119 protein-coding genes, 12 tRNA genes and 2 pseudogenes (2 of these 133 running past the window's edge) are annotated in these 111,698 nt (G+C 41.3%); 80 read left to right on the top strand and 53 right to left on the bottom strand.

The window, feature by feature from the left end; genetic code table 11:
* Positions 1-1,246: the 5' portion of a TrpB-like pyridoxal phosphate-dependent enzyme gene (locus E3E24_RS05875; protein ID WP_167885311.1), read on the bottom strand. The gene continues 95 nt to the left of window position 1, outside the view; the window shows 1,246 of its 1,341 coding nt (coding positions 1-1,246); the start codon lies at positions 1,244-1,246; its stop codon lies beyond the left edge, outside the window.
* A gap of 417 nt (positions 1,247-1,663) precedes the next feature.
* Between E3E24_RS05875 and E3E24_RS05870 the strand changes: the two genes are divergently transcribed.
* From E3E24_RS05870 to rrp42, 6 genes are all read left to right on the top strand, one after another.
* Entirely contained in the window at positions 1,664-2,023 is a 360-nt protein-coding gene (locus E3E24_RS05870; protein ID WP_167885312.1) for a ribonuclease P protein component 2, read from the top strand.
* Positions 2,024-2,172: 149 nt separating this feature from the next.
* The gene (gene psmA, locus E3E24_RS05865) at positions 2,173-2,955 is read left to right on the top strand and encodes an archaeal proteasome endopeptidase complex subunit alpha (RefSeq protein WP_167885313.1); all 783 of its coding nucleotides are present in this window, start codon (positions 2,173-2,175) and stop codon (positions 2,953-2,955) included.
* Positions 2,956-2,965: 10 nt separating this feature from the next.
* Positions 2,966-3,676, top strand: a complete 711-nt coding sequence (locus E3E24_RS05860) for a ribosome assembly factor SBDS (RefSeq protein WP_167885551.1) — start codon at positions 2,966-2,968, stop codon at positions 3,674-3,676.
* Entirely contained in the window at positions 3,673-4,440 is a 768-nt protein-coding gene (rrp4, locus tag E3E24_RS05855) for an exosome complex RNA-binding protein Rrp4 (RefSeq protein ID WP_042679519.1), read from the top strand. Before E3E24_RS05860 ends, rrp4 begins: the two co-directional genes overlap by 4 nt.
* Positions 4,424-5,167 carry an exosome complex exonuclease Rrp41 gene (gene rrp41, locus E3E24_RS05850; RefSeq protein WP_167885314.1) on the top strand — a complete coding sequence of 248 codons (744 nt, stop codon included), beginning with the start codon at positions 4,424-4,426 and terminating at the stop codon, positions 5,165-5,167. Before rrp4 ends, rrp41 begins: the two co-directional genes overlap by 17 nt.
* Before the next feature lies 1 nt (position 5,168).
* Positions 5,169-5,981: an exosome complex protein Rrp42 gene (gene rrp42, locus E3E24_RS05845; protein WP_167885315.1), complete on the top strand. Its 813-nt coding sequence runs from the start codon at positions 5,169-5,171 to the stop codon at positions 5,979-5,981.
* 69 nt (positions 5,982-6,050) lie between these two features.
* Here the strand turns inward: rrp42 and E3E24_RS05840 are convergent, their stop codons facing one another.
* A complete protein-coding gene (locus E3E24_RS05840) occupies positions 6,051-7,343 on the bottom strand; it encodes a hypothetical protein (RefSeq protein ID WP_167885316.1) in 1,293 nt (430 codons plus the stop codon).
* Positions 7,344-7,691: 348 nt separating this feature from the next.
* Between E3E24_RS05840 and E3E24_RS05835 the strand changes: the two genes are divergently transcribed.
* From E3E24_RS05835 to E3E24_RS05785, 11 genes are all read left to right on the top strand, one after another.
* Positions 7,692-7,952, top strand: coding sequence for a 50S ribosomal protein L37ae (locus tag E3E24_RS05835; RefSeq protein WP_096325220.1), 261 nt, complete (start codon positions 7,692-7,694; stop codon positions 7,950-7,952).
* A gap of 29 nt (positions 7,953-7,981) precedes the next feature.
* Positions 7,982-8,131, top strand: coding sequence for a DNA-directed RNA polymerase subunit P (locus E3E24_RS05830; RefSeq protein WP_167885317.1), 150 nt, complete (start codon positions 7,982-7,984; stop codon positions 8,129-8,131).
* A 67-nt stretch (positions 8,132-8,198) separates the two neighbouring features.
* The gene (locus E3E24_RS05825) at positions 8,199-8,837 is read left to right on the top strand and encodes a ribosomal biogenesis protein (protein ID WP_056933169.1); all 639 of its coding nucleotides are present in this window, start codon (positions 8,199-8,201) and stop codon (positions 8,835-8,837) included.
* Positions 8,834-9,076 (top strand): KEOPS complex subunit Pcc1, encoded by a 243-nt coding sequence (gene pcc1 / locus E3E24_RS05820; protein ID WP_167885318.1) that lies wholly within the window; start codon positions 8,834-8,836, stop codon positions 9,074-9,076. Before E3E24_RS05825 ends, pcc1 begins: the two co-directional genes overlap by 4 nt.
* Positions 9,077-9,150: 74 nt before the next feature.
* Positions 9,151-9,501 (top strand): prefoldin subunit beta, encoded by a 351-nt coding sequence (locus tag E3E24_RS05815; RefSeq protein WP_167885319.1) that lies wholly within the window; start codon positions 9,151-9,153, stop codon positions 9,499-9,501.
* Between the two features lie 43 nt (positions 9,502-9,544).
* A complete protein-coding gene (locus tag E3E24_RS05810; RefSeq protein ID WP_167885320.1) occupies positions 9,545-9,856 on the top strand; it encodes a DUF3194 domain-containing protein in 312 nt (103 codons plus the stop codon).
* On the top strand, positions 9,834-10,811 hold the full coding sequence (locus E3E24_RS05805) for a bifunctional oligoribonuclease/PAP phosphatase NrnA (protein ID WP_167885321.1): 978 nt from the start codon (positions 9,834-9,836) through the stop codon (positions 10,809-10,811). The genes E3E24_RS05810 and E3E24_RS05805 overlap by 23 nt, the downstream gene beginning before the upstream one ends.
* Positions 10,812-11,141 carry a hypothetical protein gene (locus tag E3E24_RS05800; RefSeq protein WP_167885322.1) on the top strand — a complete coding sequence of 110 codons (330 nt, stop codon included), beginning with the start codon at positions 10,812-10,814 and terminating at the stop codon, positions 11,139-11,141.
* 34 nt (positions 11,142-11,175) lie between these two features.
* Positions 11,176-12,255, top strand: coding sequence for a hypothetical protein (locus tag E3E24_RS05795; protein ID WP_167885323.1), 1,080 nt, complete (start codon positions 11,176-11,178; stop codon positions 12,253-12,255).
* A gap of 4 nt (positions 12,256-12,259) precedes the next feature.
* On the top strand, positions 12,260-13,333 hold the full coding sequence (locus E3E24_RS05790) for a hypothetical protein (RefSeq protein ID WP_167885324.1): 1,074 nt from the start codon (positions 12,260-12,262) through the stop codon (positions 13,331-13,333).
* A complete protein-coding gene (locus E3E24_RS05785) occupies positions 13,317-14,042 on the top strand; it encodes a tRNA-binding protein (protein WP_167885325.1) in 726 nt (241 codons plus the stop codon). The genes E3E24_RS05790 and E3E24_RS05785 overlap by 17 nt, the downstream gene beginning before the upstream one ends.
* Here E3E24_RS05785 and E3E24_RS05780 read toward each other — a convergent pair.
* On the bottom strand, positions 14,039-14,875 hold the full coding sequence (locus E3E24_RS05780) for an aldo/keto reductase (protein ID WP_167885326.1): 837 nt from the start codon (positions 14,873-14,875) through the stop codon (positions 14,039-14,041). The two genes, E3E24_RS05785 and E3E24_RS05780, sit on opposite strands and share 4 nt — an antisense overlap.
* 167 nt (positions 14,876-15,042) lie before the next feature.
* Here E3E24_RS05780 and E3E24_RS05775 point away from each other — a divergent pair, with 167 nt between their 5' ends.
* Positions 15,043-16,185, top strand: a complete 1,143-nt coding sequence (locus E3E24_RS05775) for an RNA ligase (protein WP_167885552.1) — start codon at positions 15,043-15,045, stop codon at positions 16,183-16,185.
* 34 nt (positions 16,186-16,219) lie between these two features.
* On the opposite strand, the gene E3E24_RS05770 is transcribed toward E3E24_RS05775, so the two are convergent.
* A complete protein-coding gene (locus E3E24_RS05770; RefSeq protein ID WP_167885553.1) occupies positions 16,220-16,813 on the bottom strand; it encodes an RNA ligase partner protein in 594 nt (197 codons plus the stop codon).
* 53 nt (positions 16,814-16,866) lie between these two features.
* Between E3E24_RS05770 and E3E24_RS05765 the strand changes: the two genes are divergently transcribed.
* The 6 genes from E3E24_RS05765 (at position 16,867) to E3E24_RS05740 (ending at position 19,306) form a co-directional block, all read left to right on the top strand.
* Positions 16,867-18,075 carry a hypothetical protein gene (locus tag E3E24_RS05765; RefSeq protein WP_167885327.1) on the top strand — a complete coding sequence of 403 codons (1,209 nt, stop codon included), beginning with the start codon at positions 16,867-16,869 and terminating at the stop codon, positions 18,073-18,075.
* A gap of 102 nt (positions 18,076-18,177) precedes the next feature.
* On the top strand, positions 18,178-18,504 hold the full coding sequence (locus E3E24_RS05760) for a hypothetical protein (protein WP_167885328.1): 327 nt from the start codon (positions 18,178-18,180) through the stop codon (positions 18,502-18,504).
* Entirely contained in the window at positions 18,491-18,670 is a 180-nt protein-coding gene (locus E3E24_RS05755) for a hypothetical protein (protein WP_167885329.1), read from the top strand. Before E3E24_RS05760 ends, E3E24_RS05755 begins: the two co-directional genes overlap by 14 nt.
* Positions 18,667-18,966: a hypothetical protein gene (locus tag E3E24_RS05750; protein ID WP_167885330.1), complete on the top strand. Its 300-nt coding sequence runs from the start codon at positions 18,667-18,669 to the stop codon at positions 18,964-18,966. The genes E3E24_RS05755 and E3E24_RS05750 overlap by 4 nt, the downstream gene beginning before the upstream one ends.
* Positions 18,967-18,975: 9 nt before the next feature.
* A complete protein-coding gene (locus tag E3E24_RS05745; RefSeq protein ID WP_167885331.1) occupies positions 18,976-19,116 on the top strand; it encodes a hypothetical protein in 141 nt (46 codons plus the stop codon).
* A gap of 13 nt (positions 19,117-19,129) precedes the next feature.
* Positions 19,130-19,306 (top strand): class III signal peptide-containing protein, encoded by a 177-nt coding sequence (locus tag E3E24_RS05740; RefSeq protein WP_167885332.1) that lies wholly within the window; start codon positions 19,130-19,132, stop codon positions 19,304-19,306.
* 10 nt (positions 19,307-19,316) lie between these two features.
* Here the strand turns inward: E3E24_RS05740 and E3E24_RS05735 are convergent, their stop codons facing one another.
* The 4 genes from E3E24_RS05735 to E3E24_RS05720 all read right to left on the bottom strand — a co-directional run bounded on the left by E3E24_RS05735 (position 19,317) and on the right by E3E24_RS05720 (position 25,166).
* Positions 19,317-21,608 carry a TRAP transporter fused permease subunit gene (locus E3E24_RS05735; protein WP_167885333.1) on the bottom strand — a complete coding sequence of 764 codons (2,292 nt, stop codon included), beginning with the start codon at positions 21,606-21,608 and terminating at the stop codon, positions 19,317-19,319.
* 2 nt (positions 21,609-21,610) lie between these two features.
* Entirely contained in the window at positions 21,611-22,057 is a 447-nt protein-coding gene (locus E3E24_RS05730) for a DUF1850 domain-containing protein (RefSeq protein WP_167885334.1), read from the bottom strand.
* A gap of 13 nt (positions 22,058-22,070) precedes the next feature.
* Positions 22,071-23,111: a TAXI family TRAP transporter solute-binding subunit gene (locus tag E3E24_RS05725; protein WP_167885335.1), complete on the bottom strand. Its 1,041-nt coding sequence runs from the start codon at positions 23,109-23,111 to the stop codon at positions 22,071-22,073.
* 141 nt (positions 23,112-23,252) lie between these two features.
* Complete coding sequence (locus tag E3E24_RS05720) at positions 23,253-25,166, bottom strand: KamA family radical SAM protein (RefSeq protein ID WP_240912110.1); 1,914 nt, start codon at positions 25,164-25,166, stop codon at positions 23,253-23,255.
* 368 nt (positions 25,167-25,534) lie between these two features.
* On the opposite strand from E3E24_RS05720, the gene E3E24_RS05715 reads away from it, so the two are divergent.
* The 9 genes from E3E24_RS05715 to E3E24_RS05675 all read left to right on the top strand — a co-directional run bounded on the left by E3E24_RS05715 (position 25,535) and on the right by E3E24_RS05675 (position 31,751).
* Positions 25,535-26,353, top strand: coding sequence for a D-aminoacyl-tRNA deacylase (locus tag E3E24_RS05715; RefSeq protein WP_167885336.1), 819 nt, complete (start codon positions 25,535-25,537; stop codon positions 26,351-26,353).
* Between the two features lie 130 nt (positions 26,354-26,483).
* On the top strand, positions 26,484-27,605 hold the full coding sequence (ftsZ, locus tag E3E24_RS05710) for a cell division protein FtsZ (RefSeq protein ID WP_167885337.1): 1,122 nt from the start codon (positions 26,484-26,486) through the stop codon (positions 27,603-27,605).
* A 109-nt stretch (positions 27,606-27,714) separates the two neighbouring features.
* Entirely contained in the window at positions 27,715-27,888 is a 174-nt protein-coding gene (locus tag E3E24_RS05705) for a protein translocase SEC61 complex subunit gamma (RefSeq protein WP_167717440.1), read from the top strand.
* Positions 27,889-27,905: 17 nt separating this feature from the next.
* A complete protein-coding gene (locus tag E3E24_RS05700; RefSeq protein ID WP_167885338.1) occupies positions 27,906-28,364 on the top strand; it encodes a transcription elongation factor Spt5 in 459 nt (152 codons plus the stop codon).
* Positions 28,365-28,377: 13 nt separating this feature from the next.
* Positions 28,378-28,872, top strand: coding sequence for a 50S ribosomal protein L11 (locus E3E24_RS05695; RefSeq protein WP_167885339.1), 495 nt, complete (start codon positions 28,378-28,380; stop codon positions 28,870-28,872).
* An 87-nt stretch (positions 28,873-28,959) separates the two neighbouring features.
* Positions 28,960-29,610 carry a 50S ribosomal protein L1 gene (locus E3E24_RS05690; RefSeq protein WP_167885340.1) on the top strand — a complete coding sequence of 217 codons (651 nt, stop codon included), beginning with the start codon at positions 28,960-28,962 and terminating at the stop codon, positions 29,608-29,610.
* Positions 29,611-29,615: 5 nt separating this feature from the next.
* On the top strand, positions 29,616-30,635 hold the full coding sequence (locus E3E24_RS05685; protein WP_167915727.1) for a 50S ribosomal protein L10: 1,020 nt from the start codon (positions 29,616-29,618) through the stop codon (positions 30,633-30,635).
* 48 nt (positions 30,636-30,683) lie between these two features.
* Positions 30,684-30,998 (top strand): 50S ribosomal protein P1, encoded by a 315-nt coding sequence (rpl12p, locus tag E3E24_RS05680; RefSeq protein WP_042679577.1) that lies wholly within the window; start codon positions 30,684-30,686, stop codon positions 30,996-30,998.
* 96 nt (positions 30,999-31,094) lie between these two features.
* Positions 31,095-31,751, top strand: coding sequence for a hypothetical protein (locus E3E24_RS05675; protein ID WP_167885342.1), 657 nt, complete (start codon positions 31,095-31,097; stop codon positions 31,749-31,751).
* Positions 31,752-31,822: 71 nt separating this feature from the next.
* Here E3E24_RS05675 and dcd read toward each other — a convergent pair whose 3' ends face one another.
* Positions 31,823-32,296, bottom strand: coding sequence for a dCTP deaminase (gene dcd, locus E3E24_RS05670; protein ID WP_167885343.1), 474 nt, complete (start codon positions 32,294-32,296; stop codon positions 31,823-31,825).
* A 47-nt stretch (positions 32,297-32,343) separates the two neighbouring features.
* Here dcd and E3E24_RS05665 point away from each other — a divergent pair.
* From E3E24_RS05665 to dnaG, 5 genes and pseudogenes are all read left to right on the top strand, one after another.
* Positions 32,344-32,419 (top strand) — tRNA-Arg (locus E3E24_RS05665).
* A 721-nt stretch (positions 32,420-33,140) separates the two neighbouring features.
* Positions 33,141-33,344: an archaeal histone HpkA gene (gene hpkA / locus E3E24_RS05660; protein WP_013466475.1), complete on the top strand. Its 204-nt coding sequence runs from the start codon at positions 33,141-33,143 to the stop codon at positions 33,342-33,344.
* Positions 33,345-33,423: 79 nt separating this feature from the next.
* Positions 33,424-34,698, top strand: a complete 1,275-nt coding sequence (locus tag E3E24_RS05655) for a TIGR04013 family B12-binding domain/radical SAM domain-containing protein (protein ID WP_167885344.1) — start codon at positions 33,424-33,426, stop codon at positions 34,696-34,698.
* A 79-nt stretch (positions 34,699-34,777) separates the two neighbouring features.
* Positions 34,778-35,174: pseudogene (locus tag E3E24_RS05650) on the top strand (toprim domain-containing protein); the annotation flags it as partial.
* A 3-nt stretch (positions 35,175-35,177) separates the two neighbouring features.
* Complete coding sequence (gene dnaG, locus E3E24_RS05645) at positions 35,178-36,563, top strand: DNA primase DnaG (RefSeq protein ID WP_167885346.1); 1,386 nt, start codon at positions 35,178-35,180, stop codon at positions 36,561-36,563.
* Between the two features lie 169 nt (positions 36,564-36,732).
* Here dnaG and tmk read toward each other — a convergent pair whose 3' ends face one another.
* From tmk to E3E24_RS05630, 3 genes are all read right to left on the bottom strand, one after another.
* A complete protein-coding gene (gene tmk, locus E3E24_RS05640) occupies positions 36,733-37,362 on the bottom strand; it encodes a dTMP kinase (protein ID WP_167885347.1) in 630 nt (209 codons plus the stop codon).
* A gap of 104 nt (positions 37,363-37,466) precedes the next feature.
* A complete protein-coding gene (locus tag E3E24_RS05635) occupies positions 37,467-38,171 on the bottom strand; it encodes a phospho-sugar mutase (RefSeq protein WP_167885348.1) in 705 nt (234 codons plus the stop codon).
* An 11-nt stretch (positions 38,172-38,182) separates the two neighbouring features.
* Complete coding sequence (locus tag E3E24_RS05630) at positions 38,183-39,268, bottom strand: sugar phosphate nucleotidyltransferase (RefSeq protein ID WP_167885349.1); 1,086 nt, start codon at positions 39,266-39,268, stop codon at positions 38,183-38,185.
* Positions 39,269-39,426: 158 nt separating this feature from the next.
* Here E3E24_RS05630 and E3E24_RS05625 point away from each other — a divergent pair, with 158 nt between their 5' ends.
* From E3E24_RS05625 to E3E24_RS05605, 5 genes are all read left to right on the top strand, one after another.
* Positions 39,427-41,313 (top strand): phosphoenolpyruvate carboxykinase (GTP), encoded by a 1,887-nt coding sequence (locus E3E24_RS05625; RefSeq protein ID WP_167885555.1) that lies wholly within the window; start codon positions 39,427-39,429, stop codon positions 41,311-41,313.
* Positions 41,314-41,395: 82 nt separating this feature from the next.
* The gene (locus E3E24_RS05620; protein ID WP_042679593.1) at positions 41,396-42,013 is read left to right on the top strand and encodes a potassium channel family protein; all 618 of its coding nucleotides are present in this window, start codon (positions 41,396-41,398) and stop codon (positions 42,011-42,013) included.
* Positions 42,000-42,593: a potassium channel family protein gene (locus E3E24_RS05615; protein ID WP_167885350.1), complete on the top strand. Its 594-nt coding sequence runs from the start codon at positions 42,000-42,002 to the stop codon at positions 42,591-42,593. Before E3E24_RS05620 ends, E3E24_RS05615 begins: the two co-directional genes overlap by 14 nt.
* A 109-nt stretch (positions 42,594-42,702) precedes the next feature.
* Positions 42,703-45,204 (top strand): maltodextrin phosphorylase, encoded by a 2,502-nt coding sequence (gene malP / locus E3E24_RS05610; RefSeq protein ID WP_167885351.1) that lies wholly within the window; start codon positions 42,703-42,705, stop codon positions 45,202-45,204.
* A 112-nt stretch (positions 45,205-45,316) separates the two neighbouring features.
* Complete coding sequence (locus E3E24_RS05605) at positions 45,317-46,606, top strand: sodium-dependent transporter (protein ID WP_167885352.1); 1,290 nt, start codon at positions 45,317-45,319, stop codon at positions 46,604-46,606.
* On the opposite strand, the gene E3E24_RS05600 is transcribed toward E3E24_RS05605, so the two are convergent.
* The 6 genes from E3E24_RS05600 to E3E24_RS05575 all read right to left on the bottom strand — a co-directional run bounded on the left by E3E24_RS05600 (position 46,535) and on the right by E3E24_RS05575 (position 53,911).
* On the bottom strand, positions 46,535-47,425 hold the full coding sequence (locus tag E3E24_RS05600) for a class I SAM-dependent methyltransferase (protein WP_167915726.1): 891 nt from the start codon (positions 47,423-47,425) through the stop codon (positions 46,535-46,537). The two genes, E3E24_RS05605 and E3E24_RS05600, sit on opposite strands and share 72 nt — an antisense overlap.
* A 118-nt stretch (positions 47,426-47,543) precedes the next feature.
* Positions 47,544-49,259 (bottom strand): glutamate--tRNA ligase, encoded by a 1,716-nt coding sequence (locus tag E3E24_RS05595; RefSeq protein ID WP_167885354.1) that lies wholly within the window; start codon positions 49,257-49,259, stop codon positions 47,544-47,546.
* 184 nt (positions 49,260-49,443) lie between these two features.
* Positions 49,444-50,304 carry a phosphatase PAP2 family protein gene (locus E3E24_RS05590; protein ID WP_167885355.1) on the bottom strand — a complete coding sequence of 287 codons (861 nt, stop codon included), beginning with the start codon at positions 50,302-50,304 and terminating at the stop codon, positions 49,444-49,446.
* A gap of 11 nt (positions 50,305-50,315) precedes the next feature.
* Positions 50,316-51,188 (bottom strand): alpha/beta hydrolase, encoded by an 873-nt coding sequence (locus tag E3E24_RS05585; protein ID WP_167885356.1) that lies wholly within the window; start codon positions 51,186-51,188, stop codon positions 50,316-50,318.
* Positions 51,188-52,489: an MFS transporter gene (locus E3E24_RS05580; protein ID WP_167885357.1), complete on the bottom strand. Its 1,302-nt coding sequence runs from the start codon at positions 52,487-52,489 to the stop codon at positions 51,188-51,190. The genes E3E24_RS05585 and E3E24_RS05580 overlap by 1 nt, the downstream gene beginning before the upstream one ends.
* Positions 52,490-52,582: 93 nt before the next feature.
* Positions 52,583-53,911 carry an SLC45 family MFS transporter gene (locus E3E24_RS05575; RefSeq protein WP_167885358.1) on the bottom strand — a complete coding sequence of 443 codons (1,329 nt, stop codon included), beginning with the start codon at positions 53,909-53,911 and terminating at the stop codon, positions 52,583-52,585.
* A gap of 74 nt (positions 53,912-53,985) precedes the next feature.
* Between E3E24_RS05575 and E3E24_RS05570 the strand changes: the two genes are divergently transcribed.
* Together E3E24_RS05570 and E3E24_RS05565 are read left to right on the top strand one after the other, a co-directional pair.
* Positions 53,986-54,702, top strand: a complete 717-nt coding sequence (locus E3E24_RS05570) for a glycerophosphodiester phosphodiesterase family protein (protein ID WP_167885359.1) — start codon at positions 53,986-53,988, stop codon at positions 54,700-54,702.
* Between the two features lie 48 nt (positions 54,703-54,750).
* Positions 54,751-55,506, top strand: a complete 756-nt coding sequence (locus tag E3E24_RS05565; RefSeq protein ID WP_167885360.1) for a glycerophosphodiester phosphodiesterase family protein — start codon at positions 54,751-54,753, stop codon at positions 55,504-55,506.
* 216 nt (positions 55,507-55,722) lie between these two features.
* Here the strand turns inward: E3E24_RS05565 and E3E24_RS05560 are convergent, their stop codons facing one another.
* Positions 55,723-56,016, bottom strand: a complete 294-nt coding sequence (locus E3E24_RS05560) for a hypothetical protein (protein ID WP_167885361.1) — start codon at positions 56,014-56,016, stop codon at positions 55,723-55,725.
* Positions 56,017-56,214: 198 nt separating this feature from the next.
* On the opposite strand from E3E24_RS05560, the gene glpK reads away from it, so the two are divergent.
* The 4 genes from glpK (at position 56,215) to E3E24_RS05540 (ending at position 60,879) form a co-directional block, all read left to right on the top strand.
* The gene (gene glpK, locus E3E24_RS05555) at positions 56,215-57,696 is read left to right on the top strand and encodes a glycerol kinase GlpK (protein WP_167885362.1); all 1,482 of its coding nucleotides are present in this window, start codon (positions 56,215-56,217) and stop codon (positions 57,694-57,696) included.
* Between the two features lie 74 nt (positions 57,697-57,770).
* Positions 57,771-59,261 (top strand): NAD(P)/FAD-dependent oxidoreductase, encoded by a 1,491-nt coding sequence (locus E3E24_RS05550; protein WP_167885363.1) that lies wholly within the window; start codon positions 57,771-57,773, stop codon positions 59,259-59,261.
* Positions 59,258-60,511: an NAD(P)/FAD-dependent oxidoreductase gene (locus E3E24_RS05545; RefSeq protein ID WP_167885364.1), complete on the top strand. Its 1,254-nt coding sequence runs from the start codon at positions 59,258-59,260 to the stop codon at positions 60,509-60,511. The genes E3E24_RS05550 and E3E24_RS05545 overlap by 4 nt, the downstream gene beginning before the upstream one ends.
* Positions 60,508-60,879: a DUF1667 domain-containing protein gene (locus tag E3E24_RS05540; RefSeq protein WP_167885365.1), complete on the top strand. Its 372-nt coding sequence runs from the start codon at positions 60,508-60,510 to the stop codon at positions 60,877-60,879. The genes E3E24_RS05545 and E3E24_RS05540 overlap by 4 nt, the downstream gene beginning before the upstream one ends.
* Here the strand turns inward: E3E24_RS05540 and E3E24_RS05535 are convergent.
* From E3E24_RS05535 to E3E24_RS05510, 6 genes are all read right to left on the bottom strand, one after another.
* Positions 60,876-61,604, bottom strand: a complete 729-nt coding sequence (locus E3E24_RS05535; protein WP_167915725.1) for a hypothetical protein — start codon at positions 61,602-61,604, stop codon at positions 60,876-60,878. The genes E3E24_RS05540 and E3E24_RS05535 overlap by 4 nt on opposite strands.
* Positions 61,601-62,431 carry a hypothetical protein gene (locus E3E24_RS05530; protein ID WP_167885368.1) on the bottom strand — a complete coding sequence of 277 codons (831 nt, stop codon included), beginning with the start codon at positions 62,429-62,431 and terminating at the stop codon, positions 61,601-61,603. Before E3E24_RS05530 ends, E3E24_RS05535 begins: the two co-directional genes overlap by 4 nt.
* Entirely contained in the window at positions 62,428-63,210 is a 783-nt protein-coding gene (locus E3E24_RS05525) for a hypothetical protein (protein WP_167885369.1), read from the bottom strand. The genes E3E24_RS05530 and E3E24_RS05525 overlap by 4 nt, the downstream gene beginning before the upstream one ends.
* Positions 63,211-63,275: 65 nt before the next feature.
* Complete coding sequence (locus E3E24_RS05520; protein WP_167885370.1) at positions 63,276-63,491, bottom strand: hypothetical protein; 216 nt, start codon at positions 63,489-63,491, stop codon at positions 63,276-63,278.
* A complete protein-coding gene (locus E3E24_RS05515; protein ID WP_167885371.1) occupies positions 63,484-64,200 on the bottom strand; it encodes a PrsW family intramembrane metalloprotease in 717 nt (238 codons plus the stop codon). The genes E3E24_RS05520 and E3E24_RS05515 overlap by 8 nt, the downstream gene beginning before the upstream one ends.
* A gap of 33 nt (positions 64,201-64,233) precedes the next feature.
* Positions 64,234-64,914 carry a metallophosphoesterase gene (locus E3E24_RS05510; RefSeq protein ID WP_167885372.1) on the bottom strand — a complete coding sequence of 227 codons (681 nt, stop codon included), beginning with the start codon at positions 64,912-64,914 and terminating at the stop codon, positions 64,234-64,236.
* A gap of 100 nt (positions 64,915-65,014) precedes the next feature.
* Between E3E24_RS05510 and E3E24_RS05505 the strand changes: the two genes are divergently transcribed.
* The gene (locus E3E24_RS05505; RefSeq protein ID WP_167885556.1) at positions 65,015-65,293 is read left to right on the top strand and encodes a hypothetical protein; all 279 of its coding nucleotides are present in this window, start codon (positions 65,015-65,017) and stop codon (positions 65,291-65,293) included.
* A 78-nt stretch (positions 65,294-65,371) separates the two neighbouring features.
* On the top strand, positions 65,372-65,908 hold the full coding sequence (locus tag E3E24_RS05500) for a carbonic anhydrase (protein WP_167885373.1): 537 nt from the start codon (positions 65,372-65,374) through the stop codon (positions 65,906-65,908).
* Here the strand turns inward: E3E24_RS05500 and E3E24_RS05495 are convergent.
* Entirely contained in the window at positions 65,905-66,576 is a 672-nt protein-coding gene (locus E3E24_RS05495; protein ID WP_167885374.1) for an HAD family hydrolase, read from the bottom strand. The genes E3E24_RS05500 and E3E24_RS05495 overlap by 4 nt on opposite strands.
* 147 nt (positions 66,577-66,723) lie before the next feature.
* Between E3E24_RS05495 and gcvPA the strand changes: the two genes are divergently transcribed.
* Positions 66,724-68,079: an aminomethyl-transferring glycine dehydrogenase subunit GcvPA gene (gene gcvPA / locus E3E24_RS05490; RefSeq protein ID WP_167885375.1), complete on the top strand. Its 1,356-nt coding sequence runs from the start codon at positions 66,724-66,726 to the stop codon at positions 68,077-68,079.
* A 10-nt stretch (positions 68,080-68,089) separates the two neighbouring features.
* Complete coding sequence (gcvPB, locus tag E3E24_RS05485; protein ID WP_167885376.1) at positions 68,090-69,595, top strand: aminomethyl-transferring glycine dehydrogenase subunit GcvPB; 1,506 nt, start codon at positions 68,090-68,092, stop codon at positions 69,593-69,595.
* Positions 69,596-69,639: 44 nt separating this feature from the next.
* Here gcvPB and E3E24_RS05480 read toward each other — a convergent pair whose 3' ends face one another.
* From E3E24_RS05480 to E3E24_RS05460, 5 genes are all read right to left on the bottom strand, one after another.
* Positions 69,640-71,568, bottom strand: a complete 1,929-nt coding sequence (locus tag E3E24_RS05480) for an NEW3 domain-containing protein (RefSeq protein WP_167885377.1) — start codon at positions 71,566-71,568, stop codon at positions 69,640-69,642.
* Between the two features lie 5 nt (positions 71,569-71,573).
* A complete protein-coding gene (locus E3E24_RS05475) occupies positions 71,574-72,599 on the bottom strand; it encodes an ABC transporter permease subunit (protein ID WP_167885378.1) in 1,026 nt (341 codons plus the stop codon).
* Positions 72,599-73,534 carry an ABC transporter ATP-binding protein gene (locus tag E3E24_RS05470; protein WP_167885379.1) on the bottom strand — a complete coding sequence of 312 codons (936 nt, stop codon included), beginning with the start codon at positions 73,532-73,534 and terminating at the stop codon, positions 72,599-72,601. The genes E3E24_RS05475 and E3E24_RS05470 overlap by 1 nt, the downstream gene beginning before the upstream one ends.
* 412 nt (positions 73,535-73,946) lie before the next feature.
* Positions 73,947-74,024 (bottom strand) — tRNA-Ile (locus tag E3E24_RS05465).
* Positions 74,025-74,034: 10 nt separating this feature from the next.
* Positions 74,035-74,110: transfer RNA gene (locus E3E24_RS05460), tRNA-Asn, on the bottom strand.
* A gap of 98 nt (positions 74,111-74,208) precedes the next feature.
* Between E3E24_RS05460 and E3E24_RS05455 the strand changes: the two genes are divergently transcribed.
* The 11 genes from E3E24_RS05455 to rpsG all read left to right on the top strand — a co-directional run bounded on the left by E3E24_RS05455 (position 74,209) and on the right by rpsG (position 84,105).
* Positions 74,209-74,285, top strand: a tRNA-Thr gene (locus tag E3E24_RS05455).
* Between the two features lie 11 nt (positions 74,286-74,296).
* Positions 74,297-74,374 (top strand) — tRNA-Pro (locus E3E24_RS05450).
* An 8-nt stretch (positions 74,375-74,382) separates the two neighbouring features.
* A tRNA-Thr gene (locus tag E3E24_RS05445) sits at positions 74,383-74,459 on the top strand.
* A gap of 220 nt (positions 74,460-74,679) precedes the next feature.
* A complete protein-coding gene (locus E3E24_RS05440) occupies positions 74,680-74,928 on the top strand; it encodes a DNA-directed RNA polymerase subunit H (RefSeq protein WP_013466515.1) in 249 nt (82 codons plus the stop codon).
* Between the two features lie 17 nt (positions 74,929-74,945).
* Positions 74,946-78,308 carry a DNA-directed RNA polymerase subunit B gene (locus E3E24_RS05435; protein ID WP_167885380.1) on the top strand — a complete coding sequence of 1,121 codons (3,363 nt, stop codon included), beginning with the start codon at positions 74,946-74,948 and terminating at the stop codon, positions 78,306-78,308.
* 5 nt (positions 78,309-78,313) lie between these two features.
* Positions 78,314-81,046: a DNA-directed RNA polymerase subunit A' gene (locus E3E24_RS05430; protein ID WP_167885557.1), complete on the top strand. Its 2,733-nt coding sequence runs from the start codon at positions 78,314-78,316 to the stop codon at positions 81,044-81,046.
* 10 nt (positions 81,047-81,056) lie between these two features.
* A complete protein-coding gene (gene rpoA2 / locus E3E24_RS05425) occupies positions 81,057-82,238 on the top strand; it encodes a DNA-directed RNA polymerase subunit A'' (protein WP_167885381.1) in 1,182 nt (393 codons plus the stop codon).
* Positions 82,239-82,255: 17 nt separating this feature from the next.
* Positions 82,256-82,561, top strand: coding sequence for a 50S ribosomal protein L30e (locus E3E24_RS05420; protein WP_167885382.1), 306 nt, complete (start codon positions 82,256-82,258; stop codon positions 82,559-82,561).
* The gene (locus tag E3E24_RS05415; protein ID WP_013466520.1) at positions 82,561-82,998 is read left to right on the top strand and encodes a NusA-like transcription termination signal-binding factor; all 438 of its coding nucleotides are present in this window, start codon (positions 82,561-82,563) and stop codon (positions 82,996-82,998) included. The genes E3E24_RS05420 and E3E24_RS05415 overlap by 1 nt, the downstream gene beginning before the upstream one ends.
* A gap of 10 nt (positions 82,999-83,008) precedes the next feature.
* Positions 83,009-83,452, top strand: a complete 444-nt coding sequence (locus tag E3E24_RS05410) for a 30S ribosomal protein S12 (RefSeq protein ID WP_042679666.1) — start codon at positions 83,009-83,011, stop codon at positions 83,450-83,452.
* 5 nt (positions 83,453-83,457) lie between these two features.
* The gene (rpsG, locus tag E3E24_RS05405) at positions 83,458-84,105 is read left to right on the top strand and encodes a 30S ribosomal protein S7 (RefSeq protein ID WP_167885383.1); all 648 of its coding nucleotides are present in this window, start codon (positions 83,458-83,460) and stop codon (positions 84,103-84,105) included.
* Between the two features lie 71 nt (positions 84,106-84,176).
* Here rpsG and E3E24_RS05400 read toward each other — a convergent pair whose 3' ends face one another.
* Both E3E24_RS05400 and E3E24_RS05395 read right to left on the bottom strand, forming a co-directional pair.
* Positions 84,177-85,298 carry an alkaline phosphatase family protein gene (locus E3E24_RS05400; protein ID WP_167885384.1) on the bottom strand — a complete coding sequence of 374 codons (1,122 nt, stop codon included), beginning with the start codon at positions 85,296-85,298 and terminating at the stop codon, positions 84,177-84,179.
* A gap of 94 nt (positions 85,299-85,392) precedes the next feature.
* Positions 85,393-86,625, bottom strand: a complete 1,233-nt coding sequence (locus E3E24_RS05395; RefSeq protein WP_167885385.1) for an Nre family DNA repair protein — start codon at positions 86,623-86,625, stop codon at positions 85,393-85,395.
* A 78-nt stretch (positions 86,626-86,703) separates the two neighbouring features.
* Between E3E24_RS05395 and E3E24_RS05390 the strand changes: the two genes are divergently transcribed.
* Both E3E24_RS05390 and E3E24_RS05385 read left to right on the top strand, forming a co-directional pair.
* Positions 86,704-86,790, top strand: a tRNA-Ser gene (locus tag E3E24_RS05390).
* Between the two features lie 22 nt (positions 86,791-86,812).
* Positions 86,813-86,887, top strand: a tRNA-Cys gene (locus tag E3E24_RS05385).
* Positions 86,888-87,117: 230 nt separating this feature from the next.
* Here the strand turns inward: E3E24_RS05385 and E3E24_RS05380 are convergent.
* Entirely contained in the window at positions 87,118-88,164 is a 1,047-nt protein-coding gene (locus E3E24_RS05380; protein WP_167885386.1) for a pyridoxal-phosphate dependent enzyme, read from the bottom strand.
* A gap of 64 nt (positions 88,165-88,228) precedes the next feature.
* Between E3E24_RS05380 and udp the strand changes: the two genes are divergently transcribed.
* Complete coding sequence (udp, locus tag E3E24_RS05375; protein ID WP_167885387.1) at positions 88,229-89,065, top strand: uridine phosphorylase; 837 nt, start codon at positions 88,229-88,231, stop codon at positions 89,063-89,065.
* A gap of 122 nt (positions 89,066-89,187) precedes the next feature.
* On the opposite strand, the gene E3E24_RS05370 is transcribed toward udp, so the two are convergent.
* A tRNA-Gly gene (locus E3E24_RS05370) sits at positions 89,188-89,265 on the bottom strand.
* A gap of 90 nt (positions 89,266-89,355) precedes the next feature.
* Between E3E24_RS05370 and E3E24_RS05365 the strand changes: the two genes are divergently transcribed.
* A tRNA-Arg gene (locus E3E24_RS05365) sits at positions 89,356-89,433 on the top strand.
* Positions 89,434-89,461: 28 nt separating this feature from the next.
* Here E3E24_RS05365 and mtnP read toward each other — a convergent pair.
* The 4 genes from mtnP to E3E24_RS05345 form a co-directional block, all read right to left on the bottom strand.
* Entirely contained in the window at positions 89,462-90,265 is an 804-nt protein-coding gene (gene mtnP / locus E3E24_RS05360) for an S-methyl-5'-thioadenosine phosphorylase (RefSeq protein ID WP_167885388.1), read from the bottom strand.
* A 45-nt stretch (positions 90,266-90,310) separates the two neighbouring features.
* Complete coding sequence (locus E3E24_RS05355) at positions 90,311-91,603, bottom strand: hypothetical protein (RefSeq protein WP_167885389.1); 1,293 nt, start codon at positions 91,601-91,603, stop codon at positions 90,311-90,313.
* 102 nt (positions 91,604-91,705) lie between these two features.
* Positions 91,706-91,915 carry a hypothetical protein gene (locus tag E3E24_RS05350; protein WP_167885558.1) on the bottom strand — a complete coding sequence of 70 codons (210 nt, stop codon included), beginning with the start codon at positions 91,913-91,915 and terminating at the stop codon, positions 91,706-91,708.
* Positions 91,916-92,001: 86 nt separating this feature from the next.
* Entirely contained in the window at positions 92,002-92,856 is an 855-nt protein-coding gene (locus E3E24_RS05345; RefSeq protein ID WP_167885390.1) for a damage-control phosphatase, read from the bottom strand.
* A 204-nt stretch (positions 92,857-93,060) separates the two neighbouring features.
* On the opposite strand from E3E24_RS05345, the gene E3E24_RS05340 reads away from it, so the two are divergent.
* The 7 genes from E3E24_RS05340 (at position 93,061) to E3E24_RS05310 (ending at position 99,142) form a co-directional block, all read left to right on the top strand.
* Positions 93,061-94,344, top strand: a complete 1,284-nt coding sequence (locus E3E24_RS05340) for an MFS transporter (RefSeq protein ID WP_167885391.1) — start codon at positions 93,061-93,063, stop codon at positions 94,342-94,344.
* Between the two features lie 375 nt (positions 94,345-94,719).
* Positions 94,720-96,066: a signal recognition particle protein Srp54 gene (locus E3E24_RS05335; RefSeq protein ID WP_167885392.1), complete on the top strand. Its 1,347-nt coding sequence runs from the start codon at positions 94,720-94,722 to the stop codon at positions 96,064-96,066.
* Positions 96,063-96,302 carry an Lrp/AsnC family transcriptional regulator gene (locus tag E3E24_RS05330; RefSeq protein WP_167885393.1) on the top strand — a complete coding sequence of 80 codons (240 nt, stop codon included), beginning with the start codon at positions 96,063-96,065 and terminating at the stop codon, positions 96,300-96,302. Before E3E24_RS05335 ends, E3E24_RS05330 begins: the two co-directional genes overlap by 4 nt.
* An 11-nt stretch (positions 96,303-96,313) precedes the next feature.
* Positions 96,314-96,814 carry a YkgJ family cysteine cluster protein gene (locus tag E3E24_RS05325; protein ID WP_167885394.1) on the top strand — a complete coding sequence of 167 codons (501 nt, stop codon included), beginning with the start codon at positions 96,314-96,316 and terminating at the stop codon, positions 96,812-96,814.
* 87 nt (positions 96,815-96,901) lie between these two features.
* The gene (locus tag E3E24_RS05320) at positions 96,902-97,615 is read left to right on the top strand and encodes a phosphoribosyltransferase family protein (RefSeq protein ID WP_167885395.1); all 714 of its coding nucleotides are present in this window, start codon (positions 96,902-96,904) and stop codon (positions 97,613-97,615) included.
* The gene (locus E3E24_RS05315; RefSeq protein ID WP_167885396.1) at positions 97,612-98,811 is read left to right on the top strand and encodes a V4R domain-containing protein; all 1,200 of its coding nucleotides are present in this window, start codon (positions 97,612-97,614) and stop codon (positions 98,809-98,811) included. Before E3E24_RS05320 ends, E3E24_RS05315 begins: the two co-directional genes overlap by 4 nt.
* A gap of 1 nt (position 98,812) precedes the next feature.
* Complete coding sequence (locus E3E24_RS05310; RefSeq protein WP_167885397.1) at positions 98,813-99,142, top strand: hypothetical protein; 330 nt, start codon at positions 98,813-98,815, stop codon at positions 99,140-99,142.
* On the opposite strand, the gene E3E24_RS05305 is transcribed toward E3E24_RS05310, so the two are convergent.
* Positions 99,131-99,577 (bottom strand): Lrp/AsnC family transcriptional regulator, encoded by a 447-nt coding sequence (locus E3E24_RS05305; RefSeq protein ID WP_167885559.1) that lies wholly within the window; start codon positions 99,575-99,577, stop codon positions 99,131-99,133. The two genes, E3E24_RS05310 and E3E24_RS05305, sit on opposite strands and share 12 nt — an antisense overlap.
* A gap of 66 nt (positions 99,578-99,643) precedes the next feature.
* Between E3E24_RS05305 and E3E24_RS05300 the strand changes: the two genes are divergently transcribed.
* Both E3E24_RS05300 and E3E24_RS05295 read left to right on the top strand, forming a co-directional pair.
* Positions 99,644-99,721: transfer RNA gene (locus tag E3E24_RS05300), tRNA-Arg, on the top strand.
* Positions 99,722-100,092: 371 nt separating this feature from the next.
* Positions 100,093-100,847 (top strand): annotated as a pseudogene (locus E3E24_RS05295) (metallophosphatase family protein).
* On the opposite strand, the gene E3E24_RS05290 reads toward E3E24_RS05295, so the two are convergent.
* Together E3E24_RS05290 and E3E24_RS05285 are read right to left on the bottom strand one after the other, a co-directional pair.
* Positions 100,819-102,132 (bottom strand): lipopolysaccharide biosynthesis protein, encoded by a 1,314-nt coding sequence (locus tag E3E24_RS05290; protein WP_167885398.1) that lies wholly within the window; start codon positions 102,130-102,132, stop codon positions 100,819-100,821. The pseudogene E3E24_RS05295 and the gene E3E24_RS05290 sit on opposite strands and share 29 nt — an antisense overlap.
* A 24-nt stretch (positions 102,133-102,156) precedes the next feature.
* On the bottom strand, positions 102,157-102,456 hold the full coding sequence (locus tag E3E24_RS05285) for an FUN14 domain-containing protein (RefSeq protein ID WP_167885399.1): 300 nt from the start codon (positions 102,454-102,456) through the stop codon (positions 102,157-102,159).
* A gap of 153 nt (positions 102,457-102,609) precedes the next feature.
* Here E3E24_RS05285 and E3E24_RS05280 point away from each other — a divergent pair, with 153 nt between their 5' ends.
* A complete protein-coding gene (locus tag E3E24_RS05280) occupies positions 102,610-102,936 on the top strand; it encodes a PadR family transcriptional regulator (protein ID WP_167885400.1) in 327 nt (108 codons plus the stop codon).
* Here the strand turns inward: E3E24_RS05280 and E3E24_RS05275 are convergent.
* Together E3E24_RS05275 and E3E24_RS05270 are read right to left on the bottom strand one after the other, a co-directional pair.
* On the bottom strand, positions 102,933-103,091 hold the full coding sequence (locus tag E3E24_RS05275) for a 50S ribosomal protein L40e (RefSeq protein WP_042679704.1): 159 nt from the start codon (positions 103,089-103,091) through the stop codon (positions 102,933-102,935). The two genes, E3E24_RS05280 and E3E24_RS05275, sit on opposite strands and share 4 nt — an antisense overlap.
* A 173-nt stretch (positions 103,092-103,264) precedes the next feature.
* A tRNA-Leu gene (locus E3E24_RS05270) sits at positions 103,265-103,352 on the bottom strand.
* A 167-nt stretch (positions 103,353-103,519) separates the two neighbouring features.
* Between E3E24_RS05270 and E3E24_RS05265 the strand changes: the two genes are divergently transcribed.
* A complete protein-coding gene (locus E3E24_RS05265; RefSeq protein WP_167885560.1) occupies positions 103,520-103,723 on the top strand; it encodes a MoaD/ThiS family protein in 204 nt (67 codons plus the stop codon).
* An 11-nt stretch (positions 103,724-103,734) separates the two neighbouring features.
* Here E3E24_RS05265 and E3E24_RS05260 read toward each other — a convergent pair whose 3' ends face one another.
* The 3 genes from E3E24_RS05260 to E3E24_RS05250 form a co-directional block, all read right to left on the bottom strand.
* A complete protein-coding gene (locus E3E24_RS05260) occupies positions 103,735-104,931 on the bottom strand; it encodes a pyridoxal phosphate-dependent aminotransferase (protein WP_167885401.1) in 1,197 nt (398 codons plus the stop codon).
* A gap of 227 nt (positions 104,932-105,158) precedes the next feature.
* Positions 105,159-106,076 (bottom strand): glycoside hydrolase family 130 protein, encoded by a 918-nt coding sequence (locus E3E24_RS05255; RefSeq protein WP_167915740.1) that lies wholly within the window; start codon positions 106,074-106,076, stop codon positions 105,159-105,161.
* Between the two features lie 7 nt (positions 106,077-106,083).
* Entirely contained in the window at positions 106,084-108,027 is a 1,944-nt protein-coding gene (locus E3E24_RS05250; protein WP_167915724.1) for an amylo-alpha-1,6-glucosidase, read from the bottom strand.
* Positions 108,028-108,132: 105 nt separating this feature from the next.
* On the opposite strand from E3E24_RS05250, the gene E3E24_RS05245 reads away from it, so the two are divergent.
* Positions 108,133-109,134, top strand: coding sequence for a TIGR01177 family methyltransferase (locus E3E24_RS05245; RefSeq protein ID WP_167915723.1), 1,002 nt, complete (start codon positions 108,133-108,135; stop codon positions 109,132-109,134).
* An 8-nt stretch (positions 109,135-109,142) separates the two neighbouring features.
* On the opposite strand, the gene E3E24_RS05240 is transcribed toward E3E24_RS05245, so the two are convergent.
* The 6 genes in view from E3E24_RS05240 to E3E24_RS05215 are tightly spaced (at most 39 nt apart) and all read right to left on the bottom strand, a layout consistent with a single transcriptional unit that may run on beyond the window.
* Entirely contained in the window at positions 109,143-109,799 is a 657-nt protein-coding gene (locus tag E3E24_RS05240) for a hypothetical protein (RefSeq protein ID WP_167885404.1), read from the bottom strand.
* Positions 109,800-109,801: 2 nt separating this feature from the next.
* Positions 109,802-110,095, bottom strand: a complete 294-nt coding sequence (locus tag E3E24_RS05235; protein ID WP_167885405.1) for a hypothetical protein — start codon at positions 110,093-110,095, stop codon at positions 109,802-109,804.
* Positions 110,085-111,077 (bottom strand): ArsA family ATPase, encoded by a 993-nt coding sequence (locus E3E24_RS05230; protein WP_167885406.1) that lies wholly within the window; start codon positions 111,075-111,077, stop codon positions 110,085-110,087. The genes E3E24_RS05235 and E3E24_RS05230 overlap by 11 nt, the downstream gene beginning before the upstream one ends.
* Positions 111,078-111,087: 10 nt before the next feature.
* Positions 111,088-111,357: a hypothetical protein gene (locus tag E3E24_RS05225; protein WP_167885407.1), complete on the bottom strand. Its 270-nt coding sequence runs from the start codon at positions 111,355-111,357 to the stop codon at positions 111,088-111,090.
* Positions 111,358-111,576: a hypothetical protein gene (locus tag E3E24_RS05220; RefSeq protein ID WP_167885408.1), complete on the bottom strand. Its 219-nt coding sequence runs from the start codon at positions 111,574-111,576 to the stop codon at positions 111,358-111,360. It abuts the gene before it with no gap.
* Positions 111,577-111,615: 39 nt separating this feature from the next.
* On the bottom strand, positions 111,616-111,698 hold the end of the coding sequence (locus E3E24_RS05215; protein WP_167885409.1) for a carbon starvation protein A. 1,654 nt of this gene lie beyond the right edge of the window; only the last 83 of its 1,737 coding nucleotides appear in the window; its start codon lies off the right edge, out of view; the stop codon is at positions 111,616-111,618.

The following is a 111,698-nucleotide window of genomic DNA, read 5'->3' as shown; positions in this document are numbered from 1 at the left end:
GTCCGCTGAGGTTGAATAGTATGACTTTTTCCTCTCCCTTCTCCTTTGCCTCCAAAGCCAAATCTATCGCTCCCTTTACAGCGTGAGCACTCTCTGGTGCTGGAACGATACCTTCGGTTCTTGCAAATAGAACTGCCGCCTCAAACACTTCTGTCTGGTGATATGCCCTAGGCTTAACTATACCGTGGTTTATTAAAATGCTCAGTGTTGGAGCTAAGCCATGATACCTCAAGCCGCCGGCGTGGATTGGGGGAACATAGTAAGTGTGGCCCAAGGTGTGCATTTTTATCTTCGGCGTTAGCCTTCCGCTGTCTCCGTAGTCGTAAGTGTAAACTCCTCTCGTCATTGATGGCGCTGCTCTCGGCTCTATCGCATAGAACTCATACTCCGCTTTGCCCTTTAAAACGTCTCTAACGAACGGATAAGCTAAGCCAGCAAAGTTGCTTCCGCCTCCAACACAGCCAACGATTGTTGTTGGCTCTTCACCAAGTAGCTCCATTTGAAGCCTTGCTTCCTCTCCAATAATTGTCTGGTGCATTAAAACGTGATTTAAAACACTACCCAATGAGTAGCGAGCATTTTCGTCATTCAAAACATCTTCTATAGCTTCACTTATTGCTATTCCTAACCCTCCTGGATGGTTGGGGTCTTGAGCTAAAAACTTCCTTCCGACGTTTGTTCTATCACTTGGCGATGGAAAGATTTCGGCTCCATAGGTCTGCATTAGTATTTTTCTGTAAGGCTTCTGCTGGTAGCTTGCCCTTGCCATGTACACCCTAATCTTCAGTCCAAACAAAGCCCCTGCTAAGGATAAAGCTGTTCCCCACTGACCTGCGCCAGTTTCGGTGACTAATCTTTCAATACCTTGATTTTTAGCGTAATAAGCTTGAGCTAAAGCTGTGTTTATCTTGTGGCTTCCTGTTATCGTTGCCCCTTCATATTTGAAGTAAATCCTTGCTGATGTTTTCAAAGTTTTTTCAAGATTTGTTGCCCTAAATAGCGGTGTTGGTCTTCCAATCTTGGCATATATCTCTAAAATTTCCTCTGGTATTTTAATGAACCTTTCACTGCTCATCTCCTGCTTAACTAACTCTTCAGCAAAAATTCTCTTCAGTTTCTCTGGGCTTATTGGCTCATCTGTCTCTGGGTCTAATGGCGGAGCTAATGGCTCTGGCAAATCTGGCAAAATGTTGTACCACTTCGTTGGCATTTCCTCTGGCTTCAAAACGGCTTTAACTTTCTCCATTTAAATCACCTCCGTAGTTTTTGTTAAAAAAGTCCCAAAAGTGAGGGAATAAGAGTTAGAAAAACTAATCCCTTCAATTGTGTAGGAACGGACAGAACAAACTAACCTTAAGTTGTTAGATCCAAATAAAAGCTTTCCAAAAACACTCCCTCCAGATTACACTAAGAGACGTGCCAAAAACGATCCCGCCCTTCAGCTGTAAAACTAACCGAGAAACCTAGGAAGCCTTCACTCTCAGCTCCAAAAACAATCACTCCTGATCGTCATGGTGCATCGAAGCTTGTAAATGTGTCCTAACTTTAAAAGGTTTTTGGGGCCAATTTTGACAGACTGTCCTCTTGATGGGGGGAATATTAGTACCTTTTTGGCATTTTGCCAAGGACAAAAGCTTTAATACGGTCTCCCCAACTTTCTAACATGAAAGAGAGACCAAAAACTTTACCACCAACGCTTAGGGATAAGCATCGCTACATTGCTTTTCAAGTAATTGGGGAAAGGAATTTCAAAAAAGACGAAATTAAAAAAGCAATTTGGGATGCTTCTCTTAGAGTTCTTGGGGAATTAGGAACTGCAAGGGCAAAGCCTTGGTTCATCAAGTTTGACGAAAAAACTCAAACCGGAATTGTTAGATGTGATAGAAGGTATGTGGAGGAAGTTCGTTTTGCTTTAGCTATGCTCACTGAAATTAGTGGTTCAAAAGCCATAATAAGGACGCTTGGAGTTTCCGGGACAATAAAGCGTTTAAGGATGAAGTTTCTAAAAGAATTTGGGTGGTAAGACGACAAAGGAGAAAGAATTTCTCCCTCTTGTCCGCATAGAAAAGCTTAATTATCAACTCCAATAACTTATCAATCGGAGAGTATATAAAGCAAAGAGCGGAAGTTTAACTTAATCAAAAGTTACGATAACTCATGAGGTGATGTAAAATGGCGTTTGTACCACCACAAGCTGGGTATGATAGGGCTATAACTGTTTTCAGCCCTGATGGGAGGCTTTTCCAAGTACAATACGCAAGAGAAGCAGTTAAAAGAGGTGCAACAGCTGTAGGAGTAAAGTGTAAGGAAGGAGTTGTTCTGGCTGTAGAAAAAAGAGTAACAAGCAGATTAATTGAGCCGGAAAGCTATGAAAAGATTTTCCAGATTGACGACCATATAGCAGCTGCTTCGAGCGGTATAATAGCAGATGCAAGGGTTTTGGTTGATAGGGCTCGTTTAGAGGCTCAAATTTACCGCTTAACATATGGGGAACCAGTCCCACTTACCGTTTTGGTGAAGAAGATTTGCGACCTCAAGCAGATGCACACCCAATATGGGGGTGTTAGACCCTTCGGTGCTGCTCTTTTAATGGCGGGTGTCAATGAAAAGCCAGAGCTCTTTGAAACAGATCCAAGTGGTGCATACTTTGAGTGGAAGGCAGTAGCAATAGGAAGCGGCAGAAACACAGCTATGGCAATCTTTGAAGAGAAGTACAGAGAGGACATGACACTCGAGGATGCAATAAAGCTAGCTGTCTTAGCTTTGGCAAAGACGATGGAAGAGCCTTCACCAGAGAACATAGAAGTGGCAGTGATCACAGTTGAGGAAAAGAAGTTCAAGAAGATAAGTAAAGAGAAAGTTGCAAAGTGCCTTGAGGAAGCTTTGAAAGAGGCTGAAGAAGAGGAAGTTGCTGAGAAGGAGGAAGATTATACTGAATTAGACAGCAACTACTGAGGTGGTGGCAGTGCCAATAGATGTTGACAAAGCAGTGATTGCAAGGTTAAAGACACATGGGGAGACATTTGAGATTTTGGTTGACCCTTATCTTGCCAGAGACTTCAAGGAGGGCAAAGATGTTCCAATAGAGGAAATTCTTGCCACTCCCTATGTTTTTAAAGATGCACACAAGGGAGATAAAGCGAGTGAGCATGAGATGGAGAAAATCTTTGGAACAAGTGACCCATATGAAGTTGCGAAGATAATTCTCAAGAAAGGAGAAGTTCAGCTCACAGCCCAGCAGAGGAGAGAGATGCTTGAGGAAAAGAAGAGGCAGATAGCTACGATAATTCACAAGCATGCAGTTGACCCAAGAACAGGATATCCTCACCCAGTTGACAGAATTCTTAAAGCCATGGAGGAAGCTGGAGTTAGGGTTGACGTCTTTAAAGATGCCGAAGCTCAAGTTCCCGATGTCATAAAAGCTATTCGAAGATTCTTACCGCTCAAGATTGAGGTTAAAGTGATAGCTGTAAAGATACCTTCGGATTATGTAGGAAAAGCATACGGAGAAGTTAGAAAATTCGGAACAATTAAGAGGGAAGAGTGGGCAAGCGATGGTTCATGGATGTTCCTTATTGAAATCCCAGGTGGAGTTGAAGAAGAGTTTTATGAGAAGCTTAATGCCCTTACAAAGGGCAATGTTATAACTAAACTTATAGAGAGGAAGGGACTATGAGAAGGGTTTTTGTACAAAATAGGGAATTAGTGGTTCCAGGAACGCTATTGGCACAGGGACCGTTCAAGAACGGCAGAGGAACTTTCAAAGAAGGGAACAGGATTTACTCAACAGTTGTTGGCCTCGTAGACATAAGAAATGACTTCATAAGGGTTATTCCTCTTGAAGGACCATACATTCCAGAAGTTGGAGACAATGTCATTGGAAAGATCATTGATGTAAAATTCTCAAGCTGGACTGTAGACATCGGAGCGCCTTATCAAGCAACATTAAGAATACAGGATGCTGTTGAAGAAAAAATTGACCTCTTGAAGACAGACTTAAGGAAAATATTTGATATTGGAGACATAATCTATGCGAAAGTGAAAGCCTTCAATGAAGTGAACCAAATTGACCTAACAACTAAGGGAATGCCCTTTAACGGCGGTCCATTAAAGGGTGGACAGATTGTAAAAATAACCCCATCTAAAGTGCCCCGTTTGATTGGTAAGGGCGGTTCTATGATAAATCTAATCAAAAAAATGACCCAGACAAGGATTATTGTTGGACAAAACGGATGGGTATGGGTCAGCGGAAGAAAAGAGGAGCTTGAGAGAGTTGCAATTGAGGCAATACTGAAGGTTGATAGAGAAAGCCATACACAAGGACTGACTGATAGAGTAAAAGAGCTGCTTTTGACAAGATTGAAAGAACTCAAAGACCAGGGAATTATTGAGGAAATACCTCAAATAGAAGAGGGTGAAGAAAATGATGGGAAAGCCTGAGGATATAAAGCTTATTAATGAGAATGGAAGGAGAATTGATGGCAGAAAAAAGTATGAGCTCAGACCAATTAAAATGGAAGTTGGTGTTTTGAAGAACGCTGATGGATCTGCTTATGTAGAATGGGGTAAGAATAAAATTCTTGCTGCAGTTTATGGGCCAAGAGAAATTCATCCAAAGCACTTACAGAGACCAGATAGGGCAATATTAAGAGTTAGATACAACATGGCTCCCTTCAGTGTCGAAGAGAGGAAAAAACCTGGACCAGACAGGAGGAGCGTTGAGATAAGCAAGGTCATCAGAGGGGCATTGGAGCCAGCGATCATACTTGAATTATTCCCAAGGACTGCAATTGATGTTTTCATTGAGGTTCTTCAAGCAGATGCAGGAACGAGAGTTGCCGGAATTACTGCTGCTTCTCTAGCATTGGCAGATGCGGGAATTCCTATGAAGGACTTAGTCTCAGCATGTGCTGCTGGAAAGATTGAGGGGCAGATTGTTCTTGACTTGAACAAGGAAGAGGACAACTATGGAGAAGCAGATGTCCCAGTTGCAATAATGCCAATAAAGAACGACATAACCCTTCTTCAGATGGATGGCTACTTGACAAAAGATGAGTTCCTTGAAGCTGTGAGATTAGCGATAAAGGGAGCAAAAGCAGTCTACCAGAAACAAAGGGAGGCATTGAAGGAGAAATATCTCAAAATAGCCCAGGAGGTAGGTGAGTAAAATGGAAGTTATGGCTTCGATTATGAAAGACCACATCATTGAACTCCTCAAAGAGAGGAAGAGAATTGATGGGAGAGGCTTGGAGGATTTAAGACCTCTTGAAATAAAAGTTAATGTCATTGAAAAGGCTGAGGGCTCAGCATGGGTTAAGCTCGGTAATACTCAAGTTCTCGTTGGAATTAAGCTTGATTTGGGCGAACCCTTCCCGGATTTGCCAGATAAGGGTGTTATGACAACGAACGTTGAGCTCGTTCCATTAGCTTCACCGACCTTTGAGCCGGGTCCTCCAGATGAGAGGGCAATTGAGCTGGCTAGAGTTGTTGACAGAGGAATAAGGGAAAGCCAAGCAATTGACTTAGAAAAGCTCGTCATTGTTCCAGGAAAGCTCGTCAGAGTAGTCTTCATTGACGTTCATGTCCTTGACCACGATGGGAACCTCATAGATGCCGCAGGAATTGGAGCAATTGCAGCTCTGCTTTCAACAAAGATGCCAAAAATTGAGTACAACGAAGAGACTGGCGAAGTTGTGATACTTGATGAGTATGAGCCGTTACCAGTAACAAAAATCCCAATTCCAGTGAGCTTTGCTAAGATTGGAGGAACAATAGTTGTTGACCCAAATCTTGAAGAAGAGCAGGTAATGGATGGGAAATTAACAATAACAACAGATGAGAATGGCCACATCTCAGCAGTGCAGAAGAGCGAAGGTGGAAGCTTCAAGCTCGAAGAAGTCATGTATGCAGTTGATGTTGCATTCAAGAAAGCTCAAGAGATTAGAGAGAAGATTCTTGAGGCTGTAGGAAAGAAGGAGTAAACCCTTTTTGTTTTATTCCTATTATTCTTTGGGAGTTTTTAGGAAAAAATTAAAAATAAAAACATCTCATCACTCTACTGAGATGTTTAAACTATATTCGCCTGCATATGCTCCGCCCGCATGATAAATGGAGATATAAAAGTTGGTGTCTTCATCAGCAGTATATGTGGCTATCTCTGGTTCTCCTTTTAGTCCGTAGTTATATTCACTGTCATAATAATATGTATACCTTCCAACTCTTAGCTCCACATCAAGATCACTTGCAGGAACTACTTCCACAGTTATTTTTTGTCCCTTTTTTAATTTTACAACGTAAGTGTCTTTTTCATCCCTTCCACCGATATATCCTTTGTAATTTCCAGCAGTTATTTGGAGTGCGTTTTCTGGGTCTTCACTTGCATCTTCTCCAGAACCTGCATCGTTTTGTTCGAGAATAGAGACCTTCAAGGTATAATTGCCTATCTTGTCATAATCAGTTCCCTCAACAAAGACATTTATGTAGTATGTGTTGTCTTTTTCGCCATTCACGAATATTGCATTTTCTGCTTCCCTTTTTAATCCAGTGTTATATTCATGATCATAATAGTATTCGGTTCCTATTGCCAAGCCAACGTCAAAATCACTCTTTGGCAATACACTAACGCTAACTATATCTCCGGGTCCAACTTTTATAGCGTAGGTATCTGAGTTGTCGTCTTGACTTAAAATTCCAGTGTATGTTCCTGCTGTTATCTGAATTGCATCTTTCTGTTCTCCGCTTGCGTCTTTTCCAGAACCTGCATCATTCTGCTTAATTAACTCAACTTTTAGGGTATATTCTCCTGAACCATATACTCTAACAGCCGAAATGTAGTAGTTTGTTTTTCTATTTGGGACTCTTATCCATGTTTCTGCCTCTCCAGTGATACCTTCATTTTCTACATATTCTTCAGTAATCAAATACGTGTTCTGTTCTGTTGAATGCCCTAATCCAACATCAAGTCCTTCGTTTGGTATTAAAGTTACGGATAAGATGTCATCCTTGTCCATTTTTATTACATAAATATCTGCGTTGTCTCCTTCTGAGAGTGTTCCCTTGTATTCACCTGGGGTTATTAAGTATGCATTTTCTGCTTCGTCTGAAACATCCTCTTTAGAATCTATATCACTTGGTTTTTTGCTTTCTAGTTGCGTAGTAGTTGTACTTTCTTTTTCAGAAGTAGTCATGGTCTCTGTTTCTTCCGTAATAGTAGTTTCTGTTGATGTTACTTCTGTTTCTGTTACGGTATGTGTTTCAGGCGCTTTATTACATCCACTTATTAAAGTGATGCTAATTATTAGTATCACAATAAGTCCAAAAGTATAGAACTTCTTTGTTTGCATAAAGAATTACCTCCTTAGTAGTCCTGATATGAATTCCGTGCTTCATCTTTATATACTTTGTTATTTATCTTTATATTTTTTAAAGTAACTTGTCAATAATTTTGATATATTTCGCAATAAATGTTTATATTAATAAAATTATACATTACATTATTCAAGTTTAAATCTCTCTAGGAGCTAAGGTTTTTGAAAAATCATGCTGGAATTATAATCCCGGATAGTGATCAAAACACTTATAAGCAAGCTGTTGGTATTCCCAGGACGAAAATAGTGAATGTTGGATTCTAAAGGAAAAGCCTTTTAAATAAAACTCTGCTATACCCTTCAGCTTAAAGATCATTAGAGGTGATGCTCATGGCAACTAAAAAGGTTGGTTCAGCTGGAAGATTTGGTCCAAGATATGGTCTCAAGATTAGAAGAAGGGTAGCAGCTGTAGAAGCAAAGATGAAGCAGAAGCACACCTGCCCAGTTTGTGGAAGAAAGGCAGTTAGAAGAATAAGCACTGGAATTTGGCAGTGCCAAAAGTGTGGAGCAACCTTTGCTGGCGGAGCTTATTTGCCAGTCACACCAGCTGGAAAAGTTGCTAAAAGAGTAGTTTCAAGGGCTTGAGCCCTAATAACCCTTTTTTGGTGGGAAAAATGGTTGAAGTTGTTTATAGATGCGCAAAATGTGGGAAGGAAGTTAAGCTTGATTTAGCCATTGCAAGGGAAGTTCGCTGTACATACTGCGGAAGCAAGATACTTTACAAGCCGAGACCTAAAGTTGCAAGAAGAGTAAAAGCAATCTGAACTTTTTTGAAAGTTTCGATTTTTCAAAAAGCTTTTAATTGCTTTGTATTACTTATGAGTGATAGCGATGATGCTGATAACAACCTCACACAGACCTACAAGAAGAACGAGGAGTTTTGGGCATGATTTAGAGAGAGTGTTCCCTAATTCCACCTATCTAACTAGAGGAAAGAAGACAATCCAGGATTTGCTTATGGAGGCTTATGACAGAGGTTATGAGAGACTCTTAATAATAAATGTTTGGAAAGGAAATCCGCTTAAAATGACATTCATTAAAGTTTCTCCTGACGATTGGGGGTATCTTGGTTATCTCTATCTTCATGGAATTAAACTCCAAAGAGAGATTGGTTTTAGGAACATAAGACCGATCCGTGAGGAGATGCCGTTTATTGTTACAACTGCTAAGAGAGTTGGTCTCGACCATATAGCCTTTGCTCAAGCTTTTGCCGAACTTACAAACGGAAAATTCATCCCAAGAGGGGACAAGAGCTTGACTTATATAGCGGACAAATACAACACGGATGTCCTTGGTGTTATTGAGAGACATCCAAGAGGGATGGCAATCAACTTCTACCGCTTGGATATAACAAAAGAAAGACCAGTTGGACCACTGATTAGCGTAAAAATCTGGATTATGGAAGATGGAAGGAGATGGGACTACAAGGAGGCATTGGGCATTAAAGTCAAAAGGAGAGAGCGTGAATGAATAAGATTAAGGGAACCATAGAGATTGAGTTCCCAAGTGAGGAGATTGCGAAAATTGTTTATGAGAGCGTTCTTTTTGAGCATTTAAGTGTTCCCTATCGGAGAAGTGAAATTGAATTTAAGAGGGAAGGGAATAGAATTGTTTTGCACTTCACAGCTCAAGATAACTCAGCTCTAAGGGGAACTCTCAATTCCTATTTAAGATGGATTAAAGTTGCTATGGACGTTGTTGAGCTTTAGACTTCTGCTCGGCAAAACCTTCTTAAATGCTCTCGCTAATTTTTGGTTGGATTAACGATTATGGAGGTGTTGAAATGCAAAACATTCCACCACAAGTTCAGGCTTTATTGGGACAGCTTGAGAGCTATCAACAGCAGTTACAACTTGTCATCCAGCAAAAGCAGAAAGTTCAGGTTGATTTAAATGACGCCAAGAAGGCTCTTGAGGAGATCGAAAAAGTTGAGGAGAGTACTCCGATCTACAAGACTGTTGGAACTCTAATAGTGAAAACCAGCAAGGCTAAAGCTGTTGAAGAACTCAAGGAGAAGATTGAGACCCTTGAGGTTAGGCTGAACGCTCTTACCAGACAAGAGCAGAAGCTTAATGAAAAAATCAAAGAGCTAACTCAAAAAATACAGTCAATGCTCAGACCAACAGCTGGCTGATTTTCTGCTTAATTTTAATCTTTAAACTTTGTTGGTGAGTGAGATGACAAAGAGAGTTATCCACATTGGACTGCCAGAGCTCAGTGAAGATGAGCTTATTGCTTTAGGAGAGTTAGCTCAAGAGACTGCAATTGAATACATATTTGAGCATCTAACAAGGAGTGAAGTGAAGGACATAGAAGTTACAGCGAGAATAAATAAGGAAGAAACACTCGATTTGGAACTTGAGATATACCTTGAGGTGCCAATATTTGTGAGGGTTGATGTTGATAAGCTAGTTGAGGAGGCTTTGGAATTAGCCTATGAAAAAGTTGAGGAAAGGTTGAGGGAAATTGCGGGGCAAGATAAAACTTAAGCGATTTTTGGAAGAAGCAAAAGAAAAGAGATACTCTTTTCTGCTCCTATGCCATCATAATGCTGATCCGGATTCATTGGGTAGTGCAATTGCCTTTTCTCGATACCTCAGCAGCATAGGTTTAGATAATCGAATTGGCGTTGCCCAGAGTGTCTCTTCCTATGCTAAGCGTTTGCTATCTTTCGCAAAAGTAGAAAAAGACCCCCAAGTTAAAGAAGACGTGGTCATTATATTTGATACTTCATCAATTGAACAGCTTGAACCCATTGATATTCCAAAGGACAAGTTTGTAATTGTCATTGACCATCACATCGAGAAAGAAAATCCGATAAAAGCTCACATAAGAATTGTTGATTCTTCAAGAACATCAACAGCTGAAATAGTGTGGGAGCTCTTAAAGTACTTCAACTTTTATGACGAAATTGCAGCAAAAGCAATACTTGCGGGAATAGCGACAGATACGGCTAATTTTAGATATGCAAACGCAAAGACATTCAAAACTGTAAGCGAAATTCTTGAGAAATTCCCAATCCAGATGGGAGAAATCTACAACTTAACAGCCCCAGTGAGCGATGAGAACATTGACCAAGCGAAGAGGATGGCCATTTTAAAAGCATGCCAGAGGATGGAAATTAAAAAATTCAGAAAATACGTAATCGTGACATCCAAAGTCTCTGCTTATGAATCTTTAGCGTGTAAAGTCTTTCTCCAGCTGGGGGCTGACGTTGCAATAGTGGGGAGTGAGAAAAAGGGTGTTAGGATTTCTGCAAGAGCAAAGGAGCATTTAGTGAAGAAAGGACTCCACCTAGGCAAAATAATGGAAAAAGTTGGCCCAATCATTGAAGGCTCAGGCGGAGGACATGCTGGAGCTGCCGGAGCAAATGGTAAGAGAAATCTTGATGAAGCCATTAAGTTTTTAGTGAAAGAAATTGAGAAATTTTTGAGGGGGATTTAGATGGCAAGATGTCCACTTTGCGGAGAGGCATTAAAATGGGAGGAACTAATTGAGCAGATGCTCACACTTGAAAACTTTAGTGAGCTGTTGGCTGATAAGGAAGCATTTATTTCTGCATTTGAAGAATTTGTTTTCACATGTCCATATTGTAAGGAGGAATTTTATGGTAAACATCTTGAAATCAAAGAGGCAGAAAAAGTCTTTGAGCTATTAAATGATTTTAAGGGTGGAATAGATTACAAGAACAAGAAAGTTAAGCTGAAGCTTACCAATCTGCTTGCTCTCGATGTAATGCTCGAGGAGTGGGACAGAAGAGTTAAACATCGCTGAAGGCTTATATATCATAAGTCCCCATATAGATTTGGTGGGAAATGTGCTTATTCTTGAGAGGATAGATGAGCTCATCAAAGGGGGTAAAATACGGGAGGCTATTGATCTTGCCCATAAAATTTCCGAGAGAGAATCTAAAATAGAAGTGCTTGGTCACATTGCTGCTAAAATTGGTAGTATTGAAGAATTTGAGGAGTACTATTTCTTTATAGTCAACGAAATCCTCAACTTAATAAAGTTCTTTCCAGAAGAATGGAAACAAGCTAAGGCCTATGCCCTCTTAGGATATGTAGCTCATGAAGCTGGGCGAAAGCAAGATTCTGAGAGATATTTCAAAATTGCTCTTGAACGAATTTACAGACTAAAAGACCCGTTATGGATAGCAAGAGGACTTACAGAAGTAGCTTATTATTTTGGTATTTCTGGTAGGCTTTCCGAGGCATATGAACTGTTTAGGCTTGCTAGAGAATTTATAAAAACTCCAAAGATAACCAATTCATTTTATATAGATCTCATGGATAGACTTGGAAAGCAGATTTTAGCTGTTGCAGACAAGATTTATACAAAAGATGCTCTGAAGTTTTATGAGCTTGCTAGAGAAATTTATGAAGAGCTTGAAATGAGTGTCAGAGTTAAGGCCATTGAACAGAAAATTGCTCTAATAAAAATGGCATTAAAAGAAGGGCCATCCTTCGTAAGACGGGTGCTAGAGATGGGGGATATAGATTCTGCAATTGAAATAATTAAATACCTAAAAAAGGAGGAAAAGGTTATTGCATTACTTGAGGTCGCAAATTGGTTGTATCAGAATGGAAAGCAAAAATATGCATTTGGAATTGTCAATGACGCTGTTTCTCAAATTCTTGGTGGAAAAATTAAATTCTCAGATCGTGATTTGGCATATATTGCTAATTTACTAATTTCAGTAGATATGGATAATGAGGCGTTTCAAATAGCAATGAACATAAAAGACGAATTTGAGCTTTCGAAGGTATTGGGTTTACTTGCCAAGAAATTTTTGAGAAAGGGAAACATAGAGAGAGCTAAAGAAATTGCTGAATTTATACCTGACGAGATTATTAGGGAGAGCATTTTACATGAGATAAAGGGGTGATTTTATGGCAGTTAGTGATTTTAAAGAACATTTGAAAAAAGGCGACATTGAAGGGGCAATTGAGGCAGCGTTAAATATTGATGATAGTTTTTTTAGGCTTGAAGCACTTGCATACATCCTTCGTTCTGTTGACGAAACTTATCATGATTTGATACTCTCAAAAATGTTTGAGACAACAGATTCAATAGTGAATAAAGTAACAAAAGTAAAGGCTCTGGCACTCTTAGCATCTGCTCTCTATGCCATAGGAAAAGAGAAAATGGGTGAACATACCTTCAGGAAAGCAATTTCTTTGGCTGATGATATTGGATACCCATTATGGCAGGCGGAGGCATATGGATATTTAGCCTATTATCTTGCACTCTCTGATTTGCTTGAGGATAGCCTCTATTACTTTAATCAGGCTGTTGAAATTATTCAATCATCAAGAGAGCCATACTCTCGTATTGTTTCTTTTCTCTCTAATTTAGCTAAGCTCATTGTGCAAGCTGCGGATGAGATAACAAATGAAAGGGCACTGAGTTTTTACGACCTCGCGGAGGATATATATCGCTTGATAAAGCTAAAAATCCAAGCTGATGCTGTAAAAAGAAAGAGAGAATTTGTTAGAGATGTTTTAAAGAGAGGCAGTGTTGCCATAATGAGCTTTTTGGATGTTGGGGATATTGATAAAGCAATAATCGGCATGAGGTATCTTTCTCCAAAAGAGAGAGTAGCTGCAATGCTTGAGGTTGCTTATTGGCTTTTTCTCCATGAAAGAGAGGATTTGGCTAAGATTCTCTTGGCAGATGTCTTTGATATGATACTCATAGGAAAAATTAAGCCAAGCGATTTAGAACTCGTGGGGATAGCCTACAAGTTCATGAAACTCGGCCGTTTAGATGAAGCCCTTACAATAGCGGGGGTTATTGAGGATAAAGAGAGGGCTTCGGGAGTTTTGGGCAATATTGCTTTAGCATATGCCCGCTTTGGAAAAGTGGAGAAAGCCATTTCAATAGCTGAGGGCATTCAAAACGAAATCGTTAAGAACAAAGTCCTAAAAGCTCTGAAAGGTGAAGAAGATGTGGGACACGAGTAAGGATTATCGTTTACTTGTCGCAGAAAAAGCTGTCGAGCTGTTCTTAAAGACAATTGAACATGCCAAATTTAAAGGCAGATGGGACAAGAAGAAGGCGATAAAGTTAGCCAAAGAAATGCTTCCTGAGCTACAAGCCATGAGATACTCATACCTCGACCCCAAGGAGCTCATTGATACTCCACAAATGAAGGCCCTTAAAGAGAAAGCTCAGGGGATAATTGAGGCACTTGGCGGTGAAGACTGGCACCACAAGTTCTTAAGCTTGGCTGACAAGAGTGAAAAAGAGAAAGTGGAGGAAGCAGTTGCTAAAGTTAGATTTTTCCTCAACACAATACTAAACCTAGACAAGAGATTAGCTTTAGGGAAAATCAATGATCCAGTAATTGCTGTGGATATAAAAGTCGGTGAGGTCATGAGCGTTGGAAAGCATCCAAATGCTGACAGACTTTTGGTTTGTAATGTAAACATTGGTGATAGAGCAATAACAGTTGTTACGAATGATTTGACAGTTAAAGAAGGGAACAGAGTGGCTGTTGCTTTGTTGCCACCAGCAAACTTCAGAGGAATTGTCAGCGAAGGAATGTTCCTTGGCGCTGGAGAAGGAGTACTGAAAGATGTAAAAGGAGAAATTGGAGGCTTACCTAAGGGGATTCCGCTCGATGCCTTGAAGGAGACGAGGAACTTAGTGGAGGCATTCTTGAAAAGCTAAACACACTCTTTCGCTTTCTTTAAATCTTCTTCGCTTAAACGCCAGCCCATGGCACCGAAGTTCTCCCTTAGATGTTCCTTATTGCTGGCCTTTGGGATTGCAATTACGTTTTCGTGCCAAATTAAATAGTTCAGTGCAACTTGAGCAGCCGTTTTGTTGTATTTCTCTCCTATCTTGGCTAAGCATTGGTTATATGCTAACCTTCCCTTCTCCAAAGGCGTATGTGCTATCAGAGCTATTTTTTCTTTTCTCATGTATTCGAGAAGTCCTGTCTTTTCAACCCACCTATCCATTAGTGAGTACTTCACTTCATTTGCCACTATCTCGTACTTTCTCATAGCGTCTTGACTTCTCTTTAAGAGCTCTAAATCAAAGTTGCTGACACCAATGTAGCGTATAAACCCTTCATCAACCAAATCCTCCAATGCCCAAAGTGTTTTTTTAATTCTCTCAAAATCCCCAATTGGCCAATGAAGTAAATAGAGGTCAATATAGGTTCCAAGTCTTTTTACGCTGTTCTGAGCAGCTTTCTTTGCTTTTTCATAGCCAAAATTGGTGGGCCAAACTTTACTGATTATGAAAATGCCTTCCCTCTCATATTCCTTAATGGCCTCTCCAACTATTTCTTCGCTGTGTCCAGCACCATAGAATTCGGCAGTGTCAATTAGGTTAATGCCCAAATCCAGACCGTAGCGTAAAACTTCGGTGCTCTCTCTATCTCTCGAATAATCTGCTCTCTCTTTTCCACCTATTCCCCACGTACCTATTCCTATTGCTGTAACTCTGTCGTCTCCGATTTTCTTTAAATCATTAAATAGAATAACTCTCTTCACACCATTCACCTGAAATTAATTTTTGCATCAAAATTTATTAATCCAATGCTAAAGGTTCTATTGAATGATGAATACGGGGCCACCTGAGTTATGATGAAATTTCCCCCAATGCTGATATTCCAAAAATCTATATACTCCCATATCCCTAACTTTATTGTGGGATGGAAATGGTAAGCTCGTACTTCAAACATATTCTCCTCAAGCTTGGACTTGATGAAGAGAGAATAGAGACGCTCGAAATGAAAGGTGGCATAATTGAGGATGAATTTGAGGGTTTACGATATCTTAGGTTTAAAGACTCAGCCAAAGGTCTAAGAAGAGGAACGGTTGTCTTTAACGAATCTGACATTGTTCTTGGATTTCCCCACATAAAGAGAGTTGTTCATTTAAAGAATGGTATAAGACGAATTTTCAAAAACAAGCCGTTTTATGTAGAGGAGAAAGTTGACGGCTACAACGTTAGAGTTGCTAAGGTTGGGGAGAAGATTTTGGCTTTAACGAGAGGTGGCTTCATTTGTCCCTTCACTACTGAAAGGATTGAGGACTTTATAAACGAACAATTCTTTAGGGATTATCCTAATTTAGTTCTCTGCGGTGAGATGGCGGGTCCAGAGAGCCCATATTTAGTTGAAGGACCTCCCTACGTTAGAGAAGACATTCGGTTTTTCCTCTTCGATATCCAGGAGAAGAGAACTGGAAGAAGTTTACCAGTTGAGGAAAGGTTGAAGCTGGCTGAAGAATATGGCATTCAGAGCGTTGAAGTCTTTGGTCTCTATAGCTATGAAAAGATTGATGAGCTTTATGAGCTGATTGAGAGGCTCAGCAAAGAAGGGCGGGAAGGGATAGTGATGAAAAGCCCTGACATGAGAAAAATCGTGAAGTATGTAACGCCCTATGCAAATGTCAACGACATAGGAATTGGCTCGAGAATTTTCTTTGATCTACCTCACGGCTACTTCATGCAGCGTATAAAGAGGCTAGCGTTTTATATCGCTGAGAAGCGCGTGAGGGGAGAGGATTTTGAGAAGTATGCAAAAGCCCTTGGAAAAGCCCTTCTCCAGCCCTTTGTGGAGTCAATATGGGATGTTGCTGCGGGAGAGATGATTGCTGAGATATTTACAGTTAGAGTAAAGAGGATTGAGACTGCATACAAGATGGTATCGCACTTTGAGAGGATGGGGCTTAACATTCACATTGATGACATTGAAGAGCTTGGCAACGGCTACTGGAAGATTACATTTAAGAGAGTTTATGACGATGCGACAAAAGATATTAGGGAGCTTTGGAATGGGCATGCTTTTGTTGACTAATAGTGAGGGGATAAGGAAAAAATTTCTGATCTTCTTAACTTCTCCCAACCTTCTCCACAAGCTCATCCAATACTTCTTTGAACTTAGCGGCATCCACCCACTTAATCCCCATCTTCTCAGCCCACGTTAAAATCCCAACATCGGCTGAAACTATTATTGCATCGAGCTCTTTAGCTAGTAAAATCAGCTCAAAATCCTCTTTGCTGTCAACTATTCCCTCTCTTAGAGCCTTCCTGTAGTTTCTACGGAGCTTTTGGATAATCTTATCTACATTATCTGTATCGAGAACACTCTCCCTAACAGCTTTCTCCGCAACTCTCAACCCTTTATCAATCCTCCTCCGTATATCTTCAATCAGCTCATAAACAACAAAAGCTGGGATTTTAATATCGTGAACGTTTGGGGGCTTTTTTATTATGTAAAGCTCAACATCGGGGGAAACCTCGCTCTCATCAACGAAGTGCATAATCTCTCTATAAATTCCGGGGGACATATAAAATTCCACCTTACCAAACAGCTTTTCAGCATATTCCAAAAACTTCTTCATGGCTTCAGTTGGTGTTTTGCCGAATTTTGCCCTCACGTCTGGATTGACAAAGATACTCGTATCAAGGACAAAGCGAATCATTGCAACCACAAGTTTATTTAGTCCTTTTTGGTTTAAAATCCTTAGGTGATAAAATGAAAGTTGGAGTTGTCTTTGGGGTTAGCGAAATCGCAGATCCAAAAAAGTTTGAGAAAAAAGCGTCGCAGTTTTTAACAAAGCTTTCTGAGGAGTTTGAAGTTGTTGGTGGGGCATTTATTTCGACAAAAAAAGAGTTCAAAGACCTTAAGGAGGAAATAGACTTCAATAAGGTTGATGCAATTGTGTTATACCCATTAACTGGTGGAACTGAGAATCCACTAAAGGAGTTTGCAATCTACAGAAAGCCAGTAATTCTCTTTGGTGATTCTTTTAACAACTCAATAGCAGCTGCCGTAGAGATTAGGGAGTATCTCAGGGACAGGCTTATACCTTCAACACTAGTTACAAGCTATGAAGAGCTTAAAGCTGCTCTCCTTGGCTATGAGGACATGAAGGAAATACTTGATAAGTTCCTAAACTTGAGACTCGGTTTAATTGGCAGAATTTCCCCATGGCTCATCAACGAGAAGTTTGAGCTGCCTTATGTCCATATAAGCTTGAAGAAGTTCTATGAGTATTACGAAGCCACAACAGAAGCTGAAGGGTGGAAAGCTGTTGAGAATATTGTTGCAAAAGCGAGAGAAATTAAAGAGCCTAACAGAGAAGACCTTGTAAAGGCTGGCAGAATTTATGTTGCACTGAAAAGAATTATCGAAGATTACAAGCTTGATGGATTTACAATAGGCTGCTTTGATCTAATTGGGAAGATTAAGGCAACACCATGCTTAGCCCTAGCAATGTTCAATGCCGAAGGAATACCAGCAGCTTGCGAAGGAGAGCTCAATTCTCTACTTGGCATGACAATAGTGAGGAAATTCTTCAATAAACCGGCTTTCATGGGCAATATAGCTGATTATGGTGAGGATTATATAATTCTGGCCCACTGCACCGCTCCCTTAATTGCGGGCTATATCCTAAGGTCTCACTTTGAGAGCGGTATGGGGGTTGGCGTCGAGGTTGATCTTCCCAGGAAAAAAGCGTCTCTCCTCAAGATAAGGGGAAGAAAAGCTGTTGTGGCTAGTGTTACGGTAGCTGAAAGGGAGAGGAGCGAGCAGAGATGCAGAACCCAGCTTAAGCTCAAGATTGAGGATGCAAAAGACTTTATTGATGGCACATTAGGAAATCATCATCTTTTAGTTTACGTGGACAGTGAGGAGCTGGCAGACCTACTAAGTGAGCTTGGCTTTGAAGTCATGCTCTACTGATCATTTTCATTTTTAACCTCTGCTAGACACTATGTGAAGCATAAGCCTTATAAATTCCTAAGTTTTAGTATATTTTGGTAATTAAAAACTTGGGTGGATTTTATGATACTTTTCGACTGGGGAACGTACAATGCGATTTCAAATCTTTTTAAGGCAGCGACACTTGGAATGAGACTTACGGAAATTCCTCCTGCTGCTTTCAATAGAAAGGAAGAAGATTACTTTAGAGATTATGCGTATATTGCTAAAGAAGCTTTTACTACGATAACTGCACATGCTCCTTCATATGGTTTGATTAATCGATTACCAAAAATGCAAGAGAAAGTTGTCTCCTCTTTAAAGCACGACATTCAAATGGCCTCTTTGGCACAAGCAGAGGTCTTCAACATCTACATTGGAAGAAAGGTCTACAACGATGAGAGATCTTGAGACAGTTGCTGATATCATTAAGGAGATTTTAACAGCCACTCCAGAAAAAATGTACATTACGCTGGAAACAACATACACTCCATGTCTTTGTATATTAGAACAAATGCTTATGAGAGTGGTAAATTTGAAAAAGCTAATAAGGGAGTTGACAAAAACTTCTGGATGAAAGTGCTTTCAGAAACTCTGAAGCTGTCTCATGGATTCCTATCACTTCGATTCAGCCAGATAATCGGCTTTTACGTTGGAAATACCTTTGTAAAGAAAAGAGTGCCTCTATACAAGGGCTATCCAGATATAGATCCGCTGGCAGAGGCGTTAGCTGAGTTCATGGTAAAGGAAGTTAAGGGAAAAGAGCTGCCCCTAAGAATGCATTTAGTATATACTGGACCTTCAGACACTAAATATGAGGACACCATAATGCTTTACTCTGAGGTTATGATTAGGGCTTCAAGATATTTATGAGGTGGTAGTATGGATGAGAGGACGAAAAAAGTCGTGATTTGGATGATAGCTAAACTCGTTGATTTTGTGATAATAACTGCAGCTGTCGTTTTGGGGATAATAATTGCAGCAGGCTTTATTGCAAAGCATATGATAGCTGCAATTCCATGATGGGGGTGGGAACATGAGGGGGCAAGCGGCTATTGAGTATCTGTTTATGATTCTTGTTGCCCTGCTATTAGTTTCTCTAGTGTTGAAGTACACTAAAAGCATTGCAGAAAACACCGGAAAAACCATTGAGAATGCAACAAGATTGCTTATCAGGGAGATTCAGAAATCATACTCCGAAATAGGAAAATAGAGAAAAGGCATCAAGACTTCCTGGCATATAAGTTAATTCCAATAAGGGAAAGCACTACCAGAGCTATTGGAACTGGATGAAGGGTTGCTCCGATGAGTCCCAATGCACCCAGCACAATTCTTATCTCTTTTCTTATTGGCTTCTTGTAGTAGCCTGTGATTGCTATTGCTAAGAGGTACATGATGAGGATTGTTGCTATGAAGTAGTAGAGCACTCTAAGTACAACTTCGGGAGTCCACTGCTGGACTGTGATGAGGAACATTTCTGGATGGGTGAAGTATATGTACGGTCCTACATAACCAGCTAGAGCATACTTAACGGAATTAGTTGCTGTCTTCCAGAAATCACCGCCAGCCAATGCTGAACCTGCATATGCTGCCAGAGCGACGGGCGGTGTTAAATCAGCGAGGATTCCAAAGTAGAACACGAAGAAGTGAGCTGCTAAGAGGGCAATTGGTGTTGCATAACCTGGAACTGATGCCGCATAGATTGGATTGTCTGCTACAGCGTTAAAGACTGCTGGGGCCGCAACTAATGATGTAATGACATAGTTTGCTGTTGTTGGCACACCCATACCGAGAATAAGGCTGAATATCATTGCCATCATTAAGAGTAGCAGTAGGTTTCCTCCTGCTAGGTCAACAAGCTTGTATCCGAGAGATGTAACCAATCCAGTCATTGTGAGGACACCTTGAATCAAACCAGCACTTGCTGCTGCAAGCATAACTGTTGTGCTTGTTTTACCAGCGCTTATCATTGATTCGTAAGTTGCTGAATACATTGCTTTACCGCCTTCTGTCTTGGATTTGTATCCGACTATAAGGGAGAATATTATTCCAAAGACACCGCTCATCAAAAGGATTTCCTCTTTTCTCATGTAAAGGAACTTGCCGAGAGCTATTAGGAATATGAACAGCATGCTGATGTAGAGCTTCTCATTGAACTGCACTTTGTCAGTCGTAAATGCCATAATTATGAGGATTAGGCCAAGCAACAGCAGTACTATTCCTACGGGTTTAGCGAATTCTCTCCCTGTAAACATCAAAAGAGTTGTGATGACTACTGTTGCTACATAAAGCTGTTCGTGTCCGGGGATTTCGTCCTTTGAAATCCACGCGACCCAGATTGCGATGCCCAATGAAGAAACTGCAGCAATATGTGGTGCAATGCCCCATACCAATGCTACTGTAATTACAACAATTGGTAATAGTATGTACAGCTTCCTTAGGAAGTATCTGACGGGCTTGAACTGATCTCTTGGCATTCCCTTCAAACCTAAGCGCTTTGTCTCAAGATCTATGAAAAGGTAAACTCCTGAATAGTAAATCAATGCTGGCAATACTGCCGCAATAATCAGCTTGTTATATGGGACGCCTAAAAACTGAGCCATAATGAATGCTGCTGCACCCATAACTGGAGGCATCAGTTGACCTCCTGTTGAGGCTACAGGCTCAACAGCACCGGCTATTTCTGGAGGATAACCAGCTTTTTTCATCAGCGGAATTGTGAATGTTCCCGTTGTTAAAACATTGGCAACTGAGCTTCCGCTGACTGTTCCCATTAAACCACTTGAAATTACTGCTGACTTTGCTGGACCACCGGGTCTAGGCCCAAAGATAGATATCATGAACTCTGTGATGTAGTCGCTCACTCCAATTTTTAGCAAGAATGCACCGAAGAACACGAATGCAAAGACGTAAATCGTCATGACATAGAAAGGAATGCCGAAGATACCTTGATCAAGATAAAGATATTGGGCTATTCGAGTCCAATTGAATCCGGCATCTTTAATTCCATAAAGCAAGAATACTGTAACTATTGCTGGCAGAATCCATCCGATCGCTCTTCTTGTAGCCTCTAATACCAGAATTATAGCTAAGAAACCGAATATAACGTCAGTCTGATTGACATCATAGTAAACCATGTAAGTGGGCCATCGCCAGAACTTATATAAGGCCGCTGCTAGTCCAAGTATTATTAGGATATAGTCTATGAGTTGCACTTTTTGGAGGTATTTGTCCTTTTTGATTATTGGATATCTGAGGAATGCTATAACAAATATCATTCCAAGAATAAATGCCATTATCTGCTGATCTTGGAAGTCAAGTTTAAGAGCTTCTATTCTAATGCCCAGCTTATCAAACAGAGAATACACCGAAAAAGTAAAGTTGAATATAAATAGGATTTCAAAGATACCAATGAGTATTGCTGCTGCTTTTACGATGTTTTCTAGTTTTGGAGGTAAAGTTCTGGTTTTTTCAAGCACGATTTTCTTCTCAATCTTTTCAAGCTCTTCACCCATACTTAACACCTCCTGACTATTATCAATAAAATGGGGGCTTTCCTAACTTCAATCTTCATGATGCCTTCTTCATTGGGCTGGATAAACACGATTTTTCCATCAATCTTCACAGTAACATTGTTAATGGGAATAAACCAGTATTCCCACGATTTTCCAAGAAATGTGTTCAAGTTCTTCACATAGAAACTACCAGCTCGATAATCGAAATTTGTGGGCTGTCCTGCCAGAAATTCTTGCCATTTTTCTTGGAGGACGTATATGCCGTCTTTTGAAACTCGATATACATCTATAACCTTTGTTAATGAAACACTGTGAATGTAATCGATCTCTAAGGTAGAATTTGAGCCAAGAGGGTAGTAACATATCTTATCGTTAAATTCTATCCTAATCACGGAAGCTGGGAAAAATAGAATGAAAAATAACAAGAAAAAAAGAAACAGTTTCTTCAAAAATTTCACCCCTTCATTCCTTGGGCTTTAACTCATCTGGAACAGTTATACCGTGCTCTTCATAGTACTTGATTGCTCCTGGGTGGAGTGGAACCATGAGACCCTCGAATGCGTGGTTCATGTCAATCTGCTTTGCGACTTGGTGAGCCTTGGCTAATTCATCAATGTTCTCGTAAAGAATCTTGGTGATCTCGTAAACAACTTCATCTGGTAGGTCCTTGTGAACAACGAGGGTTGCCTTAACTGCTATTGTTTGTGTGTCTTCGGTCATTCCATTGTATGTACCAGCTGGAATTATCACCTTGACATAGAATGGATATCCCTGATCGTGAAGCTTCTTGATAACATCATCCGGAATTGGTATTAATCTAACTGGGACTTTGACTGCAATTTGATCAATAGCTGGGGCTGGATAGGCAATGACAGTGAACTCGGCATCAACTTGACCAAGAACTAAGCTCTGTGCTGCTTCTTCAAAGGTCTGGTAAACTGGCTCAATCTTGTCCCAGACCCCAGCAGCTTTGAGGACTCTCTCGGCGGTGGCAGCAACACCGCTACCAGCGGCACCAACGACAACCTTCTTACCAGCTAAGTCTTGGAGGGTCTTTATGTCGCTGTCTGCTCTAACGACTATTTGGACTGGCTCTGGGTATAGCGTTCCAATACCCCTGAGAACCTTAATTGGGTTGCCCTCAAACTGGTATTTTCCTTCCCAAGCGTACCAAGTAACGTCATTCTGAGCTATGGCCACCTGAGCTTCTCCTTTTCCTATGGCCTTACAGTTGGCAACACTTGCACCGCTTGTAACGGCCTTAGCGGCAATTAAATTACTCTTCTTGTTTATGACTTTTGCAAGCATTGAACCAATGGCAAAATAGACGCTACCAGGACCAGAGCCGGTATAGATGGTGATCTCATACTTTCCTTCGTCGTTCTTTGTTACAATCGGGGCCTGTGTTTCTGTGCCTGTTGTGGCTTCTTTTTGTGTACATCCGGCAGCAACTAAAGCCAACACTAAAACAAAAACTACACCTAAAGCTTTCCACTTCCTCATTTTTAGCCACCTCATGGAAGTAGAGGGGACTAAGCCCCCGACATCTTAACTATTTACAAAGTTAAACATTATATATTTTTTGTTCTTTTGGAGGATTTACATACAAGTAAACAAATGAAAGGGTGAAAGGGCGAAAATTTTTCAGTAGTAGTACCAGATTGTCCAATAGTCATTGGGGTCTTCGCCAATGCTCTCAAGGTATTCAAGGTATTCCTTGATTGGCACATCTGGATATGTATAAAGCTTGGTTTCGCTGATACCCTTCTCCCATGGGTGCATGAGATAGATCCTGCTACCATCTGGTCTTATTCCGACTAATTCTCTGTCCTGCCATGCCCTCAAGTGATTCTTACCCATTCTTGGGACATTAAAGACGGGTTCATCTGGTCTGAACTGTCCAGGCAATAATCTTGCCTCTTCTTTTCTCTCTTGAACAACTCTCGCAATTGGGACGAGGTAGTCCTTCTGCTCAATCTTACCCTTTGGATAGAAGGTGTAGTATGGGTCAATTCCTATTTTTCTCAGTGCAATTCTCAATGCGACATTTTCAAATCTCCTGCTAACATTTCTCTGGTAAACTAGCTGATTGTAGATGTAGATTCCTTGTCTCCTAATCTTGTATGCTGCCTCAGCCATTTCGGGTGTTACTTCATAAGCTGTTTCAACGTGAGTTGAAATTGAAACATTCCTTTTTCCTGGCTCAATATAGCTTCCAAGAATTTCTGCTAAGTTGTCGGTAATTCTCATAGGAACTGTCACAAAGATTCTGCTTCCCCACCTGATGTTAACAACATGATCGAACTCTGAAAGTCTGCTCATAATTTTGTCAATTATCTTGTCACTTAGAGCTAAGGGATCTCCACCAGTAATGAGGACATCAAGCATTGATTCATGCTCTGCAAACCATTCCAATGCTGCTTCAATTTTGTCCCATCCTGGGAATGAGCCTGCCATAAATGGCTCGAGGACTTCCCAGTTTCTCTGACAATAAACGCATATCTGTGGGCATGTGTCATAGGCTTTGAGAATTGCTATCGTAACGTATCTCCTTGTAACGAGATCAATTGGTGAAGTATCGTGCTCACCCATGAAATCAAAGTAGTATTCCCTATCTTCCCTGTGCTGGAGCATGTTTGAGATATACCATGCGGGAGGCATGACTTGTCTTCTTACGTGCCTGTCATATTTGTATGGCTCGTCGAAGTCCCACAGATTGAGGTAATAGGGGGTAATGCCCCAAGGAATGTGGTATTTAACTGCCAATTCCACCTGCTTTAGATCTTCCTCTGGAACTTTAACGATTCCAAGTTCATTTAGTTCTCTAAGAGTCTCAAGGCCCTTTTCTCTCTTTAATACATGGGAGAACTGCCATCTGTAATCGAACCACTCGTCCTCTGTTATACCCCAGTATTCCATTAGCTTCTCTCTCTGCTTCTTTCTCTTTTCGATGATATGCTTATCAAGACCGCTTGGGTATTTCTTAAGGTAGCCTTTAATGTATTCCCACACTTTGTCGAGATACTCGGACCTCATTAATGCTGCCTTTCTTCCCTTTATCTTGCTGAAGTCAACGAATTTAATTCCGGCAGCTTCTAACTTTGGTCCAAGCCAGCCTTTTGAGTATCCAGTTACACCAGCCATAGCTTTGAAGAGATGCTTAAACTCCTCCACAAAGCCTTCTGTGATTATGCTTAGAACTCTCTCATCTCCTTTTGTTGCCTTCCAGAGGTATTCAAGGGTTGAGAATCCAGCGGCTTTTTCACCATATTCGGAGATTATGTTTAAGAACACATTTATTGCTTCAATGGCAAGCCATCTGTCTATGGCATCAACTTTGATTTCACCGTTCTTATACTTCCACAGCAAATCTTCAGCAAACTTCCTGAGTCTTTCTCTTGCCTCTTCAAGTGTTTCACTGGTGAGCAGGATTTCCTTAACTTCGGGAAGAGGTTCAAATATCTTTAGAAAATCTTCATGCTTAACTCCTTGCTTTAATCCCCAAGGGGACTCTTCAACATTAAATGTTGAAATAGCACTCTCCATCTGCTTTTCCATACATACCACCTCTGTGCCCATATGTGGGCGTTAGTACCTCTCAGATCATCGTTGTACATCTTACATCATTGAGGTGAGTTTACAGATGTTAGTGGATGTCTGTAGTATTATATATTTTGCGTTTACAAGCTTGTAAAACATTACAAATTTCAAGTTTGAGATTGAATATAACGAAAAAATTTTACAAATTTGGACATTTTATTCTAAGAATTTGCTGAACATTTCAAAAATACCTAGCTCATTAGCTAGATAAACTTTACAAATATAAACATAGCATAAACATAGTTGGGCAGCCTCTCCTTTAACATTATGGGTGCCCACAAAAACCTTTAATATCCAAATATTTGCAGTTTTTTGGAGGTGTTAAAGTGAAGATCATAATGACGACTAAAGTTGATTTAGCTTCGATGAATATAAAGCAAAAATTAATTGAAAACTTTGGATTTGAGAAGAGCGATTTAAAATTTGATGGCAACACGGTATATAAAAATGGAGACATTTGGATCCTCACAACAAATCAAGAGATGATATATTATGATTATCTAGACAAAGAGATTGAAAAACAGCTGAAGGTTAAGCCAGAACTTATTATCTTTGCTTCAAGACATTCGAGCAAACAAAAATTGCCGGCTTTAACTACTCACGTTACTGGAAACTGGGGAAAAGCTATGTATGGCGGAAAAGATAACAGCCTAGCGATAGCTCAGCCAAGTGCGATGAAATTAGCGTTGATGAAGATGAATGAGTTGAATGATTTGGGCTGGACGGTTTGTTATGAGGCTACACATCACGGACCGAGTAAGCTTGATGTTCCTTCACTTTTCATTGAAATTGGCTCAAGCGAGGAAGAATGGGTAAATGATAGGGCCGGGGAAATTTTGGCAGAGACGATAATGTATGTCATAGGCAATTATCAAAGGGCTAATTTTAAAGTTGCTATTGGAATTGGTGGGGGGCATTATGCTCCAAAGCAGACAAAAGTTGCGCTGAATTCTGACATAGCTTTCTCCCACATTGCAGCAAAGTATGCTCATCCAATCTCCAGAGATATGCTTCTAAAGGCTATTGAGAGAACAGCTGAAAAGGTTGAGGCAATATACGTAGATTGGAAAGGCAGCAAAGGAGAAACTAGACAGTTGGCCAAATCTTTAGCGGAGGAACTTGGATTGGAGTTTATTAAGGATTGATCCAGCAGAAACCTTTATAGCATTCCACTTAAAATTTAAAAGCGGACTGTGGAACTTAGCTAAAATTTATATATTGTTTTAAACTAAAGGATTTACTAGGTGTTAAATTGTTTCCCCGGAGGGTGAAAAAATGCTAAAGTTAATTGAAAATGCGATAGAAAGAACTTCCCAGGAAGTAAGCAAGGTAAATGAAGTGCAGGCTCCTCAGACAGATATCGATGAGGAGCTTAGAAGAATTTTGGAGCAGATACAGGCAAAAATCTATGTCGTTGGTGTCGGCGGTGCTGGTTGTAATACAATCAACAGAATGATGGAAGTTGGTATCCAAGGTGCTAGGGTCATTGCAATCAACACTGATGCTCAAGATTTGCTCAAAGTTAAAGCCCACAAAAAGATACTCATAGGAAAGGAACTAACTAGAGGATTGGGTGCTGGAAACAACCCTAAAATTGGTGAAGAAGCAGCAAAAGAAAGTGAACGAGATATTAGAGATGCTCTCGAAGGAGCAGATATGGTTTTTATCACATGCGGTCTTGGTGGTGGAACTGGAACCGGTGCAGCCCCAGTAGTTGCTGAACTGGCAAAGAAGATGGGTGCTCTAACAGTTTCTGTCGTCACGCTACCATTCACAGTTGAGGGCATTAGAAGAATCAAGAACGCCGAATACGGTCTTGAGAGACTCAGGAAGAACAGCGACACTGTCATAGTTATACCAAATGACAAGCTCATGGAAGTAGCTCCTAACTTACCAATTCACTTAGCATTTAAAGTCGCTGATGAAATCCTCGTCCAGGCCGTTAAGGGCATCACAGAACTCATCACCAAGCCAGGCCTGGTTAACCTTGACTTCAACGACGTCAGAGCAGTCATGAAGGATGGCGGTGTCGCTATGATAGGTATTGGAGAAAGCGACAGCGAGAAGAGAGCCCTTGAAGCTGCGACACAAGCTTTGAACAGTCCGTTACTCGATGTTGATATCAGCGGTGCTAAGGGGGCATTGATAAGCATCTCTGGAAGCGACGTTAAGCTTGAAGAGGCACAGCAGATAATTGAGCTTGTTACAAGCAAGCTTGATCCAGAGGCACAAGTAATCTGGGGAATCCAGCTTGATGAGGAACTTGGCAAGACCATAAGAGTTATGGTTGTTGTTACTGGTGTAAGTTCTCCGTATGCTGTTTCAGAAGAAGAACCAACGTATTCATTTGAGGAAAGTGAAAAGAAAGTTATTCACCTTGATTTAGAGGAGCTTTGAACTCTCTTTTTATCCTATATCCTAAGCTCCACCCTAAACTTTTAAAACCTTAACTCCCACCTAAGATTAACAAACCAGCGAGGTGTTAGATGTGCCAGCAGAGGGATACATGGAAAAGCTTAAAAACTTCTTATCAGAGACCAAAAGGGTTTTATTAGTCACAAAAAAACCGAGCGGCAAAGAGTATAAGATGGCTGCAAAGATTACTGGCCTTGGAATAATACTAATTGGCTTAATTGGGATGGTTATCCGTATTATAGGTACCTTGATAACAGGTCAATGACCTTTTTGGTGGTAAAGATGAGTGACAGCAAAATATTTGCAGTAAGGGTTACAGTAGGTCAGGAAGAAACAACAGCTAGGTTAGTTTACAGCAAAGCAAAAACATACAATCTGCCAATTTATGCCATATTAACTCCTTCGAAGGTTAAGGGATACATTTTTATTGAAGCACCTAGCAAGAGTGCAGTTGATGAGGCCATAAGAGGAATAAGACATGCAAGAGGAACTCTCCCGGGAGACGTTTCGTTCAGCGAGATTGAGCATTTCCTTGAGGAGAAGCCAGCTGTCAGTGGCTTCGAGCCGGGAGACATAGTTGAGCTCATTGCTGGCCCATTCAAAGGAGAAAAAGCTAAGGTCGTTAGGGTTGATGAAGCAAAGGATGAAATTGTCGTTGAGCTCATCGGTGCAATAGTTCCAATCCCCGTTACAGTTAGAGGTGAATACGTTAGACTTATAAGCAAACGGTCAAAGGAGTAAAGGGGTGAAGAGAATGCCAAAGCAAGTTGTTGAGGTGTTAGTTGAGGGTGGTAAAGCTACTCCCGGTCCTCCACTCGGTCCAGCTATTGGTCCACTTGGATTAAACGTTAAGCTTGTCGTTGACAAAATAAATGAGGCAACAAAGGACTTTGCAGGAATGCAAGTGCCGGTGAAGATTATCGTTGATCCAGTGACAAAGCAGTTTGAGATTGAAGTCGGTACACCACCAGTTAGCCAGCTTATTAAGAAGGAGCTTGGACTTGAAAAAGGTTCAGGTGAACCAGGGAGAAACATTGTTGGTAACTTGACAATGGAGCAAGTTATAAAGATAGCAAAGGCTAAGAAGCAACAAATGCTTGCCGCAGACCTCAAAGCAGCGGCAAAAGAAGTGATAGGAACAGCTTTAAGCATGGGAGTTACAGTTGAGGGCAAAGACCCAAGGGTTGTGCAGAAGGAGATTGATGAGGGAGTTTACGACGAGATATTTGCAAAGGCTGAGGAGAGCTGATTTAGGAGAAAAGTTTAAAAGCTCCTCTTTTTACGAAATTTTGATTTTTCAATTTAGTTTAAATAAAAAAGATTGGAGGTCAGAAAAATGGCCTTTGACAGGCAAAAAATCGTGGAAGCGGTGAAGGAGGCTAAAGCCCGGGCTAAGCCGCGTAACTTCACACAGACCGTCGAAGTGGCAGTAAACCTCAAGGATGTTGATCTTAGGAAGCCTGAGAATAGGTTTAAGCTTGAGGTTGTTCTGCCGCACGGTAGAGGGAAGGACGTGAAGATCGCGGTCATCGCTGATGGTGCCGTTGCTGAGGCGGCTAAAAAGCTCGGGCTTGATGTTATTAGTGGTGAGCAGCTCGAGGAGATAGCTAAGAGTCCAAGGGAAGCAAGAAAGCTGGCTAAGAAGTACGACTTCTTCATTGCTGCAGCACCATTGATGCCAAAGATTGGTAGATATTTGGGTAGGTACTTAGGTCCAAGAAACAAGATGCCAGTGGTTGTTCCACCAACAATGACAAACTTAGAGCCAATTGTTAACAAGCTCAAGAAGACTGTAAGAATACAACTCAAGAACAATCCAGTCGTTCATGCACCTGTTGGAACTGAAAAGATGAGCGACGAGGAATTGGCAGAGAACATTGAAACAGTCCTCAATGCAATCATTGGTAAGCTTGAGAGAGGAGAGAACCAAGTCAAGTCAGTGTACGTTAAGACAACAATGGGTCCAGCTGTAAAGGTGGAGGGGTGAGGTAAATGGCTCACGTCGCTGAATGGAAGAAGAAGGAAGTAGAAAGGCTTGCTGAGATTATCAAGAGTCACCCAGTAGTAGCATTGGTCGACGTCGCCGGAGTGCCAGCTTATCCTATCTCAAAGATGAGAGAAAAGCTTAGAGGAAAAGCGTTGCTTAGAGTCTCAAGAAACACACTCATCGAGCTTGCAATCAAGAAAGCAGCAAAAGAACTTGGAAAGCCAGAGTTGGAGAAGCTCGCTGATTACATTCAAGGCGGAGCTGCAATCCTCGCAACTGATATGAACCCATTCAAGCTCTACAAGCTCCTTGAGGAGAGCAAAACTCCAGCTCCTGCCAAGCCCGGCGTTCCAGTTCCGAGAGATGTTGTTGTTCCAGCTGGTCCAACTCCACTGTCACCAGGTCCAGTTGTCGGTGAGATGCAGGCTTTAGGAATTCCAGCCAGGATTGAGAGAGGTAAGGTTACAATCCAAAAGGACACAGTTGTTTTAAAGGCTGGGGAGATTATTACCCCACAATTGGCAAACATCCTTAACAAGCTTGGCATTGAACCTCTTGAAGTCGGTCTTAACTTGTTGGCAGCTTATGAGGATGGAATTATATACACACCAGAAGTCCTTGCAATTGATGAGGAAGAATACATAAACATGCTCCAACAGGCTTACATGCATGCATTCAACTTGTCAGTTAACATAGCATATCCAACAGCCCAGACAATCGAGGCAATTATCCAAAAAGCATTCCTCAACGCAAAGAGCGTTGCTGTGGAGGCTGGATACATCACAAAAGAAACTGCTGGAGACATATTTGGCAAGGCATTCAGAGTTGCTTTGCTCATAGCACAGCAGTTGCCAGAGGAGTTGCTTGATGAGAAAACCAAAGAGCTTTTAAACCAACAAGCTCAATTAGCAGTTGCCGCTCAACCTCAGCCAGAAGAGGAGAAAGTTGAAGAGGTTGAGGAGGAAGAAGAGGAAGAGCCATCTGAGGAAGAGGCCCTCGCTGGATTGGGGGCATTGTTTGGTTGACGCGCATCTAATAATTGAAAACTAAAGCTAATTTGGAGGTGTAAGGAGATGGAGTATGTATACGCTGCTTTATTGTTACACGCCGCTGGAAAGGAGATAACTGAGGAGAACCTTAAGGCTGTGTTGGAGGCTGCTGGAGTTACCCCAGACGAGGCAAGAATCAAGGCATTGGTTGCTGCACTTGAGGGAGTTAACATCGACGAGGTCATTGAAAAGGCCGCAATGCCAGTTGCAGTTGCTGCTGCACCGGCTGCTGCACCGGCTGCTGCTGAAGAAGCACCAGCTCAGGAAGAAGAGGAAGAGGAAGAAGAGGAAGTAAGCGAGGAAGAGGCTCTCGCTGGACTTGGAGCTCTCTTCGGCTGAAGTCTCTCTTTTTCCTTCATTCTATTCCTTCATTTCAAATTTTCTCTTCAGCATAAAACTTATCTCCTTAAAGTGAATTTTCTCATAGGGACTACTATGAATGAAGTTCTGCCTCCAGATATTCAAAAGGAGGAAGAAAAAGGCATTGATGAATATCTTTCAGAGGGGTTTAACTTAGTTCTCTCGAATCCTAAGCTCTTGATTCCATTCATTGTCCCCTTGCTGGTTAATATTCTCTATGGAATTTATGTCCTTGAGCATTTCTTTATAGGGTGGTCTTTTGTTCCAATAAGGCTCTCAGAGACTTCTATCTTGAATTGGGGACAATTTTTGATAGTGTCAATATTCGTGGCTATCATAATTATGGTGTTCATGCTGTGGGGAGTTGAGGTAGTTGCTTATTTTGTAGTGAAGGAGCGGAACATTTCTAAAGCACTGTTTTTTGGAGCAAAAAAGTTGCCAGTAACTTTTGTGAACTATATGATTCTTATGGCAGTTATCTTTGTTCTCTTTGCTCCTATTTTAATTGTACGTTCTTTATGGTTTGTTCTCACTTATGCTATTTCAGTTGCTGTTTTAGTATCCCCATTGGTCTTTCTTCTGCCGCCGGCAATTGTAGAAAAAAGTTTTGCAGTAGTTGAAATCTTTGGACTCTATAAGAAAACTTTCAAAAAGAGCTTAATTCTGGGACTTCTTTACTCTCTCGTCTCATCTGCAGTTAGCTCTTTAATTCCAATAGTTGGGGAACATTAAACACTGCCATTGTTGTTCTGGGATTCGTTGCTGTATATTCGCTCCTCTATAGGGATTATAAGGAAAAAGAATCAGAGTTTCCTTCTTCTCTTTGATAGTGCTAGATGCTGGCTTCCTTGATAGTTCCCTCTGTAGGGCCTTGATGTTGGTGCCTCCAATCGGTGAAACACTATTTGGACGAATCTCTCGCTGTATTCAAGCTCAATTTCTTCGTTTGAGCCGTTAAAAATTCCCAGCGTTAAATTTCCATCCCAGCCCGGATCTACCCATGCAAAGCTTCCAATGAGTCCTTCTCTAGCCAGGGAGCTTCTCAGTCTCATCTCACCCATAATATCATCTGGCAGCTTAATTCTCTCCAGAGTTAGAATTAGAGCGTATCCTTTGGGTGGAATAATGACTTTTCCTTCTTTTTCGACATCAATGAACTTTCCATTGACCATGGCTTCCTTGCCGACTCTTAGGTCATACCCTGCGGGCTGAAGGGATTCCTCGCTGAACGGTTCAATTAGAATTTCTTTTCTGATTTTCCAATCTGGCAGTATCATTTAATCACCGTAAGCTTTATGTAAAGCTCAAATTAAAATCTTTTTGTGGGCCCGTGGCCTAGTGGATAGGGCGTCGGCCTTCGGAGCCGAAGGTCGCGGGTTCGAATCCCGCCGGGCCCGCCAACAAACTTTGCGAAGACAAAGTTTGATCAAAGTCCGTTTATCCTTCTCTAAATGTCACTATTCGAGTGGATTCTTAACCAATTGACAATTCTTCTAAGGTTTCACTCTAAAGGCACTTAAAAACGCAAAAGGAACAGAAAACACCTTAAGAACTGTTCCTAATTAAGAATCTAATTACATTGACAATCCTAAAAAGATAAACAACCCTTTTCAGCCCTTTAAAGAGCTTAGCACATTTTGATCAAACTTTCCAAAGTTTGAAAAATTACATCCCCCACGACCCCTCCTTACTCTCTAGGCTACTGGAAAACTATGCTCTCCTCACCCCCTAGCTAAAAGATGCTGATTTTTCTCAAAACATTTGCGTGTTGCTTTATTTCTAGATTTTGTTAGAAGATGCTCAAAAATAACCTTTCTTTCTGATATAATGCCGGCAGTTGTATGCAATCTCGGAAGAATGAGAGCTGAAAAATATACACCCCTACATACCTCTGTATCAAAATAGGAGCCCCTACCCGGGTGGTGCCTTTTATTTCGCTGATTGTCTATATATGAAAACCTATCAAACTCAACATACCTAAAAATTTTCAATTAGGCATTTACATGGGATATATTAGCGTACAGCTGATTAAAAGCCGTGAGAGTGCTTTATTTACCGAAAGGTTTATATATCTTTAAACGCAAAAAGAATATTGAAAAACCCTTTAAGGAGGTGTTGTGAATGGCTGAGTTGCCAATTGCTCCAATTGACAGATTGATTAGAAAGGCTGGTGCTGAGAGAGTCAGCGAAGAGGCAGCCAAGGTTCTCGCTGAGTACCTCGAGGAGTACGCAATTGAGCTTTCAAAGAAGGCTGTCGAGTTTGCCAGACACGCTGGCAGAAAGACAGTCAAGGCCGAGGACATCAAGCTCGCTATCAAGGCTTGAGGGTATTATCCTCTGCTTCTTAGCTTTTTTATTTTGATTTTTGGGCAATTTTTAAAAATCTATTCTGAAAGTTTTTACCATGCATGAAATAGCAATCCGTATGACAAAAAGGAACCACAATGCCTTTGTTCACCTTCTCGGAGCATTAGAGAGTCAAGGATTTGACATTGGTGAGCTTTTAATAACTAAGGACTTCAACGAAATCCTCAAAGCAAAGCCTAAAGTTGTTCTATATTCATTCTTCACTGAGGAAATTTGGGAAGTTGGGGATGAGGTTAAAATCCTGAGAGAGAAATTTAATCCTCTCTTAGTTGCTGGTGGTTATCACCCAACTGCAATGCCAAAGCACACTTTGAATGTTTTAGGCTTTGATATTGCTGTAATTGGAGAAGGGGAAGAAGTTATCTATCAGCTTTTGACAACTCTAAAACGAACCAAATTTAAAATTACAAAGGAGCTATTGTCTATTCGCGGTCTGGCATTCTATTTGAATGGAGAATTTGTGTTTACGGGCTTTGCTAAAGTTGATGACTTTACTAAATTCCCTCCTTTTGCAGAGAGTTCTCTTTTAATTGCACCCATTGAGATAAGCAGGGGCTGTCCTTTTGGTTGTTATTACTGCCAGACACCTTACGTCAAAGGTTTTCGCATGAGGCACAGACCGATAGATCAGATTGTGAGGTATTCAAGAAGAATGAAGGATATGCGTTACATCACTCCAAACGCCTTTGCCTACGGAAGTCCAGGAGCAATTTTAAAACTTGATAAACTTGAAGCCCTTCTAAAAGCTCTGCAACCGTTAAGAAAAGAAGGGCGACGCTTGTTTTACGGAACGTTTCCGAGTGAAGTGAGACCAGAATTTGTAAAGCCAGAGACTCTTGAGCTTCTCATAAAATATGCAGATAACAGAAGGCTGGCTATTGGAGCGCAGAGCGGAGATGATGCCATGCTTAAGGCTATGCACCGCTTACATACAGTTCGCCATGTGATGGAAGCTGTTGAATATATGGTTGAATACGGCATTGAGCCGGTTGTTGATTTCATTGTCGGCTTGCCAAATGAAAGCGAAGAGAGTCAAAGAAAAAGCATTGAGCTAATGAAGTGGATTATGCATAAGGGTGGAAAAGTTAGAGCTCACTACTTCATGCCCCTACCGGGAACCCCTTGGGCTAGATGTAAACCTTCACCATTAAGCGAGGAGATGAAAAAGTTTTTGGGCAGAATGGCCGCTAAAGGCTACATTGAAGGTTCATGGGGCATTCAGATTCAGCTTTCCAAAAAACTGCAAAGATTGATTGAGGAATTTTATGAAGAGCCTATGAGCTACGTTGGGAAAGTTAAGGAAGTTTGCTGAGTAAAATTGTCATATTTATGTCAAATTCTCTTCCCAAAAATTTATAACCTCATAAACTTCTCATCAACACGACGGCAAAATGTATGCCGAAAACTATAAAAGATTTGAACTGCTGATAGATAAATTGCGAGAGTTTGATGGTGCTATCATCGTAGAGGGTTTGCGAGACGAGGTGGCTTTAAGAAAGTTGGGGGTCAGAGCGGAGATAATAAGGCTCTCACGCTTACCGCTCTCAGAAGTGGCTTTAATTGCTTCACAGTATCATGAGGTCATGATATTAACTGATTTGGACAGAAAAGGTGAAGAGTTGGCGAAAAAGCTGACTCAATATTTGGAAGGCTATAAATGCAGAGTAGATACAGAGACTAGAAAAGAGCTCAAAATGATTGCAAAAAAGGACATTAAGGGCATTGAAGATCTGTACGGGCTTTACCTAAAAGTCCATCTCCGTTTCTGACCCCCTTGAGGAGGGGATTTCCTTGAAAAGAAAGAGGACAGTGCTCCAACACATTTTATCGGAAAAGCAAAAGTTTGAAAAAAGAAAAGAAGGTGGGAACATGTCAGCAAAGGATGATTTTGGAACAACTAAATATGTAATCTACGCTGAATTTGAGGCAAACGGCGTTGTTGAAAGACCTGATGTTGTTGGTGCTATTTTTGGTCAAACCGAAGGCTTACTCGGAGACGATTTAGATTTAAGAGAGCTCCAAAAGACTGGTAGAATTGGAAGAATAAAAGTTGAGGTTCACACAAAGGCTGGAAAAACGTATGGAACAATTACAGTGCCATCAAGCCTTGATAGAGTAGAGACAGCAATTCTAGCAGCTGCTCTGGAAACAATAGACAGAGTTGGACCATGTGAAGCGAGGATTAAAGTAATCAAAATCGAGGACGTCAGGGCAACAAAGAGGAAATACATTATTGAGAGAGCTAAAGAGATACTTGAGACACTTATGGAGGAGGAAATTCCAGAGAGCCAAGAGCTCACTGAAGAAGTCAAAAAGGCAGTCAGAGCAAAGGAGCTCATTGAATATGGTCCAGAGAAATTACCCGCTGGACCTCACGTGCCGTTCTCAGATTCAATTATCGTGGTTGAAGGAAGAGCCGATGTGCTTAACCTTCTCAAGCATGGAATAAAGAACGCCATAGCCGTTGAGGGAACTTCAGTCCCAGAGACTATCATCAGATTGAGCAAGGAAAGAATTGTAACAGCATTCACAGACGGAGACAGAGGCGGAGAGCTTATCCTTAAAGAGTTGCTACAAGTTGCTGACATTGATTATGTAGCAAGAGCTCCAGAAGGAAAGGAAGTTGAGGAACTTACAAAGAAGGAAATAATAAAGGCTTTAAGGAGCAAGGTTCCAGCAGAGCAGGTTATAAATGAGCTGTTCTACAAAGGTAAGAGCTTCTATGATTTAATCAGGGAAAAGGAGAGGGAAAAAGAAAGGGTTGAGGAAGTGAAGAAAGAGGAGCCAAAAGTTGAGAGACCAGTAGTAGTTGCTAAGGAAGAGCCAAGGGAAGTGAAAGTCGAAGTAAAGAAGGAGGAAAAGTACATAAAGCCAATTCAGACACCGAAATCAGCTGAGCTGGAGAAGTTTAAAGACTTCATTGAAAAAGTGAAAAACAACTCAACAGCAATCCTCCTAGATGAAAACAAGAATGTCATTGCAGAGATCCCAGTTAGAGACTTACTTAGCTCACTAAATGACAAGGAAGGAGTATATGCTATAATCTTTAATGGGATAATAACACAGAGGTTAATCGATATTGTTAGTGAGAAAGGCGTTAAATATCTCATTGGGGCAAGAAAGGCAAATGTAGTTAGAAGGCCTATTGATTTGAAGATTCTCACATTTGCTGAGTGATTTTTCCTTCTTTTTAATTTAAACGGCCTCAGCTAACCCTCTTTTCTTCACCGTTCAGAGTGGCTAACGCTCATCATTGGCTAAGAGTTTTTAAAGAAAAGAGAATTAAAAGCTTTGGGATGATGTGCGTTTACCGGTCTGATTGATGATGACATCGGCACTGTCTGACCTATTCCTTTTTGCTTAAAATTTCGTGTTCCACTAGAGCAACTATGTCGTTGTGTATATCTTCAATTGAAGCAAGAGCATTTACGATTTTCATTTCTGGGAACATCTCAACAAGTTTGAGGTAGTTCTCTCTGACCTTCTTCTGTAGCTCTGCTATTTTATCGAACTCGGACTTAAGCTTTCTTCCATTTATCCTCTTCATGCTTTCCTTGACAGGTAAGTCAAGCAGAATAACTAAATCAGGTCTAATTGCGAACTTATTCAGATTTATAAGCCATTCCAAATCTAAACCTCGGGCCCATTGGTAGGCGAGAGATGAATAGAAATATCTATCCGAGATAACAACTTTCCCAGCCTTGAGAGAAGGCTCTATCAACTTTTTCACGTGCTCGGCTCTATCAGCAGCAAAGAGAAGAGCCTCGGCTTCATAACTTATCTTTGCACCGTCAATAATTCCTTCCCTTCCTCCTGTCAAAACTAGCCTTCGAATAAGCTTACCAAAAGCTGTATCTGTCGGTTCTTTTGTTAACACAACGTCATATCCTCTTTTTTCAAACCATTCTGCTAGCAGTTTTGCTTGTGTAGATTTACCAGCGCCATCGATGCCCTCTAGGACAATGAAGATACCCACAGCTGACACCTCCAAGATTGAGAACTATGTAGTAAGGTGGTAGAGTAGCTTTTAATTCTTTTTGCTTAAATTTTTTCAGAGAGTTTAAAAGGGTATGAAAGAATTTACAGTCTCTTTAGATAGTCCAAGAGCTTCCACATGCTACTAAAGGATTTTTCCTTGCCGTCTTTGTAAATCTCTACAATTCCCTCTGGTCTGAAGCGAAGTCCAAAATCATATTCTCCTTTCTTGAGCTTCTGCAAGAATACTTCTTTTGGCTTTGGTGGCAAATAGCTCGTCATCATGTCGTTTATAAGCTCTGCCTCAAAGCCAAAGTGCTCGTTGAAGCGTGGGAACAAAAGCACTGCTGGAGTGTTCATACAGTCCACCAATGCCTTCCCTTCAATCTTGAAGTTGTAGTGCTTGAACACCTCGTGAAGGAAGTCATCTAGGGCGTTTGGATAGTAGACAGTTGCACCTATGTCGTTTGGAGGTGCCTCGATGAAGTTTTTGCTTTCTATGATTGCTTTAATCTCGTCACTGTCAAGTCCACTAATTTCAACCCGTACTCCTCCATGATAGTAAACATAGGCCAAGGGTAATCCTTTCCTATGGGCAAAGTCCTTCAATGCAATTAGAGGAATAAGCCTAACATCCATGATTGTCGAGCCCGTGCTTACTATACCAACAACGAGAGCTCTCTTTCCATATCGTGATATTGCCCTTCCATCTCTTCCCACTATTATTGTTCCTTGAGCAACAGTTCCAATTGCCCTACCAAGTAACGCCAATTCCTCGGGATTGAACTTTTCCGAACGATAAATCTCCATTTTATACCACCTCAATCAGGCAAGATTATGCTTTCTTTTCCAATTCTAGACTCAACCCAAATCTTAACGTTAGCACCAACTTTGCTGAATTCTTCGATTATGGTGTTATCACCAATAACGCTTCCAGCCTCTATCTCAACGCCTTTGCCTATGTAGACGTTTTCCCCAATTATTGCCTCCCGTATTTCGGCACCTTCTTCAATCGTAACATTAGAGAATATTACTGAACGTTCTATTTTAACATTTCTGCCAATCTCCACATTGTCTCCCAACACTGCAAAGCCCCTGATTTCAAATTTTCTAAGCTTGCATCTCCTCCCAGTAACTATTGCACCACCGTGTTCCAAGTTGCCTTTCAAGGTGTCAACTCTGATTTCCGGCAGCTTTAGTTTTCCAAGGAAGACATCTTCTGTTGCTTGCAGATAACTTGAGGGTCTCCCAACGTCGTTCCAGTACTCTTTGAAGGGAAACCCATAGAGAGGTAAATTCTCTTCAAGCATTTTTGGGAATAGGTGGAGAGAGTAGTCAAAATTTTGTCCTTTGGGAACTAAATCAAAAACCTCTGGTTCAAATACATAAATTCCGGCGTTTACAAGGTTGCTGAATGTTTCTTCTGGCCTTGGTTTTTCTTTAAAGCGAATTATCCTGTTTTCGTTGTTAACAATTGCAATGCCGTATTGGGTCGGATCTCCAACCTCGCTCAGGGCTATTGTTGCTAATGCCTTCTTCTTTTTGTGATATTCATAGAGTGCTCTTATGTTCAAGTTGGTGAGAACATCGCTCGATGCAACGATGAATGTGTCTTCAATTTTATCAACTACTTTTTTTGTGGCTCCGGCGGTTCCAAGTTTTATGTTTTCCCCATTGAAATAATGAATTTCAACTCCAAAATCGCTGCCATCACCAAAATACTCCATAATCCTTTCCTTTAGATAACCCACAAGAACGAAGATTTCATCAACGCCGGCATCTATTAGGCTCTTAAGAATATACTCCATCAGCGGCTTATTGAAGAAGGGGATCATTGGTTTTGGTCTGTAAACAGTGAGCGGCAAGAGACGAGTTCCCTTGCCCCCTGCCATTATTACTGCTTGCATGTTTAACACCAAGAATTAGTTAACCGCAAATGGATTTAATATACTTTTTGTTGCACTCTTTATGAACCAGAAACTTTTATGGAAAATCTTGGTTTTTGAAGAAAAAGCTTGTGTGAAACTTTTTAAGATGCTAATCTAAACTTATGGTGGTGGTATTAATGAGTACTACAGCCCTTGAATATTTGAAGGAAAGACTTGAGCCTGAGCAGTTTGAGAAAATTGCTGCGATAGACAATCCCGAGCTTCACAAGTTTCTTGCAAAGTACATAAAGCTTCTTAATCCATCAAAAATCTTTGTTGCCACAGATAGCGAAGAAGATGAGGAATATATACGGAAAAAAGCGATTGAATACGGAGAAGAGAAGCCCTTAGCAACTCCGGGACATACAGTGCACTTTGACAACTATTACGATCAAGCGAGAGATAAAGCAAACACAAAAATCCTTGTCCCAAAAGGTGTCGATTTGGGACCATTTATCAACACTAAAGACAGAGAGGAAGGCCTCAGGGAAATTCACGAACTTATGAAAAATATAATGGTTGGAAAAGAACTTTTTATATGCTTCTTTGTTCTTGGTCCAAAGAACTCAGTTTTCACGATTCCAGCTGTTCAGCTTACAGACTCAGCTTATGTAGCTCATAGCGAGTTCCTCCTTTATAGAAAAGGATATGAGGAGTTCAAGCGCTTAGGAAGGGAAGCTAAGTTCCTTAAGTTCGTTCACTCAGCTGGTGAGCTGGATGAGAGAAAGACGAGCAAGAATCTCGATAAGAGGAGAATTTACATTGATTTAGAAAGTGAGACGGTTTATTCCGTAAATACACAATACGGTGGAAACACAATCGGTTTGAAGAAGTTAGCCTTCCGTTTAACCATTAGGAGAGCAGTTAAAGAGGGCTGGCTTTCAGAGCACATGTTCCTTATGAGAGTAAATGGGCCAAAAGGAAGAAAAACATACTTCACTGGTGCATTCCCATCGATGTGTGGCAAAACGTCAACGAGTATGATTCCATGGGAGAACATTGTTGGCGATGATTTGGTTTTCATCATTGATATGAAGGGTGAAGCAAGGGGAGCAAACGTTGAGGCGGGGATTTTTGGAATTATCCATGGAATAAACAAGGAAGATGATCCAATAATCTGGGAGGTTCTTCACTCACCTAACGAGATAATATTCTCAAATGTTCTAATCAAGGACGGAAAGCCATACTGGACAGGAATGGGCGAGGAAATTCCAGATGAGGGTGAAAACCACAGTGGGAAATGGTGGAGAGGAAAGAGAGATGCTGAAGGCAATGAGATTCCACCGAGCCACAAGAATGCACGCTTTACAGTTAGACTTGATGCTTTTCCAAATCTCGATAAAGAAGCCTTAGATGCTCCTTGTGGTGTTAAAATAGGTGGAATGATTTATGGAGGAAGGGATAAAGACACTTGGCCACCAGTGAGAGAGGCATTTGACTGGACTCATGGAGTAATAACTATGGGAGCTGCACTTGAAAGTGAAACAACCGCTGCAACCCTTGGCAAAGAAGGCGTTAGACAGTTTAATCCAATGTCAATTCTCGACTTCCTCTCAGTTCCAATTGGCGAATACATACAAAATTACATCCGCTTTGGAGAGAGACTTAGAGAGAAGCCAAAGATATTTGCAGTAAACTACTTCCTTAGAGATGAGAATGGAAACTGGCTGAACGACAAGCTTGACAAAGCAGTCTGGCTCAAATGGATGGAGCTTAGGGTTTATGGAGATGTGGATGCTATAGAAACACCAATCGGCTATATTCCAAAGTACGAAGACCTCAAGCGATTATTTAAACAGGTTCTCAACAAGGAATACAAGAAGGAGGACTATGAGAAGCAGTTCATGATAAGAGTTCCAGAGCTCTTGGCAAAGATTGACAGAATAGAGAAAATTTACCGCGAAAAGGTCAAAGATACTCCAGAAATTCTTTTCAAAGTGCTTGAAGAGGAAAGGCAAAGGCTTCTTGAAGCAAGGGAAAAATACGGGGATTACATATCTCCATTCCAGTTTGAGAGGGCTTAGCATCTTTAACATTTTTTCAACCTTTTTTATGGAAAAACCTAAAAAACGAAATGTACATACTGACCTTTGGTGAGGAGAGGGGATGGAAGATATAGAGGAATTTGAATATCAGCCACGAAGCGTTAAAGATCTCTTTATCGAGATGAAAAACATCGCCGAGCTCATGGTTGATCTGGCATATACCTCTATTCTGTTCGGTGATAAGGAAATTGCTGAGGAAGTCCTAGACTTAGAAGAGCGAATGGACTTGCTTAACTATCAGATGACGCTCCACGCAGTTTTAGCAGCAAGGAACGTTAAAGAGGCTGAAAAAGTCACTTCAATTCTCCAAATGGCAAATGCCATAGAAGACATCTCCAACGCAGCTGGAGACTTAGCAAAGATGGTCCTTGAAGGACTCGAACCCCATCCAGTTATAAAAGAGGCAATACTTGAGAGCGAAGAGGTTATAGCAAAAATTGTCGTCAGCCCAGATTCAATTCTTGTTGGAAAGACTCTTGGAGAACTTGATTTAGCAACAAACACTGGAGTATGGATAATAGCAGTGAGGAGAGGTAAGAGGTGGATTTTTGGTCCAGATAAGGATTTCAAGATAAAACCCCACGATGTTCTCATAGGCAGAGGAACACACACTTCAGTCGAGCATTTGAAAGAGATAGCAAGAGGAGTCATTAGGGTGGTCGGCAATGAAAGAGCTTGAGGAGATTAAAGATTGTTTAGTTGAAATGAAGAACCTTTCATCTCTCATGGTTGATTTGGCATTTTCATCTGTCATGTATAACAGTGAAGATATAGCCGATGAAGTCTACATTCTTGAGGAAAAAATGGATGAACTGACTTTAAAGGTCAAAAAACTTGCTTTAAAGGCCGCAAAGTATGAAGACGACCCAGAGAAACTTTTGAGTATTATAGAGATGGCAACAATAAATGAGCAGATATCAGATTCCGCTTACGAAATAGCGGATTTAGTTTTAAGAGATGTTGAGCCTCATCCTATAATCAGAAAGATTATGCATGATGTAGAGGAGGAAATTGGGAGAGTTAAGGTAAACAAGGGCTCCATTCTAATTGGAAAGAGCCTTAAGCAGCTCAAATTACCAACAAAAATTGGTGTTCGCTTAATAGCAATAAAGCGTGGGAGCAAATACATATACAACCCCAGTAAGGACGAGGAGATAAAAGAAGGGGACATCCTCATAGCGGTTGGTTCGGGAATTGATCGCTTGAGAGAACTTTCTAACGAAAAAGGTGAAGAGGGAGAGAGGATAGAGGAGGAGTAAATTTTCTTTTACTTTTTATGCTGTTCTATTAAATCTTTTGCCAAAACCCTTTTATGTATCACTGCCAATGAGTATAATAAATCAATCAACGATCATTGAGGTGTTGTATATGGATGTGGAATCAATTATCAAGAAAAAGTTGCCTGAAAATATTAGAGGCTTAGCAAAGCTTGCCTATAATTATTGGTGGAGTTGGAGTCATAAAGCCACTAAAATGTGGATGTATATTGATGAAGAACATTGGAGAGAATACAAAAATCCTGTGAAGCTTCTCCTTGATGTGAGCGATGAAAGATTAAAAGAGCTTGCAAGGGATGACAACTTCCTTGATTTATATGAGCTTGTCATGAACAATTTTGAAAAATATATGAGCGAAGAAAATACTTGGTTTTCAGTTAACTATCCCAAATGGGATAAGCCAATAGTCTACCTATGTATGGAATATGGCATTGGAAAGAGCCTACCCATCTATTCTGGCGGTCTTGGAATTCTTGCTGGCGATCATGTAAAGACTGCAAGTGACTTAGGTTTGCCTTTCATTGCGATTGGTCTTCTCTATAAGCATGGCTACTTTAAGCAAGAAATAAACGAGGAAGGCAGACAGATTGAGATATTCCCCAGTTATGATCCGAGAGAAATGCCAATGAAGCAGATTCTCAAAGAAAACGGGGAGCCTCTTTTAATTGAAGTCCCCATTGAAGACAGAATAGTTTATGCAAGGGTTTTTGAAGTAAATGTTGGAAGAGTTAAGTTATACCTCCTTGATACGGATGTGGAGGAAAACAGCGAAGAAGACAGAAAAATATGTGACTACCTTTACAACGCTGAGCTTGACAAGAGGATTAAGCAAGAAATCCTCCTGGGCATTGGTGGAATGCGTCTCTTGAAAGCACTCAAGATTGAGCCGGGTGTAATTCATCTCAATGAAGGCCATCCAGCATTTGCGAACTTTGAGAGAATTGTATGGTATATGCAAGAAGGTCTCAGCTTTGAAGAGGCTTTGGAAGTTGTTAGGGGAACTAGTGTTTTCACCACTCACACGCCAGTTCCAGCAGGTCATGATGTTTTCCCAATATGGTTTGTTGAAGAGAAGCTTGCAAAGTTCTTTGAAGGTTTACCTAAAGAAAAATTCTTGGACCTAGGTAGGGTTGAGGAGAAAGATCCGAATTTTAACATGAGTCTTTTAGCTATAAGAACTTCAAACTTTGTGAATGGAGTCAGCGAGCTTCATGCAGAAGTTACAAAGAAGATGTGGCTTAATCTCTGGAAGGAAGTGCCACTTGATGAGATTCCAATTGAAGGTATAACAAATGGAATCCATACATCAACATGGGTTCATGAAAGGTTAGCTCGCTTATATGACAGATATATGGGTAAGATCTGGAGAGAGCATGTCAACTTAGAGGGCATTTGGTATGCGATTGAAAGAATTCCAGATGAAGAGCTTTGGGAAGCACATCTGAAAGCCAAAAAGGATCTGATTGAGCTTATCAAGAGAAAGATTAGGGAAAGGAATACTCGTTTAGGCATTGATGAACCGGTTCCAGAAATTGACGAGAATGCTTTAATAATAGGATTTGCAAGAAGATTTGCAACGTATAAAAGAGCAATCTTAATCTTGAGCGACCTTGAGCGCTTAAAGAGGATAGTGAACAATCCAGAGAGACCCGTGTATATAGTCTTTGCAGGAAAAGCTCATCCAAGGGATGAAGCTGGAAAGGAGTTCTTGAGGAGAGTTTATGAAGTTTCCCAGATGCCTGAGTTCAAGGGCAAGATAATTGTCATAGAAAACTATGACATGGGTTCTGCTCGTTTGATGGTTGCTGGCGTTGATGTATGGCTCAACAATCCAAGGAGACCTCTTGAAGCTAGTGGAACAAGTGGCATGAAAGCTGGACTTAACGGTGTCTTGAACTTGAGCATCTACGATGGCTGGTGGGTTGAGGGCTACAACGGAAGAAACGGCTGGGTCATTGGAGAAGAAAACACAGAACCGGAGACCGAAGAAGATGATATAAGGGATGCTCAAAGTTTGTATGATATCCTTGAGAATGAAGTAATTCCGCTCTATTATGAGAATAGGGAAGCATGGATAGGCATGATGAAAGAGAGCATAAAAAGCATAGCACCAAGATTCAGCACGCACAGAATGGTTAAGGAATACATGACAAAGTTCTATACAAAGGCCATGGAGCATGGTATCTGGCTTGTTAGAGACAACTCCCGCTGGGCAAGGGAGATAGCAGCTTGGAAGAAGAAAGTGCTCGAAAATTGGGACAAGGTGAGCATTGAAAAAATACTTACAGAAGACGCCAGAGCGGTGGAAGTTGTTGTGAACCTTGGAAATCTGAGTCCCGAGGATGTGAAAGTTGAACTCTACTATGGGGTGAAAGCCAAGGACTATATTATTGAGAAGCCCTATATAGTCGAGCTCAAGAGGCCAGAGCATCTGGGCAATGGAAGATACAAATACAAATATGAGGGCAATGCTCTGAGGAATATAATCAATCCGTGCTGGCATTATGCTGTGAGGGTTTATCCCTACCATCCAAAGCTGCCGTACAAATTCCTTCTTGGTGGCTTGATTAGATGGCGTGGATTGCTTGAATGATTTTTGCCTTTTTTGTTTATTTTCTATGATTTCGGAAATTTTATATATGCTCACTTCACAAATTTATTGATTAAACTGCCACATTAAATTAGCTCCTCTAGGAGGTGTTAAAATGGAGGAGAAGACAAAATGGACAATATACCTAGCTTTTTTAGTTGCTGGATTTGCAACAGGAATAGGCACTATGGGTTTGTTTCCACAGTTCTGGCTTCAGTATGGAATGACGGGGCTTACAGTATATCTGCTCTTTACAGTGTTTTTCACCTATCTAGCAATACTTGAGGCTGAATCAACTCAAAAAACTGCCTATCACTTTGCAGAGCTGTACACTAAGCTTACAAAAACCTCGGGAATGATTATTGCGATTTTGCTGGCTATTATAGTATTCTTATCATACTACACAGCGAACACGGCCCTTATACTGCTGTCACCGTTCCTTGGAACGGGGACCGTTGGAAGGCTTATTGCGAAGCTCATCTTGTTGGCAGTAACATTCATAATAATCACAAGAGCCAAAGAGAAGACTTTCCTCATAATGGCTCTCGGTTCAGCGATCTTCGTTATCTTTGCTGTGATAACGGCAGTAGCATTTAAAACAAAGATACCAGCCGAGAACTTCTACTTAACCTTAGCTAAAGGGATGATATTTGCAAAACAACCAATTTCCCTGGCTCTATTAAGAGATGCTGCTATTAGGGCTCTTTATGGTGTTGGTCTGGGATTTGCATTCTACTTAATGATTGGAAGCTTCATGGGGAGGGACTTTAGCTCTAAGGTAATTATTGGAACAGGTGTAGCGATTCAGGTATTTATAGGAATTCTCTCAACTTTCATAGTGATATATTCAGTGGCTCCAGGTACGCCAGGACTGCTTCTCACTTATGCAACAGGAGGAGAGGAGGGTTCAATAAAATTCATGGAGGCTCTGCCCAAAGTATTAGCTGATTATCAAATTCTACTCTTTATGATTGCGATATCGCTCTTTTTCGCCGGCCTTACAAGCATTGTCCCAACTGCAGAGATTGGTCTTCAGATTACCCAAATGCTGACTGGTTTAAGCAGAGAAAAGGCAGCAACTTACTTCATAGGTTTCGTAGTTCTAATAGGGATTATTGACTCATATCCCCCAATTGCCGACATGATGCTTCAAGCGATAAATATCTTCATATTCATTGGGGCAATATTTGAGGTATATCCTTTGGTAACAAAGCTGAGAGAGCAAAAGAGTCCAGTAGAGCATGCAATAGCAGTGATAGGTGCAGCCTTTTTTGCATTGCTGGGCATCTATACAATGATTTCAGAAGCTAAAATGGGAGGCTACAGGGTAGTCTCAACGGTAATAGCTCTTGTCCTCTTGGTTATAGGAGTTGCAATAAGAGAATTTGGGAAAGCTTCCGAGTGATTTTTCTATTTTTTCTTTTGCCTTTATCCAACCTACTGGAGGATGTTCCGCTCCATATTTTTGGAGTTTTTCATAAGCGCTCTCCCACTTTTTGAGTAGTCTTTCTCGTTTTTTAGTGTCTCTAATTTTCTCAATGTATTCTCTTGGAATGTAAGCTAGGAGGTGTGGTAGATTTGGTTCAAAAGTTCCATATTCTTTAATTTCTCCACCCGCTTTTTCTACAAACTCTATCAGCTTTTCAAGTGGGAAATAATGCAGATCATCTTTTCTGCCATAGAGAGCTTCGAATATCCCCTCTCTGAGGTTGTACATCTCAAGATGAGCTTCTTGTCCCTTTGTTTTGGCTATTGGCAGACTTTCAGCAATAAAAATTTCATCAGCAACGCGGAGCATCTCGCTAATTACTTTAACATTAACAATTGTCTCCTCATTCCTTAAGCTTCTAATTCCATGAATTAAAACTGCCAAATCAAAGCTCTTGAAGGGAAATGGCAAATTTTGGGCATCAACTTTCATTGGAATAACTCTCCTCCAAGGCCCAGCGCTCTTAACTATCTCTTCAAAATACGTCCCCCTTGCTAAATCCACAGCAATGACTCTCCCAGTTTCTCCAACCATATAAGCTAAAGGCACTGTTGCTATAGCGTGAGCACCGCAGCCTATCTCCAGAATATTCATTCCTTCTTTAATTCCAGCGAACTGCGAAAGCCTAAAGCGTTCAAGCATTTCAAGGTGGAGCCAGTTATTTGGAAGGAAAGGCTCATTCCTCAATGGAATTTTTGAAAGAACCTCATTTTCGAATTTTTCTTCAGAGTTCACAGCTAAACACCATCTATATTGTAAAAACAGCCCTCTTTAAAGCTCTTTTGCAGAAAAAGATTTAAAAGTTGGAGTTGATATTTAGGCAGACAAAAATTTTGAAGACAAAATAAAGCCATCACTTGTGGGCAAATATTGCCTTGACGACTCCATTTTCAATGGCATCAATTCTGACAAAGCCGAATCTCTCGAACTGCACTATGTCGTCAACTTTAACATCTGCATCTTTCTCAAGCAGACCTTTCTTGACTATAAGCTCGTCTCCTTCTGGAATTATAACTTCACACTCTTTTCCTTCTGGAACCCAGTGAATCATGTGCCATCTGTGTTCTCTCGCTTTTTCGTATTCAATGCTGTCAAATTCTGCAACTATTTTCTCCTCACTAACCTCAAGGAGCTTAACGTTGAAGAGATCTTTGAGCCTTATGTATTCACTCTTCTTGAGCAGTTCCAAATCATCTTTTGACACATAAATCGGTTTTTCTGGTGTGAATTTTAGCTCTCTATATCCTCTCTCTGGATGATCTGGGTGGAGCGGAACTTTTGCAATGAATTCTTCCTCAAAGCCTTTGATGTACATTGGAATTGGGTCGGCAACGAAGAAATAGCGGTTTGCCACTGGGTCAATAAGCTTTCTATTTATCGCAGCCAAGTTGTCCCAGCTTATGGTTGTGTCACTCCTCTTGAGCCCAACGCTTATAATCAGTTCCCTTATTGCTTCTGGAAGAATTCCCCTTCTTTTTAATGCTCTAATTGTTCCTAATCTCGGGTCATCCCAGCCTAAGTATCTGCCCTCCTGAATTCCTTTTCTCGTTTTTGATTTGCTCAGAATTACTCCCTCAATTGACAATCTACCGTGGTGAACAGTTACTGGATACTCCCAGCCGAAATAGTCGTAAATATAGCGCTGCCTCGTCTCATTCTCGGCATGCTCTTGTCCTCTGAAGATATGAGTTACGCCGAGATCATGGTCATCAATGGCTGATGCAAAGTTATAGAGTGGCCAAACTCTGTATTTATCCCCAGTTCTGGGATGATCTGGATTGTCAATTATCCTTAAAGCTGGCCAGTCTCTCACGGCTGGATTTGGGTGGTTTAAATCGGTTTTTATCCTAACAACAGCTTCTCCTTCTTTGTAAGTTCCGTCAAGCATCTTCTCCCATCTTTCGAGCTGAATCTCAACGGGTTCATCACGGTGCGGACAGGGCTTTCCGGCATCTCTGAGCTTTCTGAACTCCTCTGGCTTACAAGTACAAACATAGGCTTTGCCCATCTTTATCAGCTCTTCAGCATACTTGTAATAAATCTCAAGCCTATCGCTGGCATAATGAATCTCATCAATTTTGAAGCCGAGCCACTTTAAATCCTCAATTATCCACTCATAAAAGATGGGCTCGGGTCTCTTCACCTTTGGATCAGTGTCGTCAAATCTCAATATGAACTTGCCGTCGTACATTCTCGCATACTCGTGGCTTAAAATAGCCGCACGAGCGTTTCCTAAGTGGAAAGCCCCATCAGGGTTTGGAGCAAACCTTGTAACTACCTTTCCTTTCTCAGCTTTGGGAAGCGGAGGTAATCCTTTCTTTTCCTCATGCTTCTCTTCTTTTTTCTCAAAGAACTCTGGATAAATCTCTCTGAGCTTTGCCTCCTGATCCTCTATGCTCATCTTGTTGACTTCTTCAACTATTTTATTTACGAGAGGGACTATCTCCTTAGCTTTAGGCCTCAGCTCTGGATGAGTACCAAGAACTTTGCCTATGACAGCTTTAGGATTGGCTTTTCCATCATGCTGTATTGCATTGATGAGCGCATACTTTAAAATCAGCTCCTCCATGCTATCACCTCTAAGAGAGTGAGCGTTGGGAGAGTTATAAACCTTCTGAAATTTTCTGGAATGTCTTTAGGCAGTTGGTGTTTTTGGCTCATATTGGTCATAGTAGAACAAGGACTTAACGAAGAAGCAAAAGCTTTAGAAGCTGAGGATAATAGAAAAAACTAATAAATAAAATTAGTAGGGGTTACCTCTCATACCCATCAAAAAGCCTTGAGAAAGTCCAAGGAACCAAGAATACCATTGTAAATGTTGATAATGCGAATGTCGGCAGTCCAGGAGCTCCAAACTTCCAGGCTATATATCCGCTACCGCTGACGAACAGCCCAACAGTCACCATTACTGCTCTCTTCCTGAGAGGTATCTCTGAAGTATCGGGCAGGTTGAGCTGTTTAAATGCCGAATATCCCACCACTGCACCAATCAGAGAACCCTCAACTATTGAAAATGTTTCGTTGGCATATCCAACGCTCCTTGATATTACGGGAAGCAGAAGGCTTAGGATGATCCCTAGCAGAGCAACTTTTGGCGTGTATTTGATTTTATTCTTTAGGTATACCCCTAGAGAAATAACTGCAACTCCCAGCAGAATTCCACCAAATATATCCCTCCAGTAGTGGACTCCTAGGACTATCCTTGAAAGCGAAATCAGGGCTATCATAGTCAGGCAGAAAACTCTAACTCCAATCCCTTCCTTTGTGTAAGCGAAGTATCCGAAGACAATGCTTGAGCCTTGAGCATGTCCGCTTGGGAACCCGTATCCATTAGCTTCAACGAGTCTGCGGTTTTCTGGCGGTCGCGGCAACTTGAAGAAGTTTTTAAGGAACAAATTAAGCCACATGCCAAGGATGAAAGGAATAAAGAGCGTTATCCCATAGGACGAGCTGTAGCCGAGGTATATCACTGGGATTAGAATCATGTAGAATTTTTCATATCCAAGGAAAGTTATAGCTTTCCAAAATGCATAAACTTGAAAGTACGTTGCTAGAATGGAAGAGAGCAAGAGAAAAATTGAAACTGTAAGTAATGCCTTGTCGAGTTTCCTCATACTTATACACCTCAGAGGTATTTCTCGAAAAACTCCAGAATTCTCTTCTTATATTCATCCTTTGCTATGAGTATTGTCCTGACATGAGGAGCTTCTGTAACCCAAAGCTCAACGTTTGGATTGATTTTCTTATTCCTCTCATAGAACTCTTGAATTTCTTCAACTTTGACGAGCGGGTCTTTCTTTCCAGCTATTAGTAAGAGGGGCTTCTTCACTTTGTCCGCATATTCTAATGGGTGAACAACTTTTCCCCCGCTTATCATCAGCGTGAATGGCTTAACAAAGATATACAGCCATTCGGGGAGCTTTGCGAAATACCTCAGGCCTCTTGCTCCCGTCTTATCAAGGTGCATTGGTGGAGAATCAGCAACTCCACAGCAAACTCTTTCGTCTTCAGCTAAAGCCCTTATAGTAACCATTGCACCCATTGAAAAACCTATGAGGCCTATCTTCTTAGCTTTCTCTGGATGATTCTCCTTAAGCCAGTCAATCGCTGAGACTAGGTCAATCAGCTCTTTGTCCCCAACAGTCGTGTATTTCCCTTCGCTCTTCCCATGTGCTCTGAAATCAAAGGCAAGGACGTTGTAGCCGGCTTTCAGCAGAATTTCCATCGTCGGCTTTATGTAAAGGTCATTCCACTTGCTTGAGGTGTAGCCGTGGAGTGGGATTACAGTTTTTTCATTTCCTCGGTCAATCCACCATGCATGAAGTTTTAGGCCGTCTCTAGTTTGTATCATTACTTCCTCGTAATCATAGCCCAAATCCTTCGGCGTCCATTCTTTGATTTCCCATGGCGGTTTGATCATTTTGTATGCTACAAAAATCACGAAAAGGAAAGAGAGGGCTATTGGGAAGAAAAGGACAACTAGGATTTTCCCGGTCATTACTTCTCACCTGGCTCAAGGTTTTTCATGTGCCATATCATTGGCATTGCCAACAACACAAGCAGAGCACCGATTGGGAATAAAATGCGGTAATTTTCACCGGCTAAGTCTACTATTGCACCACCAATTGTTCCTGCCAAAAGCACAGGCAGTGAGCGAGTAGCTTCAAAGAATCCATAGTATCTGCCTGTAAACGCTTCCTTCTCATAACGAGTCAGCAAATCGCCGATAACTGGGTAAGATGCTGCCATTAGTATTCCCCACCCTATTCCAGCCAATCCCAATGCTATTACTATTTCTGTTTGCGTGCTTATGAACCATCCCCAAAGCTGAGGCAGAGCGAAGATGATACCTCCAAGAATTATGCTGAGCCTCCTTCCAAGCTTGTCGTAGATTATTCCTCCCGGCAGAGCTCCAAGAAGGACTGTAATGTTGAAGAGAGCCATTAAGTATAAGCCGAGAGATGTTACAGCTTTAACGTTCTCTTCAGTGGCTGAGCCGTGGAGGATAAACGCTAGAATTCCATAGAGGAAGATCGCTATGAACTCAAAGCTCATCCACCAAAGTGTCTGTGCGGCATAAAACTTCAGGAAGTCTCTGTTTTCAACTATGCTCTTTAAATACCCGATGAGGCTTTCATCCTCTTCAATTTCTGGGGCTTTTGGCTCTTTAACTATGAAATACACGAACAATGCTGCACCAATAAGGAAGATGGCAGTTATTATGAAAGGTATCTTGAGGTAAGGAGTTTGGGCTAAAGCTTTTATGCCTTCGGCTTCCCCTGTTTCAGCAACAGCTTTGGCTATTAGAAATCCAGCTAATCCAAAGAGGAAAAGATTGCCAGCCCACTCCAAAAGCGTAATTACACCACTCGCTTTTCCTCTCTCACCACTTTCTATTGTGTCTGGCATTAAGGCTCTAAACTGTGCGGTGTATAGGTGCATTGAGAAGTAGAAGAATGCTAGTGTTAGTGCAAAACCTGCTAGTGGCGCTCCAAGCGCATAAGCAGTGTAAATCATCAACGCTGCAAATCCAGCTAATATTCCTCCAATGATGATAAAAGGTCTTCTCCTTCCATATTTTGATTTTAATGTATCGCTGTAATATCCCAAGAGCGGTGGGATTAGCAGTCCAATGATACCTTCAAGGGCTAGGATTGTTCCTTTGACAAATGCAGACTGAGTATAGCTGGAAAGCAATGGAAAGGAAAGTCCTTTATTTAATGCCCATCCTACACTTCTACTAAAACCAAGAAGCGCTAATCCCAAGACTACTCCCCAGCTGAACTTTTTACGCTCCATTGCACCCCCTCCGTTTTTGCTAAATAAAAATTAAGCTGTGGAATGTTTTATGTTTTATGGTGGTCAGAAAACAAGAAAAAAGCAAAAAGAGGGTTAGTCCATGTCTGGAATTAGCTCATATATGTCTTGTGGTGTCTGTCCTACAATGTCTCCTCTTCTGACGAACTGAACTGCAATTAGTGCTAGAACGAAGAATATTGTAGCAAAGATAAGCAAGGACTGATATCCAAAGTAATCTATTGCTATTCCAGAGAGAGGTGGTGCAAAGATGTTCGCTGCCATTGAGAAGAAGTAGTAAAGACCGGTATAACCACCAACTTTTTCTTCTGTTGTCATATCAACAACCATTGGAAGTGAGTTTACGTTCACCATTCCCCATCCAAAGCCTCCGAGGAGGAATAGTCCAGCAAACGATTTTACAACAAAGTTCACTTCCACTTTCCCGCTTGCGGCTTGGGTTCCGAGATATAAGGCAATAAGCATTACAGCTATTATTACAAATAGTCCGAGTGTTATTGTCTTCTTTCTCCCGATTCTTCCTCCTATGAATCCTGCAGGGATTGAGAACACCATAAATCCTAAGGCAAAGAGTCCAAGCAAGAATGCTCCGGTGCTCTCCTTTATTCCTAGTTCAAACTTTGCGTAGCTTGTGAAAAATGTTTCTAGGGAATTAAATGCTATGAACCACAAGAATATTGCCAGCAAGATGAATAGAAGGCTCTTTTCTTGGCTTGCAAAGACATCTTTGAGGTTCTCTTTCAGTTCTCCAAAGCTCTCGTGACTCGTTTTCTTGAGCAGTTCCCATAAGTTGACCTTTTCTTTTGATGGCTTTCTGTATTCCTCTGGCTCTTTTATAAAGATAACAACCAGTAAATTAGCAATCAGCATCATTGCGGCTCCAACATAGAAAGGCAGGGCATAGTTAATATCATAGAGAGCCTTTCCTCCAAAATAAGCGAAGAGTGCTCCTAATCCGCCCATGAAGTTTATTATTCCGTTTGCTTGACTCCTAAATCTTGATGGTGTTATATCCGGCATCAGAGCAATTACTGGAGACCTAAAGACTGCCATGAAGAAGTTCATCAAGATGATAGTTCCCATCATCAAAGCCAAGTTCTTGTGCGCTCTTGCAACTGGTATCAAAGCAAAGAATATTGCTGCAGATGGTGCACCGATTAATATATAGGGCATTCTCCTTCCCCATCTTGTTCTAGTCTTATCACTCAGTGCTCCAAGGTATGGGAGCATAACTATTGCAAAGACATTGTCTATAACCATTACAATCCCAATTATAAACGAGCTAAGTGCAAAGTCTTTCAGAAATATTGGCACATAAGCGTTATATAATGCCCAGATGATGCTTATTCCAAAGAATCCAAATCCCAGAAGGAATATCCTTTTATAGCTGAACTTCTCGTTCATTATTGTACACCTCCTGGCTTTAGTGCATAAGATTGCTATGTTATCGTTCAGTTATATATTTTTAGGTGAGGAAGATGGGCATCATCGTGCTGGGGCATAGCGGCTTTAAAAATCAATATCCAGAAAACACTATAATAGCATTTGAAAAGGCAATTAAAGCGGGAGCTGATGGGATTGAGTTTGATGTCTGGCTCACAAAAGATGGAAAGCTAGTTACACTTCATGACGGCAAATTTAGGGTAAATGATGAGGTTTACTGCATTAAGGAGCTGAGCTTAAAGGGGCTTAGAAAGCTCCACCCTTACGGCAAATTTATCCCAACTGTTGATGAGCTTTTTGAAAGGTTTTCCAACTCGATTTTCAATATTGATGTGAAGGATAAAGGGGCTGTAAAGCCTCTTTTGGAACTTGTTGAGGAGTTTGATAGTTTTGATAGAGTTATATTCTCATCTCCAAACCCTGAGACGCTTAAACTTATTAGGAAACATTCTAAAGAAGCAAAGCTTGGATTTTCCATAGTCACGGAAACGGGAGTAGCTAAGGTGGCATTGCTTAAAAGGAACTTGAAGTTGTATTCTCTTCACGTGCCGTTAGATGGCATCAGCTATGTGGGATTTCCTATGTTTGTTGCTCTCTTAAAGTGGGTGAGGGGATTGGGAATTAAGGTCTTTATGTGGAACTATGAAATGGATGAGCTTTTCTGGCTGCCCAGATTAAAGGGATTATATGACGGGATTATTGCAGATAACGCTGTAAAAGTGCTAAATCTCCTAGAATTGGGCGTTCTTTAGGCAAAATGTTTTTAAACTGCGGAGGGTGTTTCTTTTGAGGCGATGGGTATGCCAAGCTGGGAAGAAAACAGAGTTTTAGTCCTCGGACATAGAGGTTTTATGTCAAAATATCCTGAAAACAGCATTTTGGCGTTTGTTGAGGCAATTAGTGCAGGTGCAGATGGTATTGAGCTTGATGTCTGGCTGACCAAAGATGGAAAAGCGATAATAATGCACGATGAAACTTTAGAAAGAACTGCAAAGATAAAGAAAAAGACTAAAGATGTTACTCTTGAAGATATAAAATCAGCTGACCTGGGAATGGGGCAGAGGGTTCCAACCCTTGAGGAAGTTTTTCAAGCTATCCCAAAAGATGCTCTCGTTAATATTGAGATTAAGGATGTCGATGTTGCTGAGGAGAGCATTAAAATTGTTAGAGATTTTGATGCCTGCGATAGGGTTATGATTTCTTCATTCAACATCGATGCCCTCAGAAAAGTTAGAGAATACAGTAAAGATGTTAGGCTTGGTCTTTTGATTGATAATGAGCAGATAGTCCCACAGATTCCCAAACTAAAAGAGGAACTTAAGCTATGGTCTGTGAACGCTCCCATGGAAGGAATCCCAATCATTGGATTTGAAAAGTTTAAGCAAGCTTTGACTTGGGCTAAGAGCTTAGGATTGAAGGTTGTTCTTTGGACTGAAAATGATGAGCTGTTCTACGTAAATGACAACTTAAAGCGCTTAGTGGGTCTTTTTGATGTCGTCATTGTCAACGATGTTGTAAGAATGATTGACTATTTGAGGAGTTTGGGTTTGAGGTGATTTCTTCTTTTGTTCTCTTCCCTTCTGTAGACCAGTATATTTACCAAGGATTAAACAATATAGCTACAAAAAGTTGAAGGTAGACTTGTTAGAGGTGAATGGCTTCCGAGTGGATGGAATATGTGAGGGAGAAGTTAAAGAAAAGAGCTAAGATTCTTTTGCATTCTTAATGTCGATTTCAACGCCCTTGGCGATGGCTTCTTGCTTCTTGGAGTTTTAGCTTAAGTTGTTCTCGTCCATGCCTAAGCCAAAGTAGTGCCAATCCAGTAGCTCCCCAGAAAACATAATCCAATCCACGGAACAAGCATTGTCACTCCCATTGAGAAGAGAGCTAATCCGAGAACCATCGATACTATATATCTTGAAACTTCTCTCAATGGCATCTTCCAGCTCATAAATTAGTGGCTCTGCCTTTTTAATAGTATCGCTTGACCAGTCTACCCATGGGGCATATATCATAGGTAGCACCCCATCAATCATGAGATAAATTCCAGCCTGAGAAACGTTCATTTCCCTTCTCCCGAAGGGTGAATATATGGGGTGAGGGGGCGTTAGCCCCCCAATAGATAAGAAAAAGCGAGGTGTGGAGCGGAGCTCCACTACGGGGGATTGAAGGTAGAGGAAGATAAGGGGGCGGAGCCCCCTTGTCGTCCCTCACCGAAGGGTTAATATATTTCCCCCAGTTATCTCTCATTTTGGTGGACATCAATGGACAAGTTTATACTTTCTCTTGATGAAGGAACAACTTCTGCTCGAGCGATAATCTTCGACAAGGAGAGTAACATCTTAGGGGTTGGACAGTATGAGTTTCCCCAGTATTACCCAAAGCCAGGCTGGGTTGAGCACAATCCTGAAGAAATATGGGATGCTCAGCTTAGAGCTATAAAAACAGCCTTGGAGAAAGCCAAAATCATCCCGGAGCAGATAGCAACGATAGGGGTAACAAATCAGAGGGAAACTACAATAATATGGGACAAAGATGGAAAGCCCGTTTACAACGCTATAGTGTGGCAGTGCCGCAGAACTGCGGAGATGATTGAAGACATCAAGAGAAATTACGGTGAAATGATAAAGGAGAAAACCGGTTTAGTCCCAGATGCATACTTCTCGGCATCAAAGATCAAGTGGCTCCTTGACAACGTCCCAGGTTTGAGAGAAAAAGCTCAGAAAGGGGAAGTGATGTTTGGAACAATTGACACCTTCTTGATTTACAAGCTCACAGGGAAGCATGTTACTGACTATTCCAATGCCTCAAGAACTATGCTCTTCAACATCAAGAAGCTAGAATGGGATGAGGATCTTTTGGAAATCTTCGGAATTCCAGATGCAATTCTGCCGGAGGTTAAGGAGTCGAGTGAAATTTATGGTTATACTAAAAAAGAACTGTTTGGTGTTGAGATTCCAGTAAGCGGAGATGCTGGGGATCAGCAGGCAGCTTTGTTTGGGCAGGCGTGCTTTGATGAAGGTATGGTGAAAGCAACCTATGGCACTGGAAACTTCATACTCGTCAATACAGGTGATAAAATAAAGTATTCCCAAAACCTTCTCACGACCATAGCTTGGGGATTGAATGGAAAAGTCAGCTATGCCCTCGAGGGAAGCGTTTTTATAACCGGCGCAGCTGTCCAGTGGCTTAGGGATGGGTTAAAAATTATCAATAGTGCAGCTGAAACTGAAGAACTTGCATCAAAGTTAGCATCAAATGATGGAGTTTACTTTGTACCAGCCTTTGTCGGTCTCGGTGCTCCTTACTGGGATCAGTTTGCAAGGGGTTTGATAATTGGTATAACAAGAGGCACTACAAGGGAGCACTTCGCGAGGGCTACGCTTGAGGCGATAGCGTATCTCACGAAAGATGTGATAGATGAGATGGAGAAGGAAGTTCCAATCAAAGAGCTTAGGGTTGATGGGGGGGCAACCAAGAACAACTTCCTCATGCAGTTCCAAGCTGACATCTTAGGAAAAACGGTCATAAGACCTGTTGTTCAAGAGACAACCGCTTTGGGAGCTGCATATCTTGCTGGTTTAGCAGTGGGCTACTGGGAAAGCTTGGAGGAAATCGGAGAACTTTGGAAAGTTGAAAAAGTGTTTGAGCCAAAGATGAACGAGAAAGAGAGGGGAAAGCTCTACAAGGGTTGGAAAGAGGCCGTAAAGAGAGCTCTAGGATGGGCGAGAATAGTTGAGAGCTGACATTTCGGAGGGTATTTAAACCTGGCGTTGTAAAAGCTTTAGCCAAGTATTTGTGTTGAGCTGGAGGTGTAATCATGAAGACTAAAGTCGCTATTATCGGTGGGGGGATTGTTGGTGCAAGCATTGCCAGAGTTCTCAGCAAGTATGAGAATCTTGAAGTTCATCTCATTGAGAAGGAAGCTGATGTCGGTTGGGGGGTCAGCAAGGCAAATACAGCTTTAATCCATGGGGGTTACGATGACGACCCAGACAAATACCCAATGAGAGCAAAGCTGTGCATAAAGGGAAATCGCTTATGGCACCAATGGGTTAAGGAGCTTGAGATTCCCCACATATGGAATGGGGCATTGATTGTTGCCCTTAAAGATGAGGACTTTGATGAGCTTGAGCGGTTATTAGAGAGAGGACAGAGAAATGGCGTTCCAGAGATGAGAATAATTGATAGGGAGGAACTATTTCATCTCGAGCCCAATGTGAATCCAAACGCCTTGGGTGCTCTTTGGGTGCCGATAGTTGGTCAGATAGGGTCAATACCAGCTGTAATTGCAATTGTTGAGAATGCTGTTGCTAACGGGGTAAAGGTTCACTTAGAGACAGAAGTTAGAGGAATAAAAGTAGAGAACGGAGAAGTTAAAGGTGTTGAGACGAACAATGGCTTCATTGAGGCTGATATTGTAATAAATGCTGCTGGTCTCTATGCTGATGAAATATCGAAGATTGCTGGAATTGATTATTTCGAAATTCACCCGAGAAAAGGTGAATACTGGATTTTTGATGAAGGAATTCCGGGTCCAAATCATGTTCTCTTTCCAACACCGACTCCAATAAGCAAAGGTGTTGTTGTCACAACTGAAATTTCTGGTCATCTAATGATTGGGCCAAACGCTCAAGATTTGCCTAAGGACTACAAGGACGACACAAGCACAACGAGGGAAGGTCTTGAGGAGGTCTGGCAAAAAGCTCAGGAAATCTGGCCGAATTTACCTCCGAGATGGAAGGTCATCAGGACTTTTGCTGGGTTAAGACCAGAGCCCACTGGAGGGGACTTTATAATTAAAGCTGAGGAAGAAGTTCAAGGCTTCATAAATGTTGCCGGAATCAGGTCGCCTGGCTTAACTTCAGCCCCAGCAATCGGATACGAAGTTAGGGACATCATTGAGAGGGATTTGGGAATCAAGCTTAAGGAAAAGGAGAAGTGGAACCCATATCGCAAAGAAATCACTCACTTCTTCATGCTTCAGCCTAATCAAATCAATGAACTCGTAAAGAAGAACCCAGCTTATGGCAGAATTGTCTGCCGCTGTAACAAAGTTAGCGAGGGGGATGTTTTAGAGGCAATTGAGAGGATGAAGTTCATTGGAGTTAAAACGCCGAGTGTTGATTCAGTTAAGTTCAGAACAAAAGCCACAACAGGAACTTGTCAAGGCTCATTCTGTAAGGTAGTGATAATCAATCTGCTGGCTAGAGAATATGGTATCCCTCCATGGAAAGTTACCCTCAAAGGTAAAGGCAGTGAGATTGGTATTGGGGATGTTAAAGTCCTCCTTAGGGGTGAGGCCCAATGAATTCAACTATGCTCCAGTACGATGTTGTCGTTATTGGCGGTGGTCCAGCGGGTTTAGCGGCTGCTGTTAAAGCTAGAGAGTATGGATTAAATGTCCTTCTCCTCGATGAGAACGATTATCTTGGCGGAATTTTGCCGCAGTGCATTCATCCGGGCTTTGGAATTCACTATTTCAGAGAAGAGCTTACTGGACCAGAGTTCTCTCACAGATTCGTGCAGAGGGTTAAGGATCTTAAGATTGACTACTTTGTAAAGGCAAGAGTTCTTGAGATTAAGAACTATTCAGACTTGGAAAAGATTGTGGTGTTCACTTCGCCTGAGGGTGCTTTTGAGGTGTGGACTAAGGCAATTATCTACGCTACTGGAGCAAGGGAACGGCATGCATTTGAGATTGGCATTGTTGGAGATAGAGTGGCTGGGATATATACGGCAGGAGAAGCTCAAACGCTCATGGACATTTACGGTGTAATGCCGGGAAAAGAGGTTGTGATAGTGGGCTCTGGAGATGTTGGCTTGATAATGGCTCGCCGCTTTGCACTTGAGGGGGCGAAAGTCAAAGCAGTGATTGAGCTGATGCCCTATCCTGGGGGTTTGGCGAGAAATGTAATGATTCTGAGGGATTTTAACATTCCCCTATACTTGAGTCATAAAGTTGTTGAGGTCAGAGGAAAGAAGAGGGTTGAGAAAGTTAAGGTCGTGAAGGTTGATGAAAACCTAAGAGAAATTCCAGGAACTGAGTTCTGGATCGAATGTGACACCATAATAATTTCAGCCGGTTTGATTCCACAGGTGAAGCTCTTAACGGACATAGGTGTTGAAATAGACCCAGCCACTGGAGGGCCTGTGGTCAATGACCTACTAGAAACCACAGTTCCAGGGATATTCGTTGCTGGGAATTCTTTGCTGATAAATGACTTGGTGGATTATGTTGCTGAGCAAGGTGAATTGGCTGCTTATGGAGCAAAGCTGTTCATTGAAAACGGGGGAATTCCAGCTGAGAAGTGGATAAAGCTCGAAAAAGGTAACAACATTCGCTTAGCTGTTCCTCACTACTTAAGCGGCAAGAGAGATGTTTACATTTATGTAAGAGTCAAAAAGCCCATGGAAAATGTTGTACTTAACTTTCCAGAGATTGACAAGAAGATAAGGTTGCCTGTTGTAAGGCCCGCAGAGATGCTCAGAATTAGGCTTAGGAAAGAGGAGATAGCGAAAGCTAAGGACAAGATTACAATAGAGGTGATTCAGCAATGACAGTGGAGGTTTACAAGTTTACGTGCATCATCTGCCCGCTTAGCTGTGATATTGAAGTGAAAGTAGAGAACGGAGAGATTAAGGAAATCAAAGGCTACACATGTCCAAGAGGAAAAGAATGGGCTATCGAGGAGATTACAAATCCTAAACGTGTTGTCATGAGCGTAATTAAAGTCAAGAACGGCAATATGCCAACAGTTTCAGTTAAGACAGACAAGCCAATTCCGAAAACAAAGATTCCAGAACTCATGAAGCTTTTAGCAGAGATTGAAGTTGAAGCACCGATAAAAGTTGGACAGATAATTCTTGAAAATCCTCTAGGCTTGGATACAAAAATAGTTGCAACGAGGGAAGTTGAGAAAGCTTAGTTTTCTTTTTCCTTTGAAAATATTTCTTTGAATTTCCTATAGATTTCCTCAGAGAGCACTGAAGGCTCCTCTTCTAGAGCAAAACATCTATGGAAGATTTTTATTTCCTCTTTGTTCCATGAATCTGCGTCACATATGTTTGGGCTTGTTGCCCATGTTCTTCTCTCATAGAGAATCTCTGCTGGTAGTTTGTCTCTAACTCTAATTGTTAGCGTTCTTTTTGTATGAGTGTACTCACCTTCTGAATCTTTCTCTGCAGTTATAATGCAATAACTATCTTTCCATTCTGCTTTTGTAATGTTCCAAGAGGAAAGGGCTTGTTTAGCAAATTCGAGAGGATGAGATAGATATTCACCATGTTCACTGGCATTTAAGACTTCCTTTGAAAAATTATCCTTATATGGGCCATGATAGTATTTGTAAACATAAATCTTGTCACCATCCTTTATAACATCAACCACTGTCCATGAGTGCCATCCCCATGAGATGGTCTGTCTGTAAAATTCATAAGCTCCACAATTCAAATATCCATAAACAAAATATGGTGTTGTGCCCATTGATCTCCACCATCTTTCTCCATGTATGATGTATTCGTATTTTGTCACGTTTTCAATAGAGGCTAGCACTGTTTCAGCGTTACATTCTTCTGGTGCTTTTCTAACCTTGTAAATAAAAGAGAAAGACAAAATTATTAGCAAGAAAATAAGTATGAGAAGTCTTTTCACCCTTTCGCACCTTTAAGCTCTTTAGCCCATTCTGGAAGCTTATATTCATATGTGAACTTTATGGTGTATTCTCCAGTGGCACTTATTGTTTCGTTTGAGTACAGATAGGTAATCTTTGCATTGCTTTTCATAGTGAGCAAGATAGGCTTGCCATTTTTGTCTACTAAGAGGACGCCAGCAATGTTTTCCTTGACGAACTTTTTCATCACATTGATATAATCCTGAATTTCACTGGCATTTTCGGGGTAGGACTGCATCATGCTTGGCGTTGAGATGTACTGCTTAGAAAGAACAAAGTGAACTTCATACTTGTCCCCCTGCTTCTTTATTTCAGTGATGTTCGCATCTGAGAGTATGTCTTTTACGTTCAATAACTCATCTCTGCTCTCAATGAGCTTTTCTAAAACTTCATCCTTCGGTAAATCCGGGTAGTACTGCTCATATGTCCTGTATAAATCGTTGAGAGTAAATACCCATGTACCGTTCTGTATCTTCCCGTTTTCGTTGGTTTCCATTCTCACATAATTTTTTGAACCATCAAAATACTGGAGCATTTTTGTTTTGTAAAATTTGTCGTTGGTATAAGTAGCTTTGATCTCTAAAAGTTCAAAGAACTGCTTTTCTTTCCTCTTGATGCCAGAGTATATATAGACTTCTCTCGTTAGTGAAGGGTACTTCATTACCATTTTTTTCTCGTATGTGTAGGTATCAATGCTGTTGATTGCTTTCAAAATTGTGTCTGTGGTTGGGGGTTTAGATGTTTGCAGGCACCCTGAAAAGCTCATAATTAGAATAACTGAAATAATCAATCCGAGAAGCTTCTTCATTTTTTCTCGACCTCACTAACCCATTCTGGGAGCCCATATTTATAGCTGACGGTTACGTTGTATTCAATGAACTCCTTGACTGTAAAATTCCTAACGGGATAAACTTCGATGATGTGCTTTTTCACTTCAAGCTTCACCGGCAAGGATTTGCTATCAACCCATACAATGCCCATTATGTTCTCTGTAACATTCCTTCTTAGCATATTTATGTAATCCTGTATTACTTCAGAGTTTTCTACATTTGTCTCCAGAAAAGTTGGAGCTTTCTCATAATGATTGACAAGTTCGAACGTAATTTTATAGAGAGTGCCATCCTTTTCGATTGATATGATAGTTGCGTTTTCAAGCATCTCCTTCAGCTTAGCCAGCACATCTCTAGTTTTTATTGTCATTTTAATGAACTCTTCTTTGCTCATGTTCTTGTAGAGCTCATCAATTGACACTTCCCCTATCTTGTTGAGTTCTGGGTCTTCCACTTTGAAATAAACATATGAACCATCAAAATACTGCCACAGCTTAAAGGTGTGATTTTCATTTGTCATTTGGGTGAACTCAAAAAAGTGAAGAGTTTTCCTATCTATTCCAACAACGCCGTGGATATTGTAAGTTCTGTTTTGAATGGTTCTTCTCTCGCTAAATTCATAGGTGTAAGCATTGACGCTATCAAGTGCACTTAGAATTGAACTCTTTGTTGGCTGTTGAGCTTGTTGGATGCAACCAGAAGCAATGGTAAATTCTAACAAGCTCACTAATAGAAGAACAGCAAGTTCTTTCTTCATTTCCTCACCAAAGTATATTAAACTATTGAGTTTGATAAAGCCTTCGCTGGATAAAAGTAAAAATGTCAAAGAGCCTCAAACTTTTGCAGAAATATTTTGAGATCAGTCTTAAAAGGCTCCTGAGCTTTGGAAATTTCCTCTTCCAAGAGCTTTCTGAATTCTTTTTCATCATCAGCTTTTTCTCTTAGCTCATTGATTGTCTCTTTTAATTTGTCAAAGTATTCTACGTAGGGTCTTGCTTCAAACAGTGCCTTTTCAATTTTCTTTTCAAGTTCAACCATATCTCCTTCCTCCTACAAACCAGTACCACCACTGTTTCTCTAAGTCCTCCTTCTGCCCAAGCATTATAAAGTATCTAATTAACGCCAAATTTAGGAAGAGCAGCATTATGACGAGTATATAATACGCTGGAACAGCTATTGCAAGGAATGCATAATAATCCCAGATGAAATGTAAGAAAATCGCCAGTGCAAAATAGTTGGTTACACTGTGGATTTTGCCTTCTGCTTTAAGTCCATACCCTACACCAACTATAGCACTCCACGTCGCGTGGGCTATTGGTGTTAAGAATGCCCTTGTTATAGTCGTTCCGACTCCATATCCAAGGCCGTATAGCAAATTCTCGGTGGCTGCAAAGCCTAATCCAGCAGCAACGCCGTAAACAACGCCGTCCATTATTCCATCCATCTGGCCTGCTTTGTAGGGCCATCTAATTGCTAGAGCTTTTGCTGGCTCTTCTACAATGCCAGCGGTTAAAGCTAGATAGAATGCTGTCGCTGGGAAGATAGTGTAACCAAAGTTTGCTCTTCCTGGAGTTAAAATGCTCTCAATTATGAAAGCGACTATAACCGAGAGAGTACCTCCGAGTATAAATGTTCCTATTACATATCTCTTTGGCTCTGGTTCGAACTTATCCTCATGATAAAAGTACCATAATAATGCCAATGCCGGTGCATAGGCGAAAAAGACTATCGTACTCAGCACATCCATGTTATCACCAAATTGAATTCTGATTTTGGGCTCTTAAATTTTCCTAAGGACTTCTCTCAACTGCTTCACAGTACTGAAGTTTAGGAGTTCATCTTCAATTGGCACAACAACTTCTGCATCTTCAATGTTGAATTTCAGAAGGAATGGGGAAACAATTTCCCTTAGAATGTCATTTCCATAAGCCCAAGGCGTAAAAGCTGGCAGAACAATAAGCTCATCACTCAGCAGAAAGATCGGAACTTTAATCAACGCTCCAACTTCATCCCTAATCCTAATTGCGGGATGTTCATGTCCTATTATGAACTTGTTTCCCTCAACAAGCTTATGTCCATGAACTATTTTCCAGCCGCTGATTTCAAGCTTATCAACAACCTCAATCCCAAGCTCTTTAACCCATGATATCCCAACGTCATGATTGCCTCTAATGACAACAATCTCCTTTACTAATGGAGAAATTTCCTCAAAAAATGCCTTTAACTCGAGCTTCTCCCTTTTAAACGGGACAAAGGAATGCTTCAAATCGCCGTTTATAATCAATCTTTTTGGTTTCTCTTTTTGAAGCATGGCTCTTAATGAGCTTATCATTTCATGAAATGCTTTTGGCAGGTATGCTCCCTCTCTAGCTAAGCTTTCCTCATATCCCAAGTGCAAATCTGCGATAATGAGGTTGTTCCCTATTTTCAATGCCTTATTTGGGAGAGGCTGGGGTCTCATGATAAACAATAGATTGCTTCGATTTTTAAACCTATTGAATTTTGTTAGGTAAGCAAAATATTTTTAAGTTCGAACTCTGAATTAATATCAGGTGGGAGATTTGGCATACATCGGATTTGCAAGGACAAATTTTAGTCCTTATGAAACGTATGAGAGAATTCTTGAAGAACTTAGAAAAAGGGGATTTAACATTGCGTTTTCCAAGCATCATTGGATGGGGGATGCTCCGTTTGGTTTGATAATTGCAGATAGTGATAAAGGAAAAATAGCAGTTAGATGGTCGCTGGGAAAGGTGTTTGAGCTTAAGCTGGAAGAAGTAAGCGACGAAGATTGGGATGAATTCATTGATGACACTCTTGAGTATTTAAGCGGAGATTGAATTAAACTTATTGTTAAAGACGTTTGGTTTAGAAAATTCTTAAATCATTACTTTTTCTTTGCCAATTTGGTGGTTCTAATGAAGCCGATATATCCTGAAGAACTCAAATACGGGCAAAAACCGAAGATGGTTGTAGTTTCATGTAGCGACTCAAGGATTCCTGGTGGAATAATCTTTTCAGATTGGAAATTTGTTCCCGGCCAATACTTTGAAATAAGAAACGCTGGAAACTGCTATCTCCTTTCAAAAGAGTCATTCTTCTATGCAGTGGCTCACTTAAAAGTTGAGGAAGTTGCAATCGTTGGACACAACAACTGTGGAATGATGAAAGCTTTGATAAAAGGTAAAGACGATGTTCCAGAAATTCAGAAGGCGATAGATCTCATAATAGGGAAAGTTTTTGGAGGAGATCTCCCAACAGATGATGTTGATGAGTTGGCGAAAGAAAACGTGCACAGGCAAATAGAGCTCTTGCTAGAGGAGCCTTTAGTCAAGGAAAGATATGAAAGCGGAGAATTAAAGCTCAAAGGCTACTACTACGACTTCAGCAAAGGTGTCCCAGAGCTTTATTTGATAAATGAAAACGGCAAGAAACTTAACGAGAAAGTTTTCTAGATTTTTCTCTCTTGTTTAATCCGTTCAATTACATCGAATAAGCTCCACAAGTCCCTAATCACATGAAGGTGAGGAATCTGAGCTAAAATCTCCTCCCTCATGTATTTTGCAGTCATTGGGAAATAGTACCACACATATTCCGTATTCTCGTCTCCTACCCCAATAAAGCGCCAAGGCTTATCATCAACCCAAATGAAGATCTCATCGCCATATTTTTCTCTCACAAGCCAAAAAGCTTCACAAAGACTTAACTCTCTCCCAAAGACTATCACATCATCAAACAGCTCATAGAAACCGCTGACTCTTAGACGGTGTTCCTTCATGCCATCTATAAAGTCCTCAGCTGAGAAAGAGATTACGATGTGCCCTTCCTCTTTAAGCTTCTTTAAGAGCTCTTTTGCATTGTCAAGTTCTCTTGTGAGCTTTGCCCTTTCCTCAAACCAGGTTCTGAAGAATTTGGCTTTGAATATAAACGGTTGTTTTACTTTTCCGCTGTACTTTCCAAAGCGAGGCCTTTCAAGATGTTCCTCAATTCTCGTCAGGACTTTAGCCCAGAACCCTTTAAATGGAAGCCATCGAAAGTGCTTTTCTAAAGCTCTTTTAAATGCTTCCTCAATTACTGAATAGCTGTCAACTAATGTGCCATCAAAGTCAAATGCGATTATCATTTCTTTCACCTGCCCTAAGGTGTCATAGCGTTATCAATTAGTTATCCAATTAAAAGTTTACCTTGTAAATCAAGTGTTATGCTCTATCACAAAGCATATATTCTATTGACGACAAATATTCAGATGACCATCTAAAAGGTGATGCTTATGGGGAAGCAGTATCTACCCAATTTGGCACATAAAGATGAAATGCTCAAGGAGATTGGATTTGATAGTATTGATGAACTCTTTTCTGATGTTCCAAAGGAAGTAATGCATGAGTTCAATCTTCCAGAGGGAAAAAGCGAATACGAAGTTTTCCTTGAGATGAACCAAATTCTTGACAAAAACAAAACCGTCTTAGAGATGCCATCATTTTTAGGGGCTGGGACATACTTCCACTACGTTCCAGCGCATGTCAAGTACCTCATAGAGAGGAGCGAATTTTTAACAGCTTATACACCGTATCAGGCAGAGATCAGCCAAGGAATGCTCCAAGCACTCTTTGAGTACCAAAGCTTGATAGCAGAGCTTGTAGGTTTGGAGATTGTAAATGCCTCGATGTACGACTGGGGAACTGCTTTAGGTGAAGCAGCTTTAATGGCGGCAAGAGTTACCAAAAAGAATAAGTTCGTGGTTCCAAAGCACATAAGCCCAGAGAAGAAGAGAGTCCTTGAGACGTATGTCGCTGGGGCTGGAATGGAGATAGTTTATGTCGACTGGAATGAGAAAGGACAGATTGACTTGGAGAAGCTCAAAGAAAGTGTTGAAAACTCTGCAGGGGTTTATATTGAGATGCCCAACTTCTTCGGATTGATTGAAGAGAATATCGTCGAGGTTGGCGAAATTGCTCACGATAGCAAAGCTTTATTTGTTGTTGGAGTAGACCCAACAATTCTTGGAATAGTTGAAGCTCCCGGCGAATTGGGTGCGGATGTTGTAATCGGTGAGGCAGCTTTCTTTGGAAACCCAATGAATTTCGGCGGCCCAAGGGCTGGAATTTTTGCGACGAGGAATGATAAGAAGCTTATCAGACAGATGCCCGGAAGGGTAATCGGCATGACAAAGGATGCAGATGGAAAGAGGGCTTTTGTAATGACACTTCAGACTAGAGAGCAGCACATCAGAAGAGCAAAGGCGACATCAAACATATGTTCAAACGAAGCTCTTGTGGCGGTTGCAGCAGCAATACACCTTGCCTCTCTTGGACCCCAAGGCTTGAGAAAGCTCGGAGAAGTAATTCTGAAGAACACTGCATACTTCAAGAAGCGCATTAAAGAAGTTGCTGAGCTGCCTTTTGACGGAATAAACTTCAAAGATGTTCTTGTGCAGTTTGATGTGCCTTATGATGTAATTCATGAGTGTTTGCTTGAGAGGAACATTCACGGAGGCTTTTACTTAAAGCCTCACTTCCCAGAGCTTGGTGAGAGTGCGTTGTTTGCAGTGACGGAGACGACAAGAAAAGAATGGATTGAGAGCCTTATAGTTGCGTTGAAGGAAATAATAGCTGAGGCTGGACTGTGAGGTGGTGATGATGTTCAGACAAGCAAGGTGGGATGAACCCCTAATATTTGAGCTCTCAAAGCCCGGAAGGATTGGATTCTCACTTCCAGATCCGATTGAAGATGTTGAAGTTGATATCCCCGAAAAGCTCAAGAGAAAGAAGCTTGAGCTTCCAGAGCTGAGCGAGCCCGAGGTTGTTAGACACTACACAAGATTGAGCGAGATGAACTATGGCGTTGACAACGGAATGTATCCCCTCGGCTCATGTACGATGAAATACAATCCTAAGATAAATGAGGAAATTGCCGGGCATCCAAAAGTTGCTTTCATACATCCATACCAAGATGAGAGAACAGTCCAAGGTGCTTTGCAAATAATGTGGGAGCTTGAACAGTGGCTTAAGGAAATCACAGGCATGGATCGCTTTACGTTACAGCCAGCTGCTGGAGCAAACGGTGAATTCACGGGTGTGATGATCATCAGAGCATACCACATCGACCGCGGCGAAACTCAGAGGAACGAGATAATTGTTCCAGACTCAGCTCACGGAACGAACCCAGCATCAGCTGCGATGGCCGGATTTAAAGTCATTGAAATCCCATCAAACGAGCAGGGAATGGTTGATTTAGAAGCTTTAGAGAATGCTGTGAGCGAGAGGACTGCTGGATTAATGCTCACAAATCCAAACACCCTTGGCATTTTTGAAGAAGATATCTTGGAGATCGCAAAGATAGTCCACAAAGCTGGTGGACTGCTTTACTATGACGGAGCAAACTTAAACGGAATTCTTGGAAAGGTTAGACCTGGAGACATGGGCTTTGATGTTATTCACGTCAATTTGCACAAGACCTTCTCAACCCCTCACGGCGGTGGAGGACCAGGAGCTGGACCTGTTGGTGTTAAAGACTTCCTGAAGGACTACCTGCCAGTGCCAGTTGTTGAATACGACGAAGAGAACAACCGCTATTACCTAAACTACGACTTGCCGAAGAGCATTGGAAAAGTGAAGGAGTTTTACGGGAACTTTGCCGTTCTGGTTAGAGCATTGACTTATCTAAAGATTATGGGCAAGAGCGGACTTAAGGCTGTAAGCGAGATTGCTGTGCTAAATGCTAACTATCTAACGCAGAAGCTCAAGGGAACAAGGGGTTATGAGCTGCCTCACAAGGAGCTTAGAAAGCACGAAGTAGTCTTCAGCGCGGAGCCCATGAAGAAAGAGACTGGAGTCAAAGCCCTTGATGTGGCCAAGAGATTGCTTGATCATGGACTGCATGCGCCGACAATTTACTTCCCACTGATTGTGCATGAAGCTTTGATGATTGAGCCAACCGAAACGGTAACCAAGGAAGATCTTGACTATTACGTTGAAGTTCTTAAGAAGATAAGCGAAGAGGCTTATACTAACCCAGAGATTGTCAAGAACGCTCCGCACAACACTGCTGTAAGGAGAGTTGACGATGTCTTAGCGACAAAGAGGCCAATAATTACGTGGAGGATGTATAAGCAGCTCAAAGAAAAGGGAGAGATTGACATCTGAACTTTTCTTTTTGCTCTTTTGTTTAAATTTAAAAAGGAAAAGCTTTACTTTCTTCCATACTTCTTCAGCACCAATCCCAAAATCATGAGTGAACCCAATATAATGCCAATTCCTAGATATGTCGTTGAATTGCTCGTTTTCACCGTTATCCTGATGTCTTCCTGCTTGGTGAGCTGGTCGCTGTTGGCTTTTACAGTAATCTTGTAGTCTCCGGCATCAATGTTCTGAGGGCTGGTTATCGAGACCTTGAACTCTACGTACTTGTCCGGCTCAACCGATGCGACACTCTCTGGCGTTACACTCACAAGCCAGCCTTCTGGAGCATTCACCTCGAGCTGAACACTTGTTAAAGGACTTGAACCGCTGTTGTATACCCAGATGCTGATTTCTTTTGTTTCTCCAGCCTTCATGGTGAAGCTGTACTTCTCAAGGTCTATGCTCATGTCGTAGCTTCCTATGAGGTTTGCTTCGAGGCTGAGTTTCTTTGTTTCCTTGTTGCCCTTTGATTGAACCTCAAGGCTGAAGTTGTAAGTTCCGAGCTGGGCGTTGTTAGGTGGGATTACTACCACATAAAGCGTTTTCTTGCTTCCTGCTTTCACGAAAGTCTCACTTATGCCAACTTTTGACTTCAAATCCTCAACTATACGGTATGCCCAGTTATCCGGCAAGTCTTTAACGCTCAAGGCATATGAGTCATCTTGGGAACCGAGGTTCTCTATTTCAACCTTGTACTGCAAGCTCTCTCCCAAAACGGCGCTCTTTGAGGGTTCAGAGCATTCGACGGTAAAGTAGTAGGGTATCTTTTCGAGGCTGATTATACCCAAGTCAACGGTTTCTCCTGCTTTGATGTCAACGCTCTCCTCGTAGCTCTCGTATCCTTCCTTGGTTACCTTAATGGTGTAACTGTCCTCTGGAACTTCTATCTGGGCTCTTCCGTCTGGAGTTGTGTACACCTTTGCTACCGTTTCGTTTCTGCTCACTACCTCCACGAGCGCGCTCGGTATATACGCCCCACTGGACGAATCGGTAACTCTAAGTGTTATGACCCCATTTTCGCCGACATGCGTTTCTGAGACGTAGACTTCAAAGGCTATTTCCTCGTCCCCAACCTTTGCTTTAACTTCGTGAGTTCCAACCGGAGCATTGCTCGGCACTTCAATCACGAGCGTTACTGATTTCACAGTTTCCGCTGGTAAGTAAAGCTTCGTTACTTTTTCAGTTCCAACCTGAAAGTAAGCGCTCCAATTCTCTGGGACTGATGCACTTAGGGAAATTACCGAATCACTATTAGCTTTAATCGTTATTGGAAATGTGACCGTTTCTCCTGCTTCAACTTCTTTCCCTAGGTACTCTGCATAAGCCTCATACTTCTCCCCACTTTCCACGCTTAATCTTATCTCTGCTGACACATTACCTACGAAGGCATAGAGCTTATAATCTCCCTTAGCATCTTCTGGAACTTTGACGATGAAGGTTATCATCTTCGTTTCTCCATGTTTCAAATAGACCTCACTCACCTTGCTGTTCTCCGCGTAAAAGTATGCTTCAAAGCCTCTTGGAACGGCGTAGCTCAATGGAAGCAGGGCATCGTCACCTTCGTTGGTAATCATGAGCGTGAAACTCACTTTATCTCCCGGCAAAACGATCTTGGTTGGATAAGGAACCTCTATGCTCAGCTCACTTGAGCTTTCTATGTTTTTGACACCTTCAATGAGTAGTTTAACCCTCTTCTCTGAGAGCTCAATGCTTCCCATGTAAACCGTTATATCGCCATAGGTTACGTTCTCCCCAAAACTCAAAACATAGGTATCGTTTCCAATTTTTATTGCCGCTCGGTCGCCAGTCTTTGAAATGTCTATCAGCTCAACTGGAATCTCATTAACCTCTATAGTCTGCCCCAAGTAAAGATAAACCGCTTGGCTTGCTGTTGCAAGTGGCAAGAGGAAAAGCAAAAGTAAAGCGAGCTTCTTCATCTCTATCACCTCACGTCACTTCTCATAAAGATCACGTAAGCTACTACGAAGCTTATTATCAGTGGAGCTATTAGCAGGATTATGTGCGGAAGTGCAAAGGAGAGACTTTGCCCGATTGAGTACTTCTCGAGCTCTATTTGGGGTATTATGCCCCTGTTTCTAAGGGCTCTCACAAGTTGTGGATTGTTCATAATCTTGTTTACAATTTGAGGAGAAAACTTCGTAGACTTGTAAGGGTTTAGAATGTAGCTTCCGAGCTGTTGGAAGTTGTAGTAAGGTGAGAGGCTGTTTATCTTGGTTTCAATCCCATATCGTTTCTCTTGCCACTCTATGTAGTTCTTGATGTAGAGCTCCCAAGCATGCGGATTTTCCTCTCTCGACACTTTTGGTGGTTCTGGAGCTTCTCCAGCAAAATGACTTCCCAAGAGCGGGGCTATTGTGGGAAAGACTATCATGAGCACTAGGAACAGAATGAGTGAATACATCAAGGCGTTGCTACTACTCTTGGATAGTGCCGAGAAAGCCATTCCTATACCGAGGAAGAGTAGCAAGTATAAGTATGTAAAGAACATGAAGAGGATAATTCTTATTAAAGACTCACCATCTATTTGTAATCCCATGACTAATAAGGCCCCAAATGAAGTTAGGGTCATTACTACCATCGCAAGTCCAAGGGCTAAAGCTCCACCGAGGAATTTTCCGAGGATTACCTGGTCTTTATAAACTGGGTGGCTCATCAGAACTTTTAGTGTTCCCATTTCACGCTCCTTCGTTATTGCGTCAAAGCCTAGCGAAAGTGCAAATATTGCTCCGATGAGTCCTAGGAAGTTCTCCATCTGCCTGAACACGTCGAAGATGCTTGGCTGGAATGGGCTTTTCCCAGCTATATAACTTTCAAGCTTTGACTGGTAAATGTTGTAGCCCTGCCAAATTGAAACTATGCTTATCAGCAACAAGAATCCGAAAATTAAAAGGAAACGTCTGCTCTTTATATAGTCCTTAAACTCCTTCTCGGCTATTATTGTAATCATTAACTCTCACCTCTATCAGTCGGAAGCTCTTCTCCATAGGCAACTTTGAGGAAAATTTCCTCTAAGGTGGGCTCCATTAAATGCAGATCAAGAACTGTATAGCCCTTTGAGAGCAGATATTCGAGCAGTTCTCTTCTAACATCAGCTTTAGCATAGAGAACTGCCTTATTTCTGGCGAGCAACTTAACTTCCAGAGCGAATTCTGATAAATCTGGGAGAGACTCTTCTGTTTCGACTAAGATTCTAACTTTTTCTTTCAAAAATGCTCTCTTTAGCTCTTCTTTGTCTCCCATTGCTACGAGCTTTCCGCTGACTATTATTCCTATTGAATCGCTTACCTCATCAACTTCTGGCAGTATATGTGATGTTAGGAATATCGTTTTTCCTTCCTTCTTGAGGCTTTTTATTAGATTTCTAATCTCCACGGCTCCTTTGGGATCTAATCCACTTGTGGGCTCATCTAAGAATAGAATTTCTGGATCATTGATGAGGGCTTGAGCTAAGGCTAAGCGTTGCTTCATTCCAGTTGAAAATTCTCCGACTTTCTTGTTTTTTACATCCTTCAGCCCTACAAGATCAAGCAGCTCTAAAGCCCTCTTCTCTGCTTCTCTCGGAGGTATCCTATAGAACTTTGCGAAGAAGAGCAGATTATCCATGGCACTCATGTTTGGATAAAGTCCATTTTCTGCTGGGACATAGCCGCTTATCTTCTTCACTTCAATGGGATTTTCTTGAACATCAATTCCATTTACATAAGCTTTTCCTTCCGTGGGCTGTATTAAGCCTAGAAGCATCAAAACAGTTGTTGTTTTCCCTGCTCCATTTGGTCCTAGGAATCCAAAGATGCTGTTTCTCTTGACCTTTAGATTTATGTGGTCAACTGCTACAAAGTCGTCATACACCTTTGTTAATCCTTTAGTCTCTATGACATACATATCACTGGTCACCTCTCCATGAGTTTCAACAGATATCATAACGCTTAAATGTACATAAGGACTTTCGTGAAACGAACGTTTCAAATCGTTCCAAAGGCAAAAAACAGAAATAAAATGTTCTTGATATTGAGTATTTTCAGTTTAAATTTGATTAAGCTTTAGAAAAGTTACGGAATGCACGTTTCATCGAGACCCTAAAATAACCTTTAGATACACTCTAAATTTGTGGTGAATTGGGAGAGATTAAAGGTTCCAATGTAGTTGATGTTGAAAGTTTCGAGAAAATCATGGTAGTATGTGAAGAGAATTGATATCATTTCTTGAGATGTCCATCAAAAGGTGGTAAGCTGAAAATTAAGATTTTCAAGTAGCAAGTAGCTATCACCTATAAGACCATAAAACTAAGAAATGCTGGTGGGCCCGCGGGGCTTTGAACCCCGGACCACGCGGTTATGAGCCGCGCGCTCTGACCAGGCTGAGCTACGGGCCCACAAAAGTGTTGGCGCCGCCGCCCCGACTCGAACGGGGGACCACGCGGTTAACAGCCGCGCGCTCTACCGACTAAGCTACGGCGGCACAGCCCAATGATAGAGATACGGGGAGTATTTATAAAGATTACGGTCTCTTAACTCAGCGAAAACTTTATATATCTACCTGGGCTTTTTTCATTCGGTGCCCCGGTGGCTCAGCCTGGGAGAGCGGCGGACTTGTAATCCGCAGGTCCCGGGTTCAAATCCCGGCCGGGGCTCCAACCCTTGGCATGGGGCCGTGGGGTAGCTTGGTCTATCCTGCCGGCTTTGGGAGCCGGCGACCCGAGTTCAAATCTCGGCGGCCCCACCAATTCTAATGCCCCGGTGGCTCAGCCTGGTGGAGCGGCCGCTTGGTAAGCGGCAGGTCGCGGGTTCAAACCCCGCCCGGGGCTCCATTCTATCAAAATTCCTAAAACATTTGATAGCATTCAAAATTTGAATGTTTATTTTTGTACACTGATGTGAGTTTTCGGCTACAAACATCCTTCTTAAACTTTACGCAAGGAATATAAACCCTGTCCCCGATTTATCTCACGAAAAGCTTATATACCCAAAGCGAAAGCTGGAGGTAGTGAGAGATTATACCTTCTAAAAATTCTAAGGGGGCAATTCTCGGTGGCGGCGAAAAAAGAGTTTAATATATTTGATCATGAATTAGTTCCTGAGCACAGAGTATTAAGCGAGGAGGAGAAAGAAGAGCTGCTTAAAAAGTACAGAATAAAGATTTCTCAGTTACCTCAGATAAAAGCTAAGGACCCAGCTGTCGTTGCCCTTGGGGCTAAGCCTGGGGATATTATTGAAATCAAGAGAAAAAGCCCAACTGCGGGTGTTTACTATTACTATAGAATTGTTGTTGAGGATTGAATTCTTGAGGTGAGAACATGAGAGGTCCAACTGTTGTTAAGGTTGAGCTTACTCCAGATGACCTTTGGAGCGTTATGGAGAGCTATTGGAATGAGAAGGGACTTGTTAGACAGCACCTTGATTCTTATAATGCATTTATAGACCATGGAATGCAGGAAGTCATCAACGAATTTGGAGGCATAAAGCCGGATATTCCTAACTTTGAGATAAAGTTTGGAAAAATTAGGCTTGGGGAGCCGGAATTCCAGGAGGCACAAGGCCAAAGAAAGCCGCTCTATCCGATGGATGCTCGTATAAGAAATCTTACTTATGCCGCTCCAATATACCTTGAAATGATTCCAGTTGTTAACGGCATTGAGCAAGAACCTGTTGAGGTCAGGATTGGAGAGCTTCCAATAATGCTCAAGTCAAAGGCATGCAGGCTCTACGGGAAGAGCAAGGAGGAGTTAATAAAGCTTGGAGAGGATCCGAAAGACCCAGGTGGTTACTTTATTATTAACGGTTCAGAGAGAGTTATCGTCTCTATTGAGGATTTAGCACCAAACAGAACTTTGGTTGAGAAGGATGAAAGACAAGACAAGGTCATTGCGAAGTGCTTCTCATATAGGCACGGTTATAGAGCTTTAATCTCCGTTGAGAGAAGAAAAGACGGCTTGCTTTACGTTTCTATACCCAACGTTCCCGGTGTTATCAAGTTCGTTTATGTGATGAGAGCTCTTGGTCTTGAGAGTGATAAAGAGATCGTTGATGCAATAAGCGACGATCCAAGAATCCAGCAAGTTCTCTTCGACAACCTTGAAGATGCAAGCGACATTCAGACCCAAGAGGAAGCTTTGGACCACATTGGTAAGAAAGCCCTTCCAGGCCAACCAAGAGAGTACCGCCTGAGGAGAGCAGAGTCAATAATCGACAACAACCTCTTGCCTCACATGGGCGTTAGACCAGAGGACAGAATCAAGAAAGCTTATTATCTTGGTATGATGGCTTTAAAGGTTCTGGAGCTTTCACTTGGCTTGAGAGGAGAAGACGACAAAGACCACTATGCGAACAAGAGGCTGAGGCTTGCTGGAGATCTGCTTAGGGACTTATTCAGAGTTGCATTTGGTCAGCTTGTTAAGGACATGCAATATCAGTTGACTAAGACTTACCAAAGAAAAGGTGAGAAGTACGTTTTTGAGAACGTTCAAAGATTTGTGAGGAATTCTGTAAGACCAGATGTTCTTACAGAGAGAATTGAGCACGCTTTAGCAACAGGTGCCTGGCCTGGTGGAAGAACTGGTGTCAGCCAGCTCTTAGATAGAACAAACTACATGTCAACACTCTCACACTTGAGAAGAGTTACCTCACCGCTGAGCAGAGATCAGCCGCACTTCGAGGCAAGAGATTTACACGGAACCCACTGGGGAAGAATCTGCCCAACTGAAACGCCAGAAGGTCCAAACTGTGGTCTTGTTAAGAACTTAGCATTGATGGCCCAGATTACAACAGCTATTCCAGAGGAAGAGGTTCTCAAGTACCTGAGGAAGCTCGGTATTGTTTCAATTGAAGAGAGGAGACCAAACCCACAAGTCTGGAGAGTCTATTTGAACGGTGTCCTTATTGGAACAGTTGAGGACGGCATAGCTTTGGTAAACAGAATTAAGGCTGACAGAAGATCTGGCAAGATTAGCGATGTCATAAACGTTGCATATTATGATGACGTTAAGGAAGTTTACATCAACAGCGATGACGGTAGAGTTAGAAGACCTCTTATCGTCGTTGAGAACGGTGTTCCAAAGCTTACAAAGGAGCACGTTGAAGGAATAAAGAACGGAACGCTGACATGGAGCGATCTCATTAAAATGGGTGTCATCGAGTATCTCGATGCAGAAGAAGAGGAGAACGCTTACGTTGCAACCTGGCCATGGGAAGTCACAAAGGAGCACACCCACTTAGAGCTCATGCCCGCTGCAATCCTTGGTATTCCGGCATCACTCGTTCCCTATCCAGAGCACAACGCAGCTCCAAGAAACACATATGGAGCTGGTATGGCTAAGCAGAGCTTAGGTTTAGGATGGGCTAACTTCAGAATCAGAGTTGACACCAGAGGGCATCTCTTGCACTATCCACAGATTCCACTTGTCAACTCAAGGATCATGAAGGCTGTCGGTTTTGAAGAGAGACCTGCTGGTCAGAACTTTGTCGTTGCTGTCCTCAGCTATCAGGGTTACAACATGGAAGATGCTATTATAATCAACAAGGCATCAATTGAGAGGGGATTAGCAAGATCAACATTCTTCAGAACATACGAGGCTGAAGAGAAGAAGTATCTCGGTGGTCAGACAGATAAGTTTGAAATTCCAGACCCAACTGTTAGGGGATACAGAGGAGAAAATTACTACAGGCATCTTGATGAGGATGGTATAATCTTCCCAGAGTCAAAGGTCAACGGTAAAGACGTCCTTGTCGGTAGAACTTCACCACCAAGATTCCTTGAAGAGCAAAGCGGATTAGGTGGAATAATTCTCCAGGAGAGGAGAGAGACAAGTATAGCTGTAAGGCCGAGTGAGAAGGGTGTTGTTGACAAGGTCATAATTACTGAGACTGGCGATGGAACTAAGCTCGTTAAAGTTACCGTTAGAGACCTTAGAATTCCAGAGCTTGGAGATAAGTTCGCTTCACGTCATGGACAGAAGGGTGTTATTGGCTTAATCGTTCCACAAGAGGACATGCCATGGACAGAGAGCGGAATTGTGCCTGATCTTATAGTTAACCCACACGGTATTCCATCTCGTATGACTGTCGGACAGCTCATTGAAGCAATTGGTGGAAAAGTTGCATCACTTAAGGGAAGAAGAATTGATGGAACAGCATTCATTGGAGAGCCAGAAGAAAAACTTAGAAAAGAACTCGAAGAGCTTGGCTTCAAACACAGCGGAAGAGAAATCATGTACGATGGAATTACTGGAAGAAGATTAGAGGCAGACATCTTTATCGGTGTCATCTACTACCAGAGGCTCCACCACATGGTTGCCGATAAAATGCACGCTCGTTCAAGAGGTCCAGTGCAAGTCCTTACAAAGCAGCCAACTGAAGGTAGAGCAAGAGAAGGTGGTCTTAGATTCGGTGAAATGGAAAGAGACGTTCTCATTGGACACGGTGCTGCAATGCTCCTCGTAGAGCGTCTATTGGAGGAGAGCGACAAGACAGAGGTCTGGGTCTGTGAAAACTGTGGTCACTTAGCGTTAGAAGACAAGAGAAGGGGACAAGTGTATTGTCCAGTATGTGGAGAGACTGAAAAGATAAGCAAAGTTGAGATGAGCTATGCATTTAAGCTGTTGTTGGACGAGCTTAAGGCTATGGTAATAAGACCTGCTTTGAGATTAAAGGAGAGGGTGTGAGAGCGATGCAGTCAATTAAAAAGGTTATCGGTTCAATTGAGTTTGGTATTCTTTCCCCTCAAGAAATTAGAAAGATGAGTGCTGCCGAAATTACAGTTCCAGACACTTACGATGACGATGGTTATCCGATAGAAGGAGGACTAATGGACAAAAGACTTGGTGTCATTGACCCAGGTTTGAGATGTGAAACATGCGGTGCAAGATACGGCGAATGTCCTGGTCACTTCGGACACATTGAGCTCGCTCGTCCAGTAATTCACGTTGGATTCGCTAAGACAATCTACCGCATCTTGGAAAGCACTTGTAGAGAATGTGGAAGGATAAAGCTTACTGATGAGGAAATTGAGGAGTACATGAAGAAGTTTGAGATAGTTGGCGACAGAAAGAAGGCAAAAGACAAGCTCATTAAGGAGATTCACAAAAAAGCTAGAGAGAGAATGGTCTGTCCACACTGTGGTGCCCCCCAGTTCCCACTGAAGTTTGAGAGACCAACAATCTACTGGGAAATCAGAAAGGACGAGCAAGGAAACGAGTATAAGCATAGAATGATGCCCACTGAGGTTAGAGACAGACTTGAGAAGATACCTGACAAAGATTTACCTCTTCTCGGTCTTCACCCTGAAAAATCTCGTCCGGAATGGATGGTTCTCACCGTTTTGCCCGTTCCTCCCGTCACTGTCAGACCCTCCATTACCCTAGAGAGCGGTATAAGAGCTGAAGATGATTTGACTCACAAGCTCGTTGATATCATCAGAATCAACAATAGACTCAAGACAAACATCGAAGCTGGTGCGCCGCAACTGATTATTGAGGACCTCTGGGATCTCTTGCAGTATCACGTTACCACTTATATCAACAACGAAACCTCAGGTGTCCCAGCGGCAAAGCACAAGAGCGGAAGACCTCTCAAAACATTGGCACAGAGATTGAAAGGTAAGGAAGGAAGATTCAGAGGAAACCTCAGCGGTAAGCGTGTTAACTTCTCAGCGCGTACAGTTATCTCTCCAGATCCAATGATTAGCATTAACGAAGTTGGTGTTCCATTGGCAATTGCAATGGAATTGACAGTTCCAGAGAAGGTTACGGACTTCAACATCGAGAAGCTCAGAAAAATGGTTCTCAATGGTCCAGAAAAGTATCCGGGAGCGAACTATGTAATTGACCCACAGGGAAGAAGGATTAGACTCATGGAAAGCAATAGAGAGACAATAGCAAATATGCTTGATATTGGCTGGACAGTAGAGAGGCATTTAATGGATGGGGATATAGTCCTCTTCAACAGACAGCCTTCACTTCACAGAATGTCTATTATGGCTCACCGCGTTAGGGTAATGCCTTACAAGACCTTCCGCCTCAACTTGGCAGTCTGTCCACCATACAACGCTGATTTCGATGGAGATGAAATGAACCTCCACGTTCCACAGACAGAGGAAGCACAAGCTGAAGCAAGGATTTTGATGGAGGTTCAGAACCACATAATTTCACCTAGATACGGTGGTCCGATCATCGGTGGAATTCAGGATCACATCTCAGGTGGATATCTGCTTACAAGGGAGGGTGCATACTTTACAAGGATTGAAGTTGAGCAGATGCTTATGTTTGCTGGCATTGATGTTGACAAGCTTCCAGAGCCAGATAAAGTTGAGAATGGCATTGAATACTGGAGCGGAAAGACTATATTCTCCCTCCTCCTCCCAGAGGATCTGATATTGTGGTATGAGAACAAGCTTGGAGCCGATGAGGGCAAAAAGAAGAAGATTTTGGAAGCTCTGGATAGGTTATTCCTTGAAAAGAAGGAAGAAGTCATAGAAGAAATTAAAAGAAACTCTGACGATGGCTTTGTTGTCATAATCGATGGCAAGCTCTTAAGCGGTGCAATTGACAAGAAGGCTTACGGTAGGGAGGACGGTAAGATTCTCGATATTATCGTGCGTGAGTATGGCGTTGAGAGAGCGAGGCAGTTCCTTGATCAAGTTACAAAGCTTGCAATTTGGGTGATAACGCACAAAGGTTTCACAACAGCAATTGATGATGAGGACTTGCCAGAAGAAGCAATGGACAGAATTAAGGAAATTATTAGAGAGGCAGAGGAAAGAGTAAAGAGGCTCATTGAGGCATATAAAGCTGGAGAGCTTGAACCATTGCCAGGTAAAACTCTTGAGGAAACATTGGAGAGCAAAATCATGGCAGTTCTGGCTGAGGCAAGAGACAACGCTGGTAAAGTTGCCGAACAGTATCTCGGTATGAACAACTTCGCAGTCATCATGGCAAAGACCGGTGCAAGAGGTAAGATACTCAACATCACTCAGATGGCAGCTTTGCTCGGTCAGCAGTCAATTAGAGGTAAGCGTTTATACAGAGGTTACAGAGGAAGAGTTCTAAGCCACTTTAAGCCTGGTGACTTAGGTGCAAGAGCTAGAGGATTCGTTATCAACTCATATAAGAGCGGATTAACGCCTCAGGAATACTTCTTCCACGCAATGGGTGGTAGAGAAGGACTGGTTGATACAGCAGTTAGAACAGCTCAGAGCGGTTACATGCAGCGTAGGTTAATCAACGCTCTGCAAGACCTCAAAGTTGACTATGATGGAACAGTCAGGGATCCAACTGGAATAATCGTCCAGTTCCGCTATGGTGAGGACGGTGTTGACCCAATGAAGAGCTGGCAAGGAAAGACAGTTGACATTGAGAGAGTTATTGTGAGGTCTCTGATTAAATTGAGAGCAAACAGTAAGTGAGGTGATTTGGATGGTAACTCCTTCCACTATCAAATCTTTAATTGAGAAAAATGCTGCTCATCTTCCCGAGAAGACTAAGGAAGAGCTTTATGAGAAGCTCGTAGAGTACAACGAAAAGTACAAGCTCAAGAAAAAGGAAGTTGAGGCAATCATAGAGGAAGTCGTTAAGGAATATGAGAAAGCCGTTGTGGAGCCAGGTGAAGCAATTGGAACTGTTGCTGCTCAGTCCATCGGTGAGCCTTCAACCCAGATGACTCTCAACACTTTCCACTACGCTGGTGTCGCTGAGATTAACGTTACCCTTGGTCTGCCGAGAATTATTGAGATTGTTGATGCGAGGAAGAATCCCTCAACGCCAATCATGACCGTCTATCTCGACGAGGAACACCGCTATGATAGGGAAAAGGCCTTAGAGGTTGCAAGGAGGATCGAAGGTACAACGTTGGTAAATTTAGCACAGTCAATGACAATTGACATCCTTAACATGGAGTTTGTTGTTGAGATTGACCCGGAGCGTTTAGAGAGAAGCGGCTTAACAATGGAAAAAATTAAAAAGAAGCTTGAGAGCTCATTCAAGACAGCAGAATTTGAAGTTGATGGATACACGCTTATAGTTAGACCCAAGAAAGCAGAGAAGCTTTCTGACCTAAGGAGGATTGCCGAAAAGGTTAAAAGCCATCGCTTAAAAGGTCTTTCAGGCGTTGGAAAAACTATAATCCGCAAAGAGGGCGATGAGTACGTGATCTACACAGAAGGTTCAAACTTCAAGCAAGTGCTGAAAGTTCCGGGTGTTGATCCAACAAGAACAAGAACAAACAACATCCACGAAATTGCAGAGGTTTTAGGCATCGAGGCAGCAAGAAACGCAATCATTGAGGAAATCGTAAAGACAATGCAGGAGCAAGGTCTTGAAGTAGATGTGAGACATATCATGCTCGTCGCTGATATAATGACCATTGATGGTGTTGTAAGGCCTATAGGAAGACATGGTGTTGTTGGTGCGAAGGCGAGCGTATTGGCAAGAGCAGCTTTCGAGATTACTGTCCAGCATCTGTTTGAAGCCGCTGAAAGGGGAGAAGTTGACCCCTTGAACGGTGTCGTTGAAAACGTCCTCATTGGACAGCCTGTTCCAGTTGGAACAGGCATAGTTAGACTCGCTATGAAATTACCATTAAAACCAATAGAAGAATGAGTAAGGGGGTGTGATTAATGGATATAGCCTTTGAGCTTAGAAAGGCTCTTGAAACAGGAAAGGTTGTCATCGGTTCAAACAAAACTGTAAAATTAGCTAAGATTGGCGGTGCAAAGCTCATCATTGTTGCAAAGAATGCGCCAAAGGAGGTTAAGGACGATATCTACTACTACGCCAAGCTCAGCAACATTCCAGTTTATGAGTACGAGGGAACAAGCGTTGACCTCGGGACGCTCTTGGGTAAGCCATTCGTAGTAGCATCTCTAGCGATAATTGACCCAGGAGAAAGCAACATTTTAGCTTTAGCTGGGGGTAAGCAGTGATGCCCCTTAAGTTGAACACAGACCAAATCAAATATATTGCCCTCTTTGAGAGCTTTACAGGAGCTACAGTGCTGGACTGCATCATTGACCAGGACAGAAATCGCTTGATCTACGTCATAAAGAAAGGTGAGATGGGATTAGCTTTAGGAAAGAGAGGAATGAACGTTAGAAGAATACAGAGCATGCTCGGGAAAGAGATTGACCTCATCGAGCACTCAGAGAACCCAGAGGAGTTCCTTAGGAACATTTATAAAACGATGGGCGTAAGAGTTAAAAAAGTCCACATAACTGAAAAGAAGAATGGTAAAAAGGTTGCCCTCCTCGATGTTAATCAAAGGGATAAGCCGAGGGCAATCGGCAGGGGCGGTCATAACATAAATCTCGTTAAGGAGTTAATGGAGAGACACCACGGAATTGAAGATGTTGTCATAATTTGAGGTGATGATCATGCCTGGAAAGAAAGCTCCCTATGGAGAATTCGCTGGAAGAAAGCTCAAGCTCAAGAGGAAGAAGTTTAGATGGAGTGACATAAGATTCAAGAGAAGAGTCCTTCGCTTAAAGGAGAAGAGCGATCCACTTGAAGGTGCGCCACAAGCAAGAGGAATTGTCCTTGAGAAGATTGCCGTAGAGGCAAAGCAGCCAAACTCTGGAATGAGAAAAGCTGTGAGAGTTCAGCTCATCAAGAATGGTAAGGTCGTTACAGCCTTCTGTCCTGGTGATGGAGCTATCAACCACATTGACGAGCACGATGAGGTTATCATCGAGGGTATCGGGGGTCCAAAGGGTGGTTCAATGGGTGACATCCCAGGAATTAGATACAAGGTCGTTAAGGTCAACAGAGTTTCACTCAAGGAATTAGTTAAAGGTAGAAAGGAGAAGCCAAGAAGGTGATGCTTATGGCCAAGAGCTTACAAGAGAGATTTTTCATTCCAAAGGACTTAAAGGTCTTTGGAAAGTGGAGCACTGAGGATGTCGTTGTAAATGATCCATCACTCAAGCCATACATCAACCTCGAGCCTCGCTTGTTGCCCCACACTCACGGAAGGCATGCAAAGAAGCCCTTTGGCAAAGCAAACGTTCACATTGTTGAGAGACTCATTAACAAGGTCATGAGGAGCGGTGCATCAAGCTATAAGGTAGCGGGACACTTCATGAGAAGAGAGCACCGCTCATTGATGAGCAAGAAGATGAAGGCTTACGAGGTCGTCAAAGAAGCCTTTGAGATCATTGAGAAGAGAACAAAGCAGAACCCAATCCAGGTTCTCATCAGAGCTATCGAAAACGCTGCTCCAAGAGAGGACACAACAACAGTTATGTTTGGTGGTATTAGGTATCACGTCGCAGTTGATATCTCGCCATTGAGAAGGCTTGACGTTGCTCTTAGAAATATCGCATTGGGTGCATCAGCAAAGTGCTACAGAACCAAGATGAGCTATGCTGAGGCACTTGCAGAGGAAATCATTGCAGCTGCTAACAAGGACACAAAGAGCTACGCTTACAGCAAGAAGGAAGAAATCGAGAGAATTGCACAGTCCTCAAGGTGAGGACTGTTTTTATTCCCCCACTTTTCTATATCATTTGTCTTAAATCCATGATTATGTAGTGTTTGAGGATATTATGTTAGGAGGCTTTTCCCAACCATTTCTTTGGGCTTCTCAATTCCGAAGAAATCCAAAACCGTTGGAGCTATGTCCATAAGGTTTGCATTCTCAATATTGACATTCTCAAATCCCCATAAAATCAGTGGAACTTTCATAACTTGTTCATTCATTGAGCCATGCATTGCCTTAACCCAGTAACTTGTTCCCTTGATGCCTTTACACTTCGCATGGCTGCAGAACCAGTACCCCTCTTTAGCTGAAACTATTAGCTCTCCACTGTTCGGCGTATTTAAGTGAGGCAAATCTTCTTTGAAAAAGACGTGCTTAATTCCTGGCGCTTTTAGTAAAACTTGATAAGCCTCCTCAGCTTGGTTCGGGTCCTTTAGGTAGATATGCACTCCCCCACCCGAGGAAACACGAAGTGTTTCAATACCATGCTTCCTCAAATAAGTCTTGAGGTTTACCCAAGTGTGAACGTTCTCTTGCCCGTGGTCTGCAAAGATAATGAAAGCGTATTCATATTTCAGTTTTTCCCAAATCAGCTTGAGCATCTCGTCAACGGTTTTTACAGCTTTTAAAGCCTCTTCGCTCTCAACACCGTAATCGTGCTGCATTCCGTCAATTGAGCAGAAGTGAATCAGCAATAAATCAGGCTTGCATTCATAGTAAAGATACAACGCTGACTGTGCAACCCAAACATCTTTCCTCCAATCCCTTCCATGCTGCCTGTAAAGCTTGTCATCACTGAAGAATGGTGGGAAAATCCTCACGTTGGTTCCGCTGAAAGGTGGCATTGTATAGCCGCTAACAGAAGCGCTCCTTATCCCTTTTTCCCTAAGAATATCAACAATCGTTCTGGCCTTTATAACTTTATGGGGATTAAAGGCAACCTCATAATCGTAGAAGTTTATTTTCCTGTCAGCTAAGCGGTCATAGTAGCCATTCTCAACAACACCGTGGTCTTTTGGATAAACGCCAGTCATAACAGAGGTGTGGACTAAGTCAGTAAGAGTGGGAAAGATGGAGTCAACTACCTCAAAGGAGCCCTCTTCAATCAAAGTCTGGAGGAAGGGCATGTGCTTAAGGTTGTAAACTCCATTCCCATCGAGACTTATTAAAGCAAGCTTTTCTTTCATGAAAGCACCTCAATTAGCTGTCAGCCTGACGTGCAGTCATCACCACTCAGACCTAGCGAACTTCATCATCTAAGAGTTTCTGGGCATCATGAAATTAAAAGTTTTTCAAAAATTCATCAAGTGTCATCTGTTTCTTCCGCATCTTTAAAAGCCAGCTTTTCTCGAGATATTTCTCAAGAGGATGTTCTAAAAGCTTTCTAATTTCGTTCAAAGCTTCTTGCAGTGTGCTGAATCTTCCGACTAGATTTTCCAATGCCTTCTTAACTCCTAATCTAATCTGCCATACTCCAACGGGAGCATAATATTTTGGTGTTACCTCTCTGAACACTAAAATCCTTGCTTGCCTTTCCCTATTCCTTAGGAATTCAAGGATACTTAAGCGGGCTGCATAATAGGCACCAGTGGTTTCCTCAGCATAGCCTTTAATACCTCTCCAGTCCTCATAATCGTGAATAACTTGAGGCTCTTCACTTCCAAACAGCGAACCCTTAAGCCACACCTCTAAGAGCTCAAATGCATAACTCTCTGGCATCAAAAGCACAGCGTATCTGTTTCCAAGGAATTCGTAAAAGTAAAGCTCGAACTCGTTTATTGTATCGTACTTTAGGATTTCCTTTCTCAAATGATTTCCGATTGTGTCTTGAACTGCTGTAATGCTCCATCTAGTTGGTACAAGCTTTTTGCTAATCCCTAACAAACCAGCTGAGAGCAGTCGTATAATGTAATACTCGTCAAATCCCCAAGTGTAAAGCCTCATAATGGCTTCTTCAGCCTTCAGTTCATCGCTTACGACATAGTCAGTTTTCCTTGGGATTCTTGGATTCTCTGTAAGTTCAAAGTCTAAGAGTTCAGCTTTTGGACCGATAGGTGGAGCAAACTCATTTGGCAGAACTTTTAAAATCGGCTTCCTCTTGAGAAGAATTTCGCTATCTACTGGCCTTATTGACATTGCCAACTCTTGAATTTCGCTCAGAATTCGCTGGCTTTTGCTAACTTTCACATTAGCTTTCGTTTCTCCCATAACCAAAAGTGAGCGGTATTTGAGAATGTCATTTATTGTTTTGTTCTCCCATTTAAGGGGATTGTCAAGATAAGATGTGTTTCCTTCAATTGGTGGCACAAGAGGGCCAATTCTAACCTTTGGATATCCAAATTCTCCAACGAATATGCTTGGCGGTGAAGAGCCAAAAATCTCTCTTCTGTTTACAATTCTCTCGACACTCTTGACTACTCTAAATCTCTCAAGAATTGGACATGTGGGCCTACCGCAGAGCAGTTTACGACCTTTGCACAATGCACATAGCTTTGAGTTGAAGAGCTGCATCACTATTTAGTTTGGTCACTGGTATTTATAGTTGCCTCCTCCAAAAAGCTTAAATACCCACTGCTTATGAGTAATAACCGTGCCGCGGTAGCCTAGCCTGGTAGGGCGCCGGCCTGCTAAGCCGGTGGGCGTAGTCCCTCCGGGGTTCAAATCCCCGCCGCGGCGCCAGCTTTACTTCTCTGGGTCAAACGCCGGGATAGCCTAGAGGTGAGGCGGGGGACTGCAGATCCCCTTTACGGGGGTTCGAATCCCCCTCCCGGCTCCATACAAACTTTTGTCGGCTTGATTGAACTTCCATCGAGAGTGCCGTTTTTGGGTATCTCACCTAAAGAAGCATCCTTTGGGTGCCAAAATAAGCAAGAAACTATCTCAAGAGCTGAATTTTAATAAAAGTTCCCACAAAATTGGCACTTTTTGATCCGTTTGATTAAACTTCCCAAAGTTTGCTGTACTCTCGAAATCATATAGTAGAACTTTTTGCCTTAATACAAAAATTTACATCAACTTTAAACCAGATCCAGTTAAAGGCAACAGTACTTTTGAACCTTTTTTAAATTCATCTCTCTCAAGAAGTTTTTTAAATGCGGCAAAGACGACTGCAGAAGTTGGTTCAACTAAAAAGCCCATTGAAATGAGATCATTAAGGGCTTTGTCAATTTCGCTATCTCCTACTGATATGCAGAATCCCTTAGTTTCTCTCAGAGCTTTGAGCATTTGCTCTTTTCTTGGAGGCTCTGGAATCGCTATTCCCTCTGCAAGCTTGCTTTTCCTTTTGCTCCGCTTGCATAAGCTTTCATAACCTTCAGCTTGAACTGCAATTAACTTTGGCATTTTGGCTTTTCCAAAATTGTTGAGTTCTTTAAATCCTTCATACAGTCCTAAAAATAGTGTCCCGCTTCCTGTTGGAACTAGGGCATAATCAACTTCTCCAATTTGTTCAAAAATCTCATATGCAGCAATTTTCGTACCCTCTAAGAAATAAGGATTATACCAATGCGAAATATAAAATGCACCTTTGAATTCACGAGCCTTCCAGTGTACATCCATTCTTGAGCCTTTGATTTCATGAATTTCAGCCCCTAAGAGCTTTAAAATCCTTTTCTTCCCTTCGTTTGTGTGTTCTGGAATAAATACATGGACTTTAATCCCTTCAGCTTTTCCAAAGAGTGCAAAACTTATGGCTGCATTCCCTGAAGAGTCTAGGCTTATCTCTTTGATTCCCTCTTCTTTCAGCTTTGCAATTGTTACGTAAGTTCCTCTATCCTTGAATGAGCCAGAGGGCATCAAATATTCAAGCTTGAAAAGAACTTTCACATTTTCAATCTCTTTTTCAACAGTTGGGGTTATTGGAAGGATTAACTTTGGAAGAAAGTCCTCATTGATGAGTAAGAAGTTCAAGTAACGTCTCACATCTAAATATCTCTCCTTCAAAAGACTTTCAAAGCTCTCCCTAAACTCTACTACAACATCGAGAAGTCCACCACATTCACAAAGCATACGAAACTTTTCATAGGTTTTTCCGCATTTTTGGCATTTTAGCATGTACTCACCACTGAAATTTATGCGAAGACTTTTATTTGCTTTTTGCAAAGCTTATGGTAGGGTGATGGAAATGAAGTTTGTATCAGCAGATAGACCCCAAACTGAGGAAGGATATCAATACCACATAGCATGTAAGCCGGGGGATGTAGCAAGATATGTTTTATTGCCTGGAGACCCAGAAAGGGTGCCTAAAATAAGTGCTCTGTGGGATGAGGCAAGGGAAATAGCTTTCCACAGGGAGTACAGAACACACACAGGAAAATATAAGGGAGTTCCAATAAGTGTAACCTCAACAGGAATTGGAGGTCCATCAACAGCAATAGCAATTGAAGAATTGGCAGCTATTGGTGCTGACACCTTCATAAGGGTTGGCTCAACTGGGGCAATTCAGCCAGGAATAGAGATTGGCGACTTAATCATCGCAAAAGCTGCCGTTAGGTTGGAGGGAACATCAAAGCAGTATGTCAGGGTTGAATATCCGGCAAGCGCTGATTTGGAGGTTACTTTGGCATTGATTGAAGCTGCTGAGACATTAGGAGTTCGCTATCATGTAGGAATTACAGCATCAACGGACAGCTTCTATGTTGGTCAGGCAAGACCGGGGTTAAATGGCTATTTCCCAAGCTTTGCAAAGCATCTGATTGATGATCTAAGACAGGCAAAAGTCACGAACTTTGAAATGGAAGCGGCGACACTCTTTACGTTGGCTAACATCTATGGTCTTAGAGCTGGCTGTGTATGTGCAGTCTTTGCTAATAGAGTTACCAATGAGTTCGGAAAAGCTGGGGAGAAAGAGGCGGCATTAGTTGCAAGTGAAGCCGTAAAAATTTTGGCAGAGTGGGATGAAGAGAAGGAGAAGAAAGGAAAGAAATACTGGTTCCCAAGCTTGAGGAAGCTTTAGCTTCTCTTTTTGACTTTAATTTCTTGGCATGTGAAGTTTTGACTTTGAGCAAAACATTGTAATCCGAGGATAACTTTGCATGAGGTAAACGAACTTCAATCAGATCTTCTCAGAAAAGTTTGTGGTGCGGTGGCCGGGATTTGAACCCGGGCCCGCGGCGTGGCAGGCCGCTGTCCTAGACCAGGCTAGACTACCACCGCACAGCCCGTTAGATACTAAAATCTGAGTGGGTTTATAAGTTTTTCGCCAGCAAACTTTATAAAGAGCATTTTTAAAAACCCAATGGGCGTGCCCCGGTGGCCTAGTCTGGATAGGGCGCGAGGCTGCGGACCTCGAGGTCCGGGGTTCAAATCCCCGCCGGGGCGCCATTCTTCTAAACAAAGTTAAAAGAAGAAGCTAATCTCCAGTTGCACCTTTTAGGGCATCTTTGCACATGCATCTTCTCTCTTTTGGAATGTACTCAATTGCTTTCATGAGAAGATACTTTATTTCCTCGCTCTTCTTTGCCATTAATTCAACGACTTCTGTATGGGTCAGTTTCTGAGGACTTATTCCGGCAGCAAAGTTCGTAACTATTGCGACGCTTGAATAGCACATCTCAAGCTCTCTTGCCAAAATTGCCTCTGGACACTGGGTCATACCAACAACATCTGCCCCTAAAATTCTTAATGCCCTAATCTCGGCTCTTGTCTCAAATCTTGGTCCTTCCATACAAGCATAAGTACCCTTTGGATGATAGTTAAAGCCAAGCTCCTTTGCTGCTCTGATGAGGGCATTCCTAATCTCTGGACAATATGGTTCAGTGAAATCTACATGGGCAACAAATTTTCTGTCATGCGGTGAATCTTCCCCATCATAGAATGTGTATACCCTGTTCTTTGTGAAATCCATAAGCTGGTCAAGAATCACAAAGTCTCCAGGCTTCATTGCTTCGTTCAGCGATCCCACAGCCGAGGTTGCTAAAATTCTTTCAACTCCAAGTTCATAAAGCCCCCAGATATTTGCGCGGTAGTTTATTTTATGCGGTGGGACACTGTGCTTTTCTCCGTGTCTGGCTAAAAATGCTATCTCTTCCCCCTTATATGTCCCTATTTTCACTTTGATTTTTCCGTAGGGAGTGTCTACCTCTTCTTCTCTTATGTTTTCTAAGAGCTTTGGGTCGTAAACTCCAGAACCCCCAATAATTGCTATCCTCACCATTCTGTATCACCTTAAGAGAAAAGTACAAGAGAAAGTTTAAAAAGGCTACCATAGTGCTTTCTGCTCCTTAGCTCTCCTCTCTAGATCATCTTTAATCTCTTTACTTCTGGCAAGCTCTAGTATCTTCACAAGCATTTCCCCAAGAAGCCATGAGCTCCATTTGGGATCTTTGACCTCTAGTGCAGTGTCAATAGCTCTGTCGATGTCTCCCTCTTTGAGCAGGTTCACAGCTATGCTTCCAAATGCTAATGAGCGCAAATGATTATCTATTATCCTGTGGGCAAAGTGGAGGGCTTTGTCATACTCTCCAACCTTCGCCAAGAATGTTACAACCTTTACGAGAATTGGCTCGTAGCCCGTTCTTGCACCAAGAGTCTCTACAACATTAATATATTTTTTGTCTGGTTTTTCTAGGAACTTTGTTAGTAGGAATTTAGCTACAGGAATGAACTCTTCTTTGTCTAGATGAAGCATGAGCTCCCTAAGTAGTTCTTCATTGTCAATAATTCTGGCTGAAAGCTCGATCAATGTTTTAATTCTTTCATTGGGAGGCATTTTCCTGAGGATTTTCATTACAGGGTCTATTTCCCCTGAACTTCCAAATCCCACAAGCAAATTCCTCAAGGCATCAAAACTTAGCTCATCAGACATGCTCAGTGCAACATCCACGAATTTTTCAAAAGTTGCTTTTGGAGCTTTGTAGTTCTTTAGATAAATTGCAATCTCTTTCATAGCTTCATTTATCCAATACTTGCTTTTTAGGCTTTGGAGTATTTTCATTGCACTCCCAAATTCCTCTCTTTTTAAATGTGCTTTAAGCACTTCAATTGCTGCTATTGAATACCACGGCTCCTCACTTATGTTTTCCAGAATTAAATGGGCTTTTCTCACGTTCCCTCTGTTTACATATGAAATAAGCAATCTGAGTAGAACTTCGCTTTTCCTAACTTTATCCCTTATCTCAGATGCATAGAAAAGAGCATCATCATACTGCTTGAGTTCTGATAACGCATTAATTATATCCTCAATGAGCTCATCATGTACTGGATTTGGAAACGGTTTTATCATTTCAAATGCTTGATGGAAAACTTTACTTGATGCGGGGATTTTTGCTTTTCCCAAATGTCTGGCAATTTCGATGAGAGTCCTTACTATCAAAATTGGATTCTCAATGTGCCTTGTAGTTTCAATTGCCTTGGTGAACGCTTTTTTGTATTCCTCGCTTCTGAGAAGAAACAGCTCATAACCGAGTCGGGCATATGTGATTGCTCTAAAATGGGGATCCTTTATCATAGATGCTAGTTCGAGAACTTCTTCGACTAATTTCTTGTTGACCATAATGTCACCAGATTAAATCTTTATGAAGATGATATTTAATAATTTTCAAAATCAAGTTGAGAACAGTAGAAAAGCTTACGGCAAAAAACGAAAAAGTCCAAATCAGCTAAGGTCATCATACACGATACTCACTGTTTCACCATCATCTAGGGCTACAAAGCTAACCTTGACTTTTTTTCCTGTTTTTGGGTCAATAACAATGAAATCGGGGTTATCAAGGTATTTGCTTGATGGCATCTTCCAGACATCGCTGTAATGCTTCTTTAACTCTCTCATAAATTTGTTGACATCCTTCCTAATCACAGCTGGCATAGGTATCACCATGTACTCATACAACCTTGAAGTATAAAAAGCTTTTTAATCGCTATTCGTCAAACTTAATATCGACAATCGTCTATTTAAAGAGTCTTGCAAACCATTGCACCCTGGGGGACACTTAACTCTCTTGCAACAGGCTTACATTTTGCTTTTAGAAGGAAGAACACTCTGTTATCTTTGATTTCACTTAAAGTTTCAAAGTTTCCTTGGCCTTTTGCAATTATAACATCAGCCTTGTCGAAGATCTCAAGGAATCTCTTGCTGACTCTGCCAATTGGGACTCCAACTATCCTAGTCCCAGTTGATATCACTTTTCCCACTTCGTCCAATTTGGCCTCTTTTAGATCGTTGACAGTTGCGTCGTTGATTATAGCCCCTTTTTTTCCGGCAATATAAATTGTTAGCTCTGGAAACTCTTCTTTAATTTTCTCTAATAACAACTTATCAAAATATATCTCTCCACAATTGTCCGTTAAATATAACAAAATTTTTGCTCTTCTCAGCTTTTCAAACAGCTTTTCACTCTCGTCAATGTGCAGTTCTTCTTTTAGCATTTCCAAAATATCTTCTTCAATTTTTTCGGGTTCATACCCAACAGCAAAGTCAATCACATTACCGGCTATTGCTAATTTAAGTGCAGTTCTTAGGTCAATTTCGAGCTTTTTCTTTAGGTTTTCTACAACTTTCTGCGCAAGTTTGTTTGATTTGTCTTTGTATTCCTTAAATGGGTCATCAACTCCTAAATACTCATAAAGCTCAAGAAAGATATCGCTTCCTACAATAGCGGGAATGGACTTTTCATTAAAGTATTTTGCAAAAAGCTTTGCAGAAAATATCATTGCCTCCTTTCTTTTTTCCAAATCATTTGTGCTGAGTTCAGCTATCTTTTGGCATTGATTAATTTGACAGGATAGGCATTCGTAGTGCACTTTCATTTCTTTTCACCCCCTCTTCTTCCTACGTTGTACTTTTTAAGTTTAAGCCCTCTATTTTTTGGCTCTCTTTGTAAGATAAAAATGAAATCCTAAGAATTTTAGATGTTAAGGGGAATAATTCAAAATTCTATGCTGAAGATCCTACCATAATGTAATAAATATTTTTAAGTCAGCTTAACCGAACATTTGTTCGGTGATGAAGCAATGGAAGTTATAGAGAACGCCGAATTTGGGAAGTTTCACTATAAGCTTTTGGCAATTTTAGGGACAATATGGGCGTTTATAGCCATCAATACTCTCTCTGCAGCGTTCATAATCCCATTATTAAAAAAAGAGCTAGCATTTCAAGGAAGCCTAACAAAGCTTGGAGCTATGGGTTCTGCTGCCCTTTGGGGTATGCTGCTTGGAGCATGGTTCTTTGGAATTCTAGCGGATTACATTGGAAGGAAGAGGAGCTTGAGCTTAGCAGTTCTGACGTTTGGTCTGGGATCAATAGCAAGTGCCTTTGTTCAAAGCTTAGATCAGCTTATCATTCTCAGATTCATAGTTGGTCTTGGTTTAGGTGGTTCTCTCCCAGTCGCGAGCTCATACTTTGCTGAGTTTATGCCAAAAAAGATTAGAGGAGCTATGATTTCAATCTTAGAGAGCTTTTGGGCGATTGGTACTATAATAATTGGAATTGTTGCTTTAATAGTGAAGGCAAACTGGAGAAGCATACTTCTATTTGGAGGCGCAATTCTGTTAGCGTTACCTCTCTTGGCTACACTACCAGAATCCCCACGCTTCTTGCTTCTCAAAGGAAAGATCAAGGAAGCTGAAGAAATAATAAAGAAAATCTTTGGAGTTTCCGTAAAACTGGAAATGCCTAAAGAGGAGCACAGAAAAATCACTATTGCAGAGCTCTGGAGCAAATATGCAAAGATAACGTTCATGTTAACAATTGCATGGTTTAGCATTGCATTTGCCTATTATGGCTTTTTCATATGGCTCCCAAAGTTCCTTGCATCAACCCTTAACATTACGGTCTTTAAGAGCTTTCAGTACTTTATAGTCACTGCAGTTGCTCAGCTACCGGGTTATTGGAGTGCTGCATATCTCATTGAGAAAATTGGAAGAAAGAAAACGCTTTCAAGTTACCTCTTCCTATCAGGTCTAGCTGGACTCTTATTTTACAAGTTCGCAAGCTCTGGAAACGCCTCAATGATACTTTTAAGTGCTGTATTATTCAGCTTCTTCAACTTGGGTGCATGGGGAGCAATCTATGCATATACTCCGGAGTTGTATCCAACAAGTGTTAGGGGCACAGGAACTGGATGGGCTGGGGCCATGGCAAGAATAGGCGGTGGATTAGCTCCAATAATTGCTGGAAGAGTGATGGAGATTTCAACAGTTGGAGCAGCAGTGCTTATAATAGCAGTAATTTCAATAGTGGGAGCTTTGGCTATAGCAGTACTCGGAAAAGAAACGAAAGGAAAATCCTTAGAGTAGCTTCTCTACATATTCGAGCTCCTCTGGCACTGGTTTCTTCTTTTTCTTTTCCATTTCTTTGATGATCATGTAACCGTGAAGGATTGGTAACCATTCCATATCTCCCACCTCCTTTTTCTTTTCCTCTCATACTCAATAATTATTAAATATTTCAATCTTAAAAGCTTTGTGCGTTTCAAAATGGCTGTAAATGTCCTTCTCAGCTCAAAACTCTCGCAAAACAGCTGGGATGTTCGATTTTTAGATTTGATGAACCTATTTGAACATAAAAAAGAGCTAAAATAGTGCTGTTTGTTAAAAATGTATTCATTAATACAATTTGGAAAAACCTAAGGGTTATAAAGTTGGTAGCACTCTTTCTTATGGTGGGAAGAGATGGCTTTAGAGAGTTTAGGCAGGGCATTGAATAATGCATTAAAAAAGCTTGCACGTGCAAGTTCTGTTGATGAGGCATTGGTTAAAGAAGTTGTGAGGGACATTCAGAGAGCTTTAATAATGAGTGATGTTAATGTTAGACTTGTTCTTGACTTAACTAAAAAAATCCAGAAGAGGGCTTTAGAAGAAAAGCCACCAGCAGGTGTTTCGAAGAAGGAGCACATAATAAAGATCGTTTATGAAGAACTTACAAACTTCCTTGGAAGAGAGGCGAAGGCAATAGAAATTAGAGAGAAGCCAACGATTTTACTTACTGTAGGTATCCAAGGTTCTGGTAAAACAACAACTGTTGCTAAACTTGCCAGGTATTTCCAAAAGAGGGGGTATAAAGTTGGATTGGTGTGTTCTGACACTTGGCGTCCCGGTGCTTATCACCAGCTTAAGCAGCTAGTTGAGCCTTACGGGATTGAAGTTTTTGGTGATCCTAACGAGAAGGATGCCGTTAAGCTCGCTAAAGAAGGAGTTGAGCATTTCAAGCATAAAGGGGTTGACATAATCATAGTCGATTCAGCTGGAAGGCATAAAGAGGAGAAGGGCTTAATTGAAGAGATGAGGCAGATAAGTGAAGCAATAAAGCCTCACGAAGTTATTCTCGTTATAGATGGAACAATTGGACAGCAAGCTTATAATCAGGCTCTGGCATTTAAAGAGGCGACCCCAATAGGTTCAATCATAGTTACAAAGCTCGATGGTTCTGCAAAAGGTGGCGGTGCTCTTTCTGCTGTCGTTGCAACTGGTGCTCCAATAAAGTTCATCGGCGTTGGTGAGAGAATTGACGACTTGGAGCCTTTTGATCCGAAAAGATTCGTATCAAGACTCCTCGGCTTGGGCGATATTCAAGGACTTTTGGAGAAGTTTGAAGAGCTGAGTAAGGCCCAAGAGTTCAAAGAAGAGGATTTAGAAAAGTTCATGCGTGGAAAGTTCAATCTAAAGGACATGTATGCCCAACTCGAAGCTATGAGCAAGATGGGACCACTAAAGCAAATCCTCCAGATGATTCCAGGGCTGGGGTATTCTCTGCCAGATGACGTGGTTCGTGTGAGTGAACAAAGGCTTAAAAAGTTCAAGGTTATTATGGACTCAATGACTGAAGAAGAGCTCGAGCATCCTGAGATCATCAACTATTCACGTATTAAAAGGATTGCTAGGGGTTCCGGCACTACAGTAAAAGATGTCAAAGAGTTACTTGAGCAGTATAATCAGATGAAGAAATTCTTTAAGAGCATGAACAAGAGAAGTCTTAATAGGATGATGAAAAGATTTGGTATGGGAGGATTTGGCATATGATGGAGGCATTTGTTTTGATTATTGTAAAGCCGGGGAATGAGGAAAAAGTATACAACAAGCTTAAGGACAATCCAATGGTGAAGGAAATTTACAGAGTTTATGGAGAATATGATATTGTCATTAGGGTAGAGGTCGGCAGCATTGCAGAGCTTGATAAATTCCACGATGAAGTTCTCAGAAAAATAGGTGATATAGAAATGACAGAGACGTTGATAGCAAGTTCATATAGAACCTAGGAGGTGGGGTGGTGAAGAAAAAGTGGGTTGCTACGATCCATTTAGATACACTTGAAATCGAATCTGATCCTTCTTTTAAATTTAAATGTCTTGAAAACTGTGCCGAATGCTGTTTTAGGCTTGACATCCCGCTCAGAGATGAGGATATTGAGAGAATTGAAGAACTTGGGTACAGTACCTGGGAGTTCGTTGATTATGAAAAAATGTTTTACAGAGGGGACAAGTTTTTGGGTTATGCTCTGAAAAAGAGACCTTTCGACGATGGCTGTATTTTTTTAGGAGAAGATGGGAAATGCAAAATATATCCTCACAGGCCTCTTGCATGCAAACTTTATCCCTTTGTACTGGTAAGACAAGGAACTGTAATTGAGGTTTATGTAAGAAACGATGATTTTTGCAGGGGCATAAATCATCCGGAAGGCAAAAAAATTGACTTAGAGTTCGTTAGGGAGTATTTTTGGGAGGTTATCGAGAGATATAGGCAAAAACTTGGGTTTTCCGGGAAATCTTAGATAATACTACCTATGTGGATTGTAATTTTCACCGAAACATATTTATACATTTTTTTGTCAATCAATGTCTCAAAGGGGGTGAAGGTATTGAGTCAAATAGAGGCAGTCAAGGAAAAGCTTAGGGTAATAAGAATACTCAAGTTGCTTAAAAAGAGATACACATATGAAGAGCTCTCAAAGATAACGGGGTTGCCTATTACAGTGCTTAATAGGTACGTGAGAGGAAAAGTTCTTCCAAGCACTGATAGAGCTAAAGAGCTTTTGGAACTCTTATCTCCTTACATTAACATAGAGGAAGAGGTAAAGAGAAGAATACAGTTCGATGAGCATGGTCTCTTTGACAATATGAAAGTACTGAGCGATACAAACTTGATGAGCTTAATAGCTGAAGAGGTTGCATCGAAATATATCAGCAAGAACATTTCAAAAGTTCTCACAGCAGCGACAGATGGAATCCCCTTAGCAGTCCACATAGCGAATGAGCTAAATGTTGATGTTGTCTATGCAAAGAAGAAGAAAGAGGTCGGAGTTGAGAAGTTCTATGAAGTTAATTATGTTCCCAGTGCTTCAGGAAGTGTCATGACATTGTATCTACCACAATGGGCATTAAAAAAGGGAGAAAAGGTTTTAATAGTTGATGATGTAGTCAGAAGTGGTGAAACTCAGAGAGCTCTAGTGCAAATGTGCAAGCAAGCGGGAGCTGTACCTGTTGGAATGTTTTTCCTCATAAGTGTTGGGAATATTATCGATGTCCTTCAGGATGAATACAACATTCCAATTGAAAGCTTGGTGAGACTATGATAAGCACGGGAATACAGAGACTTGACGATATATTAAAAGGGGGCATTCGGAAAGAACACAGCGTAATGTTTTCTGGGTTATTCGATGAGGACCACAGGATATTAATGCATCAATTTGTTTTTTCTCTTTTAACTCAAGGATATAAGGTCCTCTTGGTAGAATTTAAACAAACGGTTGATCCCCTGAAGAAATGGCTTAATGAATATGGCATAGATTACTCCCCGTTCATATATAACAAAAAATTGAGAATACTAGACGGCTACACAAATATTTATTCCAAAATGACGGTATCTGGAGAGGATATACTTCCAAATCCCCTAGATTTACCAATAACAACTGCAATCATAAAAGACGTTCTGATCAAAGGAAAATATGATTTTCTAGTTCTTGATGATTTGTCAATTCTCTATGCTGTTTTGCCGAGCAAGGAGGAATTTTTCAAGATTATTATTCGATTTATAAACTCAATCTCTCTCAAGGGCATATCCACAGTGGCATCATTTGTAGAGGAGTTGATATCCCCTGGTTACTACTCCCTTTTAACTCTGCCTTTTGGATACGTTATCTCAGTTAAGGACAGTAAAGTACGCATTCTTAAGGCTCCTCATCCTTTAGGTCCAATGACGTGCTTCACATATGTGAAAACTGAGAAAGGTATTCAGCCCTATAGTGAGTATTATGAAAGTGTGGAACGTCTGAAGGAGTCCCTATTCTTGGATGAAAAAGGCATGCTGTGGGCTGGAAATGAGAGAATTCAAGTAATAGGAGAGAGTAGTGAATCAATGCTTATTGAGAGTCTTTTTGAGTACTTTGGAGAAGAGGAAGCTAAAAAATTCCTGTACTTCTGGGGAAGAAAGGAGTTTCAGGGAGTCGGGAAGATATATATGAAAGTTCATAAGACCCTTAAAGAGGTTCTAGAGAGAATATTCAACGAAACAAAGATTAGTGGAGGTGGAGTACTGGAAATTCTTCAATTTTCTAATGATGTGATAGTGATAAAAGGGAAGAATTTATTCCCAAGGATGACGAATTTCGGTACCCATGTTCATCTCCATTATGCCGGTTCTTTTGCTCAAATAATTGAGGAAGTCTCCGGAGAGGAGTGGGAAGCTCATGAAATTAAATGTGAAGCTAAAGGGGATGCATATTGTGAATTTGTAATAAAAAGGAAAGCGAAAAACTTAGGAGAGTCTTAGAATGGGAAGGTTTTTAGTTTACAACGCAGAGGGTAAAAGCTTGGTTGTTGATGCGAATATTGGGGAGAGATTTTCCTTCTATTGTTCCGAGGAAGAATGTGGAACTGAGATAATAATTGAAGGCATCATAAGACACGCAACTTTTGAAGAATTCATTAAAGTAAGAAATAATGTCATTGAACAGAATGAGGAATTTAAAGTGCTTGGGAATGTGATTCCAAAAGAGCCCATGATTTTTGAGGGCACAGTCAATGGGAAGAAAGTTGAGTTACCAGCTGAAAAACTTGATGAGGTGGCAAAGCGGTTCATCGATAGATATTTAAACCTTTAGGACGAAGTCCTCCTTTACTATGTCCATAGCAACGTGGGTATTTGTTTTTTCAACGCCATCAATTGCCAAAACCTTCTTTACGAACCTGTTCATGTCTTCCCTTCCTTTGAACTTTGCAATGACTATTATGTCGTACTCTCCAGTGACATCATAAACACATAGAACATGTTCATCTTTAGCAATTTCCCTCTCAATTTGGATAATTCTCTTTCCTTGGGCTCTAATCCCTATAATGGCTGTTAGCTCATAACCAAGTTTCTCGTAATCTAACTTTGGGTAAAATCCTTTTAATATGCCTTCTTCTTCAAGTCTTTTCAATCTATTGTAAACGGTGCCAACAGCAACATTAAGTTCCTTAGCAATTTCCCTGTAAGATAAGCGAGCATCTTTTTGGAGCAGTGAAAGTATCTTCCTGTCAAGTTCATCTATCATTATTCTCACCCTCTAAGACTCCACCGCAAAGTTTAAATATTCTTCTCCTTCACCTCATACCGGGTTTGAGGACCGGTAGCCTAGCCAGGATAGGGCGGCGGCCTCCTAAGCCGCAGGTCCGGGGTTCGAATCCCCGCCGGTCCGCCAGATATTAGATTTCTTCTCTTAGATTGTCAATTAATCTTTTTTCGCCGTACATTCCCATACATCGAAGATGAAATATTGGCAGAAAATTTTATAAATTAACAAAAACTAACTAAAACTTGAGAGTTCTCTAAAGCTTGTAAATGTACAAGTAAAGGCAGAAAATTCTGGGAAGTCTTATTAAAAACAAAAATACAAGGAGGTGAGAGCAATGATCGAAGATGCACTTATGCTCTATATAATGAGCAGTGTAAAAGAGGAGAACAAAAAGAAAAAGAAGAAATTCCTGCTCTTCCATCGCTGAGTTCTCTTTTCTGCGAAACCTTTAAATATATCTTTTAGTAAAATAAGGTTAGAAAAAGGGGGTGATGGAAATGACATACGTAGCGGTATTAGCCAACATAAACGGGAATTTCCCAGCTTTAGTTAAAGCACTAGGAAAGATTGAAGAGCTTAAAGAGAGCGGTTATGACATTAGGAAATACTACATCCTCGGAAATATCGTTGGACTGTTCCCATATCCAAAGGAGTTCTGGATACTCTTGATGATTTAATTAAAAATAACAAAGTTAAGATAATCCGCGGTGAATTTGACCAAATAATAGCTATAAGCGATCCTCACGCTGAAGGCCCTGATTACATTGATAATATCAGTCTTCCAAAGCATGTTAAAGTTGCTTTAAAATACACATGGGAAAAGCTTGGACATGAGGGTAGGGAATTTATAAGGGATCTGCCGATTTATCTAGTTGACAAAATTGGAGACAATGACATATTTGGTGTCTATGGAAGTCCATTAAACCCATTTGGAGGTGTGGTTCTTCCAGAGCAGCCGACTTCATATTACGAGGCAATAATGAGACCAGTTAAAGAGTACGAAATTCTCTTAGTGGCTTCTCCAAAAATGCCCGTGAATGCCATGACAAGATACGGAAGGGTAGTCTGTCCAGGAAGCATAGGATTCCCACCAGGAAAAGAACACAAAGCAACATTTGCCCTCATTGATGTTGATACACTTCATGTGAAGTTCATTGAAGTTGACTATGACAAGAAGATAATCGAGGATAAGATAAAGAAAGAATGCCTCCCGGAGGAGCTAATTAGAGTCCTTTACCACGGAAAGCTTTGATGCCCTCTTTTATTTCTTCCTTCGAGACCAACACATAGAGCAAGATCCCAACAAATAATACTGTTTTTGAAATGAAGACCAGTACCTGGAGGGAAATTGCAAACAATAACGGTTTGTACGATTTGAGCGATATATTCAGCTTTTGGTAGCTGATATATGCTGTCCCGCACAATATTGTTAGGTATCCGAATAACAACCCCAGCATTGTTCCGTATTCGTTAAATTTTTTGATGAAAGTGAGCCACGCAATTAGCGCTGCTAAAGCTCCCGAAACTGCAATTATACCCCCTTCTTTCACATATTTCGTAGAATTTAAAGCAACGATGCTGGGGTTATAAGCTATGTAAATTTCAACTGCCAGCAGTGCAATGTAGAATTCATTTCCAAGATTAAAACCAAAAAGAAATGAAATTACCTCCTTTCCGACAAGCAAGAGAGCAAAAACGACGAAAGCTGTGAAAATTGATAGCAATTCTGTAGTCTTTTCTGCAAGCAGCTTTACATAATTTAATTCTTCTTTCCCGTATTTATACGAGTAGAGCGGCATGATTGCAGATTGAAGCACTTGAGGCAAATAAGTCAGCAGAAATGCCGCCGATAAGGATGCCGAAACCCTTCCAGCGATTAGTGCATTCCCAAGCTTTTCGCTTAAAAAGTAAGGCCCCTGAACTAAAAATACTCCAGATAGAGTTCCGAGAAATGCAAAAGATGAATAGCGGAGTAAAAGGTTAAGCTCATCTTTTTTAGGTTTTCCGAGTAAACTCTTTTTTAAGAGATACCCAAAGGCAAAAAGTGATATTGTAAAAAGCAGCGCTATGTATGGTAGAAAGGGATTTTTGGAGTAAAAGCTAATAATGAAAGGCACAAAGCTGATGATCATTGCATATGCATAAACCTCTCCTTTATGGATCCCGTAGATGAAATTTCTAAATGTGAGCTGAACAGCTCTAAGAACTGAGAGAACAGCAAGATATATGTTTAGTGGGGTAAGCAAAATTCCAATTAGCGGAAATGAGAATGAAATTGATGTCATTGACTTTATTTTTTCAAAATTTTCCTTTGCAAGGAATTCTGACGAGTATTTACCCAACGCTACTGCAAAAAAGCTCAGCGGCATTGCTATGAGAAATGCTTGAGAAATCAGAGAATTTGCAGAGCCTAAAACTTCTACTCCAAATTTTCTTGAAATAATAATGCTGTAAAGAAATCGGCTTATTCCAAATAAAGCCAAGGCTATTATGCTTGCGATTGAATGCCTTATTAGAACTCTCTTCTCATAGCTCATGAGAAAAAATTAGAGATAAAGGATTTAACCTTTGTGGAATCCCAAATAAAACCCAACTACAAATGCTCCTCCACCGGGGAGAATCCCCACGATCTTATCTCCTAGACTTAGTGTTTGGGCTGCTGCACTCTCTGTGAGGTTGAACAGTGCATCAGTGTTTATTGTTATCACTCCCTTCTGCTGGAGCCAGAATAAACTAAGCACGTATGCTCCGATTAGAGCAAGCACAAGCTTGATGAATTTTTTAAGTGCATATCCTGTTATGAAGCCGACTACTCCTCCAACTCCCATATCTCCTACGATTCCACTAAAATTTACGTCCATTTTAGCCCACCTATTGAAATCTACATAGTTGGAGGTTAAATACTTTTACATTGTTTCATAAATGCAAAATGTTTAAAGACTATAAAAGAAAAATATTTATAGATCGTGAAAGTTTTAGGTCGATATAATTATGTATCATTGTAGGTGATACCTATGACTGAGCCAATGGATAGGTTAAAAGAAAAATTGACCAAAGAAGTTTTGTGGATATACATTCTGAGCCTCCTAAAAGAAAGGCCAATGTATGCTTATGAGCTAAAAAGCAAAATAAGGGAGAAGTTTGGGTTTGAACCAGCAACAGTAAGTAGCTATGTTGTCCTCTACAAGCTTGAAAAGGATGGATACGTTATATCAAAATGGCAAGAAGGCGAAACAGGTAAGCCTTCAAGAAAGTATTATGAACTTACAGAAAAAGGTAAAAAGCTCTTAGAAGAGGGAATAAAATTTATAGAAACCACTTTAGAGAAGCTCAAAAGCTAACGCCCAACTCCTCCTCTTGGTTCTCTAGCCTTTGGCCTTAGTCCCTTGTACCCGCACTTCCTGCACTTTTCGGCTTTCCATGGATTGGTTGCTCCACACCTCATGCAGATGTACTTTCTAAATAACCTGGCCTCTGCTTCTGGAAACCTCGCCATAATAATCCCTCCATGATCTTGACTATGCACAGTTATGGGCTTTTCTTTTTAAACTTTACCGTTCAAACTTTACCTTGCAAAGTTTAATCAAAGGTTTGAATCTTCAAAAGAAGCTGATTTAGGGTTGTATGTCTTTGGAATTTTGAGAATTTTGATTAAGACGAAGTTTATAATGGTGCGGGGGACGGGATTCGAACCCGCGCAGCCCTCCGGCAGCGGATCTTAAGTCCGCCCCCTTTGGCCAGGCTCGGGCACCCCCGCTCATTCAGTAAGATGAAGGATGTGAATTAAAAAGCTTTCGGTATTTAGAAAGCCTCGGAAGTGATGGCCCTCCTCACCTTTCAGTGCCGGGCCTTCTCCTCATCGGCAATAATTAATTCTCCCAGAAATTTATAAACCTAAACTCCAACGCTCATCTGGTGATAGCGATGATAAAGGTTAAGGTCATCGGGAGGAAAATCGAGAAGGAGATTGAGTGGCAGAGGGGTATGAAGGTCGCTGACGTTCTGAGGGCTGTTGGCTTCAACACGGAGAGTGCAATAGCAAAGGTGAATGGAAAAGTCGCTTTGGAGGATGATCCTATTAAAGACGGTGATTATGTTGAGGTCATTCCAGTGGTTTCGGGAGGATAAAAGAAGAAAAATCAGCCAAGCCTCTCTTTCATGAATTTTTCTAAGTTATCCATTGCTTCCTCAAGAATCTCAATTGGTGGCAAAAAGACAGCTCTGAAGTGCCATTCGCCGCCTTCTCCGAATCCTGAGCCGTGAACCACCAAGATGTGAGCGTTTCTGAGGACGTCGAGGACGAATTCCTTGTCGCTCTTCCACTTGCTCCTCTCCTCAATGCGTGGGAAGATGTAAAACGCTCCTTCTGGTTTTTGTGCACTTAAGCCGGGAATTTCGTTCAGCCTCTTGTAAATGTAATCTCTCCTCTCTTTGAGCTTTTTCATGTATTCATCAAGGTAGTCCATTGGGCCAGTGAGACCAGCAATCGCAGCTTTTTGGGCAGGTGTGTTTGGACAGAGCCTTATCCTTGCGAGCTTGCCTATAGCTTCTTTTACTTCAGCGAGCTTGTTTTCTGGATCAACAAAGTACATGTAGCCCAATCTCCACCCTGTTGCAAAGTAAACCTTTGAGAGGCCGTTCATTACAATTACAGGGACGTCTTTTGTTAATGAGCCCGGAGAAACGTGCTTTCCTTCATAGGTCATTAAATCATAAATTTCATCGCTGATAACGGGAATATCATATTCTCCAGCTAAGTCGAGAATCTCTTTGAGTGTCTTCTTATCATATAAAGCCCCAGTTGGATTATTTGGATTTATAACAGCTATAGCCTTTGTTTTTTCGCTTATCTTCTTCCTCATGTCATCTATGTCTGGCTGCCAGCCTTCTTCTTCAATTCCAAGATATGCCTTTGGGACTCCATCATAGAACTTCACAAGGGCAACGTAGGGTGGGTAACTTGGCCCTGGAATTAAAACTTCATCTCCCGGCTCAACGATAGCACCAAAGATGAACTGTAATGCCTCTGTAACTGCCGCTGTTACCATTACATCATCCACAGTTATATCAACGCCGTTTTTCTTCTTTTCTCTCTCTACTATTGCCTTTCTGAGCTCTATATCACCTTCGCTCTCTCCATAGTAGTTGTGTCCTTCCATAATTGCCTTGCAATACGCTTCCTTCATGTGTTGAGGCGGCTGAAAGTCGAACTTAACGGGGTCCCCAATATTAAGCTTGATTATTTTTATTCCCTGCTTCTCGAGTTCTCTAGCTGGTAGAACAACATCTCTAATTGCATATTCAATACCTATGGCCCTTTTAGATGCATGAATCATTTCAATCACCAACGAAGTGTTTTCATAATTAATTGAACATTCTATCATAAAAGCTTACCTCTCTCGCAATATTAAAGTAACAGAAAGTAGAAAGATGATGGCGGATTTATGTTTGTTTTATCATTTATCAGAAAACACTTAACTTTAAAAGCCAGGGAAAATAATAGAAGTAGGCGATGACGAATAGCAAGCATGCTGATTAGTGATGACGTGAACACCCTCTGAGCCTATTCCCAATATGCTATTCCTATGTACCTATCAGCGCCTCCGTAATAGAGATAAATCCTTCCTTCATGCTCAACTAACCCTTCTATGAAAACAACGTTATCTACCCAGCCTTTTATTTCCCACTCATAAGTTGGCTCCAATATTGGCTTTTCGCTTCTCGCTATCAGCTTTGTGGGATTTTCTTTATCAAAGACAGCTATACCGGCTTTGTACTTTCTAACTCCATTTTCAAGACCAGCGCTGTTGTAGATTAAAACTATTCCAAAATCCATCATAAATGCTGGAGGTCCTGGTTCAACAAGGATATTATCGAATTTATCCTTTCTTGGAGTTAGAACTGGCTCTTCAATGAACTCCCAGTTAATTAAATCATCGGAATAAGCCAACCATATGTTTGAATCGCCAAAGTACATGATGTACTTCCCTTTAAACTCCCCCTTCTTCAATTTTTCCGGTAATATTGCACCACTTTTTGTCCAATTAGGAGTTCCGTTCTTTGGAAACGGAAACTCATCAAAGAGAACACCTCTTTTCTTCCATTCCACTAAATTCTTGGATGTAGCTAAGCATAGCTTTGCAGTCTTTCCATCGTAGCCCGTGTAGGTCATGTAGTATGTTTTTCCAACTTTCACAACCCTTGGGTCTTCAACACCTTTTTTCTCCCAGCTGTACTCTGGTTCAATCACTGGCTCTGGATGTTTGATGAAATGAACACCATCTTCACTAAGAGCAAGCCCTATTCTACCTGTGATGTTATCGTTTTTGCTTTCAGCTCTGTAGAGCATCACAATTGTCCCTCTTTCCTTTATCACAGCGGGATTGTAAATGTTTTTGGAATCAAAGCCCTCCTTTGAAGGAGATAGAATTGGTTCTGAGAGCTTTTTTAATGGAGGCACTACCGCATTCCCATCTTGCATATCAATCCTAATCAACCTCTTTCACCTCAACTTCAATCCTTTCACCTCTTCTCTCAGCGGTTAGCCTGTATTTTGCCCCTCTAATAGTTATGCCCTTTATCTCGGCTTTCTCAAGACCTTCTGGGAGCTGTGGATTTGCTGAGACTCCTTCTGGGGTAAGCCCGAGCATAGCTGTTAAGAACGCAAAAGGACTTGCAGCGCTCCATGCTTGGGGAACATTTGCTCTTGGAACCGGGATTGGGATTTCACTTTCAACTCCACTAAAAAGCTCTGGTAATTGGAAGTTCATTAAAGTTGCAGCTTTTAAGAGTCTGGCCCCAAGGAATGCAGCTTTCTCGATTTCTCCGATTTTTGCTAATCCTAAAGCTATAAGTGCATTGTCATGCGCCCAAATGCTACCGTTGTGATAGCTGAAAGGATTGTAGGCTTTCTCCCTTGAGCTTAAAGTCCTGATTCCCCAGCCAGAAAACATATCCTTTTCAAACAGCCTTTCAGCAATTTCTTCTTCATGCTCTGCAATGCCTGTAAAAAGCAGATGACCAGGATTAGAGGAGATGACTTTTGAAGGTTTGTTATCTCCATTTAGAGCAATTGCGTAGAATTTTTCTTCTTCAATCCAAAAGTCTTTGTTAAACCTCCTTTTCAGCCTCTCAGCTTCTTCTCTTAGAGTAGATTCTTCAAAATCTAAAACATCAGAAAGCTCTGCCATATCTAGGAGAGCTTTATATGCATAACCCTGTACCTCAGCTAGTGCAATTGCAGACTTTGTTGGTTCCCCATATTCATCTGGAACACCTTCCTTTGAGTCCTTCCACCCTTGGTTCATTAGAACATATGGAGATGTCTGTGAATATCTTATGTATCCTTCTCCTTCTTCAAGCTTCATGAAAAGCCATTCGAGTGCTTTGTTTAGGGTTTCTTTCAGCTCTCTTATCGTTTTGTAGTCCTCAGTCCATTTAACATATTCACCAGCCAAAATCAAATACAGTGGGGTTGCATCTATGGTTCCATAGTAGGGATTGAAAGGCATGAGTCCAGCTTGAGAAAGTTCTCCAAATCTAAACTCGTGAGGAATTTTGCCTGGTTCTTCTTCTCTCTTTGGATTGAATTTTTTCCCTTGCAGCTGTGAGAGAACCTTTAGTGTCCCCTTGGCATACTCTGGGAAGTATGGTAGAAGGAATAGAGATGTTATTATGCTATCTCTCCCAAAAAGGCACATGAAGTAGGGAATTCCAGCAAAAACTGTTAATCCATAGTTGGTTAACACTGTTAGAGATTCTAAATCTCTCAGTGAAGCTTTGAAGATGTTGTTTATTTCGGTATTGTTCGTGATAACTATTTCCTCAAGCTTGAAATCGAAGTCGCTCCTAATCAAGAAAGGAGGATTTTTTATGCAGATTCTGGGGGGAAATTCAACACTAATTCTCTCTTTTCCTAAAGGCCCCAAAGAAATTTCTGCTGTGAGGTAATTGCTCTTAAACTCAAATCCCTCAGCTTTAATTTCAAGCTCTCTCTTTATCCCATCAATGCCAGTGTAAGTATATTTAACTCCGTTTGAAGTCTGTTCTTTGACGATTTTTCTTTCAATAGGTTTGTGACTTCCTCTAACTTCGAATATGTCTTCAAAGAGGACTTCAAGGGCATATTTAATCTTTATTTTTATGGGTTCTTTAGACATGTTGTAGAAGGTTAGCTCTTCTCTGTATCTCCAGTTATTCAGCAACTCTCGCTTTCTCAGTAGGATTGTTGAGTCCCCTATGAGTATGTGTGATATTGAAGTCTTGTGATCTGGTTCAATATGCCCTAAAAGCTTCTCTTTGCCAATTTCAAGAGAAATGTTTTTCACAAATCTTGTGTCAAGGGCATAGAGGCCGTGATAATGTTTATTCATATTTCCTTCCTCATCGGAGAGCACAAATGCCCCATTATGCGATAACACAATCTTACTCATCATTTCACCTTCATGCTCTGCTTGATGTACAGCCTTATATCTATTGCTAAAAGATGTTTTGCGATGTGGACAAAGCTTTAAAAGACCTTCTTCTAATTTTTCATCATGCTTTATGTAGAAATCCTTGGAAATTTGCCCAGCTTAGCTAAAAGTGAAGTTAAAGCACTCCTTGAGCTCGCAGATAGAAGATTTAAAATTGCTGAGGAGGATTATCTACTTCTGGCAATTGAAGGTAATGGGAGAGCTTTTCCCTTCTTAGACAGGCTTGGAATGGCTCATGAATATGGAATTTTGCTTTTTTCAGCAGAGAGCGTTAAAGAACTCTATGCCAAAGCAGAAAACATTGATTGGGGTGAATATATAGCTGGGACTTTCAAAGTTGACAGAGAGACTATGAGAAATTGTGCTCATGATGTTGAAAATCTCGAAAAGAAGCTCGGCGCAATAATTTACAGACAAGGGTTTAGAGTAAATTTATCTAATCCTAACACTCTTGTGAGAGTTTACTGTGGGAAAAAGCTGTGGGTTGGTGTTAGAATTAGATTTTTCAAAGCAAAAACCTTTGATGAGAGGAAAGCCGATAAAAGGCCTTTCTATAAACCAATTGCTCTGCCTCCAAGAATTGCAAGAGCTATGGTAAATTTAGCAAGGGCAAAAAGAGAGATTCTTGATCCTTTTATGGGTACTGGTGGGATTCTAATAGAAGCTGGATTAATGGGTTTGAAAGTTTATGGCGTTGATTTGCGAAAGGATATGGTTGAAGGAGCAAGGATAAATCTCGAGTATTTTGGTGTTAAAGATTATGTTCTAAAGCAAGGAGATGCAACCAAGCTTATAGAAATCTTTCCAGATAAGACTTTTGAAGCAGTAGCTACTGACCCTCCATATGGTTCCTCAGCAACTTTAGCTGGAAGGAAGAGGGAAGAGTTGTATGAAAAAGCTCTGGAGAGTATTTATAAAATTCTTGATGGTTATCTGAGTATAGCCTTCCCCGCTGATTTTAATGCTGAAAAAGTTGCCGAAAAAATAGGATTTGAAGTTCTGGAGAAGCACTACCAGAGGGTTCACTCTTCCCTTGACAGATATTTCTATGTGATGAAAACATAAAAAGAAAGTCAACGTTCAAAGGGGCTTTCCTTTAGCTTTTCGTTGACAAATCTGACAATGTGTTTTATATCCTCTTCTATCGTATCTGGTTCTGGCTTCATAAATATGTATAGAACGTTCGTCTTTGGTGTTAGCGAGATGTGCTTAATGTTCTCAACTTTGGAAAATCCTTGTAAAAACTCTTTTAAAAGCTCTACATCTCTCCTCTTTTCGAATAAAGCTTCATACTGCTTTCCATTAACTTCGATGATCTCTCTCTGCAATAGTTCCTCGTCCTCTATTTTTGGCTTGATGCGATAGTAGCCCTTCTGGATTAGATGTACTTCCCTCTTTATAGTTGAATATGGCTTGATAACGATGTACAGCTTATCGTGCCTGTTTACGAGCTTTGAGAAGGGAAAGTAAAGAATGCTCTGTCTGGGCAATAGCGTTAGTGTGTATTCGAATTTGTCTATGTTCCCTTCTCTAACTTTGTAAAATGCTCTGAATCCGACATACCCCCCGATCCAGACATAATCTTTGTCTTTAGGATTTAGAATATCTTCTATCGTTCTCAAGTAGTGCTGCATCATCATTAAGTTTAGCCTTCTCCCCTTATAGAACTGGATGGTTGCTATTGCAGCCAAAACCATTATGGCCAACAAAAATTCCGGCGTAACCTTCATGATTAAACCTCCTCTAGTGGGTAGTACCTTTGAAACGTCATGTCATCTATTATTTCAAAGTCTGGAATTTTATCCTCTAAAACTTTAACTATATCCTTCACAATCCTTACATGAATTGGCCAGTTAACTGCCATCCCAAATGGGTGTCTTGGAGTTCTTCGGGCTAAACTAAGGAAAATCAAAATTTTGTCGTCGTCTCTTATTATTTTGCTGACTAAGCCTAACCTAACTATATTTTCGCCACTCACGGGCTCGATGACCTTTTCAAGCTCTTTATAGATTTCTTCAATCTTCAACTATCAAACCTCCAACTCTCTCAAGCCACTCCATTTCCCTTGGCTCTTCAGCGAACATGGGTATCTTAACTATATCAACACCTTTAAATTTCTCCTCAATCTCTTTAAGAACCCTCCTCTGAGCCTCCATCTTGACTTTAAGCTCGGGTATTTCCTTCTTAAGCTCTATCACTTTGTTGATTACTATGAGGTTAAACGGCACCTTGAACTTCTTTAAGCTCTCGTATGCACGTTCAGTCTCGTAGAGGGGGAGCATTTCTGGGTTCATAACTGCAACAACGCTCGTTTTGCTTGGATTTGTTATTATGCTGTGGACGAACTCAATTTCCTCCTTGTATTTCTTTAGCTCTTTCATAACAGGATCTTCCTCTTCATCACTTGGCAGCTTGTATTCTGCACCTTCAATCACGAACTTCCTCTCACCTTGTATCTTCTCTATTGTCCTCCTTCTCTCGAGGATTTTGCGCCTTATGTCTATCAGCTTCTCCGTCCAGATGAGTGAAATTCTTGGCAAAGCAAGAACTCTGAGCGTTAAGCCTGTTGGTGGTGTGTCAAAGATTATCACGTCCCATTTGTCCCCTTCGAGCAGGATTTCCCTTATGGCTTCAAGCGTTGCATATTCCTCTATTCCCGGGGAGAAGCTGAGAACTTCAAAATACTTCTCAAGGTTTATGACCGTCAGATAGCGGTACATGTGCTTAAGATTCCTCTCAAGATGCTTCAGGTAAGCCTTTATGAGTTTCTCCATATCAAGCTCACTTGCGTAGAGGTTTTCCATGAGTTCCCTCGGCTTGTCGCTGAGCTTAACCATAAAGACGTCTCCAAGATTGTGTGCGGGGTCGAGAGAAACTATGAGGGTTTTGTAACCCTTCTTCGCCAAAGCAACTGCTAAAGAGGCACTTGTTGTGGTCTTACCAACTCCTCCCTTACCTATGACAAAGATTACTCTGAAGTTCTCCTTTGGCAATAGATACTCCTTCATTTTGAGCACCTCACGTTATTTCAAACATTGCAGCAATTTCGCCGAATATGTCGTCCATATCTGTAGCTCTTCTTTGCATGACATAAAGTTCCCTGACCATGTGGGGCATTAGGCGTATAACTAATGTTGTTGGTGGTGATGGAATCCCCACAAACGAGCCCATTAAAAGCAGAGCAAAGATATTCTCAAGCTCTCTCTCTTCGAACTCTATGTATTCAGTCGAGCGTGCCTTAAACGAACTAAAAAACCCTTTTAGGAAAGCTTTTAATCCTTCAAACATTCAACCACCTCTTTTTAATGTTAATGACATAATATAACCCTCAGCATGTGAGACAACAGGCGGTAGCATTATTAGAGCAAATATGTTTTCCAAATCCTTAAGCTCCCACTGAATTCCTTTAATATAATAACGCTTAAATTCTCCATTAAACTCCCACAAGACCCGAATTGAGATAGAAATCCAGTACAGAATCTTTTTGACAAAATTTCTTTTGTTCATGAACTCACCTCAAAAAGAAGAAATAAATAAAAGAAAGCTTTAAGCAGGAGCCTCCGCGTATTCTGCTTCTGGTTTCGTCCATGCTATGTAGAAGTCATACGCTAGTAGGAAGTTGAGGATTA

It is taken from the genome of Thermococcus sp. LS2 (genome assembly GCF_012027375.1).
GTDB lineage: Archaea > Methanobacteriota_B > Thermococci > Thermococcales > Thermococcaceae > Thermococcus_B.
This window is presented reverse-complemented; position numbering and strand designations above follow the sequence as displayed.

What these genes read in the sequence shown, in the direction of transcription:
- E3E24_RS05870 (WP_167885312.1), top strand. Translation starts at nt 1,664, where the DNA reads ATGAAAGAGAGACCAAAAACTTTACCACCAACGCTTAGGGATAAGCAT.
- psmA (WP_167885313.1), top strand. Translation starts at nt 2,173, where the DNA reads ATGGCGTTTGTACCACCACAAGCTGGGTATGATAGGGCTATAACTGTT.
- rrp4 (WP_042679519.1), top strand. Translation starts at nt 3,673, where the DNA reads ATGAGAAGGGTTTTTGTACAAAATAGGGAATTAGTGGTTCCAGGAACG.
- rrp41 (WP_167885314.1), top strand. Translation starts at nt 4,424, where the DNA reads ATGATGGGAAAGCCTGAGGATATAAAGCTTATTAATGAGAATGGAAGG.
- rrp42 (WP_167885315.1), top strand. Translation starts at nt 5,169, where the DNA reads ATGGAAGTTATGGCTTCGATTATGAAAGACCACATCATTGAACTCCTC.
- E3E24_RS05840 (WP_167885316.1), bottom strand. Translation starts at nt 7,343, where the DNA reads ATGCAAACAAAGAAGTTCTATACTTTTGGACTTATTGTGATACTAATA.
- E3E24_RS05835 (WP_096325220.1), top strand. Translation starts at nt 7,692, where the DNA reads ATGCTCATGGCAACTAAAAAGGTTGGTTCAGCTGGAAGATTTGGTCCA.
- E3E24_RS05830 (WP_167885317.1), top strand. Translation starts at nt 7,982, where the DNA reads ATGGTTGAAGTTGTTTATAGATGCGCAAAATGTGGGAAGGAAGTTAAG.
- E3E24_RS05825 (WP_056933169.1), top strand. Translation starts at nt 8,199, where the DNA reads ATGATGCTGATAACAACCTCACACAGACCTACAAGAAGAACGAGGAGT.
- pcc1 (WP_167885318.1), top strand. Translation starts at nt 8,834, where the DNA reads ATGAATAAGATTAAGGGAACCATAGAGATTGAGTTCCCAAGTGAGGAG.
- E3E24_RS05815 (WP_167885319.1), top strand. Translation starts at nt 9,151, where the DNA reads ATGCAAAACATTCCACCACAAGTTCAGGCTTTATTGGGACAGCTTGAG.
- E3E24_RS05810 (WP_167885320.1), top strand. Translation starts at nt 9,545, where the DNA reads ATGACAAAGAGAGTTATCCACATTGGACTGCCAGAGCTCAGTGAAGAT.
- E3E24_RS05800 (WP_167885322.1), top strand. Translation starts at nt 10,812, where the DNA reads ATGGCAAGATGTCCACTTTGCGGAGAGGCATTAAAATGGGAGGAACTA.
- E3E24_RS05790 (WP_167885324.1), top strand. Translation starts at nt 12,260, where the DNA reads ATGGCAGTTAGTGATTTTAAAGAACATTTGAAAAAAGGCGACATTGAA.
- E3E24_RS05785 (WP_167885325.1), top strand. Translation starts at nt 13,317, where the DNA reads ATGTGGGACACGAGTAAGGATTATCGTTTACTTGTCGCAGAAAAAGCT.
- E3E24_RS05775 (WP_167885552.1), top strand. Translation starts at nt 15,043, where the DNA reads ATGGTAAGCTCGTACTTCAAACATATTCTCCTCAAGCTTGGACTTGAT.
- E3E24_RS05770 (WP_167885553.1), bottom strand. Translation starts at nt 16,813, where the DNA reads ATGATTCGCTTTGTCCTTGATACGAGTATCTTTGTCAATCCAGACGTG.
- E3E24_RS05765 (WP_167885327.1), top strand. Translation starts at nt 16,867, where the DNA reads ATGAAAGTTGGAGTTGTCTTTGGGGTTAGCGAAATCGCAGATCCAAAA.
- E3E24_RS05760 (WP_167885328.1), top strand. Translation starts at nt 18,178, where the DNA reads ATGATACTTTTCGACTGGGGAACGTACAATGCGATTTCAAATCTTTTT.
- E3E24_RS05755 (WP_167885329.1), top strand. Translation starts at nt 18,491, where the DNA reads ATGAGAGATCTTGAGACAGTTGCTGATATCATTAAGGAGATTTTAACA.
- E3E24_RS05750 (WP_167885330.1), top strand. Translation starts at nt 18,667, where the DNA reads ATGAAAGTGCTTTCAGAAACTCTGAAGCTGTCTCATGGATTCCTATCA.
- E3E24_RS05745 (WP_167885331.1), top strand. Translation starts at nt 18,976, where the DNA reads ATGGATGAGAGGACGAAAAAAGTCGTGATTTGGATGATAGCTAAACTC.
- E3E24_RS05740 (WP_167885332.1), top strand. Translation starts at nt 19,130, where the DNA reads ATGAGGGGGCAAGCGGCTATTGAGTATCTGTTTATGATTCTTGTTGCC.
- E3E24_RS05735 (WP_167885333.1), bottom strand. Translation starts at nt 21,608, where the DNA reads ATGGGTGAAGAGCTTGAAAAGATTGAGAAGAAAATCGTGCTTGAAAAA.
- E3E24_RS05725 (WP_167885335.1), bottom strand. Translation starts at nt 23,111, where the DNA reads ATGAGGAAGTGGAAAGCTTTAGGTGTAGTTTTTGTTTTAGTGTTGGCT.
- E3E24_RS05720 (WP_240912110.1), bottom strand. Translation starts at nt 25,166, where the DNA reads ATGGAAAAGCAGATGGAGAGTGCTATTTCAACATTTAATGTTGAAGAG.
- ftsZ (WP_167885337.1), top strand. Translation starts at nt 26,484, where the DNA reads ATGCTAAAGTTAATTGAAAATGCGATAGAAAGAACTTCCCAGGAAGTA.
- E3E24_RS05705 (WP_167717440.1), top strand. Translation starts at nt 27,715, where the DNA reads ATGGAAAAGCTTAAAAACTTCTTATCAGAGACCAAAAGGGTTTTATTA.
- E3E24_RS05700 (WP_167885338.1), top strand. Translation starts at nt 27,906, where the DNA reads ATGAGTGACAGCAAAATATTTGCAGTAAGGGTTACAGTAGGTCAGGAA.
- E3E24_RS05695 (WP_167885339.1), top strand. Translation starts at nt 28,378, where the DNA reads ATGCCAAAGCAAGTTGTTGAGGTGTTAGTTGAGGGTGGTAAAGCTACT.
- E3E24_RS05690 (WP_167885340.1), top strand. Translation starts at nt 28,960, where the DNA reads ATGGCCTTTGACAGGCAAAAAATCGTGGAAGCGGTGAAGGAGGCTAAA.
- E3E24_RS05685 (WP_167915727.1), top strand. Translation starts at nt 29,616, where the DNA reads ATGGCTCACGTCGCTGAATGGAAGAAGAAGGAAGTAGAAAGGCTTGCT.
- rpl12p (WP_042679577.1), top strand. Translation starts at nt 30,684, where the DNA reads ATGGAGTATGTATACGCTGCTTTATTGTTACACGCCGCTGGAAAGGAG.
- E3E24_RS05675 (WP_167885342.1), top strand. Translation starts at nt 31,095, where the DNA reads ATGAATGAAGTTCTGCCTCCAGATATTCAAAAGGAGGAAGAAAAAGGC.
- dcd (WP_167885343.1), bottom strand. Translation starts at nt 32,296, where the DNA reads ATGATACTGCCAGATTGGAAAATCAGAAAAGAAATTCTAATTGAACCG.
- hpkA (WP_013466475.1), top strand. Translation starts at nt 33,141, where the DNA reads ATGGCTGAGTTGCCAATTGCTCCAATTGACAGATTGATTAGAAAGGCT.
- E3E24_RS05655 (WP_167885344.1), top strand. Translation starts at nt 33,424, where the DNA reads ATGCATGAAATAGCAATCCGTATGACAAAAAGGAACCACAATGCCTTT.
- E3E24_RS05635 (WP_167885348.1), bottom strand. Translation starts at nt 38,171, where the DNA reads ATGGAGATTTATCGTTCGGAAAAGTTCAATCCCGAGGAATTGGCGTTA.
- E3E24_RS05630 (WP_167885349.1), bottom strand. Translation starts at nt 39,268, where the DNA reads ATGCAAGCAGTAATAATGGCAGGGGGCAAGGGAACTCGTCTCTTGCCG.
- E3E24_RS05625 (WP_167885555.1), top strand. Translation starts at nt 39,427, where the DNA reads ATGAGTACTACAGCCCTTGAATATTTGAAGGAAAGACTTGAGCCTGAG.
- E3E24_RS05620 (WP_042679593.1), top strand. Translation starts at nt 41,396, where the DNA reads ATGGAAGATATAGAGGAATTTGAATATCAGCCACGAAGCGTTAAAGAT.
- E3E24_RS05615 (WP_167885350.1), top strand. Translation starts at nt 42,000, where the DNA reads ATGAAAGAGCTTGAGGAGATTAAAGATTGTTTAGTTGAAATGAAGAAC.
- malP (WP_167885351.1), top strand. Translation starts at nt 42,703, where the DNA reads ATGGATGTGGAATCAATTATCAAGAAAAAGTTGCCTGAAAATATTAGA.
- E3E24_RS05605 (WP_167885352.1), top strand. Translation starts at nt 45,317, where the DNA reads ATGGAGGAGAAGACAAAATGGACAATATACCTAGCTTTTTTAGTTGCT.
- E3E24_RS05595 (WP_167885354.1), bottom strand. Translation starts at nt 49,259, where the DNA reads ATGGAGGAGCTGATTTTAAAGTATGCGCTCATCAATGCAATACAGCAT.
- E3E24_RS05590 (WP_167885355.1), bottom strand. Translation starts at nt 50,304, where the DNA reads ATGAGGAAACTCGACAAGGCATTACTTACAGTTTCAATTTTTCTCTTG.
- E3E24_RS05585 (WP_167885356.1), bottom strand. Translation starts at nt 51,188, where the DNA reads ATGACCGGGAAAATCCTAGTTGTCCTTTTCTTCCCAATAGCCCTCTCT.
- E3E24_RS05580 (WP_167885357.1), bottom strand. Translation starts at nt 52,489, where the DNA reads ATGGAGCGTAAAAAGTTCAGCTGGGGAGTAGTCTTGGGATTAGCGCTT.
- E3E24_RS05575 (WP_167885358.1), bottom strand. Translation starts at nt 53,911, where the DNA reads ATGAACGAGAAGTTCAGCTATAAAAGGATATTCCTTCTGGGATTTGGA.
- E3E24_RS05570 (WP_167885359.1), top strand. Translation starts at nt 53,986, where the DNA reads ATGGGCATCATCGTGCTGGGGCATAGCGGCTTTAAAAATCAATATCCA.
- E3E24_RS05565 (WP_167885360.1), top strand. Translation starts at nt 54,751, where the DNA reads ATGCCAAGCTGGGAAGAAAACAGAGTTTTAGTCCTCGGACATAGAGGT.
- E3E24_RS05560 (WP_167885361.1), bottom strand. Translation starts at nt 56,016, where the DNA reads ATGAACGTTTCTCAGGCTGGAATTTATCTCATGATTGATGGGGTGCTA.
- glpK (WP_167885362.1), top strand. Translation starts at nt 56,215, where the DNA reads ATGGACAAGTTTATACTTTCTCTTGATGAAGGAACAACTTCTGCTCGA.
- E3E24_RS05550 (WP_167885363.1), top strand. Translation starts at nt 57,771, where the DNA reads ATGAAGACTAAAGTCGCTATTATCGGTGGGGGGATTGTTGGTGCAAGC.
- E3E24_RS05545 (WP_167885364.1), top strand. Translation starts at nt 59,258, where the DNA reads ATGAATTCAACTATGCTCCAGTACGATGTTGTCGTTATTGGCGGTGGT.
- E3E24_RS05540 (WP_167885365.1), top strand. Translation starts at nt 60,508, where the DNA reads ATGACAGTGGAGGTTTACAAGTTTACGTGCATCATCTGCCCGCTTAGC.
- E3E24_RS05530 (WP_167885368.1), bottom strand. Translation starts at nt 62,431, where the DNA reads ATGAAGAAGCTTCTCGGATTGATTATTTCAGTTATTCTAATTATGAGC.
- E3E24_RS05525 (WP_167885369.1), bottom strand. Translation starts at nt 63,210, where the DNA reads ATGAAGAAAGAACTTGCTGTTCTTCTATTAGTGAGCTTGTTAGAATTT.
- E3E24_RS05520 (WP_167885370.1), bottom strand. Translation starts at nt 63,491, where the DNA reads ATGGTTGAACTTGAAAAGAAAATTGAAAAGGCACTGTTTGAAGCAAGA.
- E3E24_RS05515 (WP_167885371.1), bottom strand. Translation starts at nt 64,200, where the DNA reads ATGGATGTGCTGAGTACGATAGTCTTTTTCGCCTATGCACCGGCATTG.
- E3E24_RS05510 (WP_167885372.1), bottom strand. Translation starts at nt 64,914, where the DNA reads ATGAGACCCCAGCCTCTCCCAAATAAGGCATTGAAAATAGGGAACAAC.
- E3E24_RS05500 (WP_167885373.1), top strand. Translation starts at nt 65,372, where the DNA reads ATGAAGCCGATATATCCTGAAGAACTCAAATACGGGCAAAAACCGAAG.
- E3E24_RS05495 (WP_167885374.1), bottom strand. Translation starts at nt 66,576, where the DNA reads ATGATAATCGCATTTGACTTTGATGGCACATTAGTTGACAGCTATTCA.
- gcvPA (WP_167885375.1), top strand. Translation starts at nt 66,724, where the DNA reads ATGGGGAAGCAGTATCTACCCAATTTGGCACATAAAGATGAAATGCTC.
- gcvPB (WP_167885376.1), top strand. Translation starts at nt 68,090, where the DNA reads ATGTTCAGACAAGCAAGGTGGGATGAACCCCTAATATTTGAGCTCTCA.
- E3E24_RS05480 (WP_167885377.1), bottom strand. Translation starts at nt 71,568, where the DNA reads ATGAAGAAGCTCGCTTTACTTTTGCTTTTCCTCTTGCCACTTGCAACA.
- E3E24_RS05475 (WP_167885378.1), bottom strand. Translation starts at nt 72,599, where the DNA reads ATGATTACAATAATAGCCGAGAAGGAGTTTAAGGACTATATAAAGAGC.
- E3E24_RS05470 (WP_167885379.1), bottom strand. Translation starts at nt 73,534, where the DNA reads ATGTATGTCATAGAGACTAAAGGATTAACAAAGGTGTATGACGACTTT.
- E3E24_RS05435 (WP_167885380.1), top strand. Translation starts at nt 74,946, where the DNA reads ATGAGAGGTCCAACTGTTGTTAAGGTTGAGCTTACTCCAGATGACCTT.
- E3E24_RS05430 (WP_167885557.1), top strand. Translation starts at nt 78,314, where the DNA reads ATGCAGTCAATTAAAAAGGTTATCGGTTCAATTGAGTTTGGTATTCTT.
- rpoA2 (WP_167885381.1), top strand. Translation starts at nt 81,057, where the DNA reads ATGGTAACTCCTTCCACTATCAAATCTTTAATTGAGAAAAATGCTGCT.
- E3E24_RS05420 (WP_167885382.1), top strand. Translation starts at nt 82,256, where the DNA reads ATGGATATAGCCTTTGAGCTTAGAAAGGCTCTTGAAACAGGAAAGGTT.
- E3E24_RS05415 (WP_013466520.1), top strand. Translation starts at nt 82,561, where the DNA reads ATGCCCCTTAAGTTGAACACAGACCAAATCAAATATATTGCCCTCTTT.
- E3E24_RS05410 (WP_042679666.1), top strand. Translation starts at nt 83,009, where the DNA reads ATGCCTGGAAAGAAAGCTCCCTATGGAGAATTCGCTGGAAGAAAGCTC.
- rpsG (WP_167885383.1), top strand. Translation starts at nt 83,458, where the DNA reads ATGGCCAAGAGCTTACAAGAGAGATTTTTCATTCCAAAGGACTTAAAG.
- E3E24_RS05400 (WP_167885384.1), bottom strand. Translation starts at nt 85,298, where the DNA reads ATGAAAGAAAAGCTTGCTTTAATAAGTCTCGATGGGAATGGAGTTTAC.
- E3E24_RS05380 (WP_167885386.1), bottom strand. Translation starts at nt 88,164, where the DNA reads ATGCTAAAATGCCAAAAATGCGGAAAAACCTATGAAAAGTTTCGTATG.
- udp (WP_167885387.1), top strand. Translation starts at nt 88,229, where the DNA reads ATGGAAATGAAGTTTGTATCAGCAGATAGACCCCAAACTGAGGAAGGA.
- mtnP (WP_167885388.1), bottom strand. Translation starts at nt 90,265, where the DNA reads ATGGTGAGGATAGCAATTATTGGGGGTTCTGGAGTTTACGACCCAAAG.
- E3E24_RS05355 (WP_167885389.1), bottom strand. Translation starts at nt 91,603, where the DNA reads ATGGTCAACAAGAAATTAGTCGAAGAAGTTCTCGAACTAGCATCTATG.
- E3E24_RS05350 (WP_167885558.1), bottom strand. Translation starts at nt 91,915, where the DNA reads ATGCCAGCTGTGATTAGGAAGGATGTCAACAAATTTATGAGAGAGTTA.
- E3E24_RS05345 (WP_167885390.1), bottom strand. Translation starts at nt 92,856, where the DNA reads ATGAAAGTGCACTACGAATGCCTATCCTGTCAAATTAATCAATGCCAA.
- E3E24_RS05340 (WP_167885391.1), top strand. Translation starts at nt 93,061, where the DNA reads ATGGAAGTTATAGAGAACGCCGAATTTGGGAAGTTTCACTATAAGCTT.
- E3E24_RS05335 (WP_167885392.1), top strand. Translation starts at nt 94,720, where the DNA reads ATGGCTTTAGAGAGTTTAGGCAGGGCATTGAATAATGCATTAAAAAAG.
- E3E24_RS05330 (WP_167885393.1), top strand. Translation starts at nt 96,063, where the DNA reads ATGATGGAGGCATTTGTTTTGATTATTGTAAAGCCGGGGAATGAGGAA.
- E3E24_RS05315 (WP_167885396.1), top strand. Translation starts at nt 97,612, where the DNA reads ATGATAAGCACGGGAATACAGAGACTTGACGATATATTAAAAGGGGGC.
- E3E24_RS05310 (WP_167885397.1), top strand. Translation starts at nt 98,813, where the DNA reads ATGGGAAGGTTTTTAGTTTACAACGCAGAGGGTAAAAGCTTGGTTGTT.
- E3E24_RS05290 (WP_167885398.1), bottom strand. Translation starts at nt 102,132, where the DNA reads ATGAGCTATGAGAAGAGAGTTCTAATAAGGCATTCAATCGCAAGCATA.
- E3E24_RS05285 (WP_167885399.1), bottom strand. Translation starts at nt 102,456, where the DNA reads ATGGACGTAAATTTTAGTGGAATCGTAGGAGATATGGGAGTTGGAGGA.
- E3E24_RS05280 (WP_167885400.1), top strand. Translation starts at nt 102,610, where the DNA reads ATGACTGAGCCAATGGATAGGTTAAAAGAAAAATTGACCAAAGAAGTT.
- E3E24_RS05275 (WP_042679704.1), bottom strand. Translation starts at nt 103,091, where the DNA reads ATGGCGAGGTTTCCAGAAGCAGAGGCCAGGTTATTTAGAAAGTACATC.
- E3E24_RS05265 (WP_167885560.1), top strand. Translation starts at nt 103,520, where the DNA reads ATGATAAAGGTTAAGGTCATCGGGAGGAAAATCGAGAAGGAGATTGAG.
- E3E24_RS05260 (WP_167885401.1), bottom strand. Translation starts at nt 104,931, where the DNA reads ATGATTCATGCATCTAAAAGGGCCATAGGTATTGAATATGCAATTAGA.
- E3E24_RS05255 (WP_167915740.1), bottom strand. Translation starts at nt 106,076, where the DNA reads ATGCAAGATGGGAATGCGGTAGTGCCTCCATTAAAAAAGCTCTCAGAA.
- E3E24_RS05250 (WP_167915724.1), bottom strand. Translation starts at nt 108,027, where the DNA reads ATGAGTAAGATTGTGTTATCGCATAATGGGGCATTTGTGCTCTCCGAT.
- E3E24_RS05245 (WP_167915723.1), top strand. Translation starts at nt 108,133, where the DNA reads ATGCTTTATGTAGAAATCCTTGGAAATTTGCCCAGCTTAGCTAAAAGT.
- E3E24_RS05240 (WP_167885404.1), bottom strand. Translation starts at nt 109,799, where the DNA reads ATGAAGGTTACGCCGGAATTTTTGTTGGCCATAATGGTTTTGGCTGCA.
- E3E24_RS05230 (WP_167885406.1), bottom strand. Translation starts at nt 111,077, where the DNA reads ATGAAGGAGTATCTATTGCCAAAGGAGAACTTCAGAGTAATCTTTGTC.
- E3E24_RS05225 (WP_167885407.1), bottom strand. Translation starts at nt 111,357, where the DNA reads ATGTTTGAAGGATTAAAAGCTTTCCTAAAAGGGTTTTTTAGTTCGTTT.
- E3E24_RS05220 (WP_167885408.1), bottom strand. Translation starts at nt 111,576, where the DNA reads ATGAACAAAAGAAATTTTGTCAAAAAGATTCTGTACTGGATTTCTATC.